Annotated in this window: 79 protein-coding genes, 9 tRNA genes and 1 rRNA gene (1 of these 89 only partly in view); 13 read left to right on the forward strand and 76 right to left on the reverse strand. The window is 37.2% G+C overall.

Annotation, left to right across the window (positions count from 1 at the left end; genetic code table 11):
- From BLR62_RS07880 to BLR62_RS07930, 11 genes are all read right to left on the reverse strand, one after another.
- Positions 1–85: the 5' end (the start) of a bifunctional 4-hydroxy-2-oxoglutarate aldolase/2-dehydro-3-deoxy-phosphogluconate aldolase gene (locus tag BLR62_RS07880; RefSeq protein ID WP_090795555.1), read on the reverse strand. The gene continues 548 nt to the left of window position 1, outside the view; the window shows 85 of its 633 coding nt (coding positions 1–85); it begins with the start codon at positions 83–85; its stop codon lies beyond the left edge, outside the window.
- Between the two features lie 12 nt (positions 86–97).
- Complete coding sequence (locus BLR62_RS07885; RefSeq protein WP_090795557.1) at positions 98–943, reverse strand: SDR family oxidoreductase; 846 nt, start codon at positions 941–943, stop codon at positions 98–100.
- Positions 940–2,010 (reverse strand): mannonate dehydratase, encoded by a 1,071-nt coding sequence (gene uxuA / locus BLR62_RS07890; protein ID WP_090795559.1) that lies wholly within the window; start codon positions 2,008–2,010, stop codon positions 940–942. Before uxuA ends, BLR62_RS07885 begins: the two co-directional genes overlap by 4 nt.
- A gap of 21 nt (positions 2,011–2,031) precedes the next feature.
- Entirely contained in the window at positions 2,032–4,071 is a 2,040-nt protein-coding gene (locus tag BLR62_RS07895; RefSeq protein WP_090795561.1) for an alpha-glucuronidase, read from the reverse strand.
- Positions 4,072–4,147: 76 nt separating this feature from the next.
- Entirely contained in the window at positions 4,148–5,074 is a 927-nt protein-coding gene (locus tag BLR62_RS07900) for a carbohydrate ABC transporter permease (protein ID WP_090795564.1), read from the reverse strand.
- A gap of 12 nt (positions 5,075–5,086) precedes the next feature.
- On the reverse strand, positions 5,087–6,064 hold the full coding sequence (locus BLR62_RS07905; RefSeq protein WP_245719431.1) for an ABC transporter permease: 978 nt from the start codon (positions 6,062–6,064) through the stop codon (positions 5,087–5,089).
- 224 nt (positions 6,065–6,288) lie between these two features.
- Entirely contained in the window at positions 6,289–7,953 is a 1,665-nt protein-coding gene (locus BLR62_RS07910) for an ABC transporter substrate-binding protein (protein ID WP_090795729.1), read from the reverse strand.
- A gap of 397 nt (positions 7,954–8,350) precedes the next feature.
- Complete coding sequence (locus tag BLR62_RS07915) at positions 8,351–10,087, reverse strand: sensor histidine kinase (RefSeq protein WP_090795566.1); 1,737 nt, start codon at positions 10,085–10,087, stop codon at positions 8,351–8,353.
- 23 nt (positions 10,088–10,110) lie between these two features.
- Positions 10,111–10,818 carry a YesL family protein gene (locus tag BLR62_RS07920; protein ID WP_090795568.1) on the reverse strand — a complete coding sequence of 236 codons (708 nt, stop codon included), beginning with the start codon at positions 10,816–10,818 and terminating at the stop codon, positions 10,111–10,113.
- Positions 10,819–10,831: 13 nt separating this feature from the next.
- Positions 10,832–11,377 (reverse strand): hypothetical protein, encoded by a 546-nt coding sequence (locus BLR62_RS07925; protein ID WP_090795570.1) that lies wholly within the window; start codon positions 11,375–11,377, stop codon positions 10,832–10,834.
- Between the two features lie 27 nt (positions 11,378–11,404).
- Entirely contained in the window at positions 11,405–11,668 is a 264-nt protein-coding gene (locus BLR62_RS07930; protein ID WP_090795572.1) for a hypothetical protein, read from the reverse strand.
- A gap of 390 nt (positions 11,669–12,058) precedes the next feature.
- Here BLR62_RS07930 and BLR62_RS07935 point away from each other — a divergent pair, with 390 nt between their 5' ends.
- Together BLR62_RS07935 and BLR62_RS07940 are read left to right on the forward strand one after the other, a co-directional pair.
- The gene (locus tag BLR62_RS07935; RefSeq protein WP_090795574.1) at positions 12,059–13,189 is read left to right on the forward strand and encodes a family 8 glycosyl hydrolase; all 1,131 of its coding nucleotides are present in this window, start codon (positions 12,059–12,061) and stop codon (positions 13,187–13,189) included.
- Positions 13,190–13,207: 18 nt separating this feature from the next.
- Positions 13,208–14,815, forward strand: coding sequence for a glycoside hydrolase family 43 protein (locus tag BLR62_RS07940; protein ID WP_090795576.1), 1,608 nt, complete (start codon positions 13,208–13,210; stop codon positions 14,813–14,815).
- A gap of 92 nt (positions 14,816–14,907) precedes the next feature.
- On the opposite strand, the gene BLR62_RS07945 is transcribed toward BLR62_RS07940, so the two are convergent.
- Positions 14,908–16,452, reverse strand: coding sequence for a response regulator transcription factor (locus tag BLR62_RS07945; RefSeq protein WP_090795580.1), 1,545 nt, complete (start codon positions 16,450–16,452; stop codon positions 14,908–14,910).
- A 278-nt stretch (positions 16,453–16,730) separates the two neighbouring features.
- Here BLR62_RS07945 and BLR62_RS07950 point away from each other — a divergent pair, with 278 nt between their 5' ends.
- Entirely contained in the window at positions 16,731–17,522 is a 792-nt protein-coding gene (locus BLR62_RS07950; RefSeq protein ID WP_090795581.1) for a Nif3-like dinuclear metal center hexameric protein, read from the forward strand.
- A 51-nt stretch (positions 17,523–17,573) separates the two neighbouring features.
- Positions 17,574–18,350 (forward strand): HAD family hydrolase, encoded by a 777-nt coding sequence (locus BLR62_RS07955; RefSeq protein WP_090795584.1) that lies wholly within the window; start codon positions 17,574–17,576, stop codon positions 18,348–18,350.
- Between the two features lie 119 nt (positions 18,351–18,469).
- On the opposite strand, the gene BLR62_RS07960 is transcribed toward BLR62_RS07955, so the two are convergent.
- From BLR62_RS07960 to solA, 10 genes are all read right to left on the reverse strand, one after another.
- Entirely contained in the window at positions 18,470–19,108 is a 639-nt protein-coding gene (locus BLR62_RS07960; protein WP_090795586.1) for an endonuclease III domain-containing protein, read from the reverse strand.
- 11 nt (positions 19,109–19,119) lie between these two features.
- Positions 19,120–19,914: a YusW family protein gene (locus tag BLR62_RS07965; protein WP_090795589.1), complete on the reverse strand. Its 795-nt coding sequence runs from the start codon at positions 19,912–19,914 to the stop codon at positions 19,120–19,122.
- A 145-nt stretch (positions 19,915–20,059) separates the two neighbouring features.
- Positions 20,060–20,731, reverse strand: coding sequence for a deoxyribose-phosphate aldolase (deoC, locus tag BLR62_RS07970; RefSeq protein WP_090795591.1), 672 nt, complete (start codon positions 20,729–20,731; stop codon positions 20,060–20,062).
- 14 nt (positions 20,732–20,745) lie between these two features.
- Positions 20,746–21,147, reverse strand: coding sequence for a cytidine deaminase (cdd, locus tag BLR62_RS07975; RefSeq protein ID WP_090795593.1), 402 nt, complete (start codon positions 21,145–21,147; stop codon positions 20,746–20,748).
- Positions 21,148–21,182: 35 nt separating this feature from the next.
- Positions 21,183–22,001 carry a purine-nucleoside phosphorylase gene (locus tag BLR62_RS07980; RefSeq protein WP_425438870.1) on the reverse strand — a complete coding sequence of 273 codons (819 nt, stop codon included), beginning with the start codon at positions 21,999–22,001 and terminating at the stop codon, positions 21,183–21,185.
- A 13-nt stretch (positions 22,002–22,014) separates the two neighbouring features.
- Entirely contained in the window at positions 22,015–23,199 is a 1,185-nt protein-coding gene (gene deoB, locus BLR62_RS07985; protein ID WP_090795599.1) for a phosphopentomutase, read from the reverse strand.
- A 25-nt stretch (positions 23,200–23,224) separates the two neighbouring features.
- Positions 23,225–23,392 (reverse strand): XapX domain-containing protein, encoded by a 168-nt coding sequence (locus tag BLR62_RS07990; RefSeq protein ID WP_090795601.1) that lies wholly within the window; start codon positions 23,390–23,392, stop codon positions 23,225–23,227.
- Between the two features lie 17 nt (positions 23,393–23,409).
- Positions 23,410–24,714, reverse strand: coding sequence for a pyrimidine-nucleoside phosphorylase (locus BLR62_RS07995; RefSeq protein ID WP_090795604.1), 1,305 nt, complete (start codon positions 24,712–24,714; stop codon positions 23,410–23,412).
- 292 nt (positions 24,715–25,006) lie between these two features.
- Positions 25,007–25,735 carry a GntR family transcriptional regulator gene (locus BLR62_RS08000; RefSeq protein WP_090795607.1) on the reverse strand — a complete coding sequence of 243 codons (729 nt, stop codon included), beginning with the start codon at positions 25,733–25,735 and terminating at the stop codon, positions 25,007–25,009.
- 125 nt (positions 25,736–25,860) lie between these two features.
- The gene (solA, locus tag BLR62_RS08005; RefSeq protein WP_090795610.1) at positions 25,861–26,994 is read right to left on the reverse strand and encodes an N-methyl-L-tryptophan oxidase; all 1,134 of its coding nucleotides are present in this window, start codon (positions 26,992–26,994) and stop codon (positions 25,861–25,863) included.
- Between the two features lie 129 nt (positions 26,995–27,123).
- On the opposite strand from solA, the gene BLR62_RS08010 reads away from it, so the two are divergent.
- Positions 27,124–27,627 carry a hypothetical protein gene (locus BLR62_RS08010; protein WP_090795612.1) on the forward strand — a complete coding sequence of 168 codons (504 nt, stop codon included), beginning with the start codon at positions 27,124–27,126 and terminating at the stop codon, positions 27,625–27,627.
- Positions 27,628–27,673: 46 nt separating this feature from the next.
- Here the strand turns inward: BLR62_RS08010 and BLR62_RS08015 are convergent, their stop codons facing one another.
- Positions 27,674–28,624 carry a hypothetical protein gene (locus BLR62_RS08015; protein WP_090795615.1) on the reverse strand — a complete coding sequence of 317 codons (951 nt, stop codon included), beginning with the start codon at positions 28,622–28,624 and terminating at the stop codon, positions 27,674–27,676.
- Between the two features lie 160 nt (positions 28,625–28,784).
- Here BLR62_RS08015 and BLR62_RS08020 point away from each other — a divergent pair, with 160 nt between their 5' ends.
- Positions 28,785–29,891, forward strand: coding sequence for an AI-2E family transporter (locus tag BLR62_RS08020; RefSeq protein ID WP_245719432.1), 1,107 nt, complete (start codon positions 28,785–28,787; stop codon positions 29,889–29,891).
- A 151-nt stretch (positions 29,892–30,042) separates the two neighbouring features.
- On the opposite strand, the gene BLR62_RS08025 is transcribed toward BLR62_RS08020, so the two are convergent.
- Both BLR62_RS08025 and BLR62_RS08030 read right to left on the reverse strand, forming a co-directional pair.
- Positions 30,043–32,166, reverse strand: coding sequence for a heavy metal translocating P-type ATPase (locus BLR62_RS08025; protein ID WP_090795620.1), 2,124 nt, complete (start codon positions 32,164–32,166; stop codon positions 30,043–30,045).
- On the reverse strand, positions 32,153–32,527 hold the full coding sequence (locus BLR62_RS08030; protein ID WP_090795623.1) for an ArsR/SmtB family transcription factor: 375 nt from the start codon (positions 32,525–32,527) through the stop codon (positions 32,153–32,155). Before BLR62_RS08030 ends, BLR62_RS08025 begins: the two co-directional genes overlap by 14 nt.
- 226 nt (positions 32,528–32,753) lie before the next feature.
- Between BLR62_RS08030 and BLR62_RS08035 the strand changes: the two genes are divergently transcribed.
- Both BLR62_RS08035 and BLR62_RS08040 read left to right on the forward strand, forming a co-directional pair.
- Entirely contained in the window at positions 32,754–35,099 is a 2,346-nt protein-coding gene (locus tag BLR62_RS08035; protein WP_218119768.1) for a sensor domain-containing protein, read from the forward strand.
- Positions 35,100–35,123: 24 nt separating this feature from the next.
- Positions 35,124–36,032 carry a diacylglycerol/lipid kinase family protein gene (locus BLR62_RS08040; RefSeq protein WP_090795628.1) on the forward strand — a complete coding sequence of 303 codons (909 nt, stop codon included), beginning with the start codon at positions 35,124–35,126 and terminating at the stop codon, positions 36,030–36,032.
- Positions 36,033–36,061: 29 nt separating this feature from the next.
- Here the strand turns inward: BLR62_RS08040 and BLR62_RS08045 are convergent, their stop codons facing one another.
- Positions 36,062–37,987 (reverse strand): right-handed parallel beta-helix repeat-containing protein, encoded by a 1,926-nt coding sequence (locus BLR62_RS08045; protein ID WP_090795630.1) that lies wholly within the window; start codon positions 37,985–37,987, stop codon positions 36,062–36,064.
- Between the two features lie 106 nt (positions 37,988–38,093).
- On the opposite strand from BLR62_RS08045, the gene BLR62_RS08050 reads away from it, so the two are divergent.
- Positions 38,094–38,852 (forward strand): helix-turn-helix transcriptional regulator, encoded by a 759-nt coding sequence (locus BLR62_RS08050; RefSeq protein WP_090795633.1) that lies wholly within the window; start codon positions 38,094–38,096, stop codon positions 38,850–38,852.
- Positions 38,853–38,940: 88 nt separating this feature from the next.
- On the opposite strand, the gene BLR62_RS08055 is transcribed toward BLR62_RS08050, so the two are convergent.
- From BLR62_RS08055 to BLR62_RS08105, 11 genes are all read right to left on the reverse strand, one after another.
- Entirely contained in the window at positions 38,941–39,312 is a 372-nt protein-coding gene (locus BLR62_RS08055; RefSeq protein WP_090795634.1) for an iron chaperone, read from the reverse strand.
- A 22-nt stretch (positions 39,313–39,334) separates the two neighbouring features.
- The gene (locus BLR62_RS08060) at positions 39,335–39,940 is read right to left on the reverse strand and encodes an ABC-2 transporter permease (RefSeq protein WP_090795638.1); all 606 of its coding nucleotides are present in this window, start codon (positions 39,938–39,940) and stop codon (positions 39,335–39,337) included.
- Positions 39,937–40,800, reverse strand: a complete 864-nt coding sequence (locus tag BLR62_RS08065; protein WP_090795732.1) for an ABC transporter ATP-binding protein — start codon at positions 40,798–40,800, stop codon at positions 39,937–39,939. The genes BLR62_RS08060 and BLR62_RS08065 overlap by 4 nt, the downstream gene beginning before the upstream one ends.
- A gap of 5 nt (positions 40,801–40,805) precedes the next feature.
- Positions 40,806–41,177 (reverse strand): GntR family transcriptional regulator, encoded by a 372-nt coding sequence (locus BLR62_RS08070; protein ID WP_090795639.1) that lies wholly within the window; start codon positions 41,175–41,177, stop codon positions 40,806–40,808.
- A 144-nt stretch (positions 41,178–41,321) separates the two neighbouring features.
- Complete coding sequence (locus tag BLR62_RS08075; protein ID WP_090795641.1) at positions 41,322–42,230, reverse strand: prenyltransferase; 909 nt, start codon at positions 42,228–42,230, stop codon at positions 41,322–41,324.
- A 152-nt stretch (positions 42,231–42,382) separates the two neighbouring features.
- Positions 42,383–43,273, reverse strand: coding sequence for an ROK family protein (locus BLR62_RS08080; RefSeq protein ID WP_090795643.1), 891 nt, complete (start codon positions 43,271–43,273; stop codon positions 42,383–42,385).
- A gap of 154 nt (positions 43,274–43,427) precedes the next feature.
- A complete protein-coding gene (locus BLR62_RS08085; protein WP_090795646.1) occupies positions 43,428–44,390 on the reverse strand; it encodes an ABC transporter permease in 963 nt (320 codons plus the stop codon).
- Entirely contained in the window at positions 44,387–45,349 is a 963-nt protein-coding gene (locus BLR62_RS08090) for an ABC transporter ATP-binding protein (protein WP_090795648.1), read from the reverse strand. The genes BLR62_RS08085 and BLR62_RS08090 overlap by 4 nt, the downstream gene beginning before the upstream one ends.
- A 223-nt stretch (positions 45,350–45,572) precedes the next feature.
- Positions 45,573–46,097 (reverse strand): GrpB family protein, encoded by a 525-nt coding sequence (locus BLR62_RS08095; protein WP_090795651.1) that lies wholly within the window; start codon positions 46,095–46,097, stop codon positions 45,573–45,575.
- Positions 46,098–46,161: 64 nt separating this feature from the next.
- A complete protein-coding gene (locus BLR62_RS08100) occupies positions 46,162–46,617 on the reverse strand; it encodes a hypothetical protein (RefSeq protein WP_090795654.1) in 456 nt (151 codons plus the stop codon).
- Between the two features lie 224 nt (positions 46,618–46,841).
- Positions 46,842–47,663, reverse strand: coding sequence for a MerR family transcriptional regulator (locus tag BLR62_RS08105; RefSeq protein WP_090795656.1), 822 nt, complete (start codon positions 47,661–47,663; stop codon positions 46,842–46,844).
- Between the two features lie 94 nt (positions 47,664–47,757).
- Between BLR62_RS08105 and BLR62_RS08110 the strand changes: the two genes are divergently transcribed.
- A complete protein-coding gene (locus BLR62_RS08110) occupies positions 47,758–49,110 on the forward strand; it encodes an MATE family efflux transporter (protein ID WP_090795658.1) in 1,353 nt (450 codons plus the stop codon).
- A gap of 108 nt (positions 49,111–49,218) precedes the next feature.
- On the opposite strand, the gene BLR62_RS08115 is transcribed toward BLR62_RS08110, so the two are convergent.
- Positions 49,219–50,259 (reverse strand): zinc-binding dehydrogenase, encoded by a 1,041-nt coding sequence (locus BLR62_RS08115; RefSeq protein WP_090795661.1) that lies wholly within the window; start codon positions 50,257–50,259, stop codon positions 49,219–49,221.
- Between the two features lie 158 nt (positions 50,260–50,417).
- Between BLR62_RS08115 and BLR62_RS12655 the strand changes: the two genes are divergently transcribed.
- Complete coding sequence (locus tag BLR62_RS12655; protein WP_281241150.1) at positions 50,418–50,543, forward strand: hypothetical protein; 126 nt, start codon at positions 50,418–50,420, stop codon at positions 50,541–50,543.
- Positions 50,544–50,649: 106 nt separating this feature from the next.
- Here BLR62_RS12655 and BLR62_RS08120 read toward each other — a convergent pair whose 3' ends face one another.
- The 9 genes from BLR62_RS08120 to BLR62_RS12370 all read right to left on the reverse strand — a co-directional run bounded on the left by BLR62_RS08120 (position 50,650) and on the right by BLR62_RS12370 (position 58,293).
- Positions 50,650–51,549, reverse strand: coding sequence for a cation diffusion facilitator family transporter (locus BLR62_RS08120; RefSeq protein ID WP_090795662.1), 900 nt, complete (start codon positions 51,547–51,549; stop codon positions 50,650–50,652).
- Between the two features lie 282 nt (positions 51,550–51,831).
- Complete coding sequence (locus BLR62_RS08125; RefSeq protein WP_090795665.1) at positions 51,832–52,167, reverse strand: YxeA family protein; 336 nt, start codon at positions 52,165–52,167, stop codon at positions 51,832–51,834.
- 64 nt (positions 52,168–52,231) lie between these two features.
- On the reverse strand, positions 52,232–54,043 hold the full coding sequence (locus BLR62_RS08130; protein WP_245719434.1) for an FtsX-like permease family protein: 1,812 nt from the start codon (positions 54,041–54,043) through the stop codon (positions 52,232–52,234).
- 100 nt (positions 54,044–54,143) lie between these two features.
- Positions 54,144–54,902 (reverse strand): ABC transporter ATP-binding protein, encoded by a 759-nt coding sequence (locus tag BLR62_RS08135; protein WP_090795669.1) that lies wholly within the window; start codon positions 54,900–54,902, stop codon positions 54,144–54,146.
- Between the two features lie 100 nt (positions 54,903–55,002).
- On the reverse strand, positions 55,003–55,995 hold the full coding sequence (locus BLR62_RS08140; protein WP_090795672.1) for a sensor histidine kinase: 993 nt from the start codon (positions 55,993–55,995) through the stop codon (positions 55,003–55,005).
- A 5-nt stretch (positions 55,996–56,000) separates the two neighbouring features.
- Positions 56,001–56,678 carry a response regulator transcription factor gene (locus tag BLR62_RS08145; RefSeq protein WP_090795735.1) on the reverse strand — a complete coding sequence of 226 codons (678 nt, stop codon included), beginning with the start codon at positions 56,676–56,678 and terminating at the stop codon, positions 56,001–56,003.
- Between the two features lie 119 nt (positions 56,679–56,797).
- A complete protein-coding gene (locus BLR62_RS08150) occupies positions 56,798–57,307 on the reverse strand; it encodes a GNAT family N-acetyltransferase (protein WP_176759256.1) in 510 nt (169 codons plus the stop codon).
- Positions 57,308–57,443: 136 nt separating this feature from the next.
- Complete coding sequence (locus tag BLR62_RS08155; RefSeq protein WP_245719435.1) at positions 57,444–58,031, reverse strand: MFS transporter; 588 nt, start codon at positions 58,029–58,031, stop codon at positions 57,444–57,446.
- Positions 58,032–58,098: 67 nt separating this feature from the next.
- Entirely contained in the window at positions 58,099–58,293 is a 195-nt protein-coding gene (locus tag BLR62_RS12370; protein ID WP_245719436.1) for a helix-turn-helix domain-containing protein, read from the reverse strand.
- A 536-nt stretch (positions 58,294–58,829) separates the two neighbouring features.
- On the opposite strand from BLR62_RS12370, the gene BLR62_RS08160 reads away from it, so the two are divergent.
- Entirely contained in the window at positions 58,830–59,111 is a 282-nt protein-coding gene (locus BLR62_RS08160) for a hypothetical protein (RefSeq protein ID WP_090795674.1), read from the forward strand.
- Positions 59,112–59,825 (forward strand): transposase, encoded by a 714-nt coding sequence (locus tag BLR62_RS08165; protein WP_090795676.1) that lies wholly within the window; start codon positions 59,112–59,114, stop codon positions 59,823–59,825.
- A gap of 161 nt (positions 59,826–59,986) precedes the next feature.
- On the opposite strand, the gene glmS is transcribed toward BLR62_RS08165, so the two are convergent.
- The 29 genes from glmS to rrf form a co-directional block, all read right to left on the reverse strand.
- Positions 59,987–61,789, reverse strand: coding sequence for a glutamine--fructose-6-phosphate transaminase (isomerizing) (gene glmS / locus BLR62_RS08170; RefSeq protein ID WP_090795678.1), 1,803 nt, complete (start codon positions 61,787–61,789; stop codon positions 59,987–59,989).
- A gap of 539 nt (positions 61,790–62,328) precedes the next feature.
- The gene (locus BLR62_RS08175) at positions 62,329–63,474 is read right to left on the reverse strand and encodes a mannitol-1-phosphate 5-dehydrogenase (RefSeq protein ID WP_090795680.1); all 1,146 of its coding nucleotides are present in this window, start codon (positions 63,472–63,474) and stop codon (positions 62,329–62,331) included.
- Positions 63,475–63,909 carry a PTS mannitol transporter subunit IIA gene (locus BLR62_RS08180; RefSeq protein WP_090795682.1) on the reverse strand — a complete coding sequence of 145 codons (435 nt, stop codon included), beginning with the start codon at positions 63,907–63,909 and terminating at the stop codon, positions 63,475–63,477.
- Between the two features lie 14 nt (positions 63,910–63,923).
- The gene (locus BLR62_RS08185; protein WP_176759257.1) at positions 63,924–66,026 is read right to left on the reverse strand and encodes a PRD domain-containing protein; all 2,103 of its coding nucleotides are present in this window, start codon (positions 66,024–66,026) and stop codon (positions 63,924–63,926) included.
- A gap of 260 nt (positions 66,027–66,286) precedes the next feature.
- Complete coding sequence (locus tag BLR62_RS08190; protein ID WP_090795687.1) at positions 66,287–67,702, reverse strand: PTS mannitol transporter subunit IIBC; 1,416 nt, start codon at positions 67,700–67,702, stop codon at positions 66,287–66,289.
- Between the two features lie 264 nt (positions 67,703–67,966).
- Entirely contained in the window at positions 67,967–71,122 is a 3,156-nt protein-coding gene (locus tag BLR62_RS08195; RefSeq protein WP_090795690.1) for a hypothetical protein, read from the reverse strand.
- A 10-nt stretch (positions 71,123–71,132) separates the two neighbouring features.
- Entirely contained in the window at positions 71,133–72,491 is a 1,359-nt protein-coding gene (locus BLR62_RS08200; RefSeq protein ID WP_090795692.1) for a glycoside hydrolase family 30 protein, read from the reverse strand.
- Between the two features lie 5 nt (positions 72,492–72,496).
- Positions 72,497–73,834, reverse strand: a complete 1,338-nt coding sequence (locus BLR62_RS08205; RefSeq protein WP_090795695.1) for a GH1 family beta-glucosidase — start codon at positions 73,832–73,834, stop codon at positions 72,497–72,499.
- A gap of 15 nt (positions 73,835–73,849) precedes the next feature.
- Positions 73,850–74,677 (reverse strand): carbohydrate ABC transporter permease, encoded by an 828-nt coding sequence (locus BLR62_RS08210; RefSeq protein WP_090795696.1) that lies wholly within the window; start codon positions 74,675–74,677, stop codon positions 73,850–73,852.
- A gap of 15 nt (positions 74,678–74,692) precedes the next feature.
- Complete coding sequence (locus BLR62_RS08215) at positions 74,693–75,583, reverse strand: carbohydrate ABC transporter permease (RefSeq protein ID WP_090795698.1); 891 nt, start codon at positions 75,581–75,583, stop codon at positions 74,693–74,695.
- Between the two features lie 84 nt (positions 75,584–75,667).
- Positions 75,668–77,044, reverse strand: a complete 1,377-nt coding sequence (locus tag BLR62_RS08220) for an ABC transporter substrate-binding protein (protein WP_245719437.1) — start codon at positions 77,042–77,044, stop codon at positions 75,668–75,670.
- Between the two features lie 196 nt (positions 77,045–77,240).
- Positions 77,241–78,236, reverse strand: a complete 996-nt coding sequence (locus BLR62_RS08225) for a LacI family DNA-binding transcriptional regulator (RefSeq protein ID WP_090795703.1) — start codon at positions 78,234–78,236, stop codon at positions 77,241–77,243.
- 68 nt (positions 78,237–78,304) lie between these two features.
- Positions 78,305–78,958 (reverse strand): YesL family protein, encoded by a 654-nt coding sequence (locus BLR62_RS08230; protein WP_090795705.1) that lies wholly within the window; start codon positions 78,956–78,958, stop codon positions 78,305–78,307.
- A gap of 141 nt (positions 78,959–79,099) precedes the next feature.
- On the reverse strand, positions 79,100–79,933 hold the full coding sequence (locus BLR62_RS08235; RefSeq protein ID WP_090795707.1) for a metal ABC transporter permease: 834 nt from the start codon (positions 79,931–79,933) through the stop codon (positions 79,100–79,102).
- Positions 79,870–80,586, reverse strand: coding sequence for a metal ABC transporter ATP-binding protein (locus BLR62_RS08240; protein WP_090795738.1), 717 nt, complete (start codon positions 80,584–80,586; stop codon positions 79,870–79,872). The genes BLR62_RS08235 and BLR62_RS08240 overlap by 64 nt, the downstream gene beginning before the upstream one ends.
- Positions 80,587–80,740: 154 nt before the next feature.
- On the reverse strand, positions 80,741–82,339 hold the full coding sequence (locus BLR62_RS08245; protein ID WP_090795709.1) for a metal ABC transporter solute-binding protein, Zn/Mn family: 1,599 nt from the start codon (positions 82,337–82,339) through the stop codon (positions 80,741–80,743).
- Between the two features lie 164 nt (positions 82,340–82,503).
- The gene (glmM, locus tag BLR62_RS08250) at positions 82,504–83,850 is read right to left on the reverse strand and encodes a phosphoglucosamine mutase (RefSeq protein ID WP_090795712.1); all 1,347 of its coding nucleotides are present in this window, start codon (positions 83,848–83,850) and stop codon (positions 82,504–82,506) included.
- Positions 83,851–83,901: 51 nt separating this feature from the next.
- Positions 83,902–85,146 (reverse strand): CdaR family protein, encoded by a 1,245-nt coding sequence (locus BLR62_RS08255; protein WP_090795715.1) that lies wholly within the window; start codon positions 85,144–85,146, stop codon positions 83,902–83,904.
- Positions 85,143–85,964 (reverse strand): diadenylate cyclase CdaA, encoded by an 822-nt coding sequence (gene cdaA, locus BLR62_RS08260; RefSeq protein WP_090795718.1) that lies wholly within the window; start codon positions 85,962–85,964, stop codon positions 85,143–85,145. The genes BLR62_RS08255 and cdaA overlap by 4 nt, the downstream gene beginning before the upstream one ends.
- 180 nt (positions 85,965–86,144) lie before the next feature.
- Positions 86,145–86,220, reverse strand: a tRNA-Ala gene (locus tag BLR62_RS08265).
- Positions 86,221–86,241: 21 nt separating this feature from the next.
- Positions 86,242–86,314 (reverse strand) — tRNA-Lys (locus tag BLR62_RS08270).
- 4 nt (positions 86,315–86,318) lie between these two features.
- A tRNA-Gln gene (locus BLR62_RS08275) sits at positions 86,319–86,393 on the reverse strand.
- Between the two features lie 51 nt (positions 86,394–86,444).
- Positions 86,445–86,530: transfer RNA gene (locus tag BLR62_RS08280), tRNA-Tyr, on the reverse strand.
- A gap of 15 nt (positions 86,531–86,545) precedes the next feature.
- A tRNA-Thr gene (locus tag BLR62_RS08285) sits at positions 86,546–86,621 on the reverse strand.
- Positions 86,622–86,624: 3 nt separating this feature from the next.
- Positions 86,625–86,700: transfer RNA gene (locus BLR62_RS08290), tRNA-Val, on the reverse strand.
- A gap of 7 nt (positions 86,701–86,707) precedes the next feature.
- Positions 86,708–86,782, reverse strand: a tRNA-Glu gene (locus BLR62_RS08295).
- A 20-nt stretch (positions 86,783–86,802) separates the two neighbouring features.
- Positions 86,803–86,874, reverse strand: a tRNA-Thr gene (locus BLR62_RS08300).
- 4 nt (positions 86,875–86,878) lie between these two features.
- Positions 86,879–86,953 (reverse strand) — tRNA-Asn (locus BLR62_RS08305).
- 50 nt (positions 86,954–87,003) lie between these two features.
- Positions 87,004–87,095 (reverse strand): 5S ribosomal RNA (gene rrf / locus BLR62_RS08310); the annotation flags it as partial.

Raw genomic sequence — 87,095 nt, forward strand, 5'->3', positions numbered from 1 at the left:
TAACAGTCTTTATAATATGTTCACTGGGAACTTGACGGCAGATGGCGACCAGTTTATGTTGTTTCAGGGCGGTTATCATATCCATTTTCAAATCCTCCTATACACCAGAATACGCCATAAATCCACCATCAACCGGAACACTAATACCGGTTACGAAACGACTATACGTATCATCCGCTAGCCAAAGTAGCGCACCATGTAAATCTTCAGGTTTCCCTAAGCGATCCATAGGTGTCTGAGATAATATTTTTTCCGTTCGAGGTGTATAAGAGCCGTCTTCATTCGTTAAAAGCTGACGGTTTTGTTCTGTTAAGAAAAATCCCGGTGCAATCGCATTTACTCGAATTCCCGTTTGACCAAAGTGGACAGCCATCCATTGTGTGAAATTATCTATTCCAGCCTTTGCCGCACTATAAGCAGGCACTTTTGTCATAGGTGATGGGGCGCTCATTGATGACATATTAAGAATAGATCCCTTCGTTTTAAGCAATTCTTTGGTGAACACTTGTGAAGGAATCAATGTCCCCATTAAATTTAAATTAAAGACAAAGTCAAACCCTTCTTGTGTTAAATCAAAAAAGCTTCGTACAGTATCATCCTCAACATCTGCCTCATCATATATTTCATTTGTCGTAGAACCTTCCGGATGATTACCACCCGCACCATTAATTAATAGATCCACCTGACCAAATGTATTAACTACCTCATCTTTTGCTTTTTCTACAACATCGCGCTTCGTTACATCACAAAAAACAGATATTGCTTCTCCACCCTCTTGTTTGATAGATTCTGCAACTTGATCTCCTTTATCTTTCGTTAAATTTAAAATAGCAATTTTCATACCGTGTGTTGCTAATTCTTTAGCCATTGAACCACAAAGTACTCCGCCACCACCTGTCACAACAGCAACTTTTCCTTTTAAATTCGTATGTACAGGCTTCACGATCTCTCCTCCTCTAAACAATCCCAAATACCTTGCATATAAACAGCACCTAAAGCACGGTCATAAAGACCATAGCCCGGACGTGAATCTTCGCCCCAAATCATGCGACCATGATCCGGTCTAACGTATCCTTTGTAATCATGCTGATGCAAAACCGATATCAGTTTTCTTACATCAACACTCCCGCTATACTCTCGGTGATCAACCTCGTGAAAGTCACCTTTTTCATTATGCGTCACATTACGAATGTGAATGAATGGTGCTCGATCACGCTGAATGACCTGATCAAAAATTTGAGGTAAATCATTATCACGATTGGCTCCAAGAGATCCTGAACAAAGTGTTATACCGTTTTCTGGCTCATCAACCGCTTGTAAAATACGATTAATATCCGCTTCATTTTTAACAATACGTGGTAAATTAAATACAGACCACGGTGGATCATCCGGATGAATCGCCATTTTAATATCGCATTCTTTTGCGACAGGAATGACTTGTTCTAAAAAGTAAACAAGATTATTAAATAATCCTTCTTCTGTCATGCCATCATACTGTTCAAAAAGTGTCGCAATATGAGCAAGTCGCTCCGGTTCCCAACCAGGCATCGCATGACCTTTTGATTCTTTTGAAATACGGTCGATCAATTCATTTGGATCAATGCCTTCAACCTTATCTCGTTCATAACTTAAAGCAGTTGAACCGTCAGGTAATGGCATCGCTAAGTCTGATCGTGTCCAGTCAAATATTGGCATAAAATTGTAACAGATTACTTTTACGCCACGTTTACTTAGTTTTCGCATCGTCGATTTATAGTTTTCAATATACTGGTCTCTAGATGGCAAACCTAGTTTAATATCATCGTGTACATTAACACTTTCGATCACTTCTAATTCTAGGTTTGCCTCTTTTGCTTTATTAACTAATTCATCTATATCTTCTTCCGGCCAATCCTCTCCAGCTGGTATATGAAATATACCTCCAACAACGCCTGTCATGCCTGGGATTTGTTTGATATAGTTTAACGGAATCTTATCATCGCGACCAAACCACCTAAATGTCATCTTCATGGTGAGATGCCTCCCTTTGTTTTAATAAATCGTTCGTTTGTGTTGATCATCAATGCCCGATTTACGATAGAAATACGTATTAATGATGTCACGCCACTCTTTAGCCATATACAGCTGGTGATCCAGTCTTTCGGATACATCTTTAAAACGTCTTTCATCAACTTTATTTTTCAGTTGTTGCCAATCATCGATCATGGCTTCAACCTGCTCAACACCTTTAAAGTGTGTATCATAAATATGTTGAATTACGGTTTTACCACTCTTTAACTGATGCGTATACGGAACATGATGGAAAAATAACAACAACTCATCCGGACACGACTCAAGCGCATTATAGACATCACGGTTTACGGGATGATATTGTCCTGCGTATCCTGTACCTGTTTCAATCGTACGATCGACACCAATTCCGTCTCGATCTGCAAAATGATAGGTTCCCCAAGCCATATACTCATAACCATCAATATTAGGACCATAATGGTGACTCACATTCACCATCCACCCAATGCCAAGTGGCGAGGTGTAATTTTCATAAATCTCCCATGAAGGCATCACCATCTGCATGATGTGATCAACAACGTGATGATCACGTCCAAATGTTTGCTTAGTCCATTCCAGTGCGATCGCTTCAGCCGATAAATCCGGATTCCAAATTAATCGACCATAACCATATAGATTTAATTGAGCCATTGTATGACCTGTCCAATTATAATCATTACCAACATTTGAAACAGCGACAATGCCTGAGATCGATTGATCAAATACGTCACCACTAACGATATCCTTTACCTGTGTACCTTCACCTTTGGCTTGTGTATCAAAGGCTAGTACTTCTTTCCATTGAGGAATTAAATACACAAGATGACGTTGTTGGCCTAAGTATTCTTGTGCAATTTGAAATTCTAAAAATTGATTCGTTTTTTCTAGTCCACCAATTAATGGTGAAACAGGTTCACGGACTTGGAAATCCATCGGTCCATTTTTAATTTGTAACACCACATTATCTTTAAACTGACCATCAAGTGGCATAAAATGATCATATGCAGCTCGCGCCCGGTCTGTTTTACGATCACGCCAATCTTGTTTACAGTTATAAACAAAACAGCGCCAGATGACGATGCCACCGAACGGTGCTAACGCATCAGCTAACATGTTTGCCCCTTCGGCATGATTACGATCATATGTAAACGGTCCTGGTCGATTTTCAGAATCAGCTTTCACCAAGAAACCACCTAATTGAGGGACACGCTTATAAACATGTTGAACCGTTTGTTTCCAAAATTGAATCACTCGCTCATCTAATGGATCGGCTGTATCTAACCCTCCAAATTCAATTGGTGACGCATAATTAATACTTAAGTACATCGTAATCCCATATTGATTGAAAATATCAGATGTCTGTTTAACCTCATCTAAGTACTTATCCGTAATTAAATGTGACTCAACTTGATGAACATTGACATTATTAATCGTTAAAGCATTAATGCCTACCGAGCTTAACAATCGAGCATAATCATGGATACGAGCTCTGTCTTTTATAAATTGATAATCATCATAGAAAAAGGATTGGCCTGCATACCCTCTTTCCACATCACCATTCATATCATCCCAGTGATTAATCATACGAAAAGCATTTTTAGGCGCTTCATAACAATCCATTGTGTTCAATGGTGTTTCTGATTGTATTTCTCTTAATATGTGGAAAATACCATATAAGACAGCTCGACTACTTCCTCCTGTTAAAGTAAGGCCTGAATCTGTTGATTTAACCTGAAAACCTTCTTTAGCTAAGTTCGAATCCACATTAATTACAAATGAACCACCGTTTTGGCTTATGTTAGGCGAAAATCCTACCATTTCAAACATCGCTAACTGAATTTCTTCCAAAGCACGATCTATAATCACATCACGATTGCAGTCTAAATGGATGGATGAAAAATAACTTAATACTTTTTTTTGATAACCTTCATCTCCAATAGATCGATATTGAAGCCAAGCGCGGTAACTCGTCAGTTGGTCTTCTTCTAAACCATCCACAAGCCTTTCATTTTTTCGATACATAACGTTCAACCCCTTATTTAGAAAATAAAAGCGTCAAAAGCTAATAAATAACTTTAGACGCTTTTTTTATTTGTCATTAACCTTTTACGCCACCAATTGTTAAACCTTTAACGAAGTATTTCTGTAAGAATGGGTAAACACAAATAATTGGGACAGATACAACAACCGTCATGGCTGCTCGGATCGATTGTGGCGTAACCGTATCCTGTTGCCCACCTATAGCATCTGCGAAGGCATCTTGTGCACTCCCTGAGTCAAAGGCAGCATTCGAGTTACTTAATACCTTCATTAACTCATATTGTAACGTTGACAATTCAGGGAAGGAGGAGTTGTATATAAATACATCAAACCACTGATTCCACTGAGCAACGGCTACGAATAATGAAACAGTTGCGATAACGGGTAAAGCAAGTGGAAGTGCAATTTTGAAGAATTGCACAAATTCTCCCGCACCATCCATACGTGCTGATTCAAATAGTGTCTCAGGTAAACCTTCAATAAATGAACGAATAACGATAACGTTAAATACACCAATTAGTGTCGGGAAAATATAAATCCAAAATGTACCGATTAATCCAAGCTCACGGTGAAGTAAATATGTTGGAATTAAACCCGCATTCATATACATTGTTAAAACAAATGCTAATGTTACAAATTTACGTAAAATGAAGTGAGGTCTTGAAATCGTGTAAGCAACCATAGCTGAAGCAAGTACACCTAAACCAGTACCAATCACCGTACGCATGACTGAAATAAAGCCTGCTTGTATAATTTGTGCATTATTGAATACGTGCTCATAATTATAAAGTGTAAACTCACGTGGAAGTAAGTGTATACCACCACGGACGGTATCAGTTGCCGCATTTAGTGAGATTGCAAATGTATTTAACATCGGATATAACATAACCACGACTAGTAAAATCATAAAGATGACATTTATGGTGTCGAAAATGAGGTCATCAACTCCACGTCTTTTTCCAGCTAACTTTCTTAAAATATCCATGATGTCCCTCCTCTAAAATAATCGAGCTTCGCCAAGTTTTTCTGCAACCTTATTGGCACCAAATAAGAATATGAAGCTGACCACCGTTTTAAACATTCCGGCCGCAGTTGCGAGTGAGAAGTTGGCCATTGAAATACCATAACGTAAAACAAATATATCAAGGTTTTCTGCATAGTCCATATTCATTGGATTCATCAGTAAGTATTGCGCTTCAAAACCAGACTCTAAAATATATCCAATATTCATAATCATTAAAATAACGACAACTGTTCTGATACCTGGTAATGTAATAAACAAAATACGTTGTAATCTTGAAGCGCCGTCGATTTCTGCTGCTTCATATTGTTCTTGGTCGATCATGGTGATCGCAGCTAAGTATATAATTGAATTCCAACCAACCATTTTCCAAACATCTGCTGCACCAATGACACCCCAGAAGAACTGACCAACACCAAGCCACATAACGGGTTCGTCAATAATACCTAAGTTCAAAAGAACAATATTGACAATCCCATCTTCCATTGCCAAAGCAGATGATACTAAACCTGCTACAACAACCCAGCTTAAAAAGTGAGGCATATAACTAATTGTTTGAACAACACGTTTAAACGTTACACTTCGAAGCTCATTTAATAGAACGGCTAGCGTAATCGCTGTCACAAACCCTAATACAAGGTTGATTATACTCATAGCTAGCGTATTTCTCATAACTTCCAAAAATCGATCATCTGTGAATAAAAATCGGAAGTGATCAAACCCAACCCACTCCGACTCTAGAAAACCTCTAGCTGGTCTGAAGTCTTGAAACGACATGACCCAACCACCGAGTGGCAAATATTTAAAGATGAATAACCATAGTAGAAACGGGATACTCATCCACATTAATTCTTTTTGTTCACGTGCTTTTTTAAAAAAATGTTTAGCACCTTTCTTGGGTCTTTTTCCTTTTAATTCTTTTGTCACGCCTAAAGGATTAACTGGTTGTCCCAAATCATTCGCCCTCCTTAGAATACTTTTTATAAATAACTAATTTAGAAAAATAAACCTACTGGCTTATGTAAGCGAGTAACCATTTAAGAAATTTTGCGCCTCTTAAATCAATCCGCCTATTTTTCCAAACTAATTTGAAATAGACTTAAGGTTACACATTTTTTATAAAATAAGGCTTGTAGCAAGCGGGGGGGGTGCCTGCTACAGCCTTATTCTATCAATTGTTAATCGGCAAATTGCCAGTTCCCATCTAGACGTTCTTGAACAACTCGTGTGAAGTATTCCTCATATGCCTCTACATCCAGAGAACGATACGCTTCAACAAATTCATTCCACTCATCATCGAAATCTTCAGGCTCTGCTAAAACAATTCGAGGATAGTGACGCTTTAAGACCTCATCAGAACGTTCTTCAAAGATTTGTGGATCAGAACCTTGCTCTACATTGGCACTCCATGCAGGGAACCAAGGACGATCTTGTGGTGCTGCAAATAATTCAGAGAATGTATCAATATCATAAGCTTCAAGATATTCCATATCATCTTCATCATATTCAGCTAATGCAACTTCTGGCTGACGACGAGGTTCAACTGCATTTCCATCTGAGAATGAACCGTTAATACGTGGCCAATCCCATTCAAATGTCGTCATACCGAAATCTTCTCTCCAGTCTTGATCACTAGTAAGTTCAATTTGCTCATCAGTTCTGTAGTAACGACCATCTTCATCAACTTCGTAGTGCTCGCCTTCATAGCCCCACATTACTTTACGTTGGTTCTCTTCTTTAATTAAGTTATCCCAGAATTGGATAATACGCTCTGGATTTTCTGCATCCACTGTAATACCAACACCGCGGTTTTGTGTGAATGCAGGAGGATCCATGTACTGATCTTCAATGCTTTCATCAAATGTGATTGGAAGTGCAATGTATTCTTTGTCTGGATCACCCATATCTTCAATCGCAATACGTGCTTGAGCGAAGTTCCATCCATAATCGAAGAACCCTAATACACGGCCTGATGATAATTTCGCTAAATAATCATCATAGTTCATAACGAACATTTCTTGATCAATATAACCTTCAGCATTTAATTCATTTAGTTTTCTTAAGTAGTCTTCAGCATACTCTGAATCACCATAAACATTTGCCTCATGTGTATCCATATCAACGATGACACCACCGTCATTTGGATAACCAGCTAAGTGCATTGGTACGTTTGAGAATACGAAGAAACTTGTATCATACGTTAGTCCAGTGAATGGCACTGTGTTCATACCATCAATCTCTGGGTTTTCATCTGCATAATCTGTGATTAAGTCAAAGTATTCATCAAGTGTGTTTACTTCTGGGAAGCCCGCTTCTTTCAAAATACCACGTTGCATCCAGAAAGCACCTTGGTCCGTGTTAGGGATCGGTTGGTATTCGTTAACATTCGCACCAAATGGAATGTAATAAATATTTCCGTCTGGTAATGTGAAACGATCGATATAATCGTCGTACATTTCTAAAATATTTGGACCATGTTCTTCTAATAAATCATTTAACGGAATAAAAGCGCCTGCATCTAATAACATATCTAGACCAGCTTGTGGTGCGATCGTATCTGGATATTCACCACTAGCGACCATAACACCGATACGTTCGTTCAAGTCACCTACTAAGTGCTCAACTTGGAAGTTAACCCCAGTTTGCTCTTCAAACAAAGCACCTAGTTCTGTTTCATTTGTATGCAAATCCTGACCTGATGTTGCATTGAAGAAGTGATACGTGACAGGTTCGTCTGATACTTCTTCACTTGTTTCCTCATCTGTTGATTCGTCATCATCTGTTGCAGCAGCGTCATCATCGTTACCACATGCAACGAACAACAGCATGAAACCGACTAACATGAACAACAAAAACGATTTCTTTTTAACCACTTGATTACCCCTTTCTTTTTAGAAAAGTTATTTTTGCTCCCTTTTATGAAAGCACTTTCATTATAGCGCTTACAAAGATGTTATTCACCACTACAAACTAAAGTGCTATCCCTATAAATTATAGATCAAATGGTTAGATTATTCTTCAGTGCCTGCCCTGTCTATGATTGACCGTTCATTCCTTCCCTAATTTTCTATACAATTCGTTCATTAACGATTTAAATTTGGGATTGTTTTAATCGAAAAACGACATTTTTCATTAATTTTCATCAATAAGTCCACTCTGTTTAGATAATGTTTTAAAAACTATAGATTTTTGAAACATTAAAAAACATCACCCATTGAGTAAGGTGATGTTTTAAAAAGATTAATTTTTGGGTAGTTGAATTGTAATTCTCGTTCCTCTTTCAGGTTCTGTTTCAATATTAAAAGAAAAGTTATCTTTATAATACAACTTTAAACGATAGTAAACATTTTGAACACCGACATTTTCACCCATATCTTCTGGGTTGTCTAGTTGTTTTAAGATAGTTTCTAATCGATCTTCTGGAATACCTAAACCATTATCTTGAATCATAAAGGTAATCACATCATTTTCCTCTTTAATACGAATGGTGATTTTACCTTGATCTTTAAGGGGCTCAATCCCATGTATACTCGCATTTTCAACAAAAGGTAGGATCGATAAGTTTGGAATCTTAGAATCATAGATCGAATCATCGACATCAACATCAAACGTTAACTTATCTCCGAAACGGTACACTTGAATTTCTAAAAACGCGTGTATTAGGGTTAATTCATCTTGAATCGTCACCCATTCACGTCCCCAAGTGATCGCATTTCTAAAAATACCTGCCATATTTTCGATAATATTAGCTGTTTCGGTTTCTCCTTTAATCAAACTACGCATTCGTATTGTCTCAAGTGAGTTAAAGAGAAAATGGGGATTAATTTGACTTTGTAAAGCACTTAATTGAGCTTGTTTTTCTCTTATTTCTAAATCTTTCTTCTCTAAATTAGAAATAAACACCTCGTTAAATAACTGATTAATTTTACGTGTCATACGATTGATTTGACGTGTCAATTGACCGATTTCATCTTTTGATTTCACATAAGGGTATTCCTCAAAGTGTTGTTTTTCAATATTTTTAACATGATTCAATACTTTATCAATTCGTGAATGAATGGATTTAGAAATGAAAACGATAATAAAGGTCGGTAAGATAAAATTAATCAACCCCAAAATAAATAAATACCAAGTTGATTCCATTAGTTCATCCGTAAAAGTTGAAGAATCCACAACACCTACAATCTCCCATTGATCTAAGTAATCATCTTCGATCGTTTGACTTGAGCTCATATACTGATCCGGTAATTCTGCCTGATCAAATGAGATAAGATCAGATTCCCATTCGATCGAGTCATGACTAGAATACACAATATGTCCATGGCCATCCAACAAGAACAAATCCCCTTGTAATGTGACATTATCAAAAACTTGTTCTATTGCCACATTATTAATATCAATACGGATGAATTTTTCAAAGTCATGGAACAGATGATAGTAATCTAATTCTTTAAATAGAGATAGATTAATATGGGACTGCTCTGATGTTTCTCGATATAAATACGGGCGATCTGTCCCTTTTGTCTCATTATACCATTCTGTATTAAGTGTCTCATTTGTTACAGGATGCACACCGCCTGTGTAAATAACCGTTGGATTATCTGTATAGAAATTCAATTCTTGAATCGAGTTATAAAGCGGCATCGATGTCCCTAATTGCCTGAGTACGTAATTGTAAGCTTCAACATAATCGATTGCTGATTCATATTCAGTATCAAAGAAGTTGTATAGACGCACATCTAAATATAAAGTTGTCGCCATACCAATCGCTTGATCAATAAGCCTTGTGAATTCTTCTTTTGTTTGATCAACGACTAAGTCAACATCCGTCTGCTTCTGTTCAAGAAAACGTTCTGTCGTAATCGAATAAAAAACAGTGTTCGATACGACGATTGGTAAAAAAACAGACAAAAAATATACAATTAAAAATTTGTTGCGTAGCTTTAAATCATTAAAGGACTGCATCAATTTCTTCATATAGACCGCCTAACGCGATGCGATTATTGTTGTTGCATCGCAGAGAAAATTTTATCTTTTATTTCTTTTCCTCTCAGTATAGGGGAATCTTGATTATTTTCAATCCGTTTTTTCTTACGTTCGAGACGTTTAAAGGCATGTGTTGCATTCCACATAATCAACCAGGCAATAATACTCACCGAATAAAATGGAATCAAACCTTGTATTAACAACATAATGTAAGCACCAATACCTAGAGCAATAGCAGATGATAACAAGGCAAGCGGGTTGGCCAAAGCGAATAGAATCGTGGATTTATAGTATCCCATTAGCGGGCCCTTATAATGAACATATAAAGGAAACAAGAATAGGACAAGTAACGCAAAAATGATAACCGTGATATACCAAAACACAGATATAATCGTATGTTCAACTCCAGAAACTTGACCTAAATATTGATAGTTAAAGAAAATAATATAACCCATAACCACAAGTGGATAACCTAAAAGGTTAGCACGTAAAAATTCTTTTTTATACGTTTCAAAAAACGTTTGGATAATCGGGTGATCAGGCTCGTTCATCAGCCATTTACGCATCACTGTATATAAACTGACAGTAGCCGGAAATACACCGAATACAATAAGCCCTAAAACAGAAAAAACGAGCCATAATATATTTACGTAAGCCAATCGCCAAATCCATTCTAGCGTTCGATAGAATCGAGTCGATACAAAACCATAGTTATTATCCATAAGATCGTCTCCTTTATAACCACGCTTCAAGTAACTTAATGGCTGCTTCTTGATGTGGTGATGTTTGTGCAACCGCAGCAACTAAACCGTCTTCAGTTGTGAGTCCCGTGTCTTTAGAAAATTGCTGCTCTTCTGTTAATTCAATCATATATAAATGTTCATCTGTTTCATCTTCATTTTCCATCGTATATTGTTCGATAACATGTGAATCTACATCGTCTTTTAATACGTCAAGTGACGCAAGGCCATATGGGTCCAATAGAGCTTGATCTAAAAAGCGATCCACAACATATAAATCTACTTCTTTATCAATTAACTCAATAGTTAATCTGTCAAAATTAGCCATGGACAATGTGACATTAACTGTGACACCATCATCCATTTCACTTTCTAATAGATCTTCTACATACTCTTGCATCTGCTCCTCATAATGAGGTGCAACACTCGTTAAAAATAAAATTTCTAATACATCAGGATCGTGATTCCCTTCTTGTGCATTCGTTACACAACCCGTTAAAAATAAAATGCTTGTTAATAACAAGACAATCGCACGTTTCATATCGTTCACCTTCCTAAATTGACAAAACTACGTCATGATATAAGCGAAAAACGGCTGAATATACCAAATAACAATTGTATAGACGACAAAATAAACAACGATCAACGTTAAATGTGCTTTAGATGACCGATTTTTTTGTTTTAACTGGCGATACCTAGAAATGGTAACACTTGTAATCGCGATCCCTAAGAGCAAATGCAAGAGGTCTCGTTGCTCCGTAAAAAAATAATACTGTAAAACAAGCAAGTAAACGATCAAAACAGCAAATACGAGTTTACGATCTGTTTGCATAGGTCAAAACCCCCTCACACACAATAATTTTTCTATTCTTATTGTACTACTATAACACGAAATGAAGCGCTTCCAAGCAAGAGAAAATAAAGGAGTTATTTTAAAAAATATAGGTGCAAATTTAAGCGAAAAATAGCTCCTCATACAATCTATAGTTTTTGCACTAAAACCTATAGATCATCCCCTATAATTTAAGCGCTTTCTTTTGTAATATGAAGATGATAACTTGTGTAAGATCTGAAGGGTTTAGTCCGTCACAATCGCAAGCTAAAACATGAATAATCACATTTAGAAGGAACGTTCGTCATCTACATATTTCTACAATATGAAACCCATCCTTACCAAGTTTAGACGATCGTTAATAACTTCTTATCAAAAGGGAGCGATGAAATGAAGCAAGGTGCATATGAAACAGGTCACTACCGAAATCTTTTCACAGAGTTTGACATCGATCCAAAATTAGTTGATGAAAAAGTTCAAAAAACTTGGGATCAACTTTTCACCAACCAATACCCTGACTATCAGATTTATTTTGAAACAGACGATGGCATGGGCTATATGGTTGATACTGGTAATGATGACGTGCGAACTGAAGGGCAATCATATGGCATGATGATGGCTGTTCAAATGGATCAACAGGAAGTGTTCGATCGAATTTGGAAATGGTCGAAAACTTACATGTATATGGACGAAGGTATACATAAAGGGTATTTCGCTTGGTCTTGTGCATTAGATGGAACGAAGAATGCTCACGGGCCTGCACCTGATGGTGAAGAGTACTTTGCGATGGCACTCTTTTTCGCGTCCAATCGTTGGGGAGATAAAGAAGCTCCATTTGATTATTCAAAACAAGCAAAAGCTCTCCTTCATGATTGTGTCCATAAAGGCGAAAACAATGACGGGCACCCTATGTGGGAACCGAGTAATCATTTAATCAAATTTGTTCCCGAAGTGGATTTTTCAGACCCGTCTTATCACATCCCACATTTCTATGAATTATTTGCAGAGTGGGCGAATCCTGAAGATCATGACTTTTGGAAAAAAGCAGCCGAAGCAAGCCGTGATTATATTCGACTAGCTGCCCATAATGAAACGGGTCTTTCTCCGGAGTATGCATTTTACAACGGGGAACCTAACCATATAAGAGGTTTTGGTGATTTCTTCAGTGATTCTTATCGAGTAGTTTGTAATGTGGGGCTTGATTATGAATGGTTCAGACGATCGAATACACCAACAGAAGTAAATGAAAAGGTACAAGCCTTCTTCAAAGACATACCTGTTGAGGATTATCGTCGTTATACAGTTGATGGGAAACCTTTTGAAGAAAAATCGCTTCACCCAATCGGTTTACTTGCTTCACTCGCGATGGCTTCACTTGCAACAACAGGTGAGCTTCAGAAGCATTATGTAGAAAAGTTCTGGAACACACCTCTTAGAACGGGTGAGAGACGTTATTATGATAATTGTTTATATTTCTTCAGCTTACTATCATTAGCTGGAAAATTTAAAATATGGAAATAAATAATGGAGGTTATGACTATGAAAATTCAAAATCCAATTCTTACTGGCTTTAACCCTGATCCAAGCATTTGTCGAGCAGGTGATGATTATTACATTGCTACTTCTACATTCGAGTGGTTTCCAGGTGTCAGCATTCATCACTCAAAAGACTTAAAAAATTGGGAACTTGTATCCCGCCCATTGAACAGAAAATCAATGTTAGATATGAAAGGAAACCCTAATTCTGGAGGTGTATGGGCACCTCAAATTTCTTATCATGATGGGTTATTCTGGTTGATTTACTCAGATATTAAAGTAACAGATGGACAGTGGAAAGATGCGCATAACTACTTAACAACTTGTGAAACAATAGATGGTGAGTGGTCAGAACCGATTCATATGAATAGTTCTGGATTCGATCCATCACTATTCCACGATCCGAATACAGGTAAAAAACATTTTGTCAATATGGTATGGGATCACCGCCAAGGTCATCACAACTTTTACGGAATTGTCCTGCAAGAGTATGACCACGACAAACGTAAACTTGTAGGTGAAGAAAAGATCATCTTTAAAGGAACAGATGTTAAATTAACAGAAGCACCTCACCTTTACTACATGAATGGTTATTATTACTTGCTAACAGCTGAAGGTGGTACGAAATTCGATCACCAAGCAACCATTGCTCGGTCTAAACAAATCGACGGGCCATACGAGGTACATCCAGATAACCCAGTGATCTCATCATGGGCTCACCCTCGTATTACCTTACAAAAAGCAGGACATGGCTCTTTTGTTAAAACACAAACTGACGAATGGTTCTTTGTTCACTTAACAGGACGTGTACTACCAAAAGAATCAGAACCATTACTCGACCCACGTGGTTTCTGTCCACTTGGACGTGAAACAGCGATTCAACAAGTTGAATGGCATAACGATTGGCCGTATATCGTTGGCGGAAACTATCCACAAGATGAGATAGAAGGCCCTAACATCGACGAACAACCTGTTCAACAAAAACCTGTTAAAGATGATTTTGATAGCGAAACGTTATCTCTTGATTTCCAATCACTTAGAATTCCATTAGGTGAAGATATTGTATCGCTTAAAGAAAGACCAGGACATTTACGCTTATATGGACGTGAATCATTAACGTCACTATTTACACAAGCTTTAATCGCAAGACGTTGGCAAGATTTCCAGTTTACTGCTGAAACAAAAGTTGAATTTGATCCAAAACACTTCCAACAAGCTGCAGGTATGGTCAACTACTACAACACTGAAAACTGGACTTACTTGAATGTGACACACCACGAAGAAAAAGGTCGTGTCCTAGACATCATGGTTCTTGATAACGAAGACTTCTCTCAACCTTTAAAGGATCAAGAAGTCGTTTTACCTCAAGATGGAAGTGCTGTTTACTTACGTGTTGAGGTAGACTATAACACGTATCAATACAGCTATAGTTTAGACGGAAAGACTTGGAACGAAATTGGTCCAGTATTTGAATCGTACAAACTATCAGATGATTATATTAAAGGCGGCGGATTCTTTACTGGTGCATTCGTCGGAATGGCAGCACAAGATACATCTGTTAAGAAACAACCAGCTGACTTTGATTACTTTATCTATGATCCAAAAGCTTAATCGTTAAATTTACCAAATAAGAATATTTTGTTATCCCCCCAAAATAACAATATAGAAAAGACCGTCTCTTAAATTTAAGAGACGGTCTTTGTTTATTGTAAAATTTGTTGTCTGTAACGTGATGGTGTATTCCCTTCAATTTTTTCAAATTGAGTGACGAAATAGTCTGGACTTCCGAACCCAACAGCTTCTGCTACTTCATAAATACGCAGGTCTGTTTGTCTTAAGATTTGTTTTGCTTTATCAATTCTTACCTTTAATAAATAATCTTTAAAATAAATGCCATATGTCTTTTTAAATAATTGTCCTAAATAAACAGGGTTCATATAAAATTGATTAGCAATTTTCTTCAATGTCAAATTTTCATCATAATGTTGGTTAATAAATCGTTTAACTTTATAAATATCTCCTTGATACACTTCTTTATTAAGGCGAGCGAGAAGCGTACTTGCTTGAATTGCATAATTTAATATAATGGCTTGAAGTTCCTCAAGTGTCTTTTTCGGTGAAAATTGATTCACAATTGAATCAAGTTCTGTCATTAATGCGTTATGACCAACTAAATGATGTATTGTCGTCTCAAGTTCTTTTTCCAGTTGAAACATAAAGATCTTGATAACATCAATGGGTGCAGCAATACGCCTTACATCTTCTGAGAATTTTTTAACCTGTTCAGAAATAGCTTCATGATTATTCTCTTCAATCTTTTCTAATAAGCGACGTATATGTTCATGATCGAGTGATTCATTACGATCAACCGCTGATGCCACTTTTTCACTATACATAAGTGGTTCATCACCGAGCTGACAAAACCGACGCTCACTTGTTAAAAGTGCCGTCTCATAAGAAGCAATTAAACCTTCCACGCCTTTTTTTATATCACCTGCAAACAGAAAGAGGGTACGACTCAGTTCTTGTTCAAGATAACTTTTTAATCGTGATAAAAACCAAGGCATTTCATTAATTTGTTTTGGTAAATGATTTTCTTGAAAGACAACGCCGAATCCATCTCGTTCAAAGGGATGCATGAAGATAAATTGATCGCCAATGAAGTTTGTAATCGCTCTTGATAGCTCTTCATCCATGCGATCACTGATTAGTCCGTCTCGAAATTCAATCATCACATAGCATGATCGTTTCTTAAATCCACCAATTAATGTGTTAGCCTCAGCCTCAGTTGGTTTTTCGCCTTCAACGATTAAACGTTGATACATACTAAAATTCATAATACGCTGACTAGCTTGTTCTTCATGTCGTTCTTTTTCAATTAGTGGACTTAATTCAACAAATACAGCTTCCAATTCTTTTTTGTCAACAGGCTTCAAAATAAAATCCGTTACCCCTAAGCGAACAGCACGTTGCGCATATTCAAAGTCACTATAACCACTGACAACAACAAATTTTGGTACTTTATCAGCTTTTTGTTTAACACGGTCAATTAATTCTAATCCATCGTAAACAGGCATTCTAATATCGGTTAAAACAACATCAGGTTCTTCTTTTAATATGACCTCTAAGGCATCTTCGCCATTGCTCGCTTCTCCCACAACTTCATAATTGATTTTATCCCAATCAATTAATGCAATAATACCCTTTCGGACAAATTGCTCGTCATCAACTAGTACAACTCGATTCATGATAAACCCCCTCTTCATTGTAAGCGTTATCATTAATAGCGAATAAATAGCCGCTTACCCATTCATAGTAAACAGCTATTTATTCAACTAACTTTTAAGAAGCATTTGACTTAATTTAATCATTAAACAAAGAAAAAGTCAAGGTCATGTTGATTAGGAGTTATTTTACATCTGTCAAACTCTATAGTTAATGAAGTGTAAACTATAGATTTTACCTCACATACAGCGCTTACATTTTAGTAAACTCATAGTATATTCCGCTGAAGGAGTGACGTTTTATGAGCGTACTGGTTAAAGATGTGACCGACTATTTACTAGCTGATATAGATTTGCCAATAGATACAGTCGATACATTACAATTTGGCGATTCTTCGCAGTCTGTCTCAAAAATTGCGATTTGTTTCATGCCGACTTATGAAGTGTTGGAAGAAACGATCAATTTAGGAGCTAACTTTCTTATTTCACATGAGGCGCTTTTTTATCACCATACAGACACCAAAATTTTTGCATATGATCCCATTGTTCAGACCAAACAAGATCTAATTAAAGAATCTGGACTTAATGTATTTCGTTTACATGATGCTATTCATAAAATGGAACCTGACATGATTACTCAATCGATCGTTCAATCACTTGAGTGGGAGGAAGCCATTATTGAGCGATTACCCGTTGCAACCATTATCGGTGGTGTTGATTTAAGTGTAGAAAGTGTATTGAAACACATTAAGAAGAAGTTAAATATTGATTCCGTCAGATATAGCGGACACTTAGATCAAAATTGTCAAAGAATCGGTATCTTTGTCGGATATCGTGGAGGAAGTCAACAAACACTCCCTTTGATCTCAAAATATGATTTAGACCTTGTCATTTATGGAGAAGGTCCAGAATGGGAAACGCCTGAATATGTTCGAGATGCGAGCTATGTCGGTGAAAATCGAGCGCTTATTTCAATTGGGCATATGGAAAGTGAAGTGCCAGGGATGATCACTCTCAAGGAACGATTAAAAAAGCAATTTCCACACACCCCTATACACTTTATCGATCATCCGACTTGTTTAAAAACGTTTTAACTAGTACTATTTTAGGTAGTTTCACGAATATGAATAAAGGAAGATGACATCTTGAAAATACCTAGCGCAATCGTTATGGATCTTGACGGAACCTTATTAACAGACGATAAACGTATCCCTAAAAAGACAATTGATATTTTAAAAGAATTGAAAGAACAAGGTATATTGCTCATATTTGCAACAGCTAGACCACCTAGAATTACTCGATTTGAGAATATTCAATTACATGAATTAGGGCTCATTATTTATTACAACGGCGCTTTATTCAATTGCCCGAGCACACAACAACTTATCCATTACCCAGTTGAAAGTGATGTCGTTGAACAAGTGGTGAGTCATTGCTTAACGCTTAACCCAAACGCCGACATTAGCTTAGAAGTAAAAGATCGTTGGTATAGTTTTAAAGACCTTGATTATCAAGACCTTATGCACATTGACTTTCATCCCGAAGTTATTGACTATGAAAATCTGATCTCACTTGATGCAACTAAAATATTAGTTACAGACTTCTCAGATAAAGAACGGCTTGTAAAACCATTTCAAGATCAACTTAACATTGTCGTAACCGATGAAGATCGATTAATCCAAATCGCTTCCCAAAAGGCCTCTAAAGAACAAGCGGTTGAACATATATTAAATCAGCACAAACTTGATTTTACTGATGTTGCTTGCTTTGGTGATGACCATAATGACATCGGCTTGTTTGAAATGTGTGGTTATCCAATTGCTCTAAAAAACAGTATTGATCAATTAAAACTATTAGCTAAAGACGTTACCCTCTCCAATAATGAAAACGGAGTTGGTGAGGTGCTTCAAAAATGGCTATGAAACTAAAAGTGCAGATTGAATCTTAATCCATATCAATCAATTTATAAAACACCCGAACAATAAGGGGAGCCCCTTTATAGTCCGGGTGTTTTTATAATTTACTCATTATTTCTCCACTTCTAAATCAATTGACGACACGAGGTTCGAATCGGACATTGTTCACAGAGTGGCTTTGTTTTACAGAACCGCTTAGCATGCTCTACAATCAATGCGTGATATTCGTTATAAATAGACACTTTCTTTGGTAAATGCATCTCAAAAAACTGTTGAATTGCCTCATATTTTTCATCTAAGTCAAATCCGATACGATTAAAAATGCGCTTTGTATAAGCATCAATCACAAAAACATGGCGATTGAATGCATATAATAAAATAGAATCAGCCGTCTCTGAACCAATACCTTTAATATGTAGTAGCTCCTGTCTTAATTCTTTTGTTGATTTGGATGCTAATCGTTTTGGGTCATAGTCATACATTTCATACCAAGATAAAAACGCTCGAATACGCTGCGTCTTCATACGATAAAATCCGCTCGGACGAATCATTGACTCCAGTTCTTGATCGCTCAATTCGTGAATAGCCCTCGGATCTAGATGATCTTTTAATTGGTCAAGTGCTTTTTCCACATTTGTCCATGCCGTGTTTTGAACTAAGATCGCACCGATCATCATTTCAAAAGGAGTATCCGCTGGCCACCAATATTGAGGCCCATATGTCCGGTACAAATTGTGATAAATGCCTTCAATCGTCGGCAACATAAGACCCCCCCTTACCTTTGGCTATGCTCAATTTGAATACGTTCATCAGATTCACGAACCTGTTCGAAATAAAACGTCTCAACTTCATCTTCTTCAATAGCTAATGTTGATAGAACCGCTTCTTTAATACTATTAATCGAACTACTTCCATCCACATCAAGTTCATATAATAATACGTCGATTGCTTCTAAAGACGCTTCATAATCAAGCTCGCTTCCATCTCTTTGTTCAACTTCTGCTTCGTTTTCTAATACATCGTATTCATAAACCATTTCATCACCATTATGGAACTCAATCTCTAATTCGAATTCGAAAATTTGTTGAAGGTCTTCGTCTTCAGGTTGTTCATACTCATAGCTTATAAATGTTCCATTTTCAAACGTTAAATCGAGTTCCAATTCTTCAACATTTTCTGAATCGATTGATAAATAATCAAAAATTCTAGCGTTAACTGCATTTAAATTCATACTAAGGGAAAAATCTAATGTATTCAAAAGGCTCATTACTTCCTCCTCAAGCTCTTCTGCATTGACTTCTCTGCCTTCCACTACATATGATGAACCATTCCATTCGTAAACCCAATCCTGTTCATCACTTAAATCTAATTCCAATTTGTATCCAACTGGGTTTAGCTGTTCAGTATCCGTTACCTCCTCAACGTCCTCTTCTGATTCTTCATCATTAGAAAAAGCTTCTTCTACAGTTTCTTCTGATGTTTCAATTTCTGTATGATCAATAGGTTCTTCTTCTGGAGACGTACAGCCTACTAAAACACTAAAAAATAAAGTCCAAATTATATATTTCATCGCTTTTCTCCCTCTCTCATCCATTCATTTCGATACACTAATCATTCCCTACTCATCTCTTATTTTAACATGATTACACGCTAGCACGCTTTTTTTAGACAAAAAAAATACAAGCGACTGAACGCTTGTATCTTTTACTTGTCTTTTAATAATCACTTGTTGATTGACCGCCTTCAACAATTGCGATTCCAGCACTTGCACCGATTCTCGTTGCCCCAGCATCAATCACAGCTTTAGCCTGCTCAGAATCCCTAACACCACCAGAGGCTTTAACACCAATATCAGGGCCGACTGTTTTTCGCATAAGTGCTACATCTTCAACCGTTGCGCCACCTGTTGAAAAACCAGTTGACGTTTTAACATAGTCTGTACCGGCAGAAACAGCCAGTCGGCATGCACGTTCTTTTTCTTCGTCAGTTAATAGGCTTGTTTCAATGATCACCTTAACAAGTGCATCGTCACCTGCTGCGTCAACAACTGCTTTAATATCAGATTCAACAAGTTCATCATTTTTATCTTTTAATGCTGCAATGTTAATGACCATATCAACTTCTGTCGCGCCGTTTTCAATCGCATTTTTCGTTTCAAATGCTTTTGTCTCTGCTGTTGATGCACCTAGTGGAAATCCAATTACCGTACACACATCAACAGATGAACCTGCTAATTGGTCATTTGCAAAAGCTACCCATGTTGGGTTAACGCAAACTGAATAAAATTCATAGTCTTTCGCTTCCTTACATAGTGTCACAATTTGATCTTTCGTCGTATCCGCTTTTAATGCGGTATGATCGATGTACTGAGCTAAATTTTGAACCATCCTTAATGACCTCCTTATTCTTCTTTTAAATCATCTGACAAGAATGCACCTGGTAATAATTCTTTAGGGCTTGTCAAAAATGTATCACCATTTAAATTGGCTAACACAATAGGCATATCAGCCTCACATAATTCACTAATGACCTGTCTGCACGCACCACACGGTGATACCGGACGATCCGTATCCGCTATGACCGTTAGTGATTCAAACGCGTGAATACCTTGTGCATAAGCGCTGAATAAAGCCGTTCGTTCTGCACAATTACACATGGAATAGGCAGCATTTTCAATGTTACAGCCATGGTATATATCACCATCTACCGTTTTTAATGCAGCACCGACTTTAAATTTGGAGTAAGGTGTATACGCTTTTAATCGTGCTTTTTTCGCTTCTTCAATCATTGGATTTTTTGTCACTTCACATGACCTCCTAAAGATTCAATTCCCCTATATTATGAATCAAGCTGAGCTAAAATTTGTTTTACAAATTGTAAAAATGCGCCTCTTACTTTTTCAGTCGTTTCAATAACTTCTTCGTGATTAAGTGGCTGGTCTAAAATACCAGCTGCCATATTTGAAATACAGGAAATACCTAACACATCAATGCCAACATGACGAGCTACGATCACTTCCGGTACAGTTGACATGCCGACAGCATCTCCTCCAACTTTTTGAAGCATTTTAATTTCAGCTGGCGTTTCATAAGTAGGGCCTGTGTTCCAAACGTACACCCCTTCTTTTAAATCAAGATCTAAATCTTTGGCAACACCACGAGCAAGACGTTGTAAGCCGCGATCATATGCTGTTGACATATCTGGGAACCTGACTCCTTGTGTTGAATCGTTTGGTCCAATTAATGGGTTTTGGCTTGTGTTATTGATGTGGTCAGTGATCAACATTAAATCACCAGGGTTAAACGACTCATTAACACCGCCAGCCGCATTTGTAACGAATAATTTTTGCACGCCTAATTGTTTCATCACACGTACTGGGAATGTAACAGCTTCTAGTCCGTGTCCTTCATAGTAATGGAAACGTCCTTGCATCGCGATCACATCAACACCTTGTAATTTCCCAGTAACAAGTTGACCCGCATGGCCTGCTACTGTCGAAACAGGAAATCCTGGAATTTGATCATATTTAATTTTAACTGGATCTTCAATTTCATCTGCAAGCATACCTAGTCCTGAACCTAAGATTAAACCAACTGTCGGCTTGTTATTTAATTGATATTCAATATACGTCGTTGCTTCATTCAATTGATTACTCATCTTCATATCCTCCTTATTTGTTAACATCGTCTAAAAAACTTGTGCCATAGTCCGGTCGATCAACATCAAAGTTATCTGCTATGGTGGCACCAATATCAGCAAATGTCTTGCGAATTGGTAGTTCTTTTCCTTCTTTTATTGCTTTATGGTGAACGAGAAGTGGCACATATTCACGTGTGTGATCCGTACCGTGATGGATCGGGTCATTACCATGATCAGCTGTAATGATTAATAAATCATCTTCTCGTAATTTATCTAACACTTCTGGCAATCGTTTATCAAATGTTTCTAATGCTTCACCATAGCCTTGTGGATCACGACGGTGTCCATATTTCGCATCAAAATCAACGAGATTTAAGAAATTTAAACCGTGGAAGTCTTTATCCATTGATTGAATGAATTTTTCCATCCCATCATCATTATCGTCTGTTCGAATGGTTTCTGTAACACCTTCACCATCATAAATATCAGAAATCTTACCTAAAGCAACCACATCATAATCTGCATCTTCTAATGCATTCATGACGGTTCGGCCAAATGGTTTTAACGCATAATCATGTCGGTTCGAGGTACGTTCAAAAGCACCTGGCTTGCCAACGAATGGACGTGCGATAATTCGCCCGATCATATATTGATCGTTCATCGTAAAACTACGAATTTTTTCACAGATCTCATAAAGTTCATCAATTGGTACAACATCTTCGTGCGCTGCAATTTGAAGAACAGAGTCAGCTGATGTGTAGACAATTAAGTCTCCTGTTTCCATATGTTTCTCGCCTAATTCATCTAAAATCTCAGTGCCTGAAGCTGGTTTGTTACCTAGAATCCCACGATTTGTTGCTTCTTTAATTTGATCGAGTAAATCATCTGGAAATCCTTCAGGAAATGTTTGAAACGGTTGATCAATATGGAGCCCCATGATCTCCCAATGTCCAGTCATCGTGTCTTTACCGTTCGACGCTTCTTGCATTTTTGTATAATGAGCAAGAGGTTGTTTTGCCTCTTCAATCCCTTTAATGTTTCGAATATTACTTAAGCCTAACTTTCCGATCGTTGGCATATTCAACCCGTTCATATGTTCAGCAATATGCCCTAACGTGTCAGCGCCTTTATCATCAAATTCTGCTGCATCAGGCGCTTCACCAATACCAACTGAATCCATGACAACTAGAAAAATACGTTTGAATGAATTTTGCATGTTTTTGTCCTCCTCTAATAATAATTTAACTTAAAAATGTACGAATGTACTCAGCGATCACACCGCCGAAATAAACACCGAAAACACCGACAACCGCTGAAAACACGGGTGGTGCAGGTAATGGCAGTCTTAAAAACTTAAATAAAATGCCGACTAAAATACCAGCAATTAATGCTAAAAATATTTCTTTCATAACTATGCCCTTCTTTCTTAATTTTCGATAACATCATATATTAACGGATTTTTTTCAACTGGTTGCTTAGTAAAGCTGTACGCAGCACGGATCTTCTCTTTTACATCTTCAACAGTGTCTGTATTCGCATGAATTTCAACTAGTTCTTCACCAGTCTTAACAAAATCTCCAACCTTCTTCTTCAAGATCACACCCACTGATAAATCAATCTCTGAGTCTTTAGTCAAGCGCCCAGCACCTAACATGCTTGCTGCCATCCCAATTTCATCAGCCACAATGTCTGATACATAGCCTTCTTGTTGAGCATCAACTGTCAACTTCACGCGAGCAGTTGGTAGCTGGGACGGATCATCGACAACAGATGGATCCCCGCCTTGTGACTGAATAAAGGTTTTAAATGTTTCAAGCGCATGTCCTGATTCAATCGCACTTTCTAATTTTTCTCTCGCCTCTTCAATCGAATTTGCTTTGTTTGCTAAATGTACCATATGACTACCTAGCGTTAAGCAAAGCTCTGTTAAATCTTCTGGTCCTTTACCCTTTAACGTAGCGATCGCTTCTTTGACCTCTAATGCATTACCGATCGCATGTCCTAACGGTTGATTCATATCTGAAATAACAGCAATCGTATGACGATTAGCCCCATTACCAATACCGACCATTGCTTTAGCTAAAGCTTTAGCATCTTCTAAGTCTTTCATAAATGCACCAGATCCCGTTTTAACATCCAGTACGATTGCATCTGCACCTGAAGCTATTTTTTTACTCATAATCGAACTCGCAATTAAAGGAATAGAATTAACCGTCGCTGTCACATCACGCAGTGCATATAATTTTTTATCGGCAGGTGTTAAATTCCCGCTCTGTCCAACAACTGCAACTTTATTTTCATTAACTAATCTGTTGAAAGTGTCACCGTCTAATTCAACTTCAAAACCAGAGATCGATTCTAGCTTATCAATTGTACCACCTGTATGACCAAGACCTCTTCCTGACATTTTTGCTACAGGAACGCCAACACTTGCGACAAGTGGGGCTAAAATTAAAGTAGTTGTATCACCAACACCACCGGTTGAGTGTTTATCCACTTTAATACCACTAATAGCGGACAGATCAATTTCATCACCTGAAGCGACCATTGCCATCGTAAGTGCAACACGTTCTTCTGTCGTCATATCTTGGAAATAGAGCGCCATTGCCATTGCTGACATTTGATAGTCTGGGATATCTCCATTTGTGTACCCTTCAATCATAAAATTAATTTCTTCTTCGGTTAATTCTCCACCATCACGCTTTTTGGCAATCAAATCTAGCATTCTCATGATTGTTCCACCCTTTCTTAAACGTTTATAACCACATACAACAAAAAAAGACTGATTTTAATACCGTTCTAATAAAAGGTCTACTGTTACTGTTATACCCTGAAAGATTACATGTATACCTTATATTTGTGATCGTAATCAGCCATTCAATCGACTTCTCCAACCTTGATCGTACTAAGGATTGAAACCCTTTTCAGCTCTACTTTAAATTATATAGGTTAGACGTCCAACAAGTCAACCGTAAAATTATGATCCAATAGAAAAAAGTCACCTCATTAAAGATGACTTTTGATTATACGGTACGCCTTCTTAGCACATTAAAACTCACTTGATCAGAACGGAAATAATTTAATGAATATAAGACCGGACGATCATTTAAATCAAAGTGGGTTTGTTTTAAAATTAAAATCGGTGTATCTCGTTCAGATTTTAATATAGATGAAATCTCTTTATGATAGCCAATTGTTTTAATATCAGCTTTTGCATAACTAATCGTGATCCCTGCATCATGCTGTAAGGACTCTAACATAGATTCGTGTTGAAGTTGGTAATCTTGATCCAATAAGTCTGAAGGAATTTTATCAATACAATACACAAGAGGTTCTTGATCTGCTTTACGCAATCTCTTGACTAGATAAACTTGCTCTTGTCCAGGTTCAAGATCTAACTCTTGAATATCCTCACTGTGCGCATCTGTAAATCCCGTGTACAACCATTCAGTTGCTGGCTCTTTACCTTCACGTCTAATCATATCCGTTATACTAAAAAGTTCTTCTAGTCCTCCTGAGAAAACGGGTTTTTTATTAACAAACGTGCCGATGCCATGCCTTCTAATAATAACATTCTCTTCTTCTAAAATTCGCAAAGCTTCTCTTAGCGTGTTACGTGATACACGAAATTGCTTAGCGAATTCCATTTCTGAAGGCAAACGTTCACCTGGTTCTAATTCTCCGTTATTAATTTTTTCTTTAACTTGTTCGATCACAAATAAATAACGCGGTGCCTGATAATTATACTCCATCCTGCTGCACTCCTTCTCACATACATTCGCCAAGCATCTGATGACGCTTTCAATCGTCGCACAATTTATCCGCTTCCATTATAGCATGATTTAACCGTTAAACAAAGACTTGATTTGTTGGACGTTCAGCCTCTAAAACGATCCATTTTGAACATGGCTAGGTCTACTTGAGTGGGTTGATCTGTCAGTCTATCTGCTAGCGCTTCTCCAAGTGCACTTGCAAATTTAAATCCGTGCCCTGAAAAACCCGCAGCAAAGTGAATACGCTTATCTTCAGGGTGTTGATCAATGATAAAGTCTTCATCCGGGCTCATTGTATAAAGACATGTCTTTCCTTTATTTAATTTTCCTGCTGCTTTTGGCATAAATGTTTTAAGAAACTCGCGAAGCATCTGTTCATCCTCTGGACGTGAGGTGAAATCTCGATCAAAGTGATCCGGGTCTACAGGTGTTCCATAATCATGTCGACCTAATTTCACACCAGAGCCATCAAAACTCGGAAAACCGTAGAACGTCCCTTGTTCTGATTCAAATGTGAATCCAGGAAACGTTGATGCATCAAAAGATGGATCTGATTCAAACCATCCAATTACTTGTCGTTTCGGTGTTAACTCAATATTTAAATTAAGTTCACGGAACCATTCAGCTTGATGAGCCCCTGTTGAAATAAGCACTTGCTTCGTTTGAATGTTTCCTTGATCTGTTTGAATGAATAGCTCCTTTTCTGTCTGCTTAATGGATTCAACAATCGTATTCGCTTGTAATTCGGCACCATTTTGAATAGCTAAATCTAAATAAAGTGACAAAGCTTGATCCACAAATACAACACCTGATTCTGGCTCAAAGCAACCACCATATGAATCATCGGGTAATTCAATCGAAGGATACGCTGCCTTTAAATCATCACGGTCCATATCTTTAAGTGGAAGATGATATGCTTGCGCACTTTTTCTAATTTCATTAAGAAAATGAGAATCTTTCTGAGCGATACTCAATATGCCTGTTTGTTTAAATATCGTATCGTCTGTCTTAGCTTGAAGATCATTCCATAATTTCTGAGCGTGACGTGCTAGAGGGGTATATGCCCTGCCTTCTCCATAAGCATGTCGAATGAGACGCGTCTCGCCTCCATGACTCCCCTGTTCATGAGGCGGTTTGTGTGCATCAATCATGAGCACACGTTGTCCTTTCTTGCTTAAGTAATAACCAGTTGAAATACCTATCGTGCCTGCACCAATTATGACAACATCATAGACCATTATTCATTTCACCTCTTTTTTTATTTCATCCTATCATAGATCACAAATGATAAACCATCCTCTTGTTGTGAAATGTCAGAAAAACGATTAAAATATAAGAATAGCTAGCAAATAAAGGGGGATATAAACATGAAACTACTACTAACTCTATTCGCGCTCTTTTTGTTAATCGGTTGCCAATCTGGCACTGATGAAGCAGATCAGACAGATGATGAAACAGAAGAGACAGAAACAATCGATGAATCTGATGATGAAAATGATGAATCAAATGACGATAGCGAATCTGATGAGGATGAATCAGACGATGAAGATGTAAGTGAAGAAGATGAAGGCGAAACAGACGAAAACGGATCAAGTGGTGAGGACTATGAAGAACCTGAGACAGACCAATCGATCGGTGAAGATGGTTATTATAATGCAGATGACGCCGTTGTTTTAGTTGAAGAGTATTTAGAAGCTGAAGGACACCCTAGTGGTATGAATGTTCAACATGACGGACAAGATGATGAAGGAAATCACCGCGTTCAAGTATTTGAAGTTGTTGATCATGGTGAAGGCGATTCTCATACAGCCACTTACGGTTGGTACTTGGTTGATGAAGAATCAGGCGATGTACACGATTTATTTGATTAATAAAGTATAAATCTCTCTAAGCAAACTGCTTAGAGAGATTTATTAATTAGTTCAGATTAACAATGGTTGTAAGTTGATTCGAATCATCAATAAGGTGTAATTCATTAAACGCAAAATCCATCAACGTTAGCGCTAATGTTTCAATTAGATCATCACGTTTTGTCTCATCACTTATTTCGTAATAAACTTCTACACGTTCACCTTCTGTTTCAACCTCCTGAATCATCACTTCAGATGGAATAGCCGAGTCTAGATCAAATGATGCGTCAGGAACTTCACTCATAGCCGTAATCGTTTCATATAAATCGGCATTTGAATCAATCTCAGAATCTAGTTTAAAACTCGGTAAATAAGTCCTCGTTTCGCTTCCTTCTAATAACTCCTCATCCGTTACTAAATAATAGCCTCGATTTGAATCAGTTTCAATAGACATTGATTCAACCTGTCCAGTTTGACCATAATCGATTCCAGCTTGATCATCAACATAGAAGTTTAACTCTGTTATTTTGTAAAGAGAGCTAATGACTTCTAGAGTCTCAGTCAAGTGCATTTGCTCGGTTGAAGCTAGACTTGCGAGCTCGTGTTCATCTGTAAAGGTTAGCGTTGCTGTATCATCATCGATTGTTACATCAACGAGTTCATCAAATGACTCCTGTATCGTAACATCACTTTCGATAAAAGATTGTTTCATACGTTCTTCAGTTGTTAAGTCATCCTCAGTGACATGAAGTCTAAACGCTAATAAATCATCTTGGTCGTACCAGAGCCATTCAACAATCGGTACAATAGATTGTGTATAGTTTTCTTCTTGATAGATTTCCGCTTCGTCTTCTTCAGAGGTATCTGTATCTTCATCTTCAAGATCATCAGTTGATTCTTCAGTTTCCTCAACTGGGGGTTCACTTTCTTCTTCAACTTGTGGTTCTTCTGTTTCTGTCGTCCCGCACCCAATTAGCAATAACATACTTACGATGCTGATCATCATTAATTTTATCATCGTTATAACCCCCATTTCTTTTTATAAATCTATTATAGCAAACACTATCGTCATTTTGAGCGGTTTTAAGAAAAACTTGTATTTAACCATTTTGAATAGAGGAAAAAGTTTAAAAAGCGTGGAAATAGGCAATGACGATAAGTGTACTAAAATTTTCTAAATGACCATGAAAGGCCTGATCAAAATGAGTGAACGAAAAGCCTATCGTTTTTTAATTTATGCGGTATTAACCTTCACACTAATTTATCTATTGAACTTAACAAGCTTTGTTTTTGAACCAATCGGAGCACTCCTTGCAGCTATTGCTGTACCGATCGTTGGAGCGGGATTTTTATTTTACATAACGAATCCCTTTGTAAATTTATTAGAACGTATTCGTGTGCCACGCCTTGTGGCCATTTTGATCGTTTTCCTTCTAATCGTGGCTTTAATCTTTTTCAGTGTTTATTTTATTATTCCCCCGATTCAAGAACAGATCAATAGTTTAATCGAAACAGCACCTGAAATACGCGAATCGTTTGAGGGCATTATTGATATGTGGCGCAATCGACAAGATTTCATTCCTGAGGGCGCGCAAGAAACAATCAACAGCATGATGGACAATATCGGAGAATATGCAGAAGAAGCAGCGACATCTGTTTTTAGTTTTTTAGGCGCATTCTTTAGTTTTATGTTTTCTTTTGTATTAATTCCATTTTTCTTATTTTTCATGCTAAAAGATGGTGATCAATTCGTACCGTTCATAAGTGGATTTTTCAGTAAATCTAAAGCCGAAAGCTTGCAACGTTTATTAAATAATTTAAACGAATCACTTGGCTCATTCATCCAAGGACAAGCACTCGTTAGCTTAAGTGTCGGAACGATGTTATTAATTGGTTATTTAATTGTCGGATTAGATTACGCTTTAGTCTTTGCAATATTCGCCTTGTTTATGAATCTCATTCCTTATATCGGCCCTTGGTTATCCGCTATTCCCGCGGTCATCGTCGGGTTCTTCCAAGATCCAATGATTGGCGTCTGGACAGCAGTAGTCATGATTATTGCACAACAAGTTGAAAGTAATTTAATTGAGCCGAATATCATGGGGCGTGTTCTTAAAGTTCACCCGCTCACCGTCGTCGTTATGATTCTGGCAGCTGGTGCGATAGTAGGGTTTGTTGGGCTTATCTTTGCCGTTCCAGCGTATGCAATTATTAAAACGACAGTTGAACACTTTTATGAAGAATACAAAAAAACACAACCGGTTGGAAAAAAGAATATTTGGTAAATAAAATAAGCGAGCTCATCTCAAATGGACAGCTCGCTTATTTTTGTGCGCGAAAATTTTGATTTGCGCGCGATATTTTATTTTTGCGCGCGATATTTTCGATTTGCGCGCGAAATATCAAATCTGCGCGCGAAACAGGTCTGTAGACTCACTATTTCATACGCATTAATCGCATGCTATTAAGTGAAACGAGTAGTGTCGCACCCATATCAGATAAAATCGCAATCCACAGCGTTAGCCAGCCCGGTACGACTAATAGAAGCGCTGCTAGTTTAATCAGTAAAGCGAACGTAATATTTGCTTTTATAATCCGAAGCGCTTTGCGTGAGAGTTTAATCGTAAACGGTAATTTTGATAAATCATCTGCCATCAGCGCTACATCAGCAGTCTCAAGTGCCGTATCCGTCCCAGCACCACCCATGGCTATACCAACTGTAGATGCAGCCAATGCGGGTGCATCGTTCACACCATCACCGAGCATCCCTACTGTTTGATAACGTTCTTTTAATTCCTTAATTCGTTTTAACTTATCATCTGGCATAAGCTCTGAGGCTACTTGCGTCACGCCGACTTGAGAGCCAATCTCTTGCGCTGTTCGGTCTACATCACCAGTGAGCATAATCGTCTGATCAATTCCTAATGCATGAAGCTTTTTAATCGTATCTGCACTCGATTCTCGGATACGATCTGCTACCGCTACAAGTGCGATCATTTCAGTTGAAGTACCAAACAACATAACTGTTTTACCTTCATCTTGCCGTTCTATAATCATTCTCTCTAAATCTGGATTAATTATTTGACCTAAATCATCTTTAAATAATTTCACATTTCCTACATAGTATTCACGACCTTCAACTATCCCTCGTATTCCTTTCCCAGTCAATGATTGAAATCTTTCAACCTCTCGTTTCGTAAAGTGACGATTAGTAGCTTCATTTAAAATGGCACCTGCCAATGGGTGTTGTGACACATCTTCAAGTGAGGCCATAATATCAAACGTCTCATCTTCTGATTGCTCATCGGTTAAAACATGATAATCGGTCACGACAGGAATACCTTCTGTTAGCGTACCCGTTTTATCAAAAGCAATCGCGTTCAAACCTGACATGGCTTCTAAATAAACCCCACCCTTTATTAAAACACCCTTTTTCGCCGCATTGCCAATCGCTGAAACGATCGAGATCGGGGTAGAGACAACAAGTGCACAAGGACATCCTACGACAAGAACCGCTAATCCTTGGTATAACCACGCTTCAGCATTCAATCCCCATACTAACGGAGGCAATAACGCTACTAAAAAAGCGATTACCATTATTGCTGGTGTATAATACTTCGCAAAAAGATCGATAAATGCTTGTGCCGGTGCTCGTTCCGCTTGGGCTTCTTCAACAAGATGAATGATTTTTGAAATGGTTGTATCCTCTGATCGTTTGGTTACACGCACTTCTAAAAGCCCTTCTTCATTTAATGTTCCTGCAAACACCTGACTATCTTTTGTTTTTTCAACCGGGATCGATTCACCTGTAATCGCCGCTTGATTAACAGCAGATACTCCCTTTTCTACGATCCCATCCATCGCTATTTTGCTACCAGGTTTGACGATCATCACGTCATCGACTTGAATATCTTTTACATTCACAAGCTGCTCTGAACCATTTCGCCTTATTAAAGCTTGATTCGGTGCAATGTCCATTAACGAACGAATAGATTGACGTGCCTGGTCCATCGAAAAGCGTTCTAACTCCTCACTTAAGGCAAACAATATTACAACAATCGCAATTTCCATCCATTCACCAATGATTGAACCGCCTATTACAGCAACGGTCATTAACGTTTTCATATCAAACGTAAGGTGTCGTAAATTAATCAAGCCCGCCTTTAATAAATCCAATCCAGACACAAGAATCGATGTGACAAATAATAACACCGTCACAACATTCGTCTCACCATTAATAAAAAAGGAAACAATTCCGATCAAAAGTAAAGCTGTAGCAAACAGTAAGGATTGGTAGCGTTTATAAAACGGTACGCGCTCTGTTTGTTTAGCGTCTTGATCAGAAGAGTCCGTCACCACTTTCAAATTCTCAAACGCTCCCGCTTTTTCTAACTCCTCAACCGAGGCCTCCCCTTCAATCGTTAACTTTGACGCACCGAAATTAACATGTGCTTCTTTAACACCTGGTAAGTGTTGCACGTTTTTTTCAAATGTTCCCGCACAATTCGCACACGAAAAACCTTCTATTTGATAGGTCTTTTTTTCTTCATTCGTCACGATCCTTCACCTCTCTAGCATGAATCACACCAATTGTAATTAACGTGTTCACATGCTCATCATCTAAAGAATAAAAATTTAACTTGCCTTCTTTTTTACTTTTAGCTAATCCCATTTTACGTAACTGACGTAAATGATGTGAGGCTGTAGCTGTTGATGCTCCAATAATATGGGCCACATCACACACACATAAACGCTCTTCTTGTGATAAACAGTAAATGATTTTCAGACGGGTTTCATCACTCAACACTTTAAACATACCCGATACAGTCTTCAAATCCTCTGATTCGACAAGGGGTTTCAACCGGCCCACTTTCTCCTCATCAAACTGAAATATGTCGCATGTTTCTTTATCTTGAACCATCAGCACACATCTCCTTTTTCATTCAAACACCCGTTTGATTATATTATCATTCTAATGCACGTTTGAATGTGTAGCAAGACTTATTCAAATATTGATTTGAATATGACGTTAGTTTTGACAATTTAGGCTATTTTGTGACAAAGATGTAATGCTTTTCATACAATAAAGTGATAAAATGTGACTATCTTATTCAAGAAATTAACTGGAAGAAAGTGTGGGGATGACCGTGGAAACAAGCCGATTAACGCTTGATACAATTCAACATTTAGTGAACGATTTACCCATTCCCTCGTTCATCACATCAGATCAAGATATCATTATCGCTTATAACGACTTAGTTTTAAAATACTTAGATAAAGAAAAAAATTTAAAAGGCCTTGCTTTGTCGACTGTTCTTAATCAAGATTCTTTTTTAATGACTTCTAAACCCAGTCCCATTTCAGTTCACAAACAAATACTTGAGATAGAACCATCAAAAAATTTTCATCTCGTTCAGTTTTATGACCTGACCAAACAACAAACAACTGAAAAAAAGCTAGGGCAATTAGACCGACAATTGAAATCATTATTCGAACACCATCCTGAACTTATTTTCACATTAAATCCAAGCGGATACTTTATCAACGTCAATCCTGAAGGCGAAAAATTATTAGGTTATGCAAAAGAAGAGCTTTATAAGCTTCAATATACAGATATCGTTATTGAAGAAGATTTACATTTTACGCAACCCTACTTTTATGATGTCTTAAATCAACAAGTTGTTGATTTTACACTTCGAGTACGAACCAAAGAACGATTTATTCGAACTTTACACATTACAGCTGTACCGATTATTGAAGATCAACAGGTCACAGGTGTCATCGGTATCGGACGAGACATTACACAAACGAACGCCATACAAAAGCAACTACAAGAAAGTGAACAACGCTATCGCTCAATCTATGACAATAACATTGATATGATTATGTCTGTTGATTTAGAGGGGCGTTTCACCAGTATTAATAAAGTAACACAAGACATGTTTCAAACAGATGCCGATCAACTTATCGGCACATCGTTCTTCCCTTATATAAGCACAGATTATTATGACCATACGGAAGAACATTTTAACAATGCGATAACAGGGCAAGCGACGCAGTATGAAACGGTCGTTATTAATGACGAAAAACAATTATTCCATTTACATGTCACGTTAGTTCCGATCATGATTAATGGTACTATCACCGGTATTCACTGTATCGCAAAGGATATAAGCGATAAAAAACGACTTATGAACCAATTAAATCAAATGGCTTATACCGATTACTTAACTAACCTACCAAACCATTATAGTTTTCATCGCCATGTCGACAAGTTCATTGAACAAGGTAGCAAATCGTTTGCCGTTATGTTTATTGACTTGGATCGCTTCAAATCGATTAATGAAGCACTAGGACACACGGTTGGGAATGATGTGCTTATTCAAACGGCTCATCGACTTAAATCACTTCTGCCCCGTCATGCCAATTTATTTCGTTATAGTGGTGATGAGTTTATCGCTACATTTAATCCAACGACAGTTGATGAGGTGAAAGGATGGGCTCAAGAAATTGTTCAAGCTTTCAGAACCCCCCTTCAACTAAGTAGTGATGTTGAATTTTTAACCCCTGTAAGTATCGGCATTAGTTTTTTCCCAACAGATGGCAGCGATACAGATACATTAGTGAGAAGAGCTGATGCAGCGGTTCGCCTAGCTAAGCAAAATGGAAAAAACCAATATCAACTGTTTCATTCACAAATTAAGGAACATCACGAGCAATACTTTAATATAGAATCGCACCTATTAAATGCCGTTGAAAAAAATGAATTCTCACTCTACTATCAACCTCAACTATCACTTGAAACTGAAGAAGTTAAAGGTTTAGAGGCATTGATTCGTTGGCATAGCGATAAACTAGGTTTTGTATCACCGGGTGATTTTATTCCAATGGCTGAGGAAAATGGTTTAATTGTTGACATTGGCGAATGGGTCATTGAAACAGCTTGTCAGCAAATTGCGATTTGGAAACAAAAAGGCTTAGATCTTTATCCGATATCGGTCAATGTCTCGATCCGTCAGTTTTATCATACAAATTTCTTAGAGCACTTAAAAACAACGATTGAAAAAACACAGATTGACCCCAGATATTTAGAAATTGAAATTACCGAATCGGTCGCTTCAAACACAACACTTGTTCTGGAAATATTGAAAAAACTTAAAGACATTGGCGTTCAAATTGCGATTGATGACTTTGGAACAGGCTATAGCTCCTTACACTATTTAAAAGAATTCCCGATCGATTATTTGAAAATTGACCAATCTTTTGTCCGTGATATTACGACTGATGAAAAAGACCAGAGTATTGTGAAGACGATTATTATGCTTGCATCTAACCTTGGGCTTAAAACGATTGCTGAAGGTTGTGAGACAGAAGAAGAGTTACAGTTTTTAAAAGACCATGGTTGTGATCTTGCACAAGGCTACTATTATAGTAAACCTGTACCTGCAGATGCATTTGAGACATGGTTTAAAGCTTGGAATGACGCATTATAATTTTATTAAAAGGCGTGCTAATCTATGAATCTAGCTTTCATTGTCAATCCTGCATCCGGTAAAGGATTAACAGCATTCAAACGATTTAAGAAAAAATTAACAATCCCTTATCGAACCTATATCACACACTATCCTAAGCATGCAACAAAGATCATTCAACACCTTTTGGATGAAGGATTAATCAACGTGGTCATTGTTGTTGGAGGTGACGGAACGATCCATGAAGTGATCAATGGCATGAAGCAACACCAGCTTGTGCTTGGTGTTATTCGAAATGGATCTGGGAATGATTTTGGCCGTCACTTTCATACCTTTAAAACAGCTCGACAATTAGAAACATTCATGAAAAGAAAACCAAAAACGGTTAAAGCAGATTTAGGCGTGTATCAATCGACTAAACAGCAACGATTATTTATTAATAATAGTGGGATTGGATTTGATGCGGCGGTTTGCCAAAGCATCAATCAATCGACACACAAGACTTACCTAAATAGGCTTAAGTTAGGTAAACTCATCTACATCTATCACGTCTTTAAAACGTTACGTACATTTGAACCCTTTGACCTTAAACTGATGACAGAAGACCATGAAGCATCTTTTACAAACGTTTGGTTTTTAACCGCTAGTAACCAACCATTCTTTGGAGGCGGGATGAAAATCGCACCACAGGCTAACGGTCATGACGGTACGTTAACGATCACAATCGTTCAACACCTAAAACGCAGGTCGTTTCTATACCTTTTTTGGCTTGTCTACAAAGGCGCACACACTCGTAACGCTGCTGTTTCACAAATGCAAGTCAAACAGCTAACGGTTCAAACCGGAAACAATCAGGTGGCTCATGCCGATGGCGAAACTTACTACATAACACGTCATACACCGGTTCATTATCAAATTCAACCTAAAAAAATACAGCTTGCGAAGAAGACTTAATCTCTTCTTACGCAAGCTGTATCTATTTATTAGTTAGACCATACTTTTATGCGATTCTTTCCTTCTTTTAATACTTGGATAGGGCCTGAAAGTGTCTCATTATCTTTTCTTGCATTTAATAAATCCACATCTAGAACCATTTTCGTGCCATCAGGATTTTCGAATTCACTATCAACAATACGCACGCGCGTTAACGTATCCGTACTATGAACCGGACTCTTCAATTGACTAAATCCATCAGGTAAATCTAATGATAGATAAACGCCATCTTCCTCTTCTGTCACTTCTACATTTGGATCAAATGCTCCCATTTCAAATGGATTGGCTTCACGATCAAATCCTTTCGCCCCATTTAAATAAACATTATGATCAACATAAGCCGGTTGATTAATATCTGCATAACGTTCAACATCTCCTGGCACTTCTTCAACTGTATTAATATAGTCTTCAAGAGATGTCGTATAGCCATCATAATGAGATGTACCGACATCATCTAAACCGTCTTTTCCGACAAAAATATTTTGATAGAAACGATCATCGCCACCATAAACAAGTGCAAAGCCAGCCACTTCGGTACTATGTGGTAAATGATAAGGCGTCGATCGGTCTCGTACATCTTGATGCTTCATCTGTCCGCAGATTAAGTTATTGATATAGGCACCACCTTGTGCGAAATTGTCCATCGCATACTCAGATGCCAAAATATTATGATCAACTGTATATGGACCATGGCTCACTTCAATAAATAAATCACGGCTGTTTTGATACAAAATATTTTGAGTTAAGCGTGTACCTTGTGTTTGCCAATCTAACCAAATCCCTAATGAACAATCGTGGATACGGTTTCTTTTGATTTGAACATCAATCGCCGCATGTAATTTAATACCGGCAATCTCAAAACCATAAAATTCACGTTTTAAAGCAATATTATAAATGTGATTGTCATAAATCTCACTAAACACACAACCTAAGTGACCGACAATCGCATTTTGACCACAATCATAAATGGTATTGCGACGAATCACGTGAGAGCCGACTAACTCTTTCTTCCACCCTTTACGACTTGCATCAAAAACAGACTCTAACTGATACTGATAACCTGGTTTATCTTTGCGAATGGAACGTTTATGATGCCCAGTTGAAATTTCTTTTCCAATACTGATCGCACTGCACTTGGAATCGTGGATCACATTGTCTTCAATAATCCACCCCTTACTCCAGTTCGCTCCAATTAACCCTGGTTGATCTGCTGTAGGTGGCGTCCAAGGTGTCGCTGCATGAGCCATCTCAAATCCTCTAACTGTAATATAATCGATACCTGTTTGATCTGGATAAAAACAAGCTTTTCTCACATTAATTTCGACGACCTCAGTATTTGGATTTGCTTCTTGAAAATTGGCATAAATCGTCGTTTCTTTAGGCGTCACTTCAGCATACCAGCCATATAACGTTTGATAAGGATTTTTGACGGGCACTGTTTTTCCTGTCCAATCATCGATGATTTCAGTTCTCTTTTTCAGATCCTTTAACTTATCAAATGTTGTCACTTCATAAAATGACATACCATTTAAATAAACATCACCTAAATGTTTCACTTCTGGTGCGGCTAGCCAATCACCGAACACTTCTTTCTCAAATGGATTGTAATCACCAAAGAAAGCATTAGGTATTTTAACTGACCAAATCGCTCCTTCAACTTGTTGCCAATTCGTGATGCGCTCAGATCCTTTGATGACAACATGCTCATCCTCAGCAGCTGTATAAGTGATGCGGCGTTTATCACTCAATCCTTTATGTTGTGGCTTTACCCATTCTCTGTATTCACCTTCATGAACGATGACCGTATCACCCGCTTCTGCTTTTGATGCTGCTTTATTGATCGTTAAAAACGGATGTTCTTTCGTTCCTTCACTTTGATCCGATCCATGCTTAGACACATGATATGTAAATGTCATTTAAATTCCTCCTTTTATATGATTAGTCTAACTAGAAATCGCTTTCAATTTCTACCCCTTTTATTGTATAATTTAAGACAATATTTGTGTTAAAAAGGAGACCATCATGGCATTTTTTGAACATTACGGAACAGAAAGCGATCATATGTTTCATCACTTTAACTTAACACGCACGGAATTCCCGCTCCACTTTCATAAAGCATTTGAACTCATCATCGTTCGCCAAGGAAAATTGCATCTAGCGATTGATGACCATGCCTATACACTCTTACCGAATGAGTGTGCGTTTATCTTCAGCCATCAACTCCACGGGTTTCATGCTGAACAACATACAGAAATGAGTATTCTAATTTTCTCACCAGAATTAATTGGTGATTTTGCGATGGATTACCAGCATTTGATTCCTGATCAGCCGATCTTTACATGGTCCGAGAGTTGGCCATTAGAAGAAATAACCACTCATTATCAGCAAAAAAGCTTACTGTATGCTATATGTGATCGACTCATTTCTCAATCAACATTTTCAAACGTTCACTCATCAACAAAAAAACAAGTACTACTACAATTGTTTAGTTATATCGATCAACATTACACAACAACTTGTACGTTAAAAGGGGCCAGCCAATCCCTTCAGTACGATTATGCGTATTTATCGAAGTTATTTTCACAGTTTACACAAATGCCTTTTACTCATTATGTCAATTATTACAGAATCGCACATGCACGCTACTTACTTAAAAATACGTCTCTTTCAGTTGGACAAATTGCTGACCAGTGTGGTTATCAAACATTACGATCTTTTCATCGTAATTTCAAAAAAATCACCCAACAATCGCCCAAAGCCTATAGGACACATATTGTCTGAGCCAAGTGATTAAGCCCTATTTAAAAAGCAGGTACTCAAAAGATGAGTACCTGCTTCTTTGTCCGTTCGTCAATAAGCGTCTTCAAAATCATTTTCGCCAAAAGGTGGTGCAATCCGCCTTATCTTGAATATTAAAATCAATAATTGTTTGAAGTAGTTCATAATCAACCGAATCTTTCCAAGGCATGCGAATTAACTGCTTTGTATACTCATATCCTGCTCTTGTAATTTTATCTTCTAGCTCATTAATTGCCTGAGGCTCAGGTGCAATTGCCAAATGTTTTTTAGCTACACTGAACCCAATGATAAACGTTCCGTGATCTAAAAACATCGGTTGATTCCATTTAATTGTTAACTCCAATTTGGGATAATTCCTTGTAATCCAATCTAGAACCTCTTTAACTCTTTTTTGTTGCACGTCATCTTCAATCGTTTCAAGAAAATCATAAACAGTATTCATAGTTATCTCTCTCCTTTTTACGTTAAAATGCCTTTCTTTGATAAATAAATGTTGTCACACTCCACGAAATCATATAGATTATGAGGGATAAGATAGCGGCAGAAATATATAATGTCGGTTCTGAGAATTGAAAAATCCAAGCTGTTATCTCATCAAAGTGATCCGCCAAAAATGACAAGAATGGTGGCAAAAAACCAACCGAAAGAATAAATACAATCATAATCACAGTCGTTATATACCCCTGTTTGATAATATAATAGAGCGGGAAGGCTAATCCCGAAAACACTAAAAACAAACTCACACCTATTGCCATATCTGTTAAAGAAAACGATACATTAAACATTAAAAACGCTATTGTCACGATACCAATGGATATGACCGCATAAACAATCGATCCTAAATAACGTGCTGCAATAATTTCTGTTCGGGTATAAGGTAATGAATTTAACAGTATATTTGTCTCTGCTTTTTCATCATAAGAGAACGCATTAAACGGAATATATATACAAGCCACTAAAACCGTTAGAGCTGGATGTGAATCCATTATGATAAAGAAAGCAACAAATGGTATAAAACCAAGCAGCAACATTTTCTGTATAATCGCATCACGTCTAATTAAATTTATCATTCTCTACTCCCCCTTTTGACATAATACATAATATCTTCTAAAGATGGATTTTCAATTAAAACTGATTCACCAAATATTTGCTTCACTTGTTTAATATCTGATGTCAACGCTTCAAATCCAGCATTCGTTTTGCGTAAGTGGATAAAGGCTTGTTTTGTGTCACGATCGAGTAATTCTGTTTTGCCTTTTACAAGTCCAAACGTATCACTTAGTTCATGAATTGATTGATTAAACACCAGTTCACCACTTTGTAAGAACGTTATGTAATCAGCAATTCGATCGAGATCTGAAGTGTGGTGCGTCGAGAAAAATATAGTTCGATTACCCTCAACCATGATTTCTTGTAATAAATCTAGTAAATCTCGCTTGAAAACTGGGTCTAATCCCGCTGTTGGCTCATCCATAATAATCAGTTCTGCTTGATGAGATAACGCAATTGCCAGTGATGCCTTCATCTGCATTCCTTTAGAGAAGGTTTTGATCGGTTTATTTAAAGGTAATTCGAATTGGTCAACATAATGATGAAATAAATCATCATCCCAACGTTTATATGCCGGTCCAACAACACGCTTAATATCTTTTAGATTCAAGCCCTCATAGAACACATTACGATCATACACAAATCCTATTCGCTCTTTGATTTCTTTCTCGTGCGTTTTATAATCCAACCCGAACATCTTAACTTCACCAGAATCTGGTTTTAGCAAGTTCATAAGCATCTTGATTGTCGTTGACTTCCCAGCACCATTTGCACCAATAAAACCCGTAATAAACCCTTGCTTAACTTTAAGATCCAAGGAATCAATCGAAAAATTCTTAAACGTTTTTGTTACATTTTTTAATTCAATTACATGTTCCACCATCATCACTCCTCATACAAAATCTTTAATAATTCTTGAAGGTCCTCAAGCGATAGCCCAATTTCTCGACTATTCGTAATGATCGCTTTCATCTGATCTTCAATCGCCTTCTGTTTCTTTTCTTTAATTAACTCCAAGTTTTGTTCTGATACAAACGAACCCTTCCCAGCAACTGAATAAATAAAACCATCATTTTCAAGCTCTTCATAAGCTCTTTTCGTTGTAATTACACTAACTTGTAAATCTCTTGCGAGTTGACGTATCGACGGCAACATCTCACCTTCTTGTAATTCACTAGACAAAATAAGTGATTTAACTTGCTTAATAATCTGCTCATAAATTGGATCCTTTGAACGGTTCGACACAATGATTTGCATGCTAATCCCTCTTAACTGTATATACTATATATATACAGTATACACACCTTTGTTTTTTTTGCAACCTATTAATGCAAAATAACATTTATAAACAAAAAATACCCCAACCTGATCAAACAGGCTGAGGTATAATATGATGATCATTTAACCAAATACAATTAGTGCAATTGCTCCGATGACATTTACCGTATTCGTCAAGATTGACAGTGCGACGAATAACAATAAACTATTTGTTCCTGGTGTTGTTTCATAACGTAACATTAAGTAGGTAAGTACAATCAATAAACTGATCATCAAGATCGCGAATATGACACTCGAGACCATTGCGGTCGCTGTACTTAAATAAAACATAACGAGCACAAAAGAAATGAGGTATAGTCCAACAACAAGACGCTTCGACCACTTGTTCCCTAAGTTAACAACCGTTGTCATTTTGTTACTTTTACGATCAGATGGCTCATCCGGTAAAGAAGTCGATAATGCCATCGCAAGTTGAGATGGTAATAAGATTAAAGCTGTGACCCATGAAAACTGCGCCAAGTCACCACCTTGAGCGGTAAAGCCAACTAAAGGTAAGATCAGTCCAACCCCTAGCATTTGCAACGTCTCACCGTATCCTCTGTACGACAGACGAATTGGGTAAAAACTATAAGCCTGAAAGATTAATAAACCAATAACAACGAATAAGAGAATGAAACCATTTGACTGAACGATTGAAAAATAAAGGCCTACAACCATTGATAAAGTAGCCATCACCATAGCACCGATAAATAACTCAGTTTTATTCAACTCTTTTTCAACTAACACACGCGAACCACCTGTAAACGGTGTATATGTATCATTTAATTGATCTGTTTCGAAATCTGCATAATCATTCGCATACACAATCGTCGTCGCCATAAACAAACCATAAAGCATTAAAATAATAAATGCTGATCCATAAAATGCATCGTATTGATCGACAAACATAGCTTGCCCTAACCATAAGCTTGGGTAAATAAATGTTAAAGACGGCAATCGTGATGCCTTGATCCAAGTTTTTAAAGTATCCATCCCTTTTCCCCCTGATTGATGTTTATGCTAAATCACAGTATATAACTAGGTTTTAACTTTACCACATCTTGAATTCTAATGCATAACTTTTGCATCGAAATTTTCCAAAAATAAAAAGGTAACGATTACATATCACCGTTACCTTTTTACAATCATACGTTTTCAATTCGTTTACGATAACCTTGAACAGCACCGAGTAAATTCGCGTTTTGTTTAAAGTGACAAATATCTATTTTTGGTTTAACCTTTGCCACTTCAACTTTCTCTAAAATTTGATCAATTCGTTTATTAATCTGATCGATCAAATCGTCTCGCGCACTAATACCGCCACCTACCAAAATAACTTCCGGGTCATATACATATTGTAAATTATAAATGCCAAGTGCAAGCAGTTTATAAAATCTCTCAATTGCTTTAATCGACACTTCATCACCGTCTTGTGCCCATTGAAAAACTTCTTCACCTGAAACGTGATCTGGATCTAAATTCTTCTGTTTTGCAACATGTTTTACAAGTGCATATGTAGAAGCCGTTTCACTCCATACACCCTCAATTTGACCAATATCATTATTAAGTAGCATATAACCAAATTCGCCACCATGTAAGTGAGCACCTTTATGAATAAGGCCATCTTTAATGATCGCTCCCCCGATACCCGTACCGATTACCATTACTAAGACATCACTTTTACCTTTGGCTGATCCTTTCCACACTTCAGCATACCCTGCACAATTGGCATCATTCTCAATAAATACAGGAACACCTGTCCGTTCTGAAATAAGCTCTTTCATGTTAGGTCCGTGAATATAAGGAAGGGCGCTATAACCATAAATCACGCCTTCATCCGCAACCGCACCAGGTGCACTCATTGCAATTCCTTCATAATTACTAAATTGTTGTGAGATCGATTTAATCAACGATAGTAATGCTTCTAAATCACGTGGTGTTTTTTCTTTACTACTTTCAAGAATAGCCGCTTCTTCTGTCACTAAACCATATTTCACATATGTTCCACCTATATCAATGGCCAAATATCTCTTCATATTGTCCCTCCTAAAGTACGATCTTTTTGAAACCGCCAACATACTATAAGAATACTGTATTTGGATCACTTTGTTAAGTTAAAAGGTATGAATTTAAAAAGCTGAGATTCCTTCAAAATAGGAACCTCAGCTTTGTGCTTAAACCAAAAGGCTATTATTCTGCAAAATCTTTTCGTTGAAAATACGTAAAACATGCGCCCAGAAAGACAAGCGCATATACACTTAGAACCATAATAGAGAAGGCTAAGCCCACTCCCGGTAAAATTTCATCTCTAATCGCATATTCAGGTAGCGAGAGATGTGGCAAGAAAATATACTGATACCAGCTCGTATCCGCAAGTAACACATTAAATGATTGTGCAATATTTGTACCGAATAAAATAAATATCCCAATCCCAACAGCAAGTGTCTGACTTCTAAACAATATAGACACAGAAAAGGAGATAATAATAAACATCAGAACATTCAGAACGTATAAACCGACGCGTGCTGGTAACACTTCGCCCACAGTAGAAAGATATGGTGTCGTTTCAAAGTTATTCACCATGATCTCGGTGCTTAAACTGCCTGTTCCAAGTAGTATCGTACCTATCAGTAAATTACTAACTAATAACACCACAATTAATGATAGGGAAAAACCAACAGTCGTTATCAATTTTGCCGTAATGAATTTCCACCTTGGATAAGGTCTAATTAACAAATGCTTCATCGTACCATCATCAATTTCAGAAGAAACAATCGAACTTGCGACAATAACAGAAAACAAAGTAATGAACGAAGCTAGAAATGGAAATGTTTCTTCAAGGAAGATCATATTGTTCGTTTTATTAGGATTAATACCTGAAGCCAACATTTCTTCATTTTGCTGAATCGTCATTTGTGCATTTTCAACTTGCCACTCATCTGCATCCTCATCGGCCATAATCTCTTCTTGTACAGCTATTTCTTCCTCTAAATCTTGTTCCCAATTCTCATCATTAGCTGCGTCCATATCGAATATAACGGATTTAAAGAAAAACGCGATACCAATTGTTATTAGCAAAATAAATAATGCAAAAATCCAAGTTCGCTTTTTACTCCATAGTTTTATCCATTCATTTTGAATAAGTGTAATCATGACTGCACCTCCTTAATGTCTGTCATGTTACGCGTATTTGTAAGCGATAAGAATTTCTCTTCTAATGTTGTTTTCTTTCGTTCAATCGCATAAATATCAATACCCGCTTCTACAAACTTCTTGTTTACATCAGGAATGGTTGCTTCATGCAGCTTTAATACTAACGTTTGTTCTTTCTCGATATGTAGAAGTTCTATTTCTGAGTCAGCTTCAATTAATGCCTTTGCCTCTTGTATTTGATCAACACGACATTGAAAAGCAACTATACAAACTTTTTGCTCATCTGATTGATCTAACTCTCCAATGACAGTCTCATCAATAAGACGCCCCTTTTCCATAATCACAACTCGATCACACATCAATTGCATTTCTGATAACAAATGCGAGGAAACCAATGTTGAAATCCCCTGATCTGCAAGCTCACGAAGATAATCGCGTAATTCACGAATCCCCTTTGGATCCAGTCCGTTAGTTGGCTCATCTAATATTAAAATCGATGGCTGATGAAGTAAAGCCTGTGCCACTCCGAGTCGCTGCTTCATACCAAGGCTATATTTTTTCACTTTATCATGGATCGCATCTTCAAGTTGAACGAGTTTTATAATGTCTTGCATTCTTTCGTCACTAACCGGGTCAATAGCCATACGTGCATGTTGCTGAAGATTTTTCCAACCACTCATATAATCATAAAATGCAGGATTTTCAACAATAGCGCCTATTTGTCGCTTACAGGTTTGACTATCTTCATCCATATCGGTTCCATTAATACTTACAGAACCTGATGAACGCTTGATTAACCCGACGATCATTCGAATCGTTGTGGTTTTTCCAGCACCATTTGGTCCAAGTAGACCTAATATTTCACCTTTATGCATCTTAAATGATACATCTTCCACAATGTTCTTCCCTTTATGTACTGTTTTTCTCAACGATTGTATGTCTAACACCGCTTCACTCATTCTTAATCCTCCCCTTACCTCTTCACTAAATTAGACTGACATGCAACCTGTATAAATTACCATTTTCTAGATAAATTTTCAAGGGTGTATAAGACCATCTTATATCATTGGCTTAATTTTCCTAATATTATTGCGTTTATTTAAGGTCTTTCATCATGATTTGATTAATATATCAAGTAAATACAAAAGAAGAAGGTGTTAACATTCATCACCTTCTCCGCAACTAATCATTCTCTTCATAGAACCATCGACACGCTTTTTCTTCAATTACACTTACCAAGTCGTTCTTTCCAGCTATGTACGATTCAATATCATAAGGAAACTGTTTGGCAAGTTTTTCTTTCAACTCTCCATAAGTCGTTTTTATTTCCGGATGAGCAGACAAATAATCACGAAAAGCAATATGACGATAAATCTCAGGACTTCCAAACTGATAGACATGCACGTGATGTGACCTTTGTTCACCACCTTTTTGAAAATACCTCCGACCGGCAAGACCATTCTCACCCAAGGTCTCATAGCCGACCCTTTCCATATCTTCATTAAATAAATCAACCCGTTCAATATTTCTTATAACAGGCATCAAATCGATAATAGGCTTTGCCTTTAATCCCGGAACAGCTGTACTTCCTATATGGTGCACAGCTACTAACTCATCCTTAAATATATTTTTAAGTACCTTCGCCTCGTCTTCAAATCGTTTAGTCCACTCATCGTCATACGAACAGACTTCAACCTTTCTAGCCAAGTGATCACCTCATGCTTAATTCATTTTTTGATCCGTTTGTATGAGTAAAGTTACTAGATCACTGTTATGTTAAGCTCTTAATATTAGTGGTCTCTCCAACGTTATACCCTATCCACGCTCCGATAAATGGAAAAGTACCAAGGGTATAATCTATGTTAAACGTATGAATACCTCTAACAAAAACCATAATCGTGATCGGTACAACTACGATCAAAAGGATGACAAAAACAATTAATTTCTTTCGGTACCACTTCTTTTCCCCCACACGACGTCTTTCACATCTTTGAACCGTTCTATTTGTTTTAGTACCGATTGGATTTTGTGTCTTTAAAGTATAAAACGAAACAATTAAAATAGTCCACATGACCACTAGAAACACCATAGTGAGAAGCGCACCCTGATCGACATAAACAAGAAACCCCATCAAAACAACAAAACCTAACATCATCAAATTATATTCAAATAGATTTTTCTTCTTCAGACGCTTAAATTCCTCTGTGTTACATTTTTCTTCATCCATCACACTTCATCCTTTCCATTAGTTTCTTTAAGCCTTTTATAATTAGTTAAAATTTCATGTGAATCCATCATAACATAAATTTCCTTTTCAGCATTCCATCGTTTTCTTAAGTCACTATTATGTTAAAACTAGAATTGAGGAAACGGGCCTGTTAAATAAAGAAGGGAAAAATAAATACTAGATTATACTTTTCTCACTATTACAACTCCAATGATTATGATCATTCACTCCAACACACGAATGGATACTTTACAAAGATGCTGATCAACATCTGAAACAGAAAGTTCATCAATAAGATATTCTTCAACAAAGAAGTCATCTATAACGATTAAGTGCTTTTCTGCATATTCAAGTAATCGTTGATACACCATTGATAGTTTTTCGTAATGACCTTTATGAATACAAGTTAAATAATTACCTTCTTCCAATATGAAATTTGCTTGCTCCTTACTCTGCACGCGTGTATAGAAAGAGTCATAGGTAGAATAGTTTCCTTTCTCTACATAACATTTGTTCATAATCATGCCATGAACAATGGGTAGGGGTAATTGATTATTTTTTAGCGTGTCATAATGTTTTGATACCGCGTCAACATAAGCTTTCTCGTCTTCTATACCTCTGTTTGTCTTCGTTATTAACAATGGGATAGAAGCTCTTTTTTCAATAGAAACCTTATCGAAATTAGAGGTTCGGATTCCTTGTTCTGTTGTTTTTCTTTTCTCTTGAATAACATACTTCATTGTTTGTAAAATCTCTATTTTTTGGTCTATATCCTTTTCACGACTGTTTAATAATTCGGTCAAGTTTTGAGGCGTACGATGTTCAGTAAAATCCTTGATCGCCTTAAGAGACATATTCAATTCTTTTAACGTAAGAATAACGGAAAATGCCTCTGATTGAAAAATAGAATAATAGCGATATCCATTGTTTTTGCGAATTTCCGGTTGAAAAATACCGATTTTATCATAATGAAGAAGTGTATCTTTCTTTATCCCCATTAATTTCGCAAATCCCCCTGTAGATAATAATTGTGACGGTTGGTTCATTTTTTTATTCTCCTTATTGACTCTAGAGTAACTCCATACTTTATGGTAGCAAATAGACTAGCAAATAACAAAACGACATACAAGGAGAAGGAAAATGAAAAATGAAGAAAAATCAACTTTAGATATCGTTTATAACAGAAGAGAATTAATTTTGTTTGCGTTACCTACTATACTTATGATGTTATTTAACGCTTTATATATGGCTGTCGATGGTATCTTCATTGCGCGATTTGTCGATCAAACGGCCTTATCTGCTTTAAACATGGTTTTTCCTGTTTTTGGAGTTGTAACAGCCATTGGATTGATGCTGGCAAGTGGAGGGAATGCTATCGTTTCACGCACTCTCGGAGAAGGGGATAAAGAAAGAGCTCGAAAGTATTTCACCTTAATATTTTTAGTTTCATTATCTCTAGGAGCCCTATTCAGTTTGATGATCCACATATTTTTTGATCAAACGATGGCTTTTTTAGGAGCGACTGACAATGCAGAATTATATAATTACACATCTGCTTATGCACGTATTACGATGTCGTTTTTGCCTGTAATGGTTACTCAATTTGTATTATTAACTTTTTTTGTGACCGCAGGAAATCCTAAAATAGGGTTAATGACTTCTATACTAGGCGGGGTCACAAATATAGTTTTAGACTACGTTTTTTTAGTGTTTTTAGATCTCGGATTAACTGGTGCTGCTTTTGCTTCTGGATTGGGTTATTCAGTTCCTGTCATTGTAGGGATTATTTATTTCTTCTCTAAACATAAAAAAGAGTTGTATTTTACGAAACCTTCATGGGATGGAAAAGTCATTATTGAATCGATGGGTAATGGTGCTTCAGAATTTGTTCAATCAACTGCAGGCGCTATTACTACATTGGCGATCAATTATTTGATGTTGCGTCATGTTGGTGTGGAGGGAATAGCAGCAGTTACGGTTTTCTTTTATATTTTTTATTTATTTGTAGGTGCATTTGAGGGTTATATAATTGGAGTAGCTCCATTAATTGGTTTTGGATACGGTCGGAAAGATACACAAAGAATTAAAAGTATTTTTCGTAATAGTATTGAACTCGTATCGATCACTTCCATTCTTATGGCAGGTATTACACTTATTTTTGCTCCCCAGTGGATTGCGCTATTAACCGGCGAGGCTGGTACTGAAGTGTATAATATTGCTGTACAAGGTATGCGTTATGGGAGTGTGGCCTACTTATTCACAGGAGGAAATATTTTTTCTTCTGGATTATTTACAGCACTTTCAAACGGAAAAATATCCGCTAAAATTTCTTTTATGAGAACATTTTTATTTTTACTCATATGTTTACTCATCCTTCCAGAATTATTTGGTGTTACTGGTATATGGTTATCGATCCCAGTCTCAGAATTTTTATCTATTCTGATGAGTATTTATTTCATTAGAAAAAAACGAACCAACTATCATTACTATTAGATCATTAGTATAACCGAATAAAATATTCCAATTGAACTAAACACCTAAATGAATTTAATTCATTTAGGTGTTTAGCATTAGATATATTAAGTCATTTTTAAAAATAGCTTATTCACCAGGTAATAAAACAACCTTACCTAATTTACCTGCTTTTTTAAAGTATTGTTGAGCTTCTGAAGCCTCTTCTAGCGGAAAGGTTCGATCAATGACTGGTTTAATTTGTTCTTTTGAAATAGCATTTAATAGTCGTTTGAATTCTTCTCTTGTGCCTAATACAGAACCAAACAGTGTAATGTGCTTTAGATACAACGTTCTAAAATCAAGCTCTGTTTTCTGACCACCAGCAGATCCGGACGTGCAAAATTTACCGCCTTTTTTAAGGACTTGAAGAGAAGTTGAAAAGAGAGCATCTCCAACAACATCTAACACCGAATCAATAGGACCTTCATTTCTTTCAATTATCTCTTGAGCCAGGTCCTGCGATTTGTAAGATAATACATGTGTCGCACCGAGCTCTTTTAATGGCTCTTCTAACGCCAAGTCTCCGACAATAGCAATCACCTTAGCTCCAAATACTTTAGAAGCAATTTGAACATTTAATGAGCCGACTCCACCATTGGCCCCAGTCACCATCACGGTCTCTTCTGGTTGAATGTTAAGCTGTTCTACCATATGCCATGCTGTAAGGCCACTAACGCTGAAAACGGCACTTTCAATATGGTCTTGAAGCGGCATGTCATAACAAAGGTGAGCTGGCCATACGACATATTCTGCATAACCACCGTCATACTCTGAACCGATAAACGACATATCCTCAGATATATGCTCGAATCCTTCTTCTCCACTTGATGTAAACGGGAAAAGAACAACATCTTTTCCAAGCACCGATTCATCTACCGATGAGCCTAATTTCACCACTTCTCCTGTGATATCAGACCCCGGCACTCGAGGGAATTGTACACCTTCAGGCCGCCATCCTGACTTTCCGCCTGTTCCATAAGCGCCTTCTCTCATCCAAATCTCTGTATTGTTAATCGAACATGCCTTTACTTTAATTAAAACTTCATTTTCTTTTGGTTCTGGGATTTCTTTTTCAACCGTTTTTAGCTGATCAACATCTCCATAACCCATTACTTGTACTGCTTTCATACACCATGCCTCCACTCTTAAGATCACTATAAGTATGACATAATGAGACGTTTTTTAATACCTATGCTAAAAGAGACTTTAGTAAACTGTTTAAGCTGTCGTTCAATAATTACAGATGTTACAATGTAATCAGAACATCACAAAAGGAGATGAACAAAATGAATCCATTATGGCTTGTTTTAATTATCCTATTAGGTGCTTCAATGCTTTGGGGACTTGTTCTGCGTGCCAAAACCTATCAAGGCATGGTTGATAAACGAAAAGAAGAAGGGGATCAAGAATAAAAAAGTATCTATGGAAATTAGAATCCAATAGATACTTTTGTTATTTGAAATCATATCACTTAGCTAGATTATCATTTTATTCAGTATATTAATCCGCTTCACAACCTCATGAGCCGGAATACGGATTGACGTGCACTAACACATCGGACACATCATGATGCTCATTCATTAATGCTTGCTTGACCCGTTTTGATATCTGGTGCGCTTTTTCCACGTTCAGCGCAGGATCAACACCGATTTTAAGGTCAAGCACTACATACTGACCGTGACTACGCGCACGTAATTCATCGACTTGTAAAACACCCGTTATGCTCTTTGTTGTTGTGATAAAACGCGCACTTTCTTCTTCATCCAATATGTTTTCCAACACCATATGAATCGACTTTCGAATCATTTGATAGCCAATTCGGATGATAAATAATGCTACAATCATTCCGGCTAACGGGTCTAAATAAACCAAAAATGCATACCCAAGTTGATCTCCTATAATCGCTCCACCTACACCAATCAAAACGCCCATTGACGAGAACACATCTGATCGATGATGCCAGGCGTCTGCCATCAATGCCGGACTGTTTATACGTTTCCCTAACCGATTCTTATATTGGTACATCAGTTCTTTAGACACAATCGAAATCGTGATCGCGATGAGTGCCATACCTCTTGGCGCTATAATGGCCTCACCCCAAAAGACCTGTAAAGATGACCAAGCAATCTCAAATCCAACTATAATCAATAATATAGATACAATAATAGCTGAAATGCTCTCTGCTTTACCATGACCATATGGATGTTCTTTATCTGGCGGCTTATTGGCCGCGCGCACTCCTGCCAGTACAGTGATTGAGCTAATGACATCCGAAGCAGAATGTGCCGCATCAGCAACCAACGCATGACTACCCGATAGCCATCCAACAACGCCTTTCATCACAGCTAATAACAAATTACCAATAATACCGATCCAAGAAGCAAATTGTGCTTTTCGGCTACGTTGAATCTGATTCATCTCCCATCCCCCCAATAAGCACCCTAACTTTTATGTGAAACCATTGTTAAATGCACTTCTTCATTTTATCAAATCCGCTCTGTGTGGGTCTACAGCAACCTTTTTGCGGAAAAGAACCAATGTAACCAAGAGGCAAATGAATCTACAACGTGCAACAATTTTGGGTTAGTGCAATATATTAAATAGTTTTTAAAAAACACGTTTCATAGCAGCTTAGTGCTCCTATGAAACGTGTCACAGACCTTCCAAAATTATTTAAAAGACATTGCAAAATAGTTATTTTCATCTCGGTACATCATCTTCATCAACCTCTTCATATGTCATGACTATTTCATTTTTTAAGGTGAGTTGAATATAAGCCCCTTCACTTAGCTGACTAAGAGCCGTGAATTCGATTTCTTTTTGTTCTCCGTCTTTATTTACAGCAGGAAGTTGGTAAATGACGGATTCGTTTTCTCCCCCGATGATTCCATCTTCATCTACTTGAGTATACCAATATTCTTCTTCAATGAATGGATTGACATTAACTTGGGTCACGGCTGGTAAAGTAGAATAAATCCACAAAATAATTCCCACGAACAATAGCAACCCTAGAATGTATAAACCTAGCTTCTTCATGGTTGTCCTCCTTAAAATGACTTAAAATCAAATCGTGAAACATTACTCTGGACTGGAAAGGAAACTATATACTTTGTTTAACCACTTTCTTATAATATAACAAGGAAATGAGCGCGAATACGGAATATAAAATAATATAGGCGCCTACTACCGTTAACATCGGCACCCAAATCTCATTACCGAACAAGAACCAACCTGCATTAACCGCAAAATAAGTGTGCAGGACACCAATAAGTAGGGGAACTCCAAACGTCACAGCCATCTTGATCGTAAGACCCTTAATAATCTCATTTTCAGTAAATCCAAGCTTTCTTAGGATATTGTAGCTTCCTTTCTCATCCTCACTTTCACCAATTTGTTTGAAGTAAAGAATACACCCCGAAGTCAGAAGAAAGGCTAGACCAACAAATCCAATAATAAACATCGTTAATCCACTACCTTGCATTTGCATATTATATTGACCAATTTTTGATTCAAATGGCGGATAATCATATTCACTCATAAATTGATAAATACCTTGACTGTCTTCACCGGCAATATCAATCCCAAAACCTTCACGAGGTTGGTTTGTCTCTTCATCATCATTATGATTTTTTTCAAGTTCGTTATATACTTCTTCTGAAACAATCGCTTGAGGAGAGCCATAAGTAACAAAAGAAGGTAAAACAGCTTGTTCACCAATCGATTTCAATTCAACCTCACGCTTATAATCATTACTTGATAATGTAATTGTTTGATTGAGGTTAAAGTCAATATACGAATCAATAAAGTAGGCAACACCTGTAATCATGATTTCATCGTCTTTCGCCTCAAAGTTATCTACATGCTCATCACTCACAATACTTAATGAGAGAGCTGTATCAAATCCTCCTGGTGCTTCTGGATCGATCGTAATCGCATCTCCTTCACCATTATAAGAGATGGTCGGAATATGGACTGTTTCGTGGTCAATAGCATTTTCATTCAGCAAATCACTATAAAACTCCATGTCAGACTCCTCATAAAATGTGTAATCATTGGGGACTGACGCCTCAATTGTCTGTTCCACTGAGTAATAGGCGATATATGACAGCGACATCAAACCCATACTTGTTGCACTGACTACACTGATCAAGGTGAGCAAGAAAGCATTGGACTTCATTTTAAACATAATACTCGTGAGCGACAGCACATCATTTACATTAACATGACCATTTTTAGACTTTCTGATCATATTTAAAATAAATGCAACAGAAAACTTAAAGGTAATATAAGTTCCAGCAATGGTTAGAAACAATATGCCGAACATTAAAAATATGAGTAGATTACCAAAATTCATCATATTCGCTGAGAGCCAGTAACCAGACATAATCATAGAAAGACCAAGCACACCAAATATAACCGTTCCTTTTCCCATTCCTCTATAAGTGGCCTCACTAGATTGTTCTAGTTTAAGCATGTTAATAAGGGTTGTTTTTTTCAAGAAAATATAGTTCTGCGCCATCAAGAGAGCAAAAATAAATAGAAAGAGTAAAGCGGTCTGGACAACTGCTTCTATTGAAAAGGTCATGCCAACAGCTAGATCGATCTGCATCATACGAAGTAACATCATCAGTAGCATCCGGTAAACTAAAAAACCAAATGCAATACCTATCATGAGGCTTCCAAAATAAATGACTGCATTTTCTACAACGAGCAATCGAAGCACTTTATCACGTGTCATGCCAATCAGCTGAAACAGGGCAAGCTCTCTATTTCGCCTTCTTAAGAAAATAGAGTTCGCGAACATAACAAATGTGACAATGATGACAATTAAAAACACTGAACCAACAATAAAACCTGTGGACATTAAATCGCTAGACAACAATTCATCGGCTACACTATCATCTTGGGACATTAATACAAATGAAAAATAAAGAGCCACACTAAATACTAGCGCAAACATGTACAATGTATAATTCTTAAGGTTCTTAAAAAAGTTCTTCAGAATGATCGAATTAAGACTCAACGCCGACACCACCAAGCACACTTTGCGTATTCATTATTTCCTTATAATAGTCTTCCTGAGAACGTTCGCCTTTTCTAAGCGTGGAATAAATCAGGCCATCCTTTAGAAATATCACACGTGTTGAATAACTTGCAGCAGTAGCATCATGCGTGACCATCATAATTGTAGAGTTACTTTTGTCATTCAATTGTTGGAGTTTTCTCAAAAGATTGTTAGCTGCCTTAGAATCAAGTGCCCCTGTCGGTTCATCAGCAAATATGATTTTGGGCTGGTGAATATAAGCTCTTGCAGCACTCGTTCGTTGCTGCTGACCTCCAGAAATTTCACTTGGATATTTATCCTTTAGCTCATAGATCTCAAGTTCCTTAGCAACAAGTTTGAATTGTTCTTCAACCTCTGCTTTCTTTTTATTTCTAATCGAAAGTGGCAGCAAGATATTTTCTTTAACCGTCAGTGTGTTCAGTAAATTATATTCTTGGAACATAAAACCAAGGTCGTTCTTTCTGAATTCTGCAAGTTGTTTATCCTTTAAAATCGTCATATCTTCGTCTTCTATAAAGATATGACCACTTGTAACGCGATCGATCGAACTCAAAACATTTAACAATGTTGTTTTACCTGAACCTGATGCGCCCATTATAGAAACAAATTCACCTTTTTCAATATTAAGATCAATTCCTTTTAATACTTCTGTTCGGTTTTGTCTCTTTCCATATGATTTTTTAATCCCTTTCGCTTCAAGAATCATAACGGTACCTCCATTAATTTGATAACTTCATTTTACTCTATTGTTTTGTATACTTCGTTTGATTCTTGTGACGAATACACAAAGCCATGTGACATTATCGTCACATGGTCTTCACTCGGTGAAATTGATTCTTTTTTGGGAAAGTAAGCGTTATGGTCGTTCCTTCACCATATACAGATTTAATATCTATTGAGATGTCCATCGCATTCGCCGCTTCTTTCGTTAGGTACATCCCCATACCTGTTGCCCTCATATCTCCATGGTCGCTAGTAGAGGTAAAGTTTGCTTCAAATACTCGGGGGAGATCCTCCGACTTAATCCCTCGTCCATAATCTGTTATTTCAATTTTTGGCCAGCCTTCGTTTAAATAACTAGAGATCATAATGTCACTATCTCGAGAATACTTAACACTATTACCGATCATTTGATCGAGCATAAAGGAGAACCACTTCAAATCTGTTTCAACATGTGTAATATTCAATTCAAAATCAAATCCAATACCCTTTTCAATACAAAGTGTCCGTAATTTTCGAATGGTATTAGATAGGGTCGTTTCAATATCAACCGTTTCAATATATAAATCATTACTAATGTTTACAAGTCTTCTCTCAAATAACATTTCATTTAAAGTCGTATCAAGTCTCACCCATTCTTCTTCCAAGCGTATCTTTTTCGATGTATCTAAATCATCAATCAACAACTTCATCGTCGTCATTGGCATCTTCATATCATGGATCCATCTAGTTAATCCATCTAGATTTTCAGCCGTCTTCTTAGACTCATTCTCTAACATTTTATTATGAGTTCTTTTCATGACTGACAGTCGCTCATTAATTCGCTTCTGATAAGGCGTTTCGGGTACTGGAAGGCTATCTACTTCTTCAATTTTCTCCATCTTCATTAACTCTCTCCAGTAACTTCTTCCTTTTGAAAAGTCCCACAAAATAAAGACACCTAAGATGACTGTATTAATGATGACGATATAGATAACTGAAAAATTTGGAATATCCGTATCTAAAAACCCAATTGACAAGATCGATAGATTGAACACACTAAAGAGAATTAACCATGGTAACACCTGTTTGAAATACATGACTCTCACTCCTTAAGCATATAGCCGAGGCCTGTTTTAGTGATAATCGCATCATCTAGCCCTATGTCATCGAGTTTCTTCCTAATTCGATTAACATTCACAGTTAAGGTATTGTCATTTATAAATCTAGAGTCATCCCACAGCTTTTCAATAAGTGTCTCTCTTGATACAGCTTGATTAACCTCATTCACCAAAACAGATAATATGAAAGATTCATTTTTAGTCATGTGAATCTCTTGGTCACCTCTAACCACAGTCAGTTTTTTAAAGTCGATCACAGCATCTCTAAATTTAGTTACATTAATTTCTTGATTCTGATACTGATAGGCGCGCCGCAACAAGGCCTGAACCTTTGCCACCAACACATCAAAATTAAACGGCTTCTGTACATAATCATCACTACCAAGCTGCATACTCATGACCATATCAGAGGGGTGATTCCTAGAGGATAAAAAGATGATTGGGAGGTTTGAAATATCTCGAATTCTCCGGCACCAATAAAACCCGTCATATTTAGGTAGCGTTATATCAATAACAACCAAATCTGGTTCAATACGAATAAAATCATTTAAAATGTTGGCAAAATCAGTAACGCCATGCACACTGTAATCCCACTCTTCTAACCTCTCTTTAATCTCCTTAAAAAGCGATTGATCATCTTCAATTATAAATATCTTTGACATTTTCACCTTAAACCTCCGTTTCTTATTGTATTTCGTCATTTTATAGGTGCTCATTAAGTAAGTTGTGGCTTGATTATTATTAGTATTCTATTATTGAAAGCGACTCATATTTAAAAGACTTAACTTGACCACATATAATAGATAAACTTTAAATTTAATCCATTCATCATAAATTCTGCATCACTAGTTGAGACGTATTCAAATCCATTCTTTTCTAATACTTTTTGTGAACCTATGTTATGGGTTGTAGTCTTAGCTGAAATCTGCTTAATACCTATTTCGCCAACAGCGCCTAGCAATAACTTCAATGCTTCGTTCGCGATCCCTTTCCCCGTATATTCTTCACCAACCCGATAACCAATATAAGCTAATTGAACGTCATCATCAATGTCCACTAAGTTCATTCTGCCTAAGATTAACCCTTCAGCATTTTTAATTAAATAATATAAGCCTTCCCCTTTGGCCTGTTCATCTAACAACGTGCTATGTCTTTTTTTGAAGCTTTCAAAACCGTAATAATCATCTCCCCGACTTGGCACCATCGTTTCAAAGTAACTTCTATTTTTGCATTCAAATTCATATAAGCTTCTAGCATCCGCTTCCTGTAATTGTTCCAATTCTACTTTCATCATGGCTTCCTCTCTCATTTATGTTTTAAAAACTTAGATCCCCGTTGTTCTTCGCCAGAAAATGATTCTTTTTGTTGTAAACTTATAAAATTAACAAATATGTCTATTATATTTAATTTAAACATAAACTTAGGATTTATAGAACGACTTCTTTTGCTTCTACTAGATCGGTTTGATAATATTCAGTTTTTGAAGGTGACAAACTAAATAACAATAAGGAACACGTTAATATCAACATAACAATCGCACCCAAGACAACTGTAAATTGAATCGATATAAAATGAGCGATTACTGCAAATACTGACGTTGTGATGATAACCAATAAGGCTTCAATAAAACCATAAAGGCTCCCAACTCTTCCCATTACGTTAACTGGAATGTTATTTTGATAAAAGGTGTAAAACCCAGTATTCGCAAAGGCGAGTGAGAACGCTAGCGTAAACACGCCTAAAGAGGCCATCACAAAGTGATTAGAAAATGCAAACATAAGGTAACCGACTGACACCATAATAGAGCCGATCCCCATGATGAAAGAGAGTGTAAACTTCCTCGCACACAATACATTTATCAAAGATCCAATTAAAATACCCGCCCCGGCAATGCTTACAAGAAAACCATACTCACTATCTGACAAAGAAATAACTTCTTTTGCGAATGCGACTTCTTGTGAATCCATCGCCGTTTGCAAAACAACAAAGACACTAAACAAGAAATAAATGCTCATAACATACCAGGAATGACGACTGAATTGTATAACTTCTCCGCTAATATATACTATATCGAAAATCATTTTAAGCCTTGGATATTAAAGTTTTTTTACTATCTATTATGATTTTCTCTGTAAGATCTTGATCACTCTTAAGCAATTCATCAAGAGAAATCTCAAAGGCGTAGCTTAAATCAATAAGCGTTTCAATACTTGGATATTCCTCTTCACTTTCCCATTTTGAAATAGATTGACGACTTACATTTAACTTATTAGCCACTTCCTCTTGTGATAAATTTCTTTTTACTCTTTCCTCTTTTAGTTTTTCATGGAACGCCGTAAGTATCACCTCACCTTTAGTTTAATGATTCTTTGGAAGGTTGTTAAGAACAACTTGGTAGCATCATGTAACTTAAAAATTGCGACTATGATCAAATGGTTTCAAATTTAGAATCCATCCATTCTCTGTATGTTCTCCCTTGCTATTTAGCTGAAAGTTTGGTAAGTGCAGAATATCTGTAGTAAACTGTTGATACAAGCATAACTCCCTCTCTTTGTGTTTTGGTTTGGTTACTTTAAACATTAGAGGAAGTATCTGCTTTTTTCAATGTCAAGCACTCTTGATTAAGAAGAGCTTAAAAATTTAACCAAATCCATAAATTGTATTTTATTAGACGTGATTCAAAACTACATCTTAATTTTTTGTAATAAGCGATAGCTTAATATTTACTAAAGTGTTCTCAATTAAATGTATACATGTTTGGTAGTGTATAACTTGATGGATTTTAAAAATAATGAGAGGGGAGGCGAAGTATTATGGAGCGCTTAATTATATTGATTCCTGCGATAGCATTTCTCATACTCCTTTTTTATGCAGGTTTCTTTTTGCTTGAAAATGTATTTAATTTATCTAAAGAAGTAAGTAGCGTAATTGCTGGTGCAATATCGGGAATAATTTTACTAACAGTGTCTACCACTACTTTAGAAAACCCACCTTACTTTTTATTAACTTTATTTTTCGTATTTTTATTAATAACTTTCTATCAGCAAATTAAAAAATCTAAAAGTAGAAATGAAAATGATTCTATACAGAAATAAGTGAAAGATGATTACATTAGAAATGGCCGATTGAAAGCCGGATATAATCTCCAAATAGCGATAAAAGACCAGTATACGCTTGCATATGATTTATTCCCGAATGCGAAGATCATTATTGATCGCTTCCATTTAGTTCAATTGATCAGCCGAGCGATGAACAAAACACGCATCCAAGTGATGAACCGATTCAAAACCTCGAACAATGAAGATATGAAGAAGTACCGTCGACTGAAAGCGTATTGGAAGCTTTTACTCAAAAAAGCATCTGATGTGTCGATTACCACCTATAAGTATTATCCCTTGTTTGGTCAACGCTTGGAAAGCGCCATTATCGATGAACTCTTGAGCTACGATGACACGTTACGTGTCAATTATGTGCTTTATCAAAATCTATTACGCGCCATGGATCAGCAGGATCACCAAGCCCTAGAACAATTATTGACTCAACCGTGCCCACAAGCGATATCAACACATTTACGAACAAGCATGAAAACACTCAGAAAGCACTTGCCTTACATTCAACATAGCTTTGATTACACGTATAGTAACGGGCGTATTGAAGGCATGAACAATAAAATCAAAGTATTGAATCGCGTCGCATATGGTTACCGTAATTTCACGAACTATAAGAACCGTATCCTTTTATACTTTAAGCTCAAACCTGTTTCACCTGCAGTACCTAAACAAAAGAAAACACGTTTCATAGCAGCTTAACGCTCCTACAAAACGTGCTTAGATCCTTATCAAATATATCGACTCATATTCTTCACCAACGTTGTTTGACAAAGAACCACAAAAAACAACCTCTTACGGACATAGTATCCGAAGAGGTTGTTTTTTATCAAACTTCAATCTTCATATAAATCATTTTAAAACTATTCCACTGTAACACTTTTGGCTAAGTTACGCGGTTTATCGACATCACAATCACGGTGCAAGGCTGCATAATAAGCGAGTAACTGCATAGGTACAACACTTACTAAAGGTGTTAGTAATGGATGAACACGTGGTAACACAATGTTATCACTTTCTTGTTCTAGACCTTCCATACTAACAACACAGGTGTTAGCTCCTCGAGCCGAAACTTCTTGAACATTGCCTCGAATTGAATAGTTAACGTTCTCTTGTGTCGAAATTGCGATGACTGGTGTCCCATCTTCAATGAGTGCAATTGTTCCATGTTTTAATTCACCACCAGCAAAACCTTCTGCTTGAATATATGAAATTTCCTTTAGTTTCAAGGATGCTTCTTGGACAACGAAATAATCAGTACTTCTACCAATAAAGAATGCATTTCGCATACCTGTAAAGAATTCTTTTGCCAACTTAGCAAATCGCTCTTTTTGATCTGTTAAGGATTCCATTACGCTTGCAACAATACCAAGCTCTTGTAACGGATCAAAGTTTAATTTAATTCCTTTTTCAGTTGCTGTATCAACTGCTAAAATGGTTAACACAGCAATCTGTGCTGTATAAGCTTTAGTTGATGCAACAGCAATTTCTGGTCCTGCATACAAATGCAATGTATAATCCGCTTCACGTGAAAGGGTTGAGCCTGGAACATTTGTTACGGTTATTGATGGATGACCTAATGATTTAGTCTTCACTAAAACAGCACGGCTATCAGCTGTCTCTCCACTTTGTGAAATAAAAATAAACAATGGTTTTTTAGAGAGTAGTGGCATGTTGTAAGAAAACTCACTTGCAATATGCACTTCTACTGGTGTACCTGCAATATTTTCAATTACTTGTTTGCCAACTAAACCAGCATTATAACTCGTTCCAGCTGCAATGATGTAAATACGATCTGCATCCAGCATGGCTGCTCTTATATTGCCATCTACTTTAATATTATCTTGTTCATCTTGATATTCTTGAATGATCTTACGAATAACAAACGGCTGTTCATCAATTTCTTTTAACATGAAATGATCATACGTTCCTTTTTCAGTGTCTGACGCATCAATCTCAGCTTTATATGGGGCACGCACTACTTCTGTACCATCAAATTTTTGAATTTGCACCTCTTGACGCTTAACCAAAACAACTTCTTTATCTTCAATTTCTAGATAAGTGTCTGTTTCTTTCAATGTCGCCATTGCATCACTTGCCACAAGGTTAAATCCTTCACCCAGACCAACCAATAATGGACTTTTACTTTTAGCAACATAGATCACATCTTGATCTTCAGCATCTATTAAAGCAATTGCGTATGAACCCTTTAGAAGGCTCATTGTTTTTCGGAACGCCGTTAATACGTTATTTGTTTCCTTATAAAACAAATCCATTAACTGTACAACAATTTCAGTATCAGTCTCACTCACGAGGTTGACTTCTGTTAAATATTGGTCACGCAATTCATAATAGTTTTCAATCACACCATTATGCACTAAAGTGAAACGACCCGAAACACTTTGATGCGGGTGGGCATTGTCTTCACTTGGCTCGCCATGAGTAGCCCATCGAGTATGACCAATACCCAGCTTCGTTTCAATACCTTTATCAACTTTCTCACGTAAAGTCGCGATCCGGCCTTTCACTTTAGACAAATGAAGTCCTTCTCCATTTAAAGTTGCGATCCCCGCTGAGTCATAGCCACGGTATTCTAACTTTTCTAAACCATTCAACAAGACATCTTTCGTATCATTAGTTCCAATATAACCTACAATTCCACACATAATTCTGTTTCCTCCTAGTTGAGACTAGGGGCAAACTAGAACGAACCTACTAAGAATAGAGGGGCGTTTGTTTGCCCCCTTTCTCGTTTTATTATTTAACCTCTTACATGTCTTCTTTGTGCAAAGAGTCGCCTCTTTGTTTTCGAATAACATATAACGGTTGGAGGTTGTGCAACCGGGAGGTATCCGCCGATTTAACTCGATACTCCTCCTCCTCGTCAACTATCTCTCAAGCGCACGAGAAATAGTTCAGGCGCTTATTTAAAATAAATCTCCTATCCACCTTTCCTTCTTGAAATAGCCACATGTCATATACATGGACTTTCTCATTTTAACTGAAAATCCACTATCTAGCAATATGATTCATATGAAAATCCATATATACATCAATTTATGTTATACATTTCACATTTGTGTCATATTTCTATTATCTTTTAACAAAGGAAAGAGCGAACAAATTTGTTCACTCTCTCCTTTCAGGTATACCTTAATACTTATTCAATATGTGTTAAGAGCATCTCTTAATTTACAATTACTTATTAAAGAGTATTTACTTGTTGTATAACTGCCTCAATTAATGGATGCTTTTCGTCTATCTCAGCAATGTCAGCCAGTGCACTTTTATAACCATTAGCACTGATGTTTTTTTGAAGTTCAATCGCTTCTTGATCTTCATGGTAATCATAATTCAACGCTGCTGCAATAGCCTTTGCTAAATAAATTGGTTTTTCTTTAAATAAGTCATAGTACAACGTAGCAGGGCGGATTAGTCGATCGTTCTTACCAAGTTTTCGCAACGGCCCTCTCGCTACACGCGTAATATGGTCGGATATATAAGGGTTTTGAAAGCGCGAAATAATTTTCTCAATATAGTTAGCATGTTCTTTTTCATCAAAACCATATTGTTTAACAATGACACGTCCCGTTTCTTCTAGGGCCCCTCTAACTAGAGGACAAACCTGAGACGAATCCATCACTTCCTTTATCGTATCAAATGACATACTATATCCTAAATATGCAGCAACTGCATGACCTGTATTAACAGTGAATAATTTACGTTCTATAAACGGAGCAAGGTCAGATACGTAAGTAATACCTTCTATATCCGGCTTTGTACCTTTAATTGCTTCTTGATCAACGACCCACTCATAATAAGGTTCAACCGATACAGTCAATAATTCTTCATGTGATTGATTAGGAACGATTCGATCAACTGCTGCGTCAGGAAATCCAATTTGATTATTAATCCGCTTTTGCTCGTCATCAGTCATGTTCTCAAGTACATGTTTTTTCAATAATGTACTTCCACCAATCATATTTTCACAAGCAATCACATTAATCGAATCTTTATTTTCTTTTAAGCGCTCTTTTAAACCTTTTCCAATCAATTTAGCAATAATAGGTAAGATCGTAGCACCTACAGCAGTTGTAATAATATCTGCATGAACAATAGCATCAACGACTGCTTCTGGATTTTTAGTACTATTGATACCAGTGATGTGAGTTACACGTTCCTGCTTTTGAGCTTCATCAGCCAAAATAACGTTGTACGATTTTTTAAGATTAATTTCATCAATCACTTGCTCATTAACATCTACAAAGGTTGTGTGATAACCTGCCTTATCCAACAAAAGACCAATAAACCCTCTACCAATATTACCTGCACCAAAATGAACTGCTTTCATCTAATTCACCCCACTAAAAATCTCGATGATTTCTTCTTTGGAAGAAGCTTTAATTAACGTTTGAATGTTATCCTCATCAGCACATACCAAAGCAATTTTAGATAAAACTTCTAAATGTTCATCGCCTTTTCCAGCAATCCCTATTAATATATTGACCGTATTGCCATTAAAATCAACACCTTGAGGGCAAATGACAACAGATAAACCCGTTTCCTTAACTGCTTTTTTAGCATCTTCTGTGCCATGCGGAATCGCTACATTGTTACCCATGTATGTTGTTGCTACTTGTTCTCTTTCAACCATTTTATCGACATATAATTCATCTACATATCCATTATCTACTAATATTTGTCCCGTGTATCGGATTGCCTTTTCTTTATCTGATAATGTTGCACCTAGAATCACATTCTCTTTTGTTAAAATTTCTTTTGCCATATTAAACACTCCATTCATAATTTTTCATTGATAAATTCGTTTAACTTTTTAGATAAATATTGTTTTATATTGTCTTTGTTGCTTGATTCAAACAGAGCAATGGTTTCTTGCTCACTAATAATCAATCCACTTATAAAACTAAGGACTTCTAAACATTCACTTTCTGCTTCAAGAGGAGATAACATAAGCAATAATGTATCAGTTATCATATGATTATCATCCATACCCTTTACAGATATTGGGTTACTTAAATGATATATAACAAAGGTTGGTTTTTTTATTTGCTCTTGTCTCGCATGAAATAGAGTAAGTTTTGTTCCAGGGATTCCTAGACCGCCTAATTTTTCTCTTTTCAATAATGCTTGATAAACTTCCGGTACATCTATTATATACTGGCTATCAGCTAATCGATCACAAGCTAGCTTAATGATTTCTTCTTTTGAACAATTCTCCTCTACCTTATAAATCTCAAAAGATAAAAGTAACTCTAATGTAACACGTGAATAATTCTGCATTCGCTCTAATCTTTTTTGTATATCTAGCTCGGTCAATGTTTCCCCATCATCTTTATCAGATGGGCCTGATTGAGCTATAAATGTCTTGCTTTTAATAATTGATTTTAATTTCATAATCTCATTTTCGGTTAGGATTGGTGATACAAGTTCGTAGTCTTGAATCTGTTCTTTTAATGGAATAGTTGAAACAATCAAGTCATAATTATTAGATTCAATAGAATCTAACTCAAATAACGAGCAATGATCAATTTGATCAATTTCAGTTATTTCCTGATTTATTCTAGATCCTAACATTTTTGATGTACCAATTCCACTTGAACAAATCACTAACGCTGATAACTTAGGTTGGCTCTTCTTTGGGATAGAAGCCGATGCAAAATGTAGTACTAAATAAGCGATCTCTTCCTCAGGAAATGTAATATTATCAAAGACAATCGCACATGCGTCTCTGATTGTTTGGAACAATTCTTTATAATCTCTTTTTATTTCTTCTGTAAGTGGATTATTAATATGCATGTCCGTCTGTATTCTATAAATCGTGGGTTTTAGGTGACTAACCAAATCATGAAAAAGGTTCTTTTGATTCGTTAACGGGATGCCTATTCTTTTCTCAACTTCAATAATTAAGGCTTTCGTATAATGGATTATATTTATAGAAGAGTCCTCTAGCAAGTAATCTTGATCTGATCTTAACTTAGCACCCAATAAGTGCATCGTAATATAACCTATTTCATCCACTGGAATCGACAACTGAAACTCATTTTGTAACTCGGTAATGATTTTTTCAGCGATCATATATTCCTTTGTCCCCGTTAACTCTTTTAAATAATCTAAGTCAAAATGAATGCGCTCTCCTTTTTGTATGCGCTCTATGGCTAAAGCAAGGTGAACAACTAAACCAATATAAGAACGATCCGCCAGTTCGTAAGGGAGATCTTGCTTTATATAGTCAATACTTTTTTCAATCGTCTTAAGTTTTGACTGATCTACTAGTCCTAATAAACGGTCAGAAATAGAATCTAATGGAGATTTGGTACTTGTATCAAGATTCTTTTTGATAAAAAGCATAAAATCTAACTCATCTACGTATTTAGATATTAAATGACTAAGCGCCGCTCGCTTATTAGATTCTTTCCCTTCAACTTCCACACCATACCCACGCTTGCGAATTAACACTAACTTATATTCCTTTAAACTTTCTTCTATCTTATCCAAATCATGACTAACAGTTGCAACTGTGACATTCAATTCGTTTGCTAAAGTGAACAACTTAATGGGTTCGCTTGTTTCTAATAATGTCGTTAAAATTATGGCATGGCGCTCTTCCGGTGTATAATCTGTATATTCAACTTGATCTAAAGAAAGAGCTAACGCTTTCTTATTATCTAAGCTTCCTTCCAACTTAACACCAACACCTGCTTTTTTATTTAGTGTTAATCTATGTTCAGCTACGATATCTTTTACGATTTTTAAGTCTCTATGAATGGTTCGACTGCTCACATCTAAAATAGATGCTAGCTCCTCAATCGTCATGCCGCTCCTATTGTTTAATAGTTCTTCTATTATCTTTCGCTCACGACCCGATATATACACATTCACCACCCGCTTCTACATGTAAATAAATTTTACTTGCTGACACTGTCTATTAATTTTGACCTTATACTATAATGATAAGCCATCATAAATAACATTCACAATATAATAAACAACTAGTTTCGTCTTTCTTAATGTTGACATTATTTAATAAGTCTTACTATAATCCTTTTTTCTGTACATTACTGTATACCCTGTCACGCCTATTATTCTCTACTATTTATAAAATTAACCTTACCCTCAGGTTATCTGAGGGTAAGGTTATTTGGTTAAGATTCACTTAAGTCTTTAACAAGTTCATCATATTTCGGGCTGTTCAAGAAATTCTCCACTGATATGTGGTAAGCATCAGGTCTTTTAGCCTTAGCACGATCCGTTAAGTCTTTATGAGTAATAATAATATCGGCATCATCCGGAATATCATTGATTGCTTTATTAGTAACTTCAATATTTACATCTGCCTTACTAAATTTATCTCTTAATAGTGAAGCACCCATCGCACTAGACCCCATACCTGCATCACATGCAAACACGACTTTATTAACGGTCATTTCTGTAACTGATTTAGCTTCTTGCTGGTTAAATGAACCTGAAACAGAACTTTGTTTTCCTTTCATTTCTTCCATCTTTCCTGCTGCTGCACTAATATCATCATCTTCTCCTTTTTTATCTGCTTTTAAAATAACGGAAGCAACAAGGAATGAAACAATAGTTGCAACAACGACACCTGCAATAACACCTACATAATTACCTCTTGGTGTCATGGTTAATAATGCAATAATACTACCTGGTGACGGTGAAGATGTTAAACCTGCATCAAATAATGAGAACGTCAAAACACCACTTGCACCACCAGCGATGGCTGCTAAAATTAACATCGGTTTCATTAATACATAAGGGAAGTAGATTTCATGAATCCCACCAAAGAAGTGAATAATTGATGCACCAGAAGCTGAAGCTCTTGATGCCCCTTTACCAAATACCATAAAAGCTAAAAGAATACCAAAGCCTGGACCTGGGTTTGTCTCGATTAAGAATAAAATTGACTTCCCTGCTTCTAAAGCTTCTTCTGTGCCTAACGGTGTGAATACACCATGGTTAATGACATTATTTAAAAATAAAATTTTTGCTGGTTCTACTAATAAACTAGCTAAAGGTAATAACCCAGCATTCACAATAGTTTGAACTCCTGTGCCTAACGCACTATTCAAACCACTGACTACTGGTCCCATTGAAATGACACCAAAACCGGCAAGTACTGCACCTAAAATACCCGCTGAAAAATTGTTGTATAACATTTCAAAACCTGAGCGAATTTTAGGTAAAAATGGTTTATCAAGACTTTTTATCAAATAAGCTGCTAATGGACCCATAATCATTGCGCCTAGGAACATTGGTGTATCCGGTGCACCAACAATTACACCCATTGTGGCAATCGCACCAATAACGCCACCACGTACATCATAAACCATTTTACCACCTGTATAACCGATTAATAGCGGCAGTAAATAGGTAATAGTTGGACCAACTAACTCAGCTAATGTTTCATTTGGTATCCAACCATCAGGGATAAATAAAGCTGTTATAAGTCCCCATGCAATAAATGCAGCGATATTAGGCATCACCATTCCACTTAAATAGCTACCAAACTGTTGTACTTTTGAACGAAAACCTTGTTCTGACATAATACATTCCCCTTTCAATAATTAATAAAATGTATAATAACTACACTTTTATAATAAAGCGATTACAACAAGATAATCAATCTTTTATAAAGGCATATTTGTCATATGGTTTGTTGACAACATTAAAATACACCTATTCTTATTAAAGAGATATTCAACAAAAACGGTTACCGCACATGTGAAATTACTTACACATTCATTCAAATAACACAAATGAAAAAGCGCCTAATAGATCTAACCATCTATTAAGCGCTCTTATCAAGATTAACCTAACTCAACATCAATTTGCCTAACATCCATGCTTCTAATCTGTTCAGCTAGTGAACCTGTTACTTCAGGCCCTTCTGCTTGGACATGCTGACCATTTGATAAAGTGAGTGTATAATGAACCGGTTGAACACCGTCATCACCGTACGTATCCTTGTTTTGCTTGTTGTGATAAATCACATCAATTTGCTTGAATAGTTTAAACTGTGCTTGATTCGACTCTGTGAAGAAATCTTTCGGCAGCACTGGTTTTAAAGCAAAGATCAGTTCATTTCTAGCCTCATCATACTTAAACGGCTCTTTCCCAATGAACATTTCCATCCACATATTCAAAAATTCAATGGTCGAACCACTTAATCTAGCCACATAGCCTTTTCCATGAGTCGATGGATCTGGATTGGCACTGCTTGCGATGAATGAAGAATTTTCTAAGATGCTCCGTCCATACATTTTAGGATCTAAGTAAGCAACGAGACCCGTTTCGCAATCTTGGAAGAATTCATCATACAGCCCTGATTTCAACAGCTCCAACAGGTACTTATACGTCATGTGTAAGAAAACCGATTCATTTTCTAACCAACCGGGTGTGAAGAACTTCGCACGCCCTAATTCAACAGGATCATTCGAGATGGGGCCACTCGTCTTGTACATCCCTAGTTTTTGATCATAGATCGGTGAGACTTTGACCTTCTCATAAAGTTCTTTCGCTTCTTCATAAGAGTCTGCCAACTTCATTTTCTTAACAATACCTTCTAAGAATGGCGAAACAGCATGAGGTATCATATCGAGAATCTCTTCTCCATCATCTGCAAGAGACATCGTGAAATAAAAGTACGTTGGCACTAAGTTTTGATCAAATTGTTCGACCGCATTAACCGCGAAATCAACATAGTCATTAAACACAGCGACCATTTTATGAACGTCTTCCATATTAAATGTCACATACTTACCTTCTACACCTGATGCAATGCGTTGTCTATAATCATCTCGAATCGATGTTAACTGTTTCCACAATGTCAATTGATCCTCTTTCATCACACGCGGTAAATTCGCTAAAGTATCAGTTAATTGACTGATAAAATGTTCAGTTTCAATTGGGAGCTTAACGGTACCCTGATCGTTCTGATTCACTTTTTCAAAGTACTGTAGTAATCGTTTCAATTCGTACAATTCTGATACTCCGGCGCCAAACATACCTGGTAAGCCGTTAAGCGCATCATTCCATCCTGGTTTACCTGCTTCCATCTCCACACCTAAGCCAAATGGTGCAATCGTACTCACTTTATTAGCCGATAGTAAAAAGAGTTTAGATAGCAAATTCGTTTTAACAACGTCACCTTGACCGTACTGCTTGCGAACCCATTGACCATTCTCATGTGTCTTTTCTTCATCTTCTTCCACAGCATCATATTGTCTAACTTTTTCATCTTGTTTTGAAATCTTCGCCTGTTGAGGACGAATTGAGGCTGGGCTATCGTAATACGTATAGTCTTCACTGAAGAATAGCGATTGTAATCGATCCGGAAACACCGATAAATAACTATCAATCAAGTCTAAATTGTACGTCCAGTGGTCAATCCAGAACCCTTCCCCGTGACTTGCCTCTAATACTTCCTCACTGACAGCAAGTAGATCGGTTAAGAACGCTTCAAAATCCACATTCAGTTTCACGTTTTTGTCTTTGATAAATTTCAATGCACTGCCCGGTGTATAGCCCTCTGCAATCTGTTGCTTAAACAGCGTCGCTTCGTCTTTTGTGAATCCATAAGATTCGAACGGAAACGCTTCGTTATTTAATTGATAAATGACTGCTTTAATTGCTAAAGGATTGTGCCCATCTAGTTGAATTAAATTGATAAACTGCTTAATGTTGTAGTCTTCAATCCGTGGTTCAAACAAAACATCTAAACGTCGATTTTGGTTCATATCACGATAGTTCCCGTTACCTTGCGAGTAGAACGAAGGACTAATCGAAAAATCATTGTAATCACGTTCTAAATCACCATGTTTTCTAGAGTATAAATAGAAAACTTTCTTGTTAGCTTCATTTTCAAAGATATATGAGAAGCCACCTCGAAGGCCATTATCTAAATAGTTTTGTGATACATAGGCATCAAATAACGGATTTGCTGTTTTCGTTTCCACTTGATTCATTAACTCTGCCGTAATCGTCTCAGCTTGTGTCTTATATGCATCAAATTGAGCTTGGTTCATTTTCTCATTCACAAACTGTTTCGCTTGGTCTAAGTGATCAACTTGAACAAAAACAGAATATAGCTTAATCTCACCATTCGCTTCAATCGTTTGGTCAATAACAGAAAAAGCACATGATACTTTGTTGGTTGATACTTGTTCTTTTTCGAGTAGGCTTGACGCTTGATGTTGATTAAAGGCGCGAGGTGAATGGAGTGCTAACTCATCGCCGAAGATTAACTCGCGATCATAGATTGGTTTTAAGACAGTCTCACCGTCACTTGTCTTCAGTAATGACGCATAGACATTACCATTATGCACTTCACTGACATTTGCTTCATCCGCTGTACTCCCACGCATGAAATAAAAATTAAATTGATCATCCACAGTTGTCGCATCAAACCAACTTTTCATTGTGTTTCCGATTGCTTGATAGGCTGAATTCTCAACACCTGCCGGAAACATCGTCGCTAAGCCATCCGCCATCTCTAATTGAACCGGTTGATCATTTTCATTACGTATCGTCACTTCACGAATTAAGCCTGGAATCGATTCGTTTGGAAGGGTTAAATAATCCACTTCAATCGCCACTTGAGACGCTTGATGTTTATGCTCAAGTGTTAATCGATTCGGGGCTATCGTCATCGCTTCTTCATGCTTTTCGTTTGATTCGAAAAAGGGTTCATATGAAAAGACATCGTTTTCTTTTTTTACTTTTAAAAATGACCTAAACCCTTGATAAGGAACCATTTGATAAGACTTATCCGCAGGGAAAAATTCCGTCATGACGGATGATTTATCTTTCACACCAAAACTTGCAAGACCTTGACCTCTATTTACATAAAACGCCCACATCGGAATACCTTTTGGACCTGCTAAGCCAGGAAGAAAGCTTGCGAATGGACTTGATGTTTGGTACTGCTCTATACGCATGTTTTGATTATTCTGTAATGAATACATACTTTCTTCCCTACCCTTCTGTTACTTGTTCATTTATGATACATGTTGTAATTGAATGTGCCGGAATCGGCATCGTTAAAGTCGATTCGTCAATATGAATCGACGGGGTCACTTGCTCATTGGTTTCATTCAAGATGACAACAACGATCGATCCGTCAACATTTTTAAATGCAGTTGCACTTAACGTTTGATCTTCTAATTGTAAATCAGTGCGTTTAGCACCCGCTTTAATATACTGACTAAAGTGGCCAATGAAGTAGTAAGAACTATTGTAGTGTGCGACGTCTTGATCAGGATCTACGATGATCGGTGCGTCACAATAGTTACCAACATGATTCGGTCCCCCTTGCATATCAAGAACAATATTCCAATCAATAAAGGCTTCTAACCAATTATTCATATCCCCAATAATATTGCGTGCGTAACGTTCACCTGTATGCCATGCACCTAATTGAACGCCACCTTCAATACATCCTTCTGTGAAAATCATATGTTGTTCAGGATACTTCTCGTGAACTTTAGAGAGGTTTTCAAATTCTTCTGAGACATACCAATGGTTACCGACTCCCCATACATATTGTCTCGCTTCTGGATCATTAAGAACAGCATCTGCGCGCTCAACAATAATATCTCGGTTATGATCCCAAATAATAATTTTAATATCTTCTAAGTTTTCTTTAGCGAACTCTTCACCTAATTGTTTGACAAACTCTTTTTCTTCTTCACCCGTATATTCACACGAGTCCCAAACTTGCTTTGCCGCCGGTTCGTTTTGAACAGTGACAGCCCATATATCGATACCTTTGTTACGCATTTCTTTAATATATTTCACAAAATATTTAGCCCATAGCGGATAATATTCTTTTTTTAATTTACCGCCATTGTTCATCTCTCCGTTCGTCTTCATCCAGGCGGGTGGACTCCAAGGCGATGCTAACAAGGTTAAATCATCACCTGTTAACTGGTTAATCTCTCGAATGATCGGTAAGACGTATTGTTCTTCACGTTCTATACTAAAAGTTGATAAGGATTCATCATTCTCATCAATATAATCATAGTTTCCTAAACCAAAATCACTGCTATTAATATGAACACGCCCGTGTGTATAACCGAGTCCATTTTTGCCATAGTACGCTTGTAAGATTGACTCGCGTTTTTCTTTTGAAAGCTTAGATAGGTTATAGGCAGCGGCTTCTGTGATCGCTCCGCCAAACCCTTTCCATTCTTGGTACTCTTTTGTCGAATCGATATAAATAGCTAAATCTGAACGCTCTTTGTTGTTTTCGTGTTGGTTCATACGTACAACGTTTGTTTCCCAAAACTTATTTTTCTCTTGTATTGATTGAACAACCTTTACATTTTTCGACATCAGCTTCACCCTTCCTCAATCGATCTACTTTTAACCACATCTTTATAAAACTTAGCACTCTCTTTTAATGTTCGTTTTTGTGTTTTAAAATCAACATGAATGATACCGAATCGCTTATCATAGCCGAATGCCCATTCAAAATTATCAAAGAGTGACCACACGAAATAACCCGAGATATTCATCCCTTTGGTATTTAGCTCGGCTACTGCTTTCAAATGCTTTTTGATGTAATCAACACGTTTTACATCATGAATCTCGCCATGTTCAAATTCATCAGGGTATGCTGCACCATTTTCAGTAATAACAATCGGAAGTGTTGTATAATCTTCTCTAAGTCTATAAATCAAATCCTTAAATGCTTCAGGAGAGATATCCCATCCCATTCCTGTTTTTTCATAATCTGAAAAACCCGCTTTATACAAAAACGGATCCTTTGAACTGAATTCTACTAGTCCGCGACTGTAATAATTGATGCCTAAAAAATCCGTTGGTGTTGATGCGATATCCAAATCTCCTTGTTGAATAAATGAAAAATCGTTAACAAACGTTGAAAACAGATTGATCACATCAGATGGATAATCGCCTTTAAAAATCGGGTCTAGAAACCATCGATTTTGATAACCATCTGCATTCGTTAAAGCAATTAAATCATTATAATCGTTACTGACCGTTTCAATCGGGCTTAGATTTAATGTGATCCCAATCGGAGTATCAGATTGCTTTTTATTTTTTAAATAACGGACAACTTCACCGTGTGAGACGAGCATATGGTGTGCCGCAATTAGCGATTCTTCCACATCCGCATGTCCAGGTGCATGCACACCTGTTTGATAACCTAAAAAGGCAGCACACCACGGTTCATTATGTGTAATCCAGCTATCCACATCCGCATCAAGCTCATCAATCACAACTTGTGCATAATCTAAAAACCACTGAATCGACTCACGGTTAAGCCAACCACCTTTATCATAAGCCCATTGTGGCATATCCCAGTGATACAGCGTCACTACCGGTTTTATATCATTTTCAATCAATTCTTTGATTAATCGTTTATAAAAATCCATACCTAAAGGATTGTATTCACCTTCACGAGGGAAGATCCTTGGCCAAGCAATTGAAAAGCGATACTTTTCAACGCCTAATTCTTTAATATATTGCACATCTTCTTTATAGCGATTGTAATGATCACAGGCAACATCACCATTATCTGCATTCATCACTTTTCCAGGAATACGAGAAAAGGTATCCCAAATTGAAGGTGTGCGACCGTCTTGACTGACCGCACCCTCAATTTGATAAGAAGAAGTTGATGTTCCAAATGTAAAACCAGAATCAAATTTCATGACAAACCTCCCGTATTAACCTTTTACAGAACCCGCTGTAATACTGCTAATAATGTATTTAGATAGGAATAAGAAGGCAACCATAATAGGTACAACAGATATAGCAATACCTAAATACATCGCTCCTAGGTTACTCGCAACTGGCGAACCACTTAATGCACCCATCATAACAGGTAATGTGTAAAGGTCTGGTGAACGAATAATAACGAGCGGTACAATGTAGTTGTTCCATGAGCCGATAAATGTAAAGATCCCCATCGTTGCAATCGCTGGCATTAAAATCGGTAAAATAATTCGGTGGAACATGTGCACCTCTGACGCTCCATCAATTCGGCCTGCTTCTAAGATCGAGATGTGCATCGTCGTGATTAAGAATTGTCTGAAGAAAAAGACGGTAAATGGTGCGGCAACGGCTGGAATAATTAATGGCCAGTACGTATCTAAAATACCTAAAGTCTCACTTAGATCATACAAACCAATCAAACCGAGTTGACCTGGTACCATCATCATGACGATAAATGTCACAAAGATTGCATTTTTAAACTTGAACTCATACACAACTAACGCAAACGCAGTTAGTGCTGAGAAATAAGCATTTAGAACAGTGACAGAAATAGCAACAAATAAACTGTTTCTAAACCCTCTCCAAACATCCATATAACTAATCAAGACGTCGTAGTTATCCATTAAAGAATCACCTGGAATTAACGTAAACCCTCTTAAAATTTCAGAATTGGGTCTTGTTGCATTAATAATCATCATATAGAAAGGAATAAAGCAAATGATGACTAAAATGACTAAGCCTGTATAAATACCGATTCTTGATAACTTCATTTTATCCATTTATCCCAAACCTCCCTAAGATTCTTTTCTGTACATCGTTCTAAATGTCACAGCAGAGAAAATAACTGTAATGAAGAACAATCCATAAGCAAGCGTTGCGCCATAACCAAAGTTGTTATACCTAAAGGCTTGATTGTATAAATACAATACCATCGTGTTCAAAGCACCTTGCGGGGAACCTTGGCCATCCGTTAACAACATCGGTAAGTCAAATAGCTGAAGGCCACCAATAATAGAGGTAATCAACACATATAATAGGATTGGCTTCAACTGTGGAAGTGTAATGTATTTGAAGGATTGGAACCAATTCGCGCCATCAATTAACGCAGCTTCATAGTAATCCCTTGATATACCAGAAATACCTGCCATTAATACAATAAATGAGTTACCAAACCACATCCATGCACCAATTAATGCTACCGCTCCTTGAGCATACAGTGGGTCATTCAACCAGTTAATCGGTTGATTAATCACACCGAGACTTAATAACATTTGATTCAGTCCACCATGATTCCAGTCCAGCAAAATACTGAATAATAGTGCCACTGAAGCAATCGTTATAATGTTCGGTAAGTAAAATAAGGCTCTGAAAAGACTCACACCTTTTAGCTTTAGACGAATATCAGAGAATAATAGTGCTAAACCTAATGCTATAAACATCTGAACTAAGAAGTTAAATCCCCAAATTCGGATCGTATTAAAGAACGCTTGATAGAAGTAACGATCTGTTACTAGGCGAACATAGTTATCGATTCCGATAAAATCGGCATTGTCGATTCCGCCCATTCCTGAATAATTGGTTAAACTATAGTAGAACGTTAAAAAGATTGGATATAAATTAAAAACTAAAAAGACAATGACAAATGGCGCTATAAACAAATAGGCTTTTCGATCATTATTTTTCATGATACGTTCCTCCTTCAGCCTAAACGTTTTTCAGTTTAGCCTTAATGATGATATAGAAGGGAGGAAATCTCCCCCCTTCTGCATTTATTCTACCGGTTCCTCTTCTAAATCGCCCGATTCTTCAAACTCTTCTAATTCATCAGCCACTTCTTCTTCTAACTCATCTGGAATGACTAAATCAGGATACGCATTCGTCACTCGGCTATAAAATTCTGCAAGGGCTTCTTCTTGTGTTGCGTCCCCTTCTACATAAGCACCTACTTGAGTACCAAATAATTCTTCAATTGTTTGGTCATAGGCTGTAACATGACTAGCATCAATCTCTTCAGCACGCTCCATGAAGAAGTCATAATGGTTTTGTCCACCTAAGAAATCATTTGAATAATCTTCTCCAATTTCATCCATCACTGGATAATAAGACAATACATCGCCTGTTTCAGATACCCATTCTGTTAGGAATTCTTCATCATTTACTAACATTTGAATGAACTCAAATGCTAATTCATGGTTTTCTGAATCCTTATACATCCCAATCCAAGTACCACCTTCAAAGTATGGTGTCGGACCATTTGTAACCGCCCAGTCACCTGCTGTTTCTTGAGCTTCCACCTCTAGTACTGAGTGTAGCCCCCACGTCGGAAGTGATACGGCAAATACTTCTGTTTCATCTGTTTGTTCTTCATCTTCATCTAGTTCATCCCAGCCAACGTTATAGCTGATCGGGCCTGTAAATGAAGCAAACCATGCTGGTGACCACGCTGGTGCTAGAGCTGTATATTGCTCATCACGTAATGTTTTTGCATAATCAAAATACGTCATACGCTCATCTGTCATAATGAGTTCATCATTTTCATTTACCCATGGCTGAGGATTTGCACCATTTGTATAAGGGGCAATTGAACCTTCATCAGGGAAAAGACGGTAATCATGCTCTTTCATCATCTCCCCTACTTCTAACAACCCTTCTACAGTATCAAACATCTCACCTATTTCATCTGGATCATCTGTACCAAGTACTTCTTCTGCAATACTACGACGATAATAGATACCACCTGGAGTTGTTTGCCAAGACAACGCTCTCATAGAACCTTCTTCGTCTCGACCTAAGTCCCAAACATACTCCATGTAATCGTCGCTCCACTCATCGACATTGTATGGATCTTGTGATAAGTCTTCCCAGTAATCTTGATTAACCCAATCTTTTAAATAAACAATTTCACCAGTGAAAACATCCGGTGCCCCACTACCACTTTCTAAAGCAGGTCTTAATGTATTAACATAGTTTTCTGTCGGAATAATTTGAAGATCAACATTTACATCGTGTAATTCTTCAAAATACTCAATGGGTTCTTGTAATTCATCCGTAAATGATGTGACCACTAAATCTGGCTCATCATCTCCACACGCCGCAAGAAAACCTAACAAACTTACCATCATCACTAAAAATAGACTTTTTTTCAAAATCGTTCCCTCCCATAATATAAATATATATTGATCTTTCATTGTTACTAAATTGATAGAGTAAAGCGCTTTACATTTAATTTTATAAAAAAATACCTCGATTAAGAGTCTATATTTCGATATATTTCATTTTATTTTGAAAAAACGACTAATAATTTAAGGTAAAGCGCTTTACTATTAGGTAAACAAAACCCACTTATAGGGCTCTGCACGATCCTCTTTTAATTAATTGAACTGGGACGACCTTTGTGTATTGCTTCGTCTCGCCATTCATCTTATCTAACAGCATGATAGCCGCTTGCCTGCCAATCAACTCTTTATCTTGCTTGATCGTTGTAAGTGGCGGATTCGTATGTTTAGCAATGGCAATATCATCAAAGCCAATAATGGATATATCATCAGGTACTTTTAGACCCGCTTCTTCAATGACTTTCATAGCACCAATCGCCATCATATCACCTGATACAACAACGGCAGTAGGCTTATCTTGGTTCGCAAGCAATTTAATCATCGCTTCGCGCCCACCTTCATAAGAGAAGTAACCTCCACTTACCATATAAGTTTCTGGTATAGCCAAGTTATGCGATTCCATCGCCTTTTTGAAGCCTTTGATTCGTTCGTCCGCTGCAAAAACAGTTTGCTCACCCATTATGTGAGCAATTTTTTTGTGACCTAAATCCACCAAATGATCAACAGCTAACTTACTGCCATGGCGGTTATCACTATGGACTGAACTGGGTCTGTCAACTGGCAAATCAATAAAAACGATTGGAAAAGGCGACTCATCGATGTTAACCATGTTATCACCAAACGCTTGAACAACGACGACACCATCCACACCTCTGTGCTTTAAGTGATTAAATGTTTCTTGCTCCAACCCTCTATTTCTAGATAGAAATAAAAGGTCAAAATTATATAACTCCACATGTTTCTTAAATGACTCAATAACTTCACTGAAAAACGGGTGGGCAATCCCAACTCCTAAATTTTCCGAGAAAACGACTCCAATCAACCAAGACTTGTTTGTTACAAGTGTTCTTGCTGATGAATTCGGTGTATAACCCAGCTCATCAACAGCTTGCATTACTTTTTTCTTCGCTTTTTGACTGACGTTTGGATAATCATTAAGTACTTTAGATACAGTTGTAATAGAATAACCTGATAACTCTGCAATATCATAAATAGTTGTCATGTCGAACTCCTTAGGAAAGCGCTTTCCACTATAATATATTATGTTCCCTACTAAAAGTCAATGCTTTCTTATGAATTAATATGTTTTTGATTTTGTTTTTTTGCTTCTAGAGTTTTGAAAGTTTGTTGGGAAATGCTTTGGATTAGTAATGCCGGTGCACTTATCATATAGAACGGAATAACTGCGGGTACAAACGCGACGATGATACCAAATACAAATAGTCCAAGTAAAATTCCGATTGAAGATAAAGGAAAGATACCGGAAACCCAAAAAGCATCTTTCAACACTGTTCGAATTTTTTGATCATAATGTGTGAAAATTGATAAAGAAAAACTTGTCATTAACGTCCACAACAAAAATAAAATAATTAATGCGGGTACGACCACATAATCGACAATCCAATTAAATGGAAGTGCGCGAATAACAGCAAAATCGACTACCACAAACAAGTGAACCGATAACAAAATATAAAATAATTGATTACCCTTTATAAATTCTCGTCGGTACGTCTTATAAAATACACTAAACACTTTTTTGTTGTCTGGCGCTTTTAATTGCTGGCGAATAACATTAAACACAGCGACTGTCGCAGGCCCCATACCAAACACACCTAAACCAATGATTGAAAACAAAATCCACAGAATGTTAATGTAGGCGAGCTTAACAAACCAATCAAGCATTGACATCACACCCTGCATCGCGCCTCCTTCAGTCTGACTCATAAAAAAAACTCCCTTTTCTATATATTTATCTACCTTTTTCAATATAAATGATTTTATCTTTACTCACAACTTGAATCTATTTACCAAATTAAAACACCTTACTCTCAAAGGCCAGAAAGTAAGGTGTTTTTGGAATATTTATTAACTTTTCGAAAATTGATTTTGCTTAAATCGTAATGTGATTTTTTTACCAATAACCGTTAATGCAAAAATAAAAATAAAAATCAGCGTAATCGATGCACCTGGTGGTGTGCCGTATTCATATGATGCAACAAGTCCACTCAGCATTCCAGTCAATGCAATGATCATACCAATAAAAATAACACCATTAAAACTTTTACTCAATCGCATCGAAATAGCAGCTGGTAAGATTAGGATCGCTGAGACTAATAGAGCACCTACGATCGGCATAACAACAGCAATCGTCACACCGGTTAGAATATTAAATAAAATAGACATCCATTTAATGGGTAAACCAGCTGTGAATGCTGTATCCTCATCAAATGTCAAAACATACATCGGCTTACGGAATAGTACATATAACGATCCGATTATGACTGTTAAAATAGCGAGCATCAAAACTTGTTGTTGATTGATCGTCACAATTGAACCGAACAAGAATTGATTCATACTCAAGGTCGCACCACCATCATTCAGACCCATTAAAACAAGCGCTACTGCCATACCCGTCGACATTAAGATAGCAATTGATATTTCTGAGTAAGACCTATACAACATACGTAAATACTCCAACGCGACGGCAATCAAAACAACAACAAAGATATTGGTAATGGTCGGATCTGTTCCAATGAGCATGCCTAAAGCAACACCCGCTAAAGAGACGTGTGACAAGGTATCTGCCATTAACGACTGCCTACGTAAAATTAAGAACAATCCGAGCATCGGCGCAATTAATGAAATGAAGAATGATGCTTGGAAAGCTCTTTGCATGAATCCATAGAAAAACATCTCCATGGTGACCCCTCCTTCCGCACAAGTTCAATATGTTTATCTGCATAACGGCGGAGCTCTTCATGGTCATGGGTCACCATTAGAATGCCTTTACCATGCGCTTCACTGTTGTGTTTTAGTAATTGATAAAATTGTTCACGCGAATGAACATCCATTCCTGTCGTTGGTTCATCCAATACAAATAAATTAGGATCTGTCGCAAAAACACGTGCAATGGAAATCCGCTGTTTTTGACCACCTGATAATTCACCAATTTTCTTATGGCGCATGTCCCACATGCCAACAGATTCTAATGAACGACGAACATGTTCTTTGTCATGCTTATCTAATTTTTTAAACCATTTCCCTCTTTGAAAACGACCCGATTGCACCAGTTCAAGGACTGTACTTGGAAAACCAGCATTGAATGACGCGACTTGTTGGGGTACATAGCCGACAACTAGCTTTTTACCTTTTCGATTTTTACTTGAAAGGCTAACCGTTCCTTTTGTCGGCTTCAAAAGTCCTAATATATTACGTAGTAACGTTGTTTTAGCCGCTCCATTTTCGCCTGTTAACATCACAAAATCACCCGGATTCACTTCAAACGAGATATTTTCCAGTACAGGTTCATTTTCATAATGAAAGGCAAGATCATTCACTCTTATATATTGCATACCTTTTGCGACCTTTCTTTTTAAATAATTTATAAGTTCCATTTCATTATACACACACCACACATTTTTGTAAATCGAATGCATTACGATTTACAAACGAAATAAGAACTCTATCAGTTTTCATATGATTGATAGAGTTCTTAAAGTTTTCATCTTATTGGATGCTTAATTGTAGTGCTTCTAAATTGTCTCGCATCACATCTATATAACCTAAATCACCTTCTGCTAATTCTTCAGGTAATGATTCTAAATCATGGAGAACAGCCGTCTCTGTTCCAGTTTCAGTTGCGACCGTTTGAGCAATATCTGAATTTGCACCCGATTGATAATAAATAACAGGAGCACCTGTCTCTTCAACGAGATCACCAATCTCAGCAATACGAGAAGGACTTGGTTCTACTTCAGTTGACAGCCCACCAATTGAAATCTGCTCCAAGTCATAGCGGTTCTCAATATAACCAAATGCTTGGTGTTGAACAACAAATGTTCTATTTTCTGCACCTTCAAAAGCTGCTTCATATTCTTCATGTAATTCTTGAAGTTCTGTGTTAAATTCTTCAGCATTTTCTGTATAAATGTCTTCTCCATCTGGATCTGCTTCGATTAACGCATCACGAATTGTGTTAACCTGTTCTTGAGCATATATCGGATCTAGCCAAATATGAGGATCTGTATCATCATGATCATCTATTTCCACTTGAACTGCTTCAGACTCAGCATATGCCTCGTGATCATCATCGTAAAGAACAGCTTTCACTTCAAAGCTTTCTCTTGATGTTTCATAATCAAAATAATGACTGTCTTGACCAGAGATCATTTCCCATTCATCATTGTGGTCATATCGCTTGTACCAATGCCAGTCATCATACTCAACATCAGAATGTAATATCGCTTCAAGTGATACGACATCTCCTGAATGATAATGCTCAGACAGACCTGATAATTCAATTGTATCCGATTCATGATCATGCCCGTTATCTTCATGACTGTGATCATCTTCGTCTTCGCGATCGTGTCCATCATCGTCATGATCATGATCATCATCGTGATTATCTATATCAATCTCAAAAGGTTCTGATTCAGCGTAGACATCATGATCATCATCGTAAAGAGCAGCTTTCACTTCAAAATCGTGATTCCCAGCTTCATAAGAAAACGTATTTGAGCCTTGACCAGAAACCATTTCCCATTCACTATCTGAATCATCTCTTGTATACCAATGCCAATCGTCATATTCGACATCAGATTCTAAATCAGCTGTTAACTCTATCATTTCACCTGTATGATAATGATGATTTTCACCTGATATGATCACAGAATCTTCACTTTCATATTCGTGGTCATGTTCATCTTCTTCATCATAATGATCCGAATCAAATACATCCATACCATCCGCTGCTCTAGCTACAATTAGATCATCATTTTCAACTGTATCTAATAAACTCTCAGCCCAAAATTCCATCTCTTCACTACTGTACACAAATACATCTGCATCATTGACCTCGGCAACATCTTGTGCGCTCGGTTCATAATGATGGGCATCATCACCTCCCGAAACCATTAATGACACATTCGCACGCTCACCTGCTATTTGCTGAGTAAACTCATACATCGGATAAAATGATGTGACAACATCAATCTCGGCATCATCACCAGCGTCAGTCTCTCCTATATCTTCTTGATTACAAGCAGATAGTAAAATACCACTCACAAACATAGCCAACATGGCGATTACTATTTTTTGTTTAGTCATCTATGTTCCCCCTAATTATTTTTAAATCGTAATTATTACGTTTTATAACTTACCATTCTTTATTAGTTACTGTCAAGCATTTTATTATATTTAATGGCCTTCTTTACAAACAAAAAAGGTTGTTAAACCGTCAACTGACGATTCAACAACCTTTTTTAATTTTTTTATTTCATCCCTAATAATTCATCGATTACATTTACAACCTGATCGGCTGCTTCATTACAACGATCAACAGTTGGCGCTTCAACCATTACACGGACAAGTGACTCTGTTCCCGATGGTCGAACAAGTACGCGCCCCTCATCACCCATTTCATTTTCCACTTTTGTGATGATTTCTTGGATGCGCTCATCCACTAGAGCTTTATATTTATCAACAACTCTTACGTTTTTCAACACTTGAGGGAATTTTACCATTTCATCAGCTAAGTCAGATAATTTACGACCGGTTTCTTTCATCACGTTAATTAACTGTAACGCAGTCAACATACCATCCCCAGTTGTATTATAATCAAGGAATATAATGTGACCAGACTGCTCACCACCAAGGTTATAGCCACCTCTACGCATTTCTTCCATCACGTAACGGTCACCAACATCTGTCTTATCACTCTTCATCCCGTTCTCTTCGATGGCTTTATAAAAACCTAAGTTGCTCATTACCGTTGATACAACTGTCGAATGACGCAAAAGCCCTCGATCGTTAAAGTGCTTCGCACAGATATACATAATTTGATCACCATCAACAATACGACCTAACTCGTCAACTGCAATTAAACGGTCACCATCACCATCAAACGCTAAACCAATATTTGCTTCTTTTTCAATCACGTAAGCTTGGAGCTTCTCTGGATGTGTCGACCCAACACCATCGTTAATGTTCAATCCATCTGGTGATGTGCCAATTGTTGAAATGTCAGCCTCTAAATCCGCAAATAAATGTGTAGCAAGCGGTGATGCGGATCCATTTGCACAATCCAGTGCAATATGTAAATCTTCAAAATCGTTATCAACTGATTGTTTAAGGTATTGAATATACTTTTGTCCACCTTCAAAATAATCTGTTATCTGACCAATGCCAGATCCGGCTGGACGAGGTAATGTATCTTCTTTTGCATCAATCAATGCTTCAATTTCTTCCTCTTGTGCGTCTGTTAGTTTAAAGCCATCAGAACCGAAGAACTTTATTCCATTATCCTCCACAGGGTTGTGTGATGCTGAGATCATCGCACCTGCTTGTGCACTCATCGCCTTCGTTAAATAAGCTACACCTGGGGTCGTAATAACACCTAAACGCATGACTTCGGCACCTGTTGATAATAAACCCGCAATCAATGCACTCTCTAGCATTTCACCAGAAATTCGTGTATCTTTACCAATCAAAACTTTTGGTTTGTCTGCTTGATTTGTTAAAACATAGCCACCAAAGCGCCCTAATTTAAATGCTAATTCTGGTGTTAACTCTTTATTGGCAATACCTCTTACACCATCAGTTCCAAAATATTTACCCATCTTGTATCTCTCCTTTATTTCCTATTACAGAAAATGAACGACACCATCTCATTATTCAATTTCGACAACAGCTTCTTCTTGTTCAAGGGAAGCATCCACATCTTCTGGTTCTTCAATTTCTATTGGCACTTCATATTCGCCAACATTAAAACCGTCTAAATCAACAACAAGTTCAAAAGAAGCGGCATCTAGATCACTGATTTCAGAGGGGAAACCATTGATGCTAACATCAATTACCCCTGTATCAGGATCCAGAATAGTTGCCGTCAAATCATCTGATAAATTATCTACATCAATTTCCACATTTTCAATTGTCACATCTGTCGTTTCTTCTACTTCGACATTTAACGTAATCGAATTTTGTGAAAGCATTCTAGCATTGTCCGGCATAACAAGATCAACATCAATCGTTGTACTTTCTGTTATCTCGGACAGATCAATTGGCTCGGTGTCTATTTCTGTAATCGTTTCTAAATCGTCTTCTGAAGCATACACGTCAACTTCATCAATATCTGACTCGATTGAAGTAAGTTGCAAATTATCAGGCAATTCGCCTGTAGTATCAATATTGATAGGAACCGATTCATGAGGACTCGCTACCTCTAAATCAATTGAAACTGTTTCAGGTTCAATGCGTGCATTGAGTTGGTTTCCTTCATTATCATAAACTCGAACCGGTACGTCTGTAATTTCTAACGATTCCCCGATTCCCTCAACATCGACATAAACTTTAACGACTGATATTCGATCGATAACACTTTCAGAACTTGTGACTTGAACAGTTCCTGGCGAAACATTTTCGGAAACAATTTCAAAACCAGGCTCAATCTGTTCTTCATTTGTGTAATCCACTTGTACATCGAACGTTTCTGTTGCTCGTTCCTCAATAGAGATTTCGACTTGTGATGGCTCAATTCCTACATTAAGTCTATTAGAAATACCATCATATTCAATTGGAACAACATGTGTCCCAGGTTCTAAACCTTCTAAATCAACAAACACATCGAAATTACGTTGCGTAGCTGTTGATTGAACAACACTAACAGTCCCTTCTAAGGTCATCGTGACAAACTCAGGAACACCACTAACGACATATTCTTCTTCATCAATCATGATATTGACCGGTACATCCTCTAGAATTTCAGTTTCTTGAGAATTATTGAAAATAGAATCCAGACCACCTATATCTGCTGTTCGCATATCTTGATTGTCAAAAGAAATCACAAAAAAGGTCAAAACAGCAAGAAATAATGATACTATTCGAATTACCCAAGGCTTATTTAACCAATCATTCATTTTTTCTTTCCCCTCCAATTCCATGACTTAAGTGTCGGGGCTTTAACAAAATTAGGTTCCAATTCTTTTACTAAAATATCTCTTAACTTCTCTTCATCTATATCTCTATATAGCTCAGCGTTTCTGGTCAATGATATATTTCCTGTTTCTTCAGAAACGATAATGGTAATCGCATCACTCACTTCACTAATTCCCATCGCTGCGCGGTGGCGTGTTCCAAGCTCTTTAGATATGAATGGACTTTCTGATAACGGCAAATAACAAGCTGCTGCAACAATTTCATTCTGATTTATAATAACAGCACCATCATGTAGTGGCGTATTCGGAACAAAAATATTTGTTAACAATTGGTTCGTTAGCTGACCATTAATAGGGATACCTGTTTGAACATAATCCCCCATATTCGTCTCGCGTTCAATTGTGATAAGTGCACCAATCCGTCTTTTACCCATGTATTTACACGATTTGACAATCGCTTCAATTGTTTGATTGAAAATTTCTTCTTCAGATCGTCTATTTCGACTAAAGAAACTCCCCCGTCCTATTTGTTCTAGCGCTCGTCTCAATTCAGGTTGAAAGAGTATAATAACAGCTAAAGGACCCCAAACAATGATTTGTTCGATCATAACTTGTACCGTTTGTAAATTTAAAAAATAACTTACTAAATAAATAATAAAAACAACAAAAATACCTTTTAATAACTGTATTGCTTTTGTCCCTCTAAGTAGCATGATGAGTTTATAAAAAACATACCAGACGAGGGCAATGTCTACAGTTATCCGAAGTATATTAAAAAAAGATAATCCCTCACCGAGCATGACAACACATCCTTCTCTCCATAAATAACCAACCCATTTCAAAAGTAATCGCCATTTCCATTATAGCATATACTCAAACAAGATTATAATGAAATCTAACAGTTAACATCCAGTTTTTATCAAAAATAAAAAAAGGATTAAACATTAATATTAACGTTCAACCCTTTTGTCTAATATGTATGGTGGAGCCTAGCGGGATCGAACCGCTGACCTCCTGCGTGCAAAGCAGGCGCTCTCCCAGCTGAGCTAAGGCCCCAATGTATAATGTTAATCAAAGTGAGCCATGAAGGATTCGAACCTTCGACCCTCTGATTAAAAGTCAGATGCTCTACCAACTGAGCTAATGGCTCGAAATGGCTGGGCTAGCTGGATTCGAACCAGCGCATGACGGTACCAAAAACCGTTGCCTTACCGCTTGGCTATAGCCCAATAAAATAACAGTGAATTTAATACACTGTTAGTCATAAATACTATAAAAAATGGTGGAGGGAGTAGGACTCGAACCTACGAACCCGATGGGAGCGGATTTACAGTCCGCCGCGTTTGGCCAACTTCGCTATCCCTCCAACGTAATAGTGTACTGGTGCCGGCCAGAGGACTTGAACCCCCAACCTACTGATTACAAGTCAGTTGCTCTACCAATTGAGCTAGACCGGCAAATGGTGGAGGATGCAGGGCTCGAACCTGCGACCCCCTGCTTGTAAGGCAGGTGCTCTCCCAGCTGAGCTAATCCTCCAAAATAATGGTGACCCGTACGGGATTCGAACCCGTGTTACCGCCGTGAAAGGGCGGTGTCTTAACCACTTGACCAACGGGCCAGTACAAAAAAATAAACGAGAGCTTCCAGCCGGACTTGAACCGGCGACCCCTTCCTTACCATGGAAGTGCTCTACCGCTGAGCTATGGAAGCAAAATGGCTCCACAGGTAGGATTCGAACCTACGACCGATCGGTTAACAGCCGATTGCTCTACCACTGAGCTACTGTGGAACAATAATAGTTAAAACCATTACTTACTTCACAAAGCTATGTATGGCTTTGCTTAGCGACGTCCTACTCTTGCAGGGGTAAACCCAACTACCATCGGCGCTGAAGAGCTTAACTTCTGTGTTCGGCATGGGAACAGGTGTGA

The sequence above is a fragment of the Pelagirhabdus alkalitolerans genome (assembly GCF_900096905.1).
Taxonomy (GTDB): domain Bacteria; phylum Bacillota; class Bacilli; order Bacillales; family Amphibacillaceae; genus Pelagirhabdus; species Pelagirhabdus alkalitolerans.

Bases quoted from the DNA above. Each gene is read 5' to 3' on its own strand.
- BLR62_RS08115 (WP_090795661.1), bottom strand. From the start codon at position 50,259: ATGAAAGCAGTACAAGTAATGGGTTATGGAGATGTTGATCAGCTAAAA.
- BLR62_RS08050 (WP_090795633.1), top strand. From the start codon at position 38,094: ATGGCATTTTTTGAACATTACGGAACAGAAAGCGATCATATGTTTCAT.
- solA (WP_090795610.1), bottom strand. From the start codon at position 26,994: ATGGTCTATGATGTTGTCATAATTGGTGCAGGCACGATAGGTATTTCA.
- BLR62_RS08160 (WP_090795674.1), top strand. From the start codon at position 58,830: ATGGAGCGCTTAATTATATTGATTCCTGCGATAGCATTTCTCATACTC.
- BLR62_RS08155 (WP_245719435.1), bottom strand. From the start codon at position 58,031: ATGAGCATTTATTTCTTGTTTAGTGTCTTTGTTGTTTTGCAAACGGCG.
- BLR62_RS07930 (WP_090795572.1), bottom strand. From the start codon at position 11,668: ATGCAAACAGATCGTAAACTCGTATTTGCTGTTTTGATCGTTTACTTG.
- BLR62_RS08055 (WP_090795634.1), bottom strand. From the start codon at position 39,312: ATGAATACTGTTTATGATTTTCTTGAAACGATTGAAGATGACGTGCAA.
- BLR62_RS08000 (WP_090795607.1), bottom strand. From the start codon at position 25,735: ATGGAGTATAATTATCAGGCACCGCGTTATTTATTTGTGATCGAACAA.
- BLR62_RS07925 (WP_090795570.1), bottom strand. From the start codon at position 11,377: ATGAAACGTGCGATTGTCTTGTTATTAACAAGCATTTTATTTTTAACG.
- BLR62_RS07980 (WP_425438870.1), bottom strand. From the start codon at position 22,001: ATGAGTAATCAATTGAATGAAGCAACGACGTATATTGAATATCAATTA.
- BLR62_RS08110 (WP_090795658.1), top strand. From the start codon at position 47,758: ATGAAAAATGAAGAAAAATCAACTTTAGATATCGTTTATAACAGAAGA.
- BLR62_RS08130 (WP_245719434.1), bottom strand. From the start codon at position 54,043: ATGTCCCAAGATGATAGTGTAGCCGATGAATTGTTGTCTAGCGATTTA.
- BLR62_RS12655 (WP_281241150.1), top strand. From the start codon at position 50,418: ATGAATCCATTATGGCTTGTTTTAATTATCCTATTAGGTGCTTCAATG.
- BLR62_RS08255 (WP_090795715.1), bottom strand. From the start codon at position 85,146: ATGAATGATTGGTTAAATAAGCCTTGGGTAATTCGAATAGTATCATTA.
- BLR62_RS08235 (WP_090795707.1), bottom strand. From the start codon at position 79,933: ATGGAGATGTTTTTCTATGGATTCATGCAAAGAGCTTTCCAAGCATCA.
- BLR62_RS07965 (WP_090795589.1), bottom strand. From the start codon at position 19,914: ATGAAATATATAATTTGGACTTTATTTTTTAGTGTTTTAGTAGGCTGT.
- BLR62_RS08180 (WP_090795682.1), bottom strand. From the start codon at position 63,909: ATGGCAAAAGAAATTTTAACAAAAGAGAATGTGATTCTAGGTGCAACA.
- BLR62_RS07950 (WP_090795581.1), top strand. From the start codon at position 16,731: ATGAGCGTACTGGTTAAAGATGTGACCGACTATTTACTAGCTGATATA.
- glmS (WP_090795678.1), bottom strand. From the start codon at position 61,789: ATGTGTGGAATTGTAGGTTATATTGGAACTAATGATACGAAAGATGTC.
- BLR62_RS08200 (WP_090795692.1), bottom strand. From the start codon at position 72,491: ATGTCGAAAAATGTAAAGGTTGTTCAATCAATACAAGAGAAAAATAAG.
- BLR62_RS08145 (WP_090795735.1), bottom strand. From the start codon at position 56,678: ATGTCAAAGATATTTATAATTGAAGATGATCAATCGCTTTTTAAGGAG.
- BLR62_RS07960 (WP_090795586.1), bottom strand. From the start codon at position 19,108: ATGTTGCCGACGATTGAAGGCATTTATCACAATTTGTACCGGACATAT.
- BLR62_RS08075 (WP_090795641.1), bottom strand. From the start codon at position 42,230: ATGGATACTTTAAAAACTTGGATCAAGGCATCACGATTGCCGTCTTTA.
- BLR62_RS08245 (WP_090795709.1), bottom strand. From the start codon at position 82,339: ATGACTAAACAAAAAATAGTAATCGCCATGTTGGCTATGTTTGTGAGT.
- BLR62_RS07895 (WP_090795561.1), bottom strand. From the start codon at position 4,071: ATGTATCGAAAAAATGAAAGGCTTGTGGATGGTTTAGAAGAAGACCAA.
- BLR62_RS08135 (WP_090795669.1), bottom strand. From the start codon at position 54,902: ATGATTCTTGAAGCGAAAGGGATTAAAAAATCATATGGAAAGAGACAA.
- BLR62_RS08195 (WP_090795690.1), bottom strand. From the start codon at position 71,122: ATGTATTCATTACAGAATAATCAAAACATGCGTATAGAGCAGTACCAA.
- BLR62_RS08175 (WP_090795680.1), bottom strand. From the start codon at position 63,474: ATGAAAGCAGTTCATTTTGGTGCAGGTAATATTGGTAGAGGGTTTATT.
- BLR62_RS08230 (WP_090795705.1), bottom strand. From the start codon at position 78,958: ATGAGTCAGACTGAAGGAGGCGCGATGCAGGGTGTGATGTCAATGCTT.
- uxuA (WP_090795559.1), bottom strand. From the start codon at position 2,010: ATGAAGATGACATTTAGGTGGTTTGGTCGCGATGATAAGATTCCGTTA.
- BLR62_RS08060 (WP_090795638.1), bottom strand. From the start codon at position 39,940: ATGATAAATTTAATTAGACGTGATGCGATTATACAGAAAATGTTGCTG.
- cdaA (WP_090795718.1), bottom strand. From the start codon at position 85,964: ATGCTCGGTGAGGGATTATCTTTTTTTAATATACTTCGGATAACTGTA.
- BLR62_RS08085 (WP_090795646.1), bottom strand. From the start codon at position 44,390: ATGATTACACTTATTCAAAATGAATGGATAAAACTATGGAGTAAAAAG.
- BLR62_RS07920 (WP_090795568.1), bottom strand. From the start codon at position 10,818: ATGGATAATAACTATGGTTTTGTATCGACTCGATTCTATCGAACGCTA.
- BLR62_RS08070 (WP_090795639.1), bottom strand. From the start codon at position 41,177: ATGCAAATCATTGTGTCGAACCGTTCAAAGGATCCAATTTATGAGCAG.
- BLR62_RS08045 (WP_090795630.1), bottom strand. From the start codon at position 37,987: ATGACATTTACATATCATGTGTCTAAGCATGGATCGGATCAAAGTGAA.
- deoC (WP_090795591.1), bottom strand. From the start codon at position 20,731: ATGGTTCAAAATTTAGCTCAGTACATCGATCATACCGCATTAAAAGCG.
- BLR62_RS08040 (WP_090795628.1), top strand. From the start codon at position 35,124: ATGAATCTAGCTTTCATTGTCAATCCTGCATCCGGTAAAGGATTAACA.
- BLR62_RS08190 (WP_090795687.1), bottom strand. From the start codon at position 67,702: ATGTCAGAACAAGGTTTTCGTTCAAAAGTACAACAGTTTGGTAGCTAT.
- BLR62_RS07945 (WP_090795580.1), bottom strand. From the start codon at position 16,452: ATGAATCGAGTTGTACTAGTTGATGACGAGCAATTTGTCCGAAAGGGT.
- BLR62_RS08015 (WP_090795615.1), bottom strand. From the start codon at position 28,624: ATGATAAAATTAATGATGATCAGCATCGTAAGTATGTTATTGCTAATT.
- BLR62_RS08020 (WP_245719432.1), top strand. From the start codon at position 28,785: ATGACCATGAAAGGCCTGATCAAAATGAGTGAACGAAAAGCCTATCGT.
- BLR62_RS08215 (WP_090795698.1), bottom strand. From the start codon at position 75,583: ATGAAAAATAATGATCGAAAAGCCTATTTGTTTATAGCGCCATTTGTC.
- BLR62_RS08150 (WP_176759256.1), bottom strand. From the start codon at position 57,307: ATGAAAGTAGAATTGGAACAATTACAGGAAGCGGATGCTAGAAGCTTA.
- BLR62_RS08210 (WP_090795696.1), bottom strand. From the start codon at position 74,677: ATGGATAAAATGAAGTTATCAAGAATCGGTATTTATACAGGCTTAGTC.
- BLR62_RS08140 (WP_090795672.1), bottom strand. From the start codon at position 55,995: ATGTATTTCAAACAGGTGTTACCATGGTTAATTCTCTTTAGTGTGTTC.
- BLR62_RS08090 (WP_090795648.1), bottom strand. From the start codon at position 45,349: ATGAGTGAAGCGGTGTTAGACATACAATCGTTGAGAAAAACAGTACAT.
- BLR62_RS08080 (WP_090795643.1), bottom strand. From the start codon at position 43,273: ATGAAGAGATATTTGGCCATTGATATAGGTGGAACATATGTGAAATAT.
- BLR62_RS07915 (WP_090795566.1), bottom strand. From the start codon at position 10,087: ATGAAGAAATTGATGCAGTCCTTTAATGATTTAAAGCTACGCAACAAA.
- BLR62_RS07940 (WP_090795576.1), top strand. From the start codon at position 13,208: ATGAAAATTCAAAATCCAATTCTTACTGGCTTTAACCCTGATCCAAGC.
- BLR62_RS07995 (WP_090795604.1), bottom strand. From the start codon at position 24,714: ATGAGAATGCTAGATTTGATTGCCAAAAAGCGTGATGGTGGAGAATTA.
- BLR62_RS08030 (WP_090795623.1), bottom strand. From the start codon at position 32,527: ATGGTTCAAGATAAAGAAACATGCGACATATTTCAGTTTGATGAGGAG.
- BLR62_RS08205 (WP_090795695.1), bottom strand. From the start codon at position 73,834: ATGAAATTTGATTCTGGTTTTACATTTGGAACATCAACTTCTTCTTAT.
- BLR62_RS07910 (WP_090795729.1), bottom strand. From the start codon at position 7,953: ATGTTAGTCGGTTTCATGCTGTTGTTCGTTGCATGTGGTAACGATGAT.
- BLR62_RS08125 (WP_090795665.1), bottom strand. From the start codon at position 52,167: ATGAAGAAGCTAGGTTTATACATTCTAGGGTTGCTATTGTTCGTGGGA.
- BLR62_RS07935 (WP_090795574.1), top strand. From the start codon at position 12,059: ATGAAGCAAGGTGCATATGAAACAGGTCACTACCGAAATCTTTTCACA.
- BLR62_RS08010 (WP_090795612.1), top strand. From the start codon at position 27,124: ATGAAACTACTACTAACTCTATTCGCGCTCTTTTTGTTAATCGGTTGC.
- BLR62_RS08240 (WP_090795738.1), bottom strand. From the start codon at position 80,586: ATGCAATATATAAGAGTGAATGATCTTGCCTTTCATTATGAAAATGAA.
- BLR62_RS08120 (WP_090795662.1), bottom strand. From the start codon at position 51,549: ATGAATCAGATTCAACGTAGCCGAAAAGCACAATTTGCTTCTTGGATC.
- BLR62_RS07900 (WP_090795564.1), bottom strand. From the start codon at position 5,074: ATGGATATTTTAAGAAAGTTAGCTGGAAAAAGACGTGGAGTTGATGAC.
- deoB (WP_090795599.1), bottom strand. From the start codon at position 23,199: ATGCAAAATTCATTCAAACGTATTTTTCTAGTTGTCATGGATTCAGTT.
- BLR62_RS08100 (WP_090795654.1), bottom strand. From the start codon at position 46,617: ATGGATGAAGAAAAATGTAACACAGAGGAATTTAAGCGTCTGAAGAAG.
- glmM (WP_090795712.1), bottom strand. From the start codon at position 83,850: ATGGGTAAATATTTTGGAACTGATGGTGTAAGAGGTATTGCCAATAAA.
- BLR62_RS07990 (WP_090795601.1), bottom strand. From the start codon at position 23,392: ATGAAAGAAATATTTTTAGCATTAATTGCTGGTATTTTAGTCGGCATT.
- BLR62_RS08105 (WP_090795656.1), bottom strand. From the start codon at position 47,663: ATGAACCAACCGTCACAATTATTATCTACAGGGGGATTTGCGAAATTA.
- BLR62_RS08225 (WP_090795703.1), bottom strand. From the start codon at position 78,236: ATGACAACTATTTATGATATTGCAGAGTTATCAGGTTATTCTATTACA.